Genomic DNA, 111,647 nt, shown 5'->3' with positions numbered 1-111,647 from the left:
ATCTGATCGTTTACTTCGTCGTAACGCAACACGCCATTGCTGAACCAGCGCAGGCGGGCATGCTGCGGCGAGTCGGCGAGAAGGTTGGCAAGCTCAGCACTACGGGGCAGGCGCACCAGCTGTGGCGGACTGTTGTCGAACCAGCTCACCAGGGTTTCGTAGTAGTCGTCACCGTCCACCACGATGGCGCGCCACAGCAGGCTATTGAACGGCGTAGGGGTGATGAATGTCCGCTCAGGCTGGATGCTCATGCTGGCCAGCGCTGTTTCAACCCGGTTTTCCGTCATCTGCTTGCCGGCCAGGGTGAAGCCCAGGTACAGCGATGACAGCAGCAGGGCGAGCGCGGGCCAGCGTGGCGTACGGCCTTGCAAGCCAAGGATCGCCCCGGCCAGTACGCCCAGCAGCAGGGGCACGCTATACAGCGGATCGATGATGAATACGCTGGACCAGGCGACGGGTGTTGTCTGCAAGGGCCAGAACAGCTGGGTGCCGTAACTGGTAAAGGCATCCAGCGTCACATGAGTGATGAGCACCAGCCAGAGGGTGAAAAACAGGCGCATGGCCGAATAGTCTGGGTGGGGCCGTATTCGTCGTGCCAGCCATGTCAGGACCACGGCGACCAGGCTGAGCACGAACAGCGAATGGCTGAAGCCGCGGTGGTAGGTCATGTTGGCTACGGCATCGCCGTAATTGATAACCACATCGAGATCGGGCAGGGTTCCGAGCATTGCGCCATACAGCAATGCCTTGCGGCCCTGCCAGCGACCGAGCAGCGAGGCCTGTACACTGGCGCCCAGCAGGGCCTGGGTGATCGAGTCCATGGATGGGTCCTGTTACGTCGGGCTGACACATTAGCTGAAGCGCCCGAACATGTTGGCGGGAAATCATGTGAAAGCGTGTCGGCGATAGCCGGAGCACAAGACAATGCCGCAGCCCATCCATCTGCAATGAAGGCCTGCAATGCTGGAAATTTCAAACACCGTGCACCTGCCTGACAGCGAGGTCGAACTGACCGCGATCCGCGCGCAGGGTGCCGGCGGGCAGAACGTCAACAAGGTTTCGAGCGCCGTGCATCTGCGCTTCGATATCAACGCATCATCGCTGCCGGTTTTCTACAAGGAGCGGCTGCTGGGGTTGCGCGACAGCCGCATTACCGCTGATGGCGTGATCATCCTCAAGGCCCAGCAGTATCGAACCCAGGAGCAGAACCGCGCCGATGCGCTGGAACGCTTGGTGGAGCTGATTCGCAGTGCGACCAAGGTGGAGAAAACTCGCCGGCCGACACGCCCGACCCTTGCCTCGAAGAAACGCAGGCTGGAGGGCAAGACCAAGCGGGGTGCGATCAAGACCGGGCGAGGCCGTGTGGACTTCTGATGCTTCAGAGACCGTAATCAGGTGCCTGTGCGTGGCTCCGGCTCTGTTTCTGTTTCTGTTTCTGTTTCCGACTCTGGCTCGGCTGCTGGCATGTCGTCCAGCTCGTCCTCGGTGGCCGACTCTTGGACGGTCACTTCCGGCGCATCGGGCATCAGCTCCATGACGGTGGGGCTGGTCCGCAGCATCGGCGTGAAGTGGCCGTGGGGTTCGCTCACCAGATCCATGACCCTGCGCGGCCGGTAGAAGGCATAGCAGGCCAGGATGCCGAGCGTGACCGCGAAGAACAGCGGCAGCGCCACCGGCCCGGCCAGGTGCATCAGTCCGCCGGCGATCACCGGGCCGAATGCGGCGCCAAAGCCGTTGGCCAGCAGCAGGCCGCTGGACCCCGAGAGGATCTCGTCCGGTTGCAGATGGTCCACCATCTGCGCCACCGCGATGGAGTAGATGGAAAAGGCCAGGCCGCCCCAGACGAACATCAGGCCGAGCAGCAGCGGGCCCGCACTGAAAAGCGCCATGGCCGCGGCGAGCAGCGCCGCGAATGCCACGACCCAGAGCAGTACGACGCGCCGTTCATGGCGGTCCGAGAAGAGCCCGATGGGCCACTGCAGGACCGCACCGCCAAGAATGGTCACGCTCATCATCAGGCCGATGCCGGCGGCATCGAAGCCCACTTCGCCGGCATAGACCGGCGCCAGGCCCCAGAACCCACCCAGCGCGAGCCCCGAGATACCCGCCGCCATCAGCGGCATGGGCGCGATACGCGCCAGTTGCAGCAGATCGGTGGGCGGCACGTCCGGCTGGGCCGGCTGTGGCTGGCGGGTCAGGGTAATCGGCATCATGGCGCCACCGATGAGCATGGTTGCGATCGCGAAGAGGGTGAATTCCATTGGGCTGTCGAGGCTCAGCAACTGCTGGGCAGCGGCCAGCGCGCCCAGGTTGACCGCCATGTAAATGGCGAAGACCTGGCCGCGTTTTTCGCCGCTGACCTGGGCGTTGAGCCAACTTTCTATGACCATGTACAGCGTCACCAGAGCGATGCCGTACATCAGGCGCAGTACCAGCCAAACCCAGGGGTTGACGATCATCACGTGCAGCAGCACGACGGTGGCGGCGAGCGCCGCGTAGAAGGAAAAAGTGCGGATATGGCCGATGCGGCGGATCAGTGACGGCGCGAGCCAGGTGCCGACCAGGAAGCCGGCGAAATAGGCGGACATCAACAGGCCAATCATGCCCGTCGAGTAGCCTTCGGCCACCCCGCGCAGCGTCAGCAGAGTATTGAGCAGGCCGTGGCCCAGCAGGAGCAGGGCGACGCCGGCGAGCAGCGAACCGATGGGAGCGATCAAGGACTTCATTAACGACACCCTAGGTAACTGAATTACCGAAAGCAAGTTGCGGCGCCTCCAGCGAGTCGACTGCTGGATGAGCCAGATGAGGTGTACGGGGGTGTGGCGAGCGGGGTTTCTGGATGAAAAGGGTACTGGCTTGCCGACTGCTTGGGCAGCGATAAGCGCTCAGGATTCCCGCATGAGACTGTTCTGCAACGGCTCGGCATGACATACGGCCTGGTTCAGCAGCTGTACAGCTTCGGCTACTGCGGCCCGATCCAGTGCGCCTTCCAGCGAACCTTCCGCCTGTTCCACGATTGCCTTTGCATGGCGTAGCAGCACCCGTTCGCTTTCAATATCGGGGGCGCAGTACAGCAGGTTCTTGCAGGCCTGAAGCAGTGTCAGCAATACCTGAAGATCGCTGCGGCCATAGCTGCGTAGCGGACCGAAGGCCATTTGCAGCATGTGGTGCAGGTCCAGCTCGCGAAAGTAGATGCGTGGCTTGCCTTGCTCGGGGGCGACGTCATGATCCGGCAGGTTCATGCGTTCAGCGAACAGTGCAGCCATCATGTCGATTGCCTTGATCGCCGTGCCAGGGTCATTGATGCCGGGGCTCAGTGCGCGCACGGCGATCTCGATGATCTGCTTGTAGCCGAAGAAGAAGTGCCGATGCGCATATTCCTCGACATAGAAATCGAAGCAGTCGAGCAATTGCTCCACGCAACGCTCATCCATTGGCTGATCCAGCCGTATCAGCGGGTGTCCGGGCATCACGAAGAAGCCGTAGTGCACCTGCACGGTCATACGCGCATCCTGCTCTTCCAGCAGCGCCAGCGCCGCGGACGTGTTCAATGCCTTGAAATAGCCGGAACGTCGGGCGCATATCGTCACCCAGGCGCTTTCGTTCGGCCAGTCGGCCGCCGGGTGCAGTTCCTGCCGCTCGCGACGCTGCTGGAGCTGCACCAGCGTCTGCTTGTAGACGCGACCCAGGATGAAATCCACCTGGATTGACAGTGAGATGGAGCGGATGAAATAGACGAACAGGCACAGGCAGACGATCCCCAGGCCCAGGGCGAAGAATATCCCCAGGCTGGGCACGTTGATGTCGTCGCCCTCCTGAATGGTGGAGATGAGCATCAGCGAGTTGATGATGGTGCCGAGGTAGACGCCCAGCACCACTTGATGGCTGCGGCTGCTGATCAGTCCCGGAATCACCCGCGGTGACAGTGACGAGGCGGCGGAATTGAGCACCACCATCACCATCGAGAAGCTGAATACCATCAGCGAAATGACGCCCGCGACCAGGGTGCCGAGGATCAGACGTGCATTCTCGGCATTCTTCACCAGACCGAGGTCGAGGTTCTCCTTGTACGACTGCAGCCAGGTCATCTCCAGCACGATGCTGACAATGCACAGAATGCCCAGGCCGAGGGCGATCAGGGTGGGATAAAAGGCGATGCTGCCGGTCACCCGGTGATACAGGCGAAACAGTCTGTTGGTCAGTGCGGACATGGTGGCTCCCTGCGGTGGTCCGCCGAAGCGGGGCTACCGCTGTTCGGCAGCATTCGCGACCCAACGTTCGCTTCTGGCTGGATCAGGCGATGCCGGGATTCAGTCCGAGGGCAGGTTTCCTGCCCCTCAATCAGGCAATATCCAGCGCATGCATGAGCGCGGCGCGGTATAACAGAGCCGGCCAGGCTGCTCCTGCGCAGAACGACAGATAAGGAACACTCCATGAATTCGGCCATCATTCGCAGCGCACTCTTTGTTCCCGCAACCCGCCCGGAGCGGATTCCCAAGGCGCTGGCCACCGGCGCCGACGCGGTGATCGTCGATCTGGAAGACGCCGTGGCGCAGGGTCTCAAGAGCGAGGCCCGGACCCACCTCGACGACTACCTGGTAACCCATCCGGACGCCCGCGTGCTGGTACGCATCAATGCACCCGGCCATGAGCAGCAAGCGGCGGATATCGCCCTCTGTGCAAGGCATGCCGGGGTGATTGGTGTGCTGCTGCCCAAGGTCGAACACCCGTCCCAGGTAGCGATTGTCGCAACCTGCGGCAAGCCGGTGTGGCCCATACTCGAAAGCGCGCGCGGGCTGGCTGCGTTAAGCGAGATCGCTGCGGCTGAAGGTGTGGAACGGTTGTCTTTCGGTGTGCTGGACCTGGGGCTCGACCTGGGGCTGGCCAACGGTAGCGCAGCGGCCGAACGTATGCTCGATCAGGCGCGCTATGCGTTGCTGTTGCAGTCACGACTGGCCGGGTTGGCGCCGCCTCTGGACAGTATTTTTCCCGATATCAAGAATCTGCAGGGGCTTGCCAAAGCCACGGCAGACGCCCGTGACATGGGTTTTGGCGGCTTGCTGTGTATTCACCCGAGCCAGGTTGCTGTGGTGCACGAAACGCTGATGCCCACCCCTGAAGAGCTGGCCTGGGCACAGCGCGTTCTGGCTGCCGGCGCCTGTGGCGAAGGGGTCTTCGTGGTGGATGATCAGATGATCGACGCGCCTGTCATCGGGCGAGCCCGACGCCTGTTGCAACGGGCCGGTCAGGCAATCAACTGAGAGGCAGTGACCCAAGGCCCGCACGAAGCTGCGGGCCTTGGGTCACTGCAGCGCCAGCGGTCAGACCAGGTCTGTTCCGTTGCGCCTGGCTTCGCGGATGTCGTTCACCAGGCCGGTACAGAGCAGGGCGAAGACAAGGGCGGCCAGGGCCGGCCAGATGAGGACATAGGCGGTCAGAGCGATACTGGACATGGGACGTTCTCCTTTTCTTTGGTCTTGATTTCGGGTTGTGCGGTCTGGAAGGCGGTGATCTGTTCGCCGATCCGGTCAAAGTCGAAGCGCTCCTGGTTGCGCAGGCTGATGGCCACGCAGACGATCATGCTGACTCCGTATGCGGTCAGCGAACTGAGCAGAACGCTGTAGTCACGCAGGAAGCCCACGGCGAACGGTGCCAGCGTCAGCGCGGTGAGCGTGCCGAGCAGAATGCCGACCCGGCGACCGAAGAAACCGAAGGCCATCAGGCCGATCACCACGCCGCCGCCAACGGCCGCGCAGAGCTCGAAGAACACCGCCAGCACGCCATCCATCGCAACCAGCTCGAAGCGGGTGACGAGAAACATGGCGAATGCCGAGATCGCCGCCCAGGTGAAGGCCTTGTTGGTGACCCGATCCCAGAACAGGCTGGCGATCACCGGGAATACGATGGAGCCCCACAGCGCACCGACGAAGATCAGCATGGTGAGAATGTCGAGCTTGAGGCTGGCGAAGACGACACCAATCATGGCCGCGACGATCATGGTCAGGCGACCGACGCGCAGCATCACTGTCGGGTTGGGTTTGTTCTTCGCCAGCGTCTTGCCATAGATGTCGGTCATGACGATGGAAGACAGCGCCGACAGGTCCGAGTCGGCGGTGGACGACAGCGAGCCGATCACCATGATGAACAGCAGCCCGATCATGAACGGCGGCAGGTAGTTCGAGGCCATCTGCGGGATCAGGTTGTTCAGGTCGCCGTCGATGGGTTCGACGCCGGCCAGCAACGCCAGCAGGCCGAGCATGCCGAGACCGATGACAATGGCGCCGTAGCCGACGGTTGCGGTGAGGAAGGTCGGTTTGATCAGGTCTTCGCGCACGGCGAACAGGCGCTGGGCGATGGTCTGGTTGCCAATGGCGTAGGCCAGTACCGCGACGAAAAAGGGCGCGCCCTGTTCAAGAATTGCTGTGGGCGAATAAAAGCTTGCCTGCTCTGGCGCCAGGCGTGGCATGCCCGCCTCGAACAGCTCGGGTCCGCCCAGCTGGAAGAAGATCATCGGAATGATGATGACTGCCGCGAGGATCATCGCCATCAACTGGCCGAAGTCGGTCAGCACCGAAGAGCGGAAACCCGACCACAGTGTGTATGACAGCACGCCGAAGCCCGCGAAAAGCACGCCATGCACGAAGCTCAGCGGCGAGAGGATTTCGACCAGTGCGCCGGCGGCGGTGAAGTTGACTGTGAGGCTGATGCAGCTGCCGAGGATGTTGGAGCTGGCCAGGATCATCTGGCTGGAGCGCCCGTGACGTGCGTGCATGATCTCGCCCAGGGTGTGCGCCTTGGGCGCCAGCTGGCGGAAGCGTTTACCGAAGGGGTAGATGAACAGAATCATCAGCGCGCCCCAGAATCCGTAATGCAGCGCGCCCGACAGACCGTACTTGTAGCCCGCGCTGGCTGCGGCGTAGAAGGAGGCGGCCCAGATCCAGGTGGCGGTCATGCTGGCGGCAGACATGCCGAAACCCACCGAATTGTTGGAAACCATGTAGCTGTCCACGTTCTCTTTCTTCTGACCGATGCGGGTCGACATCAGAAACGTCAGGCCGTAGAAGCCCAGCAGCAACAGCAGAACGGTGGGTAGGGCGAGTTGGTACACGAGGTCTCCTCTTATAGCCTCAAGCACCGCCGGCGCGACGCAGGGCCGTATTTACGGCAGGCGTTTATAAGCAACCCGGTCACTGCGCAGGGCAGGCATGGTCGAGCACTGGCTCGGGGGTTGCGAGCAGGAAGGCAGACAGGAAGAGATCGCACGCTGCGATCCTGAGCATAGGCGAAGCGTTTTACGCTTCGGTGCTCCGGCCTGTCGCCAGGGGTGCCGGCAGTCAGTCGACAGATGAAATCACGTCTTTTGGCGCATGGCCTGACGCGTCAAGCGGACGGAATATAGCACGGACTGTAAAGTATGGCGAACATGGTGGGGTTTGCTATTACGGAAGTTGCTGAAAAGGCACCTTTCCAGCATGTTTTTTGAGTAGTTCCACACGCAATGACGGCCCGCATCAGCGTCGCAAGCAGCTACTGCCCTGTAGTAGCGTGCCTGCCTGCAGAGCCTCGTCAGATGATTCCCCGTTCGCGCAACCCTTGGCGTTGTGCCTGGGTCAGGCCGAGGCCGGCGAGGATGTCTTCGGTGTGCTCACCCAGCTGTGGGCCGCCCTGGCCAATACGGCCCGGTGTACGGCTCAGTTTGGGTAATACACCCGGTACCTTCAGCGGCCCGGCAAAGGTTTCGACCTGCTCGATCATCTGTCGCGCCAGATAGTGCGGGTCCGCGACGATATCGGCGGCGGTGTATGGATAGCCTGCCGGCACACGGGCGCCCTTGAGGGCTTCGATTACTTCGTCACGACTGTGCTGCGCGGTCCATTCGCCGATGGCTGTGTCGATCAGTTCGGCATGCCGGGCGCGGCCATCGTTATGAGCGAAGCGCGGATCGTCGGCCAGATCCTGGCGGCCCATCAGCGTCATCAGACGCTTGTAGATGCTGTCGCCATTACCGGCGACCAGCACCCAGGTGCCGTCCTTGCACAGGTAGGAGTTGGACGGCGTGATACCGGGCAGGGCGCTGCCCGCCGGCTCGCGTACGTAGCCGAAGGCGTCGTATTCGGGCACCAGGCTTTCCATCATGGCGAACACCGATTCGTACAGCGCCACATCGATTTCCTGGCCCAGGCCGCTGCGGTTGCGCTCCTGCAGGGCCAGTAGCACGCCGATCACACCATACAGCGAGGAGAGCGAGTCACCGATGCTGACACCCACGCGTACCGGCGGCTGACCCGGATAACCGGATAGATGACGCAGGCCGCCCATGGCTTCGCCGATCACGCCGAACCCTGGCAGGTCGCGATAGGGTCCGGTCTGGCCGTAGCCGGAGATGCGCAGCATGATCAGACGGGAGTTGAGCTGCGACAGCGTATCCCAGCCCAGCCCCCATTCTTCCAAGGTGCCGGGGCGGAAATTCTCCACCACCACATCGGCCTCGGCCACCAGTCGGCGAACGATGTCCTGGGCTTCAGGCTCCCTGAGATCGAGGGTGAGCGAGTGCTTGTTGCGTGACTGCACATGCCACCAGAGCGAGGTGCCGTCCTTGAGTTTGCGCCACTTGCGCAGCGGATCGCCGGCGCCCGGCGGCTCGATCTTGATCACCTCGGCGCCGAATTCGCCCAGCAGCTTGCTGGCAAAGGGGCCGGCAATCAGCTGACCCATTTCGATGACTCTGATGCCCTGCAGGGGCAGGTTGCTGTCGTGTTGTTCCATGCATGTGCTGCCTGTGTGCGGTCATTCGAGGGGGAGCATGACTGAGCGCTACCGGCTTGGGCAATCCAGACCTTGGCTCAGGCGTTGGCAGGCAGATGAGGGTCTATGCTTGTGAAAGCCCGTGCGGGTTGTGACTGAACGCAACCGCTCCGCCGGGGCTCAAACGAAATGTCTGCCAGGCGCGTGGATGGGAACAGGGTTTCGCCTGTGAGACAGGAGTGACAACTAGCAGGCTGTTGAAAAGCGTAGGCGAGGCAGGCAAGACGAGGCAAAAGCAGCCGAAAAAGCGGAGTTTACTGTTGTAAATGAGCATTTTGAGGCTGTTTTTAACGACGTATTGCCAACGCAGGTAGTTTTTCAACAGTTTGCTGATGCCATGACACACATGAGGTGATAGCCCATGAGCGCTGCGTCCCTGTATCCCGTGCAGCCGGAAGCGGCGGCGCGGTCGCTGACCGACGAGGCCGAATACAAGGCTCTGTATCAGCAGTCGGTGGTCAATCCTGATGGGTTCTGGCGCGAGCAGGCCGCGCGACTGGACTGGATAAGGCCCTTCACCAAGGTCAAGCAGACGTCTTTTGACGATCATCATGTGGACATCAAGTGGTTCGCCGACGGCACCCTGAACGTATCGGCCAACTGCCTGGATCGCCATCTGGAGACGCGCGGTGATGCCGTGGCGATCATCTGGGAGGGCGATGATCCGTCTGAATGCCGGCACATCACCTATCGCGAGCTGCACCAGGAAGTCAGCAAGTTCGCCAACGCGCTGCGCGGCCAGGATGTGCATCGCGGCGACGTGGTCACCCTTTATATGCCGATGATTCCAGAGGCGGCGGTGGCCATGCTGGCCTGCGCGCGCATTGGCGCTATTCATTCGGTGGTCTTCGGTGGTTTTTCACCCGAAGCACTGGCGGGGCGCATCATCGATGGCGACTCCAAAGTGGTGATCACCGCTGACGAAGGCATGCGTGGCGGCAAGGCTGTGCCGCTCAAAGCTAACGTCGACGATGCCCTGACCAATCCCCGAACCCGCTGCGTGCAGAAGATCATCGTGGTGCGGCGCACCGGTGGCGAGATCAGATGGAACCCGCACCGCGACGTCTGGTATCACGAACTGATGCATGTGGCTGGTGACGTCTGCGCGCCGAAGGAAATGGGCGCCGAGGAGCCGTTGTTCATTCTTTATACCTCCGGCTCCACGGGCAAACCCAAGGGCGTGATGCATACCTCGGGCGGTTATCTGCTATACGCCGCGCTGACCCATGAGCGCGTCTTCGATTATCGCCCCGGTGAGATCTACTGGTGTACCGCCGATGTTGGCTGGATCACCGGGCACAGTTACATCATCTACGGTCCGCTGGCCAACGGTGCGACCACGCTGATGTACGAGGGCGTACCGAACCACCCGGACGTGACGCGGATTGCCAGGATCATCGACAAGCATCAGGTGAACATTCTCTACACCGCACCCACGGCGATTCGCTCGATGATGGCCGAAGGCGATGCGGCAGTGGCAGGGGCTGATGGTTCGAGCCTGCGCCTGCTCGGCACGGTGGGCGAACCCATCAATCCCGAAGCCTGGAACTGGTATTACGAGACGGTGGGCAAGTCGCGCTGCCCCATTGTTGATACCTGGTGGCAGACCGAGACGGGCGGCATCCTGATCAGCCCCTTGCCCGGCGCCACCGCGCTCAAACCGGGTTCGGCCACGAGGCCCTTCTTTGGCATAGTGCCGGGGCTGGTGGATAACCTTGGCAACCTGCTCGAAGGCGCTACCGAAGGCAATCTGGTGATCCTCGATTCCTGGCCGGGGCAGATGCGCAGCCTCTATCGCGACCACGACCGCTTCGTCGACACCTACTTCAAGACCTTCCGCGGCATGTATTTCACCGGCGACGGCGCGCGCCGCGACGAGGACGGCTATTACTGGATCACCGGGCGCGTGGATGATGTGCTTAACGTGTCCGGCCATCGCATGGGCACGGCAGAAATCGAAAGTGCCCTGGTCGCACACCGCAAGGTCGCCGAGGCTGCCGTAGTCGGTGTGCCGCATCCGGTGAAGGGGCAGGGCATCTATGTCTACGTCACGCTCCTGCAGGGCGAGGAGTCAAGCGATTCGCTGCGTGAGGAACTGCGTCAGTGGGTGCGCCGGGAAATCGGTCCGATTGCCGTACCGGACACCCTCCAGTGGGCCGCGGCATTGCCCAAAACACGCTCGGGCAAGATCATGCGGCGCATTCTGCGCAAGATCGCCATGAATGATTTCGACTCGCTGGGTGACCTGTCCACGCTGGCCGACCCGAGCGTGGTACAGCAGCTGATCGATAGCCGCATGGCCATGCAAGGAAGCTGATTGAAGTGGGCGGCGGGCGGCCTCGGCCAGCCGCGAATGGCCTGAATCAGGATGCCGGGGATGGCGCTTGTGCCGTCGGTTGTTCGTCTTCTGGTGTGCGGACGACCACCATTTCCGGCAGGTTGCCGCCGATGAATTCCACCTGCCGTATGGGATGGGCGAAATCCACCTCCAGTTCGTGAATGCCTTCGAGCAGGCGCAGATTGATCTCTTCCTGCACGTCCATGTAGGCGTTGTAGTCGGCGGTCTGCATGATGTAGACGACCTCATAGGTCAGTTGGCTGTTATCGAACGCCAGAAAATGCGCCCGATCGAATTTGGCCAGTTTGATGTCTTCGATGATGCGGCGCGCCAGCTGGCTGACCTCGCGCAGCTTGCTGGCCGGTGTCTTGTAGCTGATGCCGAATTTGAAGACGATCCGCCGGGTATTCATGCGCTTGTAGTTGTGAATCGTCTGCGCCAGCAGGTCGGCGTTGGCGCACACCACCTGCTCGCCGCTCAGGCTGCGGATGCGTGTGGTTTTCAGACCGATATGTTCGATGTTGCCGGCGATGTCACCAAAGACCACGAAGTCGCCGATCTCGAACGGTTTGTCGATACCGATGGAAAGCGAGGCGAAAACGTCGCTGAGCAGCGTCTGCACCGCCAGCGCGATGGCGATGCCGCCGACGCCCAGGCTTGCCACCATCGCGGTGATGTCCACGCCCAGGTTGGCGAGGATGGACAGCAGCATCATGGTCCAGACGACGATACGCAGCATGATGCCGATGATGGTCGTCGTAACCGGATTACGCGCCTTGCCATCGCGTGTCAGGCTGTCCATCCACAAATGGACGGCGGTATCGAGCCAGAGCGCAATCTGGAACGCCAGCGCGATGAACCAGCCATGGGACATCGTCGATTCCCAGCGGTCAGGCAGCTCCGCAAACTTCAGGCCGATCAGCAAGGCCATGGCAATGAGCAGCAACTGACTGGTGCGGCTGAGCATTTCCGCGAACATGCCGGTAAAGCCGCTTGGCGATCCCTTGCTCAGTTTGCGTAGACGATTGGTGACGATCTTGAGAGCGGTTTGCAGCACCAGGTAGCTGACAAGAGTGGCGCCAGCGACGATGGCAATGTTGATCCATAGTATTTCGTTCAGGATCGCATCCCAGTTCATCATTCAACTCCTACGACAGACGCGGCCAAGCGCCAGGCAATGGCTACTTTTTCAGTAGCCATTGCCACGTATTAGTTCCATGTTGAGGGGCAGGAAGGTGGGGGAGGCATGTGGATGCCCACGACAGGGCGGCCTCAGTGAGAGGGAACGAGCTCGCGCAATTGGTCATAGCCACCCGCGTTGATGACCTGAGAGTAGCCCAGTTGCTGCAGCAGCTCCTGGGCGGCTGACGAGCGCCGACCGCTGCGGCAGTAGAGGACGATGGTGGCATCCTTGTCGGGCGCAACACTGGCAATGCGTTCGGCAAGATTTCCGGTTTCTATCCGTTGGGACCTGGGGAGGGCGCCCTGTGCGTACTCCGGCGCCGTGCGCACATCGATCAGAATGGTTTCGGGGTTCTGCAAGGCGGAAAGAGCTGCCGACCGATCAATCTCGCCGGCCAGGCTGGCGCCGGTGAATGTCATGAGCAGAGCGAGTAATCGATACATGGGGTTTTCTCGGATGGCTTCGTGCGTGGCGTTCAACCGACCAGACGGTTCAGGTTTGGCAGGATCAGAATGATGGTAATGGCAATCAGGATCAGCGTCGCCTGTTTGAACTTCTTCTGCTTGAACATGCTGGCGCCCTTTTTATTGTTATTACACGGTGATTTTCCGTCAGCACTCTCGTGCTCCGCTAAAAGTTGCAGAGACTTGCATAACGCTCTGACTTACCTGTCATGAAAACAAGCAAATTGCAGACCAGCGCGCGGGAAGTGACCAACAGGCCACGCTGTCGACCTGTGAGGCGCTGGATAGCTGTCTTGCCGCGAAGCTTGCTAATGCTGCTGCCATTGCGCCGCAGCTGTTCGATGGGCAGCGGGTGGAAACGGAACAATAGAGGGTAACGCCGCAGCGGCCTGAATAGCGTGGGAGGTAGCGGAAGGAGTGTAAGCCGGACTGACGCGAAAACGAAAAAGCCCTGAAACCGTTCGGGTTCAGGGCTTTAAGTTTTGAAAGTGGCGGTGAGGGTGGGATTCGAACCCAATTTTTCAGGGTTTCGTTCCATCGAAATACCGCTCACGCGCTTTCCAGCCAGCATGGCGGCTCGTTTCGTCTCAGTTCGTCACAATGATTTCGACACCTAGTTGGTCCGCAATTCCTTGATCAGCTCGGGATGGCGCCCCAGGATTTTGAACAGTTGCACTAAAGGCTGTGGTGCTTCCGTGCTGCCCCGCTCGTAACGGGAGAAAGCATTGGGTCCGCCACCGAACAGCTCAGCCGCTTCGCGCTGGCTTAAATGCAACTGCTTGCGAACGGTGCGAATCAGCTCCTGGCTACCGCCCTGGGCATTCACCTGCTGGCGGAACTCGGTCATTGCCTTCATTACGCGGTCGCTTTCGCCAGGGCCTGTCAGGCACTCGCCGCAGGCATCGCACCAGTCTGCCGTTACGTCGGCAATCTCGGTGGTCTGGCCCTTGTAGGTAAAGGGCAGGTTACGGGTGTCATGGACCAGTTCAGCCTGGCCACAAACCGGACATTTCATGGTCACTTCTCCTTGAAGGAAACAATCAGCAGATCGGCCACCAGCGTGAACTTCAGGTAGACCTGCCCAGCTTCAGTGAAGGGCCGGTAAACATCCTGCCAGGCCGTATGATCCGCATAGGTGGTCATGCTCTTGAAAAAGTCGCGACTGCTCAGGGCATTGATAACGGCCAGCATACCGGCCTCGTCTAGTCCCAGCTCCGAACCGCCTTCCAGTGCTACGCGGGTGAAGCGATAACGCTGCTCGACAATAGCCTGTTTCACCAATGGCAGCTTGAAGTGAGGTCTGCGCTTTTCCATGGAAAGAAAATAACCTATTAGGTTTATTTTGGCAATCGATGCGCTAGGTAGCCCGTTGGTGTGGCTCGCTTGGCGTTTGCGGCAGAATGTGCGCGATGCTCTCGGTGCGCTGGCTTACTGCGCTGTCCAGTTCGGCTATCGCCTCCACCATCGTGGCGCTTGGCTCCCGCTCTGCTTGTTGCGAAGGCTGCAGCGCTGTTTTGCACTCGGGGAACGCCAGGGCGATCTGCTCAGCTGATGGCATGATCTCGCAACGCCAGCGAATAACACGAATGCCAGCAGCCGTTAGAACTTTGTCTTTCTTTGCATCGGCTTTATGCCGGTCCTCATCTGAATAGTGTGATTTGTCGTCCAGCTCGACTGCGGCAACCGTATTTAAAAACTCATCCGCGATCACGAAATCAACGCTCATCTGGCTGATGCGGGAAAACCACATTTTGAAGCTATGGCCCTTCTTTATTGCTACCAGTTGCGATAGCTGCACTTGGGTGAAGATGTAGTGATTCGGTAATGCTTGCCGCAGTCGCTCGAACAGGACTGTCTCAGTTGCGGTTATCAACTTCCGTTTCTGAAACGGCCATTCGCCGTCGGGGTCATACCGGAATCCGTCAGAAGCGATTTTCCGATTAGGCTGTGAAGCCTGCTTTAGCTGTTGTGGGGCGGGCTGGTGGGTGGGGCGTGAACCAACGGTTGGCTCTTGCTTTTGTGCCGGCTCTCCCCAAACCCTGAGTGTAGTCCTTTTGTAGCGCTTGTTCTTGGATTTGCTCTTACCGATGCTGAGTAAGAAGAAAACGATTCCGATAACAAAAATCCAGCCTAAAACATCCATCGAATTTCCTAAATGTCTTTAACAAAGCTCTAGCGACTGACGATACCGTGGTTATGGCATGAAGTTATTTTCTGCTGCACATGCCGGTTGGTAACGATTGCATATTTGTTTAAAAGCGACCTTTGCCCCTTTACGGCAGTCGCGGTAGATCAGCGAGCCGCGTTTGTAGTTTTGGCACACGCTGTTGTAGTCGATCTGGCCATTTGCCACTGTCCACTCAAGCTGACCTCTGATGCGCTGTTTGTTGTGGCCGTTCTCCCAGCTCCAGTTGCTGACGTGAGTCTGTCGGGAAACGGAGCGCTTTTGCGTGCTGTTGGTGGAGTTGGCTGCGTAGTAGCGGGTTGGGGGCGGCTGCATCGTGTTGGTGACGGGGTGGGGCGTGTAGTTGTTATCGTTGAATGATGTTTGCCGCTGCTGTATCGCTCGCGCGGTGCCTTCTTCGAACCATTCGATTTCTTCCTGGCTCAATTGTCGCTGGTGCGCGGGTGCTGGCTCTGCTGCTGGGGCTTCGTAGCTTGCAACGGCTGGCTGGCTAACCGGCTGCATGGGCTGTTCTGGCTCTTGGTTAAACCAAGGCTTGCCGCCGACATGAATGCCTTGCTTGATCTGCTTTACGTCCAGTACGGCCGGCTTGCCGAACGTAAATGCAAGTGCCGAAAGCACCGCTGAACCGATACCCAGGATCGCCAGGAACTGCCAGGGGCTCTGTTTCTTTCTGTTGCGTAGATACTCCGGTGCATCATCCCAATCTGATCTCATAGATGCATCCTTGCATTGAAAGCGTTAAAAATTCGCTTTTGGTCTTACATTTTATATATGAAGTTCTATCCTATCCTTTGCCAAGCTTTTTCCTGTCCATAAAGCGTTGGCCTTGCACTGAAATATCTAATAATTCAGAAAGCTGCTGTTTTTGTTTGTATTCTACTGGGAACATATAGATGTGTTGAATGATCATTTCCTTGAGTATTCTTAAGCATACAGGACTGTTTTTTAAGCGCTCAGTCGTCTTCTCGATTGATGATATATTAAGGACTCGCTTAAATTGTAGTTCTACAGCTTGATTTATAAGGGTGTACGCGGGCGTGTCTTCAGCATCCTCAAGTGCTTTGTAAACTTCCTGGGCCTCTTTTGAACCTATAGAGTAAGCAATTTTGCGAATTACGCCATTGATTACTCCGTAGGTTAGGTGGAGGTAGGTTGCCTCTGCGTGCTCCTGAACTTGTCTGTTTGTTAAATCTGGGTGCTGAGCGAGCACTTGTCCAATAAATTTTATAATCTCGTTCTTAGAGCTGTCAGATATTTTAATGAAGTAATCTAGGAAGCGAAGCCCAGTTGCTGTTCCGCTTGACGCCAAGTCATATAGCGCTGTTCTTGTCATTGTTGCATGCCTGTTCCTGATGATTTGGCCGGCGATCTCCATTCCTTTGAATGATTTATTTATATTGGCTAATATGTCTGGAGGGTTTTCAATGCCTTCCTCGTTTTCGCAGCGCTCAATCTTATCCAGCGCTCGATTCTGGTCGTCTCGCTCTTGCTGGATTTCTCGTTGCTCAAGAACCAGGTCTGGAATAAGCTTCATGAAATCGTCCATAAAGCTCAGTTGTTCTTTTGTTAGAGTTGCTTTGCTATGGTCTTTAAATAGTTCTGAGAGTACCGACTTTATTTTTTTAAGTACCCAGGGGTCTTTGGTGTGGTGGGTTATAAAGATAAGAATGTTTGCATAGTCTTCCCTGTGCAGGTCGGCCAACAAGCTTTCCAATTTATTTTGGACTAGTTCAATTTCGGTATAGCCTTCGGCAAACTTTTTGCCCGCAAAGAAATAATATATGTAAGGGTACTTAAAGCCGATCTTGCCTTGCTTTTCGGTCAAAATTGAATGTGAAATTAGCTTCCTTAAGATTTCTTCTTTGTTGACCGAAAGATAGAGCTTTCCGTAATCATCAAAGAAAGTATCAATTTCCAATGAGTTTAGATTTCCCCCGTTAACAAAAATACACCAGGCTAGCTCGGTGAGCACGTTAAGGTATTTTTCGTAGTCCTTACCGTTTATCTTGGCTTTTTCTAAGGACTGATAAATTAATTGCTGGTAGCAGTGGCCGTAAGAGGTAAGCTCAATGTTTTGCTGAGCATAAGCTTCAAACATTTGCATTATCATCAGTACGTATATCGGCTTAGGTGGGACGATATTTTTTTTGATAATGCTATTAAGTTGAGCTTTTAAGTCATCACACTTCGAGTAGAGAGCGGATTCGTCTATAGACTCTTCAATACCTAGACTGATCCACTTTTTTATTATTTCTTCTCGTTTAAAGTTTCCTAGTCCCAATAGCTCGCAGCTTTCAAATGAAGACAGTGCAGGAATTTCGGAGGAGATATAGTTAAAGGCGGAGTGGCATGTGGAAATGATGTAATCAAATTTCTCAGAAGCCAGGCTTATAAAAATATTTCTATGTTTGTTGTTAAGTCCTATTCGATCTAAATTGTCGAGTAGTATGACCTTCTCCGGAAAGGTTAGAAACTGATCGAGCGTTAAGTTGATATATTGCTCGGATAGCTGTTTTTCAAGTACCTTTTCAAGGTCGGATTTATTGATACTTTCACAGTCTAGGTAAACGGGTAGTTTTCCTTCTAACGCAAGGGTGGAAAACAATCGCTTTAGCAAAGATGTCTTGCCAGATTGCTCTTCAGCTAAAACTAGAAAGTGGCCGGTTTTTTTTAAGTGTTTTTCAGAGTCCACTATCTCAATTTCTATCTTTTTCCGATTTTCTGATTCCAGTTCTATATCTGGGTAAACATAGATGTCGCCAAGCTTTACTTTGTCTACTTTTCTGTGTGTTAAAACAATTTCTGTGTCATCTAGCCATGCTGCTTGTTTTGGCGATACTACTGTATTGGCTTCATTTTCTGAGCTAATAAGCTTAAGGCTTTTTTTTTCTTCTTCTATCGTTTCCAAAATATTATTTTTTAAGCCAAGCACCGCATCAAGCCAGGCAGAGTCCCGATCTGTCCAAAGCGTAACTGGCTTGGCATCTTTTGGGAGTGCTTGAAACTTGGAGAAGCCTGCGCTCTGCCAGTTGCAAGCGCGTACGATGATTGAGATTATTTTTGTTAGTCCAGATTCGTGCCGTTCTAGCGCTCGCTTGAGTTCGATGTCATGGCAATAGTCGGAGGCCAAGAAACTAGGGCTAATTAGAAAAATTGTTATTTGAGCAGAGTCTAGATTTTCGTCGATAGCGTTCTTCCACTCGCTACCGGCTGTGATCTTTCGGTCGTGCCAAACCTCAATGATTCCCTCACGCTTTAGCATCGTGAGATGTTCTTCTAAGTCCTCGCGATGAGCCTCGTCCTTATGTGAGTAGCTTATGAATACTCTTTTACTCATCAGAAAACGTCCTTGTATGAAAAAGTGGGATGCTGTTGGGTTTAATGTTCTATTTCTGTTGGCTTTGCTTTGCTTTGCTTTTTTCAGAATCAGGAGAGAGTTGTCCGCGTGCGGAGTCGGTTTCTCCTTTCCATAGCCAAAGCTCGTACTGAGGAAATGCCTTCAGCAACTCCTCCATATCCTCAATACGGGTCTTCACCTTCAAGTCTGTGGCCACTGTTTGCCACCGCCGCCGATTCTTGATCGCCGAAGCTTGGGCGAGGCGTGCCGGGCCGATGTACCGGACAAGCGTTCTTAAACGCTCTTCTATCATTCCCAAATGCTCTAAAAAGCACTGACGAAATATTCGTCTGTAGCATTTCGCTCAGTGACGAATTATTCGTCAATAAATTAATGCATAAATTGCCACGAATAGTGACGGAACGAGCATGGAACTGGAAGAGCTAGAGCCTTCAAAGCTGATCGCCCCACAGCAGGACGTGGAAGCCGTCGAGCCCCGGGCTGAGTGAAACGGCCTGTCCTTCGACACGGCCCGCGCCTGGGTCTACCGGGGCGTAATCCCCATCGTAAAGCTCGGTAAGCGCCGCATGATTAACAGTGCGCTGCTGCGTAGCTGGCTGCTGGAGCAGGAGTGGACCGCATGAATCCTCCTATCTATACGCAAGTCGCCTTCGCCGCTCTGGCCGGTGTGCCCGTGGAAACGGTTGCGAACTGGGTCAGGACCGGCGCCGTCGAGAGCGTGAAGCTGGGCAATACCCGCCTGGTGCGTTTTCCGGGGTGAACCAATGAGCCGCACAGACCAGCAATTCAAGCTGCGTATGCTGCACTCCGCGCCCAGGACGAGCGGTCCGCCTGGGCTGCACGGCGCTCCCTGAACGCCGAAATCGTCATCCGCCTGGAGTCGTCCTTCGCCCAGGTTGCCCAGCACCAATGAACAGGAGCGCTCCGTATGATCCGCGTCGTAAATGGAAGGCCAGGGGGGCGACCTATGCAGAAGCCGAACTATCAACGCATGCCCCCCGCATCGGATTGCGCTTGCGCTGTCTGCTGGTCCGGGCGCGAAATGGTCAAACCCGCTCTTGGCAGATAGCAAGCGTTTAAAAGCTGTCCTGGCTCGTCTCGCTGCTGATCTTGGCGATCCGGTGGCTACTAAGTTCACCAGTAACCAGTTCTGTGAGATCCGGCGCGTCCAGCTTGAAGCTGGCGTTCATGGCAAGTCGCTAAATAATCGCCTTGGCTACCTGAAAGCGGTTTTCAATGAGCTGCATCGCCTGGGTGATATCGACTATCCGAATCCGCTGGCCAATGTGCGCCCGTTGCGTTTGCAGGAGCGACCGATTTGTTTCTTATCTCAGCCTCAGATTGCCGAACTGCTCGATGCGCTTGATGCGCGTACGACTACGCCGGGTATCGGTCTGGTGGCGCGTGTCTGTCTGGCGACTGGGGGTCGATGGGGTGAGGCTCAAGCGTTGTCGCCTGAAAGGGTACGCAATGGTGCGGTGACCTTCGCTAATACAAAGTCCCGGAAAATCCGGACGATCCCGATTTGCCCGGATTTGGAAAAGGAGCTGCACGCGCATTATCGGCGGCATGGGCTTTTCAGTAACTGCATGATGACTTTTAGCCGGGTTCTCGAAACTACGTCCATCAGGTTGCCACCTGGGCAAGCTACACACGTGTTGCGACACATCTTCGCGAGTCACTTCGTGATACGTGGCGGGAACATCCTGACCTTGCAGAAAATCCTTGGGCATTCCTCGCTGGCTATGACCATGCGCTATTCGCACCTGTCGCCGGATCATCTGCAGGATGCTTTACGGCTAAACCCGCTTTTCGACAGTTCTTCGACACTTTAAAAAAGGGAAAACAAAAATCCCCGAAAACTTCAATGTTTTCAGGGCTTTAAGTTTCGAAAGTGGCGGTGAGGGTGGGATTCGAACCCACGATACGATTTCTCGTATACACACTTTCCAGGCGTGCTCCTTCAACCGCTCGGACACCTCACCGGATCTCGACGGGCGTGCTGTCCGTCGAGGCGCGCTAATGTAGCGGAACACTTTCCAGTTGGCAAAAGTTTTTTGGTTTTTCATGCGCTTAAGTGGTTATTGGTGCGGCGGTGGCGGAAGCAGGAGCGTATTTTTCAGCGCCGTTTGGGTGAAAGTGCTCAGCACATCTGTGACTTGCCAGTCAGTCACGGCGCTTTACGTGACCGGGTGTGCTGGGTAACGTCGGCCCACTTCTATAGCAAGGAATCGACTCATGAGCGATCTGGTTGCCTACCAACTTGAAGGCGGCATCGCCACGCTGACGCTGAACAACGGCAAGGTCAATGCGCTGTCTCCGGCGGTTTTCGAGGCGCTTAACACGGCTCTGGATCGTGCCGAGCAGGATCGTGCCGTGGTGATCCTCACGGGGCAGCCAGGCATTCTATCCGGCGGTTACGACCTCAAAGTGATGACCTCCAGCCCCGAGAACGCCATGGCGCTGGTGGCCACGGGCTCCACGCTGTCACGCCGGATGCTCGCGCATCCATTCCCGATCATCGTGGCCTGCCCAGGCCACGCCATCGCCAAGGGTGCCTTCCTGCTGCTGTCGGCTGATTACCGCATCGGTGTCGAAGGCGCATTCAACATTGGTCTAAACGAAGTGCTGATCGGCATGACCATGCACCACGCCGGCATCGAGCTGGCGCGTGATCGCCTGCGCAAGTCGGCGTTCCATCGCTCGGTGATTAACGGTGAGATGTTCGACCCGCAGGGCGCGCTGGATGCAGGCTTCCTCGATAAGGTGGTTGCCCCAGAGGAATTGATGTCGGCGGCGCGGGCGACAGCCGCGCAGCTGCAGAAGATCAACATGACTGCGCACAAGAACACCAAGCGCAAGGTGCGCAAGGCCCTGCTGGAAACCCTGGACCAGGCCATTGCGCTGGACCAGCAGCATTTCGGCTGAGCTGGAAGAGAATTTTCCGGTCGACGCTCATTCCGGCCATTCCTGCGTTTAAACTGCGATCGAAACGCCCCGCCACTGTGGGGCGTTTCATTTCCCATTCGTGATGCATCGCAGGAGAGTCCTGATGTCCGCCCCGCACACCCCGGTAGAACGTTCCGATTTCGACCAGGTCATTGTCCCCACTTTCGCTCCAGCCGCCTTCATTCCGGTGCGTGGCCAGGGTTCGCGAGTATGGGATCAGAGCGGACGAGAACTGATCGACCTCACCGGCGGCATCGCCGTGAACGTGCTCGGGCACGCCCACCCTGCGCTGGTGCAGGCGCTCACCGAGCAGGCCGGCAAGCTGTGGCATATCTCCAATATCTTCACCAACGAGCCGGCGCTGCGTCTGGCGAAAAAGCTGGTGGAGGCAACCTTTGCCGACCGCGCGTTTTTCTGCAACTCGGGCGCCGAGGCCAACGAGGCGGCATTCAAGCTGGCGCGTCGTTATGCTCACGACACCTTTGGCCCTGAGAAGTACGAGATCATTTCGGCGGTCAACAGCTTCCATGGCCGCACCCTGTTCACCGTCACGGTCGGTGGTCAGCCGAAGTATTCCGATGGCTTCGGTCCGAAGATCGAAGGCATCAAGCATGTCCCCTACAACGATCTTGAGGCGCTGAAGGCTGCCATCTCCGATAAGACCTGCGCCGTGGTGCTGGAGCCGATCCAGGGCGAAAGCGGTGTGTTGCCGGCTGAGCAGGCTTATCTGGAAGGCGCGCGCAAATTGTGCGATGAACACGACGCCTTGCTGATCTTCGACGAGGTGCAGACCGGCATGGGCCGTACTGGCAAGCTTTTCGCCTATATGCATTACGGTGTGTTGCCGGACATTCTGACCAATGCCAAGAGCCTCGGCGGCGGCTTCCCGATCGGGCTGATGCTCGCGACCGACAAGGTTGCCCAGCATTTCAGCCTCGGTACCCATGGCACCACATTCGGCGGCAATCCGCTGGCTTGCGCGGTGGCGGAGGCAGTAGTCGATATCGTCAATACGCCTGAAGTGCTGCAGGGCGTTCGAGATCGGCATGAGCGGTTGAAAGCCGGCCTGCTGGAGCTGGGAGCGCGCTACGGCGTATTCAGTCAGGTTCGCGGGATGGGGCTGCTGATCGGCTGCGTACTCAATGAGGCTTGGAAGGGTCGCGCGCGAGAGATCTTCGACGCTGCCGAGCAGGAGGCGCTGATGCTGCTGCAGGCAGGTCCCGATGTGATTCGTCTGGCGCCAAGCCTGGTGATCGAAGAAGCGGATATCGCCGAAGGGCTGGCGCGTTTCGAGCGTGCCCTGGCGAAGCTGACCCAGGCCTGATTTTTCCTTCGCGGGGCGGTTGTGCCGGCCCGCATTTCCCAGACAGAGAGAACCGATATGAGCGATAGCCTGCAACTGATCCTTGAAGACGTGGATGGCACCCAGCTGGAGACTTCCTGCACGCGTTTCGCCGTGATGTGGCAGGGGCGCGAAGTGTGGATACAGCAGGTCGGCAACAATCAACTGATGATTGGCGTCGACGTCGAGGATGGCGACACCGAATACGCCAATCTGCTGCTTCGCCCGCTGGCGACCAACCTGGTCAGCCTTGAGCTGGAAATGGAGCCGATGGAAGCGGGCGACGAAGAGCACGTGCACGGCCCTGATTGTGGCCACAATCACTGATTGACGATTCAGCGGCGGCTGCCCTGATGGCGCAGCCGTCGTGCAATATCCCTCAAACGCCTGCTGGCGGATTGTTCAGCGAGTCGTTACCGGTCACAGTCGCCGTGCCCGTTGCAGCCTGGGCGTTGGTTTTGAGCTGCTGCTCGTCGGGCTCGCGATGGAGTGGCATGCTGCACGAGCTGCCTTCGGCCATTGTCGTATGTTCGTTCAGCTCACAGAGCACCCGCTTGGCCTCGCAATGGCCGCTGATGCCCCGCGCCAGCGCCATGCCGCCCATGGCCAGTTGCACGATTCCACCCAGGCCGCCGCGGCCAAGGCCCTTGCCCATGAAATAAAGCCCGCCTGCAATGGAAGCTGCACGCTCCCAGCCATGCACGTTGGGGGTCGTCTGCGAAGAGTTTCTTTTCATGATGCTCGCTCCAGCTGGATGGTCTGAATGGATGACTGTCGCAGCTCTGGAGCGTTCCAGCCGCAGGTCGGATGTGTACCTCAGGCCTTTGCGAGGCCGAACACCTTCAGTACGAAAGCGTATTCCAGCGCAGCATCCTTGAGCGCCTGATAGCGGCCACTCATGCCCCCATGGCCAGCGCCGAACTCAGTCTTTAGCAGCAGCAGGTGATCATCGGTCTTGCTGGCGCGAAGCCTGGCGACCCATTTTGCCGCTTCCCAGTACTGGACCCGGCTGTCGTTATAGCCGGCGACAGCCAGGATTGCCGGATAGGCCTGCGCCTGGATGTTCTCGTAGGGCGCATAGGCCTTGATCCGGGCGTACACATCCGGCTCATTGGGGTTGCCCCACTCATCGTACTCGGTGACCGTCAACGGCAGGTCTTCATCAAGCATGGTGTTCAGCACATCGACGAAAGGCACCTCGGCGATGGCGGCGCCGAACAACTCCGGGCGCATGTTCAGTACCGCACCGATCAACAGGCCACCGGCACTTCCGCCACTGATCGCCAGTTGCGCTGGCGAGGTATAGCCGTCGGCGATCAACTTTTGCGCGCAGGCAATAAAGTCGTTGAAGGTGTTGGTCTTGTGTTCCAGTTTGCCGGCGCGATACCAGGCTTCGCCCAGGTCGCCACCGCCGCGCACGTGTGCGATGGCGAAGATGAATCCACGCTCAAGCAGTGATAGTCGCGCGTGGGAGAACCAGGGGTCGAGACTGTGGCCGTAGGCGCCGTAGCCGTAAAGGTAGAGCGGCGCGGCTTTGCCGAAATTCTCGCGTCGGCCTACCAGGCTGATCGGTATCTGGGTGCCGTCCGCTGCGCTGGCCCAGATGCGCCTGCTTTCGTAGGCATCAGCGTCGAAGGGACCTTCCACCGGGGTTTCCTTCAGGACCTTTTGCTCGCCATCGGCAAGTTGCAGCTGACGAATCTGCGCGGGGCGGTTGAGCGCTTCGTAGCGCAGGCGAATCACCGCGCCCTCGAACTCCAGGGTGTTTTGCACATGCAGGCTGTAGGCGGCGTCTGGCAGTTGCAGTCGATAGGGAACGCCGCCCTGTGGTCGTACTTCGATGACGGGCAGACCAGCCTCACGCAGGCTGAGGGTAAGTGCGCTGGCGTTCAGGCTGATGTCTTCAAGCATCACGTCGCCTCGGTGCGCGATCAGCTCCTTCCAGCTTTCACGCTGTGGAGTGTTTTCCGCTGCCAGGTACAGGGCGAAGTTGATACCGGCCTGGTTGCTGCGCACGAACCAGCACCACTGGCCATCCTGCAGGCCGTGGTCGGGGTAGTACTCGTGATTTTCCTCGCGCGGGGCGAGGCATCTCCAGCGGCCTTCGGGTTCGTCGGCTGGCAGCACCCAGGCTTCGCTGGTGGTCTTGCTGTTGGACAGGATCACCAGCTGACGCTCGGAGCTGGCGCGGTAGCAATGCACGAAGTAACGGCCATCAGGGTCGTGGTAGACCTCGCGGCAGCCTTCGTCGCCCAAACGGTGACGATGAATTTTGTGTGGCCTGTGGGTGTCGTCTAGCTCGCCAAAGAACAGCGTCTGGTTGTCGTTGGCCCAGACCATGCTGCCGTCGCAATTGTCGAAGGGCAGGGCGGTGACTTCGCCGCTGGCCAGGTCCTTGACGAACAGTCGGTAGATTTCATCACCCTGGGTGTCGAGGCTGTAGGCCAGCTTGCGGTGATCCTGACTGATACTGAAGGCGCCCAGCGACAGAAAGCCTCCGCCGGCCAGCGCGTTGGGGTCGAGCAGCAGTTGTTCGGCAGTTTCGTCTACGCTGAACGAGCCGTCGGCAGGACGCGGGCAGCGGTAGTGGCGGGGGTACTCGTCGCCTGCGGTGGTGCGCTGATAATAAAGCCACGGCCCCCAAGGGGAGGGCAGTGACAAGTCGGTTTCGCGGATGCGGCCCCTGATTTCCTGGAACAGCACGTCGCGCAGCTCGGCCTGGTCGAGCAACTGCTCTTCCAGGTAAGCGTTTTCCGCCTTCAGGTAATCGAGTACCTCCGGTGCGTCGCGGTTCTCCAGCCACTTGTACGGATCCTGGCCATGATCGGCGCGGGCAATGGGTGTGGGCATGGGCAACTCCTGGCGAGACGGTGGCTGTTGAGCCGGCGGAAATGATTCGGGCTGCGCAGTGTACAAGGCGCTTGTGCAATTGTGAGGGTAGGAGAGCGCCGGGGTTCAGCGGGGGTGCTTGAGTTTGGCGGTTGTTTGCGTAGCAAGGCTTCGCGATGAAGCCCTGCATGTGATTTGCTGAGCGTGCAACCAGAGATTCCAGATAAACAGGCAGGTTGGTCCGGGCACTCACACTGCAGCCTGTGATTGACAAGATGTCGCTTTTCCATGAAGGTGTGTCCACCCAATCAAACGGGCGTATGAATCGAGCGTTTGCCATGCAAATGCCGTCTACCCTGATTATCGTGTCGGTGGGTGTCGGTTCATCGGATTCGATGACGGTCATGAAGACCGACGACGTGCGACACGTAACGTTCAGCTTCCATACCTGGAGATCAGTTGATGATTTACGAAGGTAAAGCCATCACGGTTAAGGCTCTTGAAAGTGGCATCGTCGAATTGAATTTCGACCTCAAGGGTGAGTCCGTCAACAAGTTCAATCGCCTCACCCTCAGCGACCTGCGCCAGGCCGTCGACGCCATCAAGGCCGACGCTTCGGTCAAGGGCGTCATCGTCACCAGCGGCAAGGACGTATTCATCGTCGGTGCCGATATCACCGAGTTCGTCGGCAACTTCAAGCTTCCGGACGAGGAGCTGGTCGCCGGCAATCTCGAAGCCAACAAGATCTTCAGCGATTTCGAAGACCTGGGCGTGCCTACCGTGGTCGCCATCAACGGTATCGCCCTGGGTGGCGGTTTCGAAATGTGCCTGGCGGCTGATTATCGCGTCATGTCCACTGCTGCCAAGGTCGGCCTGCCGGAAGTCAAGCTGGGCATCTACCCGGGCTTCGGCGGCACCGTTCGCCTGCCACGCCTGATCGGTGTCGACAATGCCGTTGAGTGGATTGCTTCCGGCAAGGAGAACCGCGCCGAAGACGCGCTGAAAGTACATGCCGTCGATGCTGTAGTCGCACCTGAGAAACTGCAGGAAGCGGCATTGGATCTGGTCAAGCGCGCCATTTCCGGCGAGTTGGACTACAAGGCCAAGCGCCAGCCGAAACTGGAGAAGCTCAAGCTCAACGCCATCGAGCAGATGATGTCGTTCGAGACCTCCAAGGCCTTCGTGGCCGGCCAGGCAGGACCGAACTACCCGGCGCCGGTCGAGGCGATCAAGACCATTCAGAAAGCCGCCAACTTTGGGCGTGACAAGGCCATCGAGGTCGAGGCTGCCGGTTTCGTCAAGCTGGCCAAGACCTCGGTCGCTGAAAGCCTGGTCGGTTTGTTCCTCAGCGACCAGGAACTGAAGAAGAAGGCCAAGGCCTATGACAAGCAGGCCCGTGACGTGAAACTGGCTGCCGTGCTCGGCGCCGGCATCATGGGTGGCGGTATCGCCTATCAGTCGGCTGTCAAAGGCACGCCGATCCTGATGAAGGATATCCGCGAGGAAGGCATCCAGATGGGCCTGAACGAGGCCTCCAAGCTGCTTGGCAAACGTGTGGAGAAGGGTCGTCTGACCCCGGAGAAGATGGCCGAGGCGCTCAACGCCATCCGTCCCACCACGTCCTACGGCGATTTTGGCAACGTCGATATCGTTGTCGAAGCCGTGGTCGAGAATCCGAAGATCAAACAGGCAGTACTGGCTGAAGTGGAAGGACTGGTGAAGGACGATGCGATCATCGCCTCCAACACGTCCACCATCTCCATCAGCCTGCTGGCCCAGGCGCTCAAGCGTCCGGAAAACTTCTGCGGCATGCACTTCTTCAACCCGGTGCACATGATGCCGCTGGTGGAAGTGATCCGTGGCGAGAAGACCAGCGAAACCGCCATCGCCACCACTGTCGCCTACGCCAAGAAGATGGGCAAGAGCCCTGTCGTGGTTAACGACTGCCCTGGCTTCCTGGTCAACCGTGTGCTGTTCCCGTACTTCGGCGGCTTCGCTCGCCTGGTCAGTGCTGGCGTTGATTTCGTGCGCATCGACAAGGTGATGGAGAAGTTCGGCTGGCCTATGGGTCCGGCCTATCTGATGGATGTGGTCGGTATGGACACCGGCCACCATGGTCGTGACGTGATGGCCGAAGGTTATCCTGATCGCATGAAGGACGAGCGTCGTACTGCCGTCGACGCGCTGTACGAGGCTGATCGTCTGGGTCAGAAGAACGGCAAGGGCTTCTACAGCTACGAGACCGACAAGCGCGGCAAGCCGGCCAAGGTGGTCGACGAGAGTGTCAAGGCAGTACTGGCGCCGATCGTCTACGAGCAGCGCGAAGTCACCGACGAGGACATCATCAACTTTATGATGATCCCGCTGTGCCTGGAAACCGTTCGCTGCCTGGAAGACAACATTGTCGAAACTGCCGCCGAAGCCGACATGGGCTTGATCTACGGTATCGGTTTCCCACCCTTCCGCGGTGGTGCACTGCGCTACATCGATTCGATCGGTGTCGCCGAGTTTGTGGCACTGGCCGACAAGTATGCCGACCTGGGTCCGCTGTACCACCCGACTGCGAAGCTGCGTGAGATGGCTGCCAGCGGCCAGCGCTTCTACGGTTAATCGAGGAATAGAGATAATGAGCCTTAATCCGAGAGACGTCGTCATTGTCGACTTCGGCCGTACCCCGATGGGTCGTTCCAAGGGCGGCATGCACCGCAACACCCGCGCTGAGACCATGTCCGCGCAACTGATCGATGGTGTGCTCGCGCGCAACCCGAAGATCAATCCGGCTGAAGTCGAAGATGTGATCTGGGGCTGCGTCAACCAGACCCTGGAACAGGGCTGGAACATTGCCCGCATGGCTTCGCTGCTGACCCGCATCCCGCATACCAGCGCGGCGCAGACTGTCAGCCGTCTGTGCGGCTCGTCCATGAGCGCACTGCATACTGCTGCCCAGGCGATCATGACCGGCAACGGTGATGTATTCGTCATCGGGGGTGTCGAGCACATGGGTCACGTCAGCATGATGCATGGCGTCGACCCGAACCCGCAGTTGTCGCTGTACGCCGCCAAGGCGTCCGGGATGATGGGCCTGACCGCCGAAATGCTCGGCAAGATGCATGGCATCACCCGCGAACAGCAGGATGCCTTCGGTGAGCGTTCGCACCGCCTGGCGCATCAGGCCACCGTCGAAGGCCTGTTCAAGGATGAGATCATCCCGATGCAGGGTCATGACGAGAACGGCTTCCTCAAGGTTTTCGACTACGACGAAACCATTCGTCCGGAAACCACGCTGGAAAGCCTGGCCAACCTCAAGCCTGCCTTCAACCCCAAGGGCGGCACCGTGACTGCGGGTACGTCCTCGCAGATCACCGATGGCGCGTCCTGCATGATCGTGATGAGCGCGCAGCGGGCCAAGGATCTTGGCATTGAGCCGCTGGCAGTAATCCGTTCCATGGCGTTGGCGGGTGTCGATCCGGCGATCATGGGCTATGGTCCAGTACCGGCCACGCAGAAAGCGCTTAAACGCGCCGGCCTGACCATGGACGACATCAGCCACGTCGAACTGAACGAGGCCTTCGCGGCACAGGCGCTGCCGGTGCTCAAGGACCTCAAACTGCTCGACAAGATGGACGAGAAGGTCAATCTGCACGGAGGCGCTATCGCGCTGGGCCATCCGTTTGGTTGCTCCGGGGCACGTATCTCCGGCACTCTCCTGAACGTCATGAAGCAGAAGGGCGGTACGCTTGGCGTTTCCACGATGTGTATCGGGTTGGGCCAGGGTATCACCACCGTGTTCGAGCGCGTCTAAGCTGTTCGAGCAAGGAAGAACCGGGGCCTTGTGCCCCGGTTTTTATTTGCAGGGCTACATGTTTTTTCAGAGGCAGCGAGATGCAGATCACCCCAGGGCGTTACCGACATTACAAGGGCCCCGAGTACCGGGTATTCGCAGTGGCCCAGCATTCGGAAACGGAAGAGTTCATGGTGTTCTATCAGGCGCTGTATGGGGACTTCGGGCTTTGGGTCCGACCGCTTTCGATGTTCACCGAAGCAGTCGAAGTCGATGGCGAGACACTACCTCGCTTCGCGCTGATCGAAGAAGAATCCAGCCTTTTTGGCGGCTGAACTTGCCGGTGGGTGTGCCCCTTGCGCTTGACCTCGGCTCGCTCGCCACTATATATAGCGGTGCTTTCGGGGTAGAGCGAAGGCGATGCTGCCCGAATTGGCTTGATGCAAGACTCGCTGGACAGCCAGGCTGCCAGCGGATGATGAATATCTTCGGGGCATGGAATGCTCTGTGTGGCGCTTGAAAAACGCTGCGTCGCTTCTTTCCGACAGTGCGAAATTTCGACACTGCGGAGCAAATCTTCTCAGTTCACCTCTCGATTCAGGAACTCTCCTCTCCATGGGTAAATCGCTGGTCATCGTGGAATCACCGGCCAAGGCCAAGACAATCAACAAGTACCTGGGCAACCAGTACGTGGTGAAATCGAGTATCGGCCACATCCGCGACCTTCCCACCAGCGGTTCTGCCTCCCGCGAGCCGGTCAAGCGTGGCAAGGCCGCAGCTGCCGAAGCGCCTGCGTTGTCGCCCAAGGAGAAGGCCAAGCGCCAGCTCTTCACCCGCATGGGTGTCGATCCGGAACACGGCTGGAAGGCCAAGTACGAGATCCTGCCGGGCAAGGAGAAGGTGATCGAGGAATTGCGTCGCCTGGCCAAGGAAGCCGACACCATCTATCTCGCGACCGACTTGGATAGAGAGGGGGAGGCCATTGCTTGGCACTTGCGCGAGTCCATCGGCGGTGATGACAGCCGCTTCAAGCGCGTGGTGTTCAACGAAATCACCAAGAAGGCGATTCAGGAAGCCTTCTCCAAGCCGGGCGAGCTGGACATCAACCGCGTCAACGCGCAGCAGGCGCGGCGTTTCCTCGACCGCGTGGTGGGCTACATGGTTTCGCCGCTGCTGTGGTCGAAGATTGCCCGTGGCCTCTCGGCTGGGCGCGTTCAATCAGTGGCGGTGAAGCTGGTAGTCGAGCGCGAGCGGGAAATCCGTGCCTTCGTTCCGGAAGAATACTGGGAAGTTCACGCCGACCTGGCCACGGCTGACAAGGCCAAGGTTCGCTTCGAGGTTGCACGGGAAAATGGTCAGGCGTTCAAGCCGCTGAACGAAAGCCATGCCATGGCTGCGCTGGAGCAATTGCAGGGTGCGAGCTACAGCGTCAGCAAGCGCGAAGACAAGCCGACCAGCAGCAAGCCGTCCGCGCCTTTTATCACTTCGACCCTGCAGCAGGCGGCGAGCAATCGCCTCGGCTTTGGCGTGAAGAAGACCATGATGATGGCGCAGCGTCTGTATGAGGCCGGCTACATCACCTACATGCGTACCGACTCCACCAACCTCTCGGCCGATGCCGTCGAAATGGTGCGCGGTTTCATCCAGGACGAGTTCGGCGACAAGTACCTGCCGGAGAAGCCCAACGCCTACTCCAGCAAGGAAGGCGCGCAGGAAGCGCACGAAGCCATCCGCCCGTCCGACGTCAATCTGCGCCCGACACAGCTTGCAGGGATGGAGCGCGATGCTGAGCGTCTCTATGACCTGATCTGGCGCCAGTTTGTCGCCTGCCAGATGCCGCCGGCACAGTACCTGTCTACCAGTGTCACGGTGGCGGCAGGCAACTTCGAGCTGCGTGCCAAGGGCCGCATCCTCAAGTTCGACGGTTACACCAAGGTCATGCCGCAGCAGAGCAAGAGCGGCGAGGACGATGTGCTACCTGACATGAACAAGGGTGATGCCATGGCATTGCTCAAGCTCGATCCAAGCCAGCACTTCACCAAGCCGCCAGCGCGCTTTTCTGAAGCGAGTCTGGTCAAGGAAATGGAAAAGCGCGGTATTGGCCGCCCGTCCACCTATGCGGCGATCATTTCCACCATTCAGGATCGCGGCTACGTGTCTTTGCACAACCGCCGTTTCTACTCCGAAAAGATGGGCGACATCGTCACCGAGCGTCTGTCCGAGAGCTTCAACAACCTGATGGACTACGGCTTCACCGCCGGCATGGAAGAGCACCTCGATGACGTCGCACAGGGTGAGCGCGAGTGGAAGCACGTGCTGGACGAGTTCTACGGTGACTTCAAGAAAAAACTCGAAATCGCCGAGTCAGGTGAAAATGGCATGCGTGCCAATCAGCCGACCCTGACCGATATTCCCTGCAAAACCTGTGGCCGGCCCATGATGATCCGCACGGCCTCCACCGGCGTGTTCCTTGGCTGCTCCGGCTACAGCCTGCCGCCGAAAGAGCGTTGCAAGTCCACAGTCAACCTGATTCCCGGCGACGAGATCGCCGCCGATGACGAAGGCGAGTCCGAATCGCTGGTATTGCTTGGCAAGCGGCGTTGCTCGATCTGCAGCACGGCAATGGACGCCTACCTACTGGACGAGACGCACAAACTGCATATCTGCGGCAACAACCCCGACTGCACCGGCTACGAGATCGAAGAAGGTCAGTACCGCATCAAGGGCTACGAAGGGCCGAGCCTGGAATGCGACAAGTGCGGCAGCGAAATGCAGCTCAAGACAGGCCGTTTCGGCAAGTTCTTCGGCTGCACCAATGCCGAGTGCAAGAACACCCGCAAGCTGCTCAAGAGTGGCGAGGCGGCGCCGCCGAAGATGGATGCGGTGAAGATGCCCGAGCTCAAGTGCGAGAAGGTTGACGACACCTACGTGCTGCGCGACGGTGCCTCGGGGTTGTTCCTGGCCGCGAGCCAGTTTCCTAAGAATCGCGAAACCCGCGCGCCGCTGGTGCTGGAACTGATCCCGCACAAGGAAGAGATCGATCCCAAATACCACTTCCTGCTGGATGCGCCGAAGAAGGACCCGGAAGGTCGCCCTGCGGTCATCCGCTTCAGTCGAAAGACCAAGGAGCAGTATGTGCAGACCGAGGTAAACGGCAAACCGACGGGCTGGAAGGCATTCTTCGACGGCGGCAAGTGGAAGGTTGAGGACAAAAGTACCAAATAGGTAAAAGTGCCAGAAGCTGCAGGCTAAAGGAGAAGCGGCCTGCAGTCTTCATGGTCCGGCGCTGACCTCTGCGTCGCATACATTTCTTCAGGCTTGAAGACTGATCTTGAAGCTGACCCACGAGACCGCCGCCATGGCTCACGAGCGATATACCCGAACCAATCAGAAGCTCTACTTTGCCGGACTGGCTCTGGACAACTGGCGGCAGGCCGAGAAGCAGGGTGGGGTGAACTCGTCGGGTCTCATCCAGGCCGAGCGCGAGGCCAGTCTTTTTCATCTTTACGGGGCGCTGCTCGGACTTTGTCACGAGATCACCGGCTACTACCGCTTGCCAGGCGCCAATGCGCCCCGAGTCGAGCTGTTGTTGATGCGCTCGCCTGAGGATACGCCGGCTTGCCCGGAGCTGGCCGAGCTTATGGAGCTCGTTGGGCAGCCTGGGTCCTGGGTGGCGGATTTGCTGGCTGCGTATGCCGCCTTGTTCGAGCCGCCCCGTGAACCGGTCAAGCCCAAGACCGATCCGCGTATGCCGTTGATCGAGGCGGTTGGCGTGGGCGATGAGGTACCGCCACTGTCGCTTGCGGATGTGCAAGGCTGGCGAGAGCAGCTGAAAATCCTGGCACTGCGCTACCGCGAAGCGCTTAGTGAATGGTAATGCGATAGCTTTTCGGGTCTCAGGAAGCGCTTGGTCTTGCCCGCAACACCAGTACGATGCCGCCGAGAATCGCCAGGCCAGTGATCAGCAGCCTGCTGGTCAGTGCCTCGCCCAGCATCAAGCTTCCTGCCAGAACGGTCAGCAGTGGCACGCTTAGCTGAATGCTGGCGGCCTGAGTTGCCGCCAGGCGCGGCAGCACGGCATACCAGAGGGCATAGCCGACGCCCGAGGTGAAACCACCGGACAACAGTGCATAGATCACCCCCGCCAGGTCCCATTCCAACGCTGGCAATGTCACCAGACACAACACCGCCGCCATAGGTACTGCACGGGCGAAATTGCCGGCAGTTGCCGCCAGCGGATCAATGGTGCTGCGGCCCAGCAGCGAATAGGCCCCCCAGGCCGCTCCCGACAGAATCATCAACAGCGCGGCAGTCAGCGCAGGAGCATCGGCGTCCGGTAATAGCAGGCCGATCAACCCGGCCAGTGCCAGGGCTGATCCCAATGTCTGCATGGGCGAGAGCCGCTCGCCCCTGAAACCCCCCCAGGCGATCATGCTCAACTGCACTGCCGCGAACAGCAGAAGCGCCCCGGCGCCTGCATCGAGCTGCACGTAGGCCCAGGAAAAGGCGGCTGCGTAGAGAAAGAGTGCAAAAGCGCCTGCCCAGCTGCCAGCGCGTGCAGAATGGCTTTTTCGTAAACGCAGCAGCAGCCAAAGGACCAGTGCGCCGGCCAGCAGGCGCAGCGCGGTGAAGCTGGCTGGGTCGATACTCGTGTCACGCAGTGCGACGCGGCACAGCAGCGAATTGCCGGCGAAGGCGAGCATGGCTAGCGTGATCAACAGCAGAGTGCGGGCGGTCATGCGCGCAAATTCCCTTTGTGAAAGCACCGCCCGAGTGGCGGCGCTTTGCGGTGTGGTCTGCATGCTAGCGCAGTCATGCTGCAACGTACCTCCAATACCGACGCTGCAGCCATTTTTGAATCTGCACCTGCGAGCACCACTGGCCGGTTCGATCCCCCCAAGGGCTGCCTCTGGGGCGGTCGGCTGTTACAATGCGCGCCTTTCACGGGGAGCAGATTCATGCCAACGTCTTTTCTGGAAATCGTCGAGCTACCCGACGGCAGCATAGTGTTGCGTCGTGCCGAGGACGAGGGAGTGCTGGTCACGCTGGATTTTTCCGAGGACGCGAAAGTGTTTCTGCAAGGGCAGCATGTCGAGATCGCCAAGGCGATGTTCACTGTAGGTGTGCAGATGGCCGGGCAGATGGTAGAGGGAGAGTTCGCGCAGGAAGAGGTTGCGCACGTGCTGCATTGATTGCAGCGGTACGAGAGTGATTGTGGGAGAAGGGCGGAAATACTTCAGGGGAAGGCACATCCGTGTGCCGCGAACGTCAGTTACCCAGACGTATGTTCAGGCTTTGCGCGCGACCAAGCTCAGCGGCGGCACGCAGCTTCAACCGGCTTGCCCGGTCGAGGCGCGTAAACCAAGTGATCACCGTGTGGCTACAGCCTGACATCAGCGCCTTGCAGGCCAGCTCCAGTGCATTCTCGCAGGCAGGCAACAGCAGAATACGGTCACGGTTGAGGCTGCTTTCCCGCAGCCAGTTCTGGGAAAGTGATGCCGGTGGTGCGATGAGTGTCAGCCAGCGGGTATCTGCAGCTTCGCTGAGCTCACGCAGGATGGGTGCAAGCAGCAGGCGGCAGTGGTCATGGCTGCCACTCAGGGTCATTTCGCTCAGACAATCATCGTTCGTTCGAGTCGGCGTCCGAGTGATATCCGCAAAGGGCGTCATGCGGTGGGCGATAAGCCCTTCGAACAGGGAAAGTTGGGGTGGTTTTCCGGCGGTGGGTTGGGGTTGATACTGCATGAACCTCTCCTTTGCAGGTCGCTGAAACAACCTGCGCTGCCTTACTTTTTCATCGGTGTGCTAGCGTCGGATGACGCCGACACTCAAGCCTTCGATAACCAGTTCCTGCTGCTCAAGATTGACTTCGATAGGGGCGAACTCGGGGTTTTCCGCCAGTAGCCAGACCTTTTTTCCTTCGCGCTTGAAGCGCTTGACCGTTACTTCGTCATCAATGCGTGCCACGACGATCTGGCCGTTCCGTGCTTCACGGGTGGTGTGGACGGCCAGCAGGTCGCCATCGAAGATGCCGACGTCCTTCATGCTCATGCCATGTACACGCAGCAGATAATCCGCGCTGGGGTGAAAGAAGGAAGGGCTGATTTGGCAGGACGCTTCGATATGCTGCTGAGCCAGGATCGGCGCACCGGCGGCAACACGACCGATGATCGGCAGGCCGCTTTCTTCAGCTGCGGGTTCAAAACCGGGAATACGTATCCCGCGTGACGCGCCGGGCGTCATTTCGATAGCGCCTTTGCGAGCCAGCGCCTTGAGATGCTCTTCGGCGGCGTTGGGCGATTTGAAGCCCAGTTCCTGAGCAATCTCCGCCCGCGTCGGCGGGTAGCCGTGCTCTTCCAGGCAGCGCTTGATGAAGGCAAGGATTTCCGACTGGCGTGGGGTCAGCTTGATCATGGCGGTCTCTGTTCTTTTATACAGTGACTGGGATTATATACAGTGCAGGTGGCTTGGCAATCGTTGTTTCGTGCAGTAGCAGGTCGCCTCGGGAGTGAGTCTGTTGCGTATGATGGCGTATGGTCGCGGTTGACTTGGTCGCGTATGAAACGTAAGTTTCAAACAGATGTTTGTCGTTTGGAGGGGGCATGGCGCAGTCGGAAACAGTGGAGCGGATTCTTGATGCAGCGGAACAGCTGTTTGCAGAGAAAGGTTTCGCCGAGACTTCGCTTCGCCTGATTACCAGCAAGGCTGGCGTCAACCTGGCGGCAGTCAACTATCACTTCGGCTCGAAGAAGGCGCTTATCCAGGCCGTCTTCTCACGTTTCCTCGGTCCTTTCTGCGTCAGTCTCGAGCGTGAGCTGGACAGGCGCGAAGCTCAGTCCGACCGCAAGGAAAGTCTCGAAGAGCTACTGGAGATACTCGTTGACCAGGCGCTGGCAGTGAAGCCGCGAAGTGGCGATGACCTGTCGATCTTCATGCGTCTGCTCGGTTTGTCGTTCAGCCAGAGCCAGGGGCACTTGCGCCGCTATCTGGACGACATGTACGGCAAGGTGTTCCGCCGCTACATGCTGCGGGTGCACGAGGCGGCACCTTCGATACCACCGATCGAGCTCTTCTGGCGCGTGCACTTCATGCTGGGTGCGGCGGCGTTCAGTATGTCCGGTATCAAGGCATTGCGCGCCATCGCCGAAAATGACTTCGGGGCGAGGACGTCCATCGAGCAGGTCATGCGGATGATGGTTCCGTTTCTGGCAGCGGGCATGCGTGCCGACTCGGGCGTGGCTGATTCGACCCTGGCCCAGGCGTATCCCATCGGGCGGCGCAATGCCCTGGCGATGACCCCCAAGGGCTAGCTCGTAATAGCCCTGGATGCGCGATCACCGATTGCCCGGTAAGCTGGCGAGCATGTCCGATCTCGATCAGCTGCATATATCCATCGCCGACCAGATGCTCTACGGCTTTAGCGCCGGCAGACTGCGCATTCGCTTGCCCGTATCCACCGCGCTGAATGGCCCCGGGGAGCGCAACGGCTCCGGCTGTACGCCCCGCGGACAGCATCGGGTGCGTGCGCGGATCGGTGAAGGACTGCCGGTTGGCGCCGTGCTGCGTGGACGGCGCTGGACCGGCGAGGTCTGGAGCCCCGAACTGCACGCGCAGTTTCCGGGCCGCGACTGGATTCTGACCCGCATTCTCTGGCTCAGTGGTTGCGAGCCTGGCTACAACCGCATGGGCTCAGTCGATACTTTTCGCCGCTATATCTATCTGCACGGCACACCCGATTCGGAACCCATGGGCGTACCGCTTTCCCATGGCTGCATCAGGCTGCGCAATGCCGACCTGCTTGATCTTTTTTCTCTTGTGCCGGCTGGTTGTGCGGTGCTGATAGAGGAAGAAGCCTGTCCGCACTGGTCCGGCACCACACTGAATTAAGGATTCACTTTCACTATGCAAGGTTCATTGATGCTGGACATCGCCGGCACCTGGCTGACTGCCGAGGATCGCCATCTGTTGCGCCAGCCGGAAGTCGGCGGACTGATTCTGTTTGCCCGCAATATCGACAATCCCCGACAGGTGCTGGAGCTGTGCCGGTCGATTCGTGCGATACGGCCCGATCTGCTGTTGGCTGTCGATCAGGAAGGTGGTCGGGTGCAGCGGCTGCGGCGCGATTTCGTCCGTTTGCCGGCGATGCGCGAGTTCACCCGGCGCGGCGATGCGCTGCAACTGGCTGAAACCTGTGGCTGGGTCATGGCCACCGAAGTTCGGGCGGTGGGGCTGGATATCAGCTTTGCGCCAGTGCTGGATCTGGATCATCAGCGTAGCGCTGTGGTTGGCACGCGGGCCTTCGAGGGTGATCCGCTGCGCGCCGCCGATCTGGCCGGGGCCTTCATGAAGGGTATGCGCGAGGCGGGAATGGCTGCCACGGGCAAGCACTTTCCGGGGCACGGATGGGCCGAGGCTGACTCCCATGTGGCGATCCCGGTGGACGAACGCAGCCTCGATCAGTTGCGCGAAGCTGATTTGCTCCCGTTCCAGCGGTTGAGTCGCGAGCTCGATGCCGTCATGCCGGCCCATGTCATCTATCCGAGCGTCGATACGCAACCGGCAGGTTTTTCGCGGCGTTGGCTGCAGGACATCTTGCGTGGCGAGCTGGGTTTTCGCGGGGTTATCTTCAGCGACGACCTGTCCATGGCCGGTGCTCATGTGGCGGGCGATGCGGGCGAGCGTATTCGGGCTGCACTCGCGGCGGGTTGCGACATGGGGCTGGTGTGCAATGACCGGGCTGCTGCCGAGTTGGCGTTGGTCGCCCTGCAACAGTTGAAGGTGACGCCTTCGGAACGCCTGGGCAGAATGCGCGGGCGCTTCGATGTGACGCCCGAATACAAGCAAAATCCTCGCTGGCGTGCGTCCATTGCTGCGCTGAAAGCCGCAGAACTGATCGACTGAGAAGGAAGGCTCCATGACTGTTCATGCCATCATCGGCGGCACCGGGCTGACCGAGTTGAGCGGCTTCGTCCTGCAGGAAAGGCTGCTCATGCAGACACCTTACGGACCGCAATCGGCGGAGATCCTGCGGGGTGAATACGCCGGGCGCGAGGTGCTGTTTCTCGCTCGCCACGGCCATCCGCACCGGCTACCGCCGCATCAGATCAACTATCGCGCCAACCTCTGGGCGCTGAAGCAGGCCGGCGCTCAGGCGATCATCGCGGTGAATGCGGTCGGTGGTATCCACCCGGCAATGGGCAGCGGCCATCTGTGTGTGGCGCATCAGATCATCGATTACACCCATGGCCGAGAACATACCTTCTTCGAGGGCGACATCGAGCATGTCACCCATGTCGATTTCAGTTATCCCTATGACGAAGCGCTGCGCCAGCGCCTGATTGCCGCTCTGATGGCCGCGGGATACTCCTTCAGCAGTCATGGCGTGTATGGCTGTACCCAGGGGCCGCGACTGGAAACGGTGGCCGAGATCACGCGAATGGAACGCGACGGTTGTGACATCGTCGGCATGACCGGCATGCCGGAAGCCGTGCTGGCGCGTGAACTCGAACTGCCTTATGCGTGTCTGGCGTTAGTGGTCAACCCGGCAGCGGGCAAGGGTGCCAGCATCATCACCATGGCCGAGATCGAAGCTGCACTGGTCGAAGGTATCGTCAAGGTGCGAGCTGTGCTGGCGCGTGTATTGGCCTGATAAAAACCTGTCAGCAAGGTGTAACGCGGGTGTGCGAAATTCGTGCGCCAGCCCGTTGCAGACGGTTTGACGCTTGCTACACTTGGCCGTCCTTTGGAGTACCGGAATGCTTTGCCAGGAACGCACTATAAAAATACTTAGAACGATGGCGTTACTTAGCCTTCTGACCGGTCTGTCGGGTTGTTCGACCTGGCTGGGCAGCGATTTCGAGAACCCGCAAGTCCAGTTGGCCAAGGTCGAGATCATCAAGGCGCGCTTGCTGGAGCAGCAGTTCATGCTGCGTTTCCGCATCGACAATCCCAACGATCACAGCCTGCCTGTGCGCGGCCTGCGCTATAACGTTCACCTCAATGACGTCCAGTTGGCCAGTGGCGAATCCAGCGGCTGGCTGACCGTGCCGGCGAACAGCTTCGACTATTACGAAGTTCCGGTGTACACCAACCTATGGCGGCATATGAAGTACATCGTGCGCTTGTTGGAAAAGCCCGATCGGCCCATCGCCTATCGTCTGGACGGCGAGCTGAAAATCGGCCTGTTGATGGGACGGAAGGTGCACATTTCAACCAATGGCGAGATAATCCCCGGCACCTTTATTCCGGAGTAGCGACTCGATGAATCACGAACCTCATGTACATGGTCCCGACTGCGATCACGATCATCAGCATGATCATGGCCACGGGCATGTTCATGGCCCGCACTGCAACCACAGCCATGATCCGGTGCGCAATCCGCTGAAGGATGTCGGTCGCAACGACCCCTGCCCATGCGGTAGCGAAAAGAAATTCAAGAAATGCCACGGAGCCTGAGCCGCCGATGACGCCGCTCGCGATTGTCCTGTCAATCCTCGCCCTGCTGCTGATTGCGGCGATGGCTGGCTACGCGCTGTATCTGTGGCGCAGGGTTTGGCGTCACGAACAGCAGCAGGCAGCGCAGCAGGCTCGACAGCATGCCGAGCTTGCGGCGGACCTGCGGATTCTGGCCAGCAGCCTGCTTGATGAACAGCTCCCCCTGATCGAAGGGGCGATCCGCATCAAGGTATTGCTCGACAACTACGATGCGAACCTGAGCCAGGACCCCCACTGCGAGGTGTTCCAGGCGTTGTACGAAGCAACCGCGCAGGTGCCGACCCACGCCGCCTGGAAGGCTCTGGACAAAGCTGAGCGTCGCCGTCATGAAGCGCATTTCAGCGCTCTTGAACTGCAGCACAAGGCTGCTGCACGTCGTTCGGCACGCTGGCTGCTGGACGAAGCACTGGCCCGGCGCGCCGCCTGAGTCGGCTACCTCAGCCTTTCCCTCTATCCTGAATGTTGTCCCTGTTGCGCTCAGCTCAAAGGAGCCGTCGATGTCACTGCGTCTGCCATTTCATCTGGTTCGCCTGATTTTCGGCGCCACTGCCGCTGTCGTCAGTCTGACGGGCTGTCAGGCCTATCTGGACAGCCGCTACAGCGACAGCCTGCCGCCCAAGCAGGGCGTACAGCCGCTGACCGGGCTGGCCGAGCGCGTCAGTATCCGGCGCAACGCCCTGGGTATGCCGCTGATCGAAACCAGCACCTTCCACGACGCGCTGTTCGGCCTGGGCTACATACATGCCACCGACCGCCTGAGTCAGATGGTCAGCCTGCGCCTGATGGCCCAGGGACGGCTGGCCGAGATGGCCGGGCCGGGCGTGCTGGAGATCGACCGTTTCATGCGTGCGGTCAATCTGCGCAAGAGTGCCGAACTGCTCTACCGCGACAGCTCGCCACGTATGAAGCGCTTCTTCGAGGTCTATGCGCGTGGCGTCAACGCCTACCTGTACAGGCATCGCAACAAGCTGCCGATGGATCTGGCCGCTACCGATTACACGCCCGAATACTGGAAGCCCGAGGATTCGGTGCTGGTGTTCTGCCTGTTGAACTTCGGTCTGGCGGTTAACCTGCAGGAGGAAATCGCCGCCCTGATACTGGCCCAGCGCGTCGGCAGCGACAACCTCGCCTGGCTGCTGCCGACCTATCCCGATGAGCCGCTGCCTTTCGAGGAGGCGGCCAAGCTCGAAGGCTTGCAACTGAGCGGACAGATTCCCGGCCTGGCCGAGCTCGACCGTGCCGCTGCGCAGGTCGCCGGGTTGAACATGCTGGGTGTGGCGGCCTCCAACAACTGGGCCATTTCCGGAAGCCGCACGCGCAGCGGCAAGCCGCTGATGGCCAACGACACCCATCTGCCGCTGTCGATGCCCTCATACTGGAATTTCGTGCAGATCCGCTCGCCAAAATTCAATGCGGCAGGGGTCACGGTCGCGGGTGTTCCGGCGGTGGTGGCCGGCTTCAACGGCAAGCTTGGATGGGGCATGACCATGGTCATGGGCGACAATCAGGACCTGTTTCTGGAAAAGGTCCGGCGCGAGAACGGGCGCCTGCAGTATCTGGCCGATGGCAAGTGGGTAGCGGCACGCGAGCGCCACGAGACATTCATCATCAAGGGCCAGCGCCCCGTTCGCGAGACGATCTACGAGACGCGCAACGGGCCGCTGCTTAACAGCGTGCTGGGCGAGCGCAAGCATCCGTTGCAGCCCCAGCAACTGAGCAGTGGCTATGGGCTGGCGCTGAAGACTACCCAGCTGGAAGCGGACAAGTCGCTCGATGCCTTCTTCGACCTGACGCGGGCGAAAAATGTCGATGAAGCCTTCGAGGCCACCCGCGATATCCGCGCCATGGCGCTGAACATGGTGTTTGCCGACGAGCAGGGCATCGGCTGGCAGGTTACCGGGCGTTATCCCAATCGCCGTGGTGGCCTGGGGCTGTTGCCATCGCCGGGCTGGGACGGGTTATACGACTGGGATGGTTTTGCCGACCCCATGCTGCATCCCTACGATCAGGACCCGACACAAGGCTGGCTGGGCACCGCCAACCAGCGCACGGTGCCGCGAGGTTACGGTATGCAGCTGTCCAATTCCTGGTACTACCCCGAGCGTGCCGAGCGCATGGCCGAGCTGGCCGGGCAGGGGCGTCATGACACCGCCAGCATGATCGCCATGCAGTACGACCGCAAAACCCCGTTCGCTGCCAAACTGGCCGCCATGTTCGAGGGGCCGTCCATGGGCGAACCCTTGCAGCAGGCAATCGCGGCGTTGCCGGCCAGCGAGCGCGACAAGGCCCACATGGCGCTGTCGCGGCTGCTGAAATTTAATGGTGTGATGGACGCGGCATCCGCCGATGCCGCGCTTTATTCGGCCTTCCTCCACGAAAGTGCCCGGCTGACCTTCCTGGATGAACTCGGTCCGGACGACAGCCCTGCCTGGCAGGCGCTGGTGCAGACCGCCAACGCCTCCTATTCTGCACAGGCCGATCATCTGCTTGGACGTGACGACAGTCCCTATTGGGATGATGTGACCACGCTGCAGAAAGAGGACAAGCCGACCATTCTGGCGCGTAGCCTGGCGGCGGCAGTTGATCACCTGAGCACAAAACTGGGCGGCGACAGCAGTGCCTGGCAGTGGGGCAAGTTGCACCGCTACACCTGGGCTACCGGCACCACCCAGTTGGCGCCCTATATGCCGGCCAGCAAGCGCAGCGGCATCAATGCCATCCGCGACTACCTGGATCGCGGCCCCTATCCAGCGGGCGGCGATCACAGCACGCTGAATGTTTCTGCCTACCGCTGGGGACAGGATTTCGATACCTGGCTGATTCCGGCCATGCGCATCGTTGTCGATTTCGGGCGTGACGAGCCGCTGATCGGCCTGAACAGTTCGGGGCAGTCCGGCAACCCGGCCAGCCCGCATTATGCCGATGGTATCGAGGCGTGGATGAAGGGCCGCTACATGAGCTTCCCGTTCAAGGCACAGAACATCGACAAGGTGTACGGCAACCAGCGTCTGTGGCTGGTACCTGAGAAACGCTGAAAGCCGTTTGGCTGGCGTAGGGTGGAAAACGCCGCAGGCTTTTCCACCAGGGGGCTAGGCGGGCACCACTTCCAGTACGCGAATTTGCCCGGCTTCGGGGTAATGCCAGCGAACGTCGAGATCCCAGAACTGCGCGCCGTAGCGTCGTTCGGAGTCGGGCTTCTGATACGCCGGGCGCGGGTCCTGGGCCAGACACTGCTCGATCAGCTCCACCACCGGCTCGGCCAGTCGCAGGGCCTCGCTGTGGGCCTGGGCGAGGGCACTTTCGCTCCAGTGCACCTCGATCAGGGCGGGCGCATCGGCGGCCATGTCGTTGCGGGCCTCGGGCAGGGCGTCGGCATAGGGCACGTAGGGTTTGATGTCGATGATCGGCGTGCCATCCAGCAGATCGATACCAGACACCAGCAGGCGCCCTGGTTCGACCTGATCGAGCCTGACCACTGATTGACCGATGCCATTGGGCCGATGCGTGGCGCGGGTGGCGAAGACGCCGACCATGCGGTTGCCGCCCAGTCGCGGCGGTCGAACCTTGAGGCGCGGTTTTTCCTCCAGCGCCTGGTGGAAGAGGAACAGCAGCCAGACATGGCTGACCTGCTCCAGTCCCTCAACCGCCTCGCCTGTGTCGAACGGCGGCACGAGCTCCAGCACACCACGTGCGGCAGGCGCCAGTCGAGGCTGACGCGGAATGGCGAACTTCTCCCTGAAACAGGACCGCAGATAGCCAATGGGTTCGATGCTGTGGCGCATGGTTCGTTACAGCCCCAGCAGCTTCGCCACGTAGTCGGCATCCTTGTCGCCGCGACCGGACAGGTTGACCAGAATGTGCTCATCCTTGCCCAGTGTCAGCGCGGTTGCCATGGCCCAGGCCACGGCGTGTGCGCTTTCCAGTGCCGGGATGATGCCTTCGGTGCGCGACAGACTCATGAAGGCGTCCAGACACTGCTGGTCGGTGACCGACTGGTAGACCACGCGACCGGCATCCTTCAGGTAGCTGTGCTGCGGGCCGACGCCGGGGTAATCAAGCCCCGACGCAATGGAATGCACTGCCGCCGGGTTGCCCTGTTCGTCTTCCAGCACGTAGCAGGCCATGCCGTGCAGCTCACCCGGCTTGCCCACCGACATGGTTGCCGCATGGCGGCCTGGCTTGTCGATACCTTCGCCCGCAGGCTCGACGCCCACCAGGCGAACGCTTGCGTCACCGAGAAACGCGGTGAAGATACCCATGGCATTGGAGCCACCGCCCACACAGGCGGCCACATGGTCGGGCAAGCGACCATGCTTGCCCAGAAACTGCTCGCGGGCCTCGCGACCGATGATGGACTGGAAGTCGCGCACCATCTTCGGGAAGGGGTGCGGGCCGACCACCGAACCGATGGCATAGATGAAATTCTGCGGGTCCTTGAGGTATTCCTCGAAGGCGCTGTCCACCGCTTCCTTGAGGGTCGCGGCGCCGCGCGTTACCGGCACCAGCGTGCAGCCGAGGATCTTCATCTTGGTGACGTTGGGGTGTTCCTTCTCGATATCCACCTGACCCATATGGATCTCGCAGGGAATGCCCACCAGCGCGCAGGCGGTGGCGAGCGCCACCCCATGCTGGCCGGCACCGGTTTCGGCGATCACTTTCTTCTTGCCCATGAATCTGGCCAGCAGCGCTTCGCCCAGGCAGTGATTGATCTTGTGCGCGCCGGTGTGGTTCAGGTCTTCGCGCTTGAGATGGATCTGCGCGCCGCCGAGCTTTTCCGACAGGCGCCGGGCATGGAAGATAGGGCTAGGGCGACCGACGTAGTCGGCAAACAGGCTGGCCAGCTCGTGCTGAAAATCCTCGCGCTGGCGGATTTCCTCATAGGCCAGGTTGATATCGTCCATCGCCTGCTTCAGGTGCGGCGGCACCAACTGACCGCCGTAAGGACCGAAATAGCCCTGGGCATCGGGCATGGGGGCGAAATCGAGGGTATTGCTCATGGTGGGATTCCATCGGAGGGTCAGGCGATGCGGCATCTTACCCATTGCCATGGCCGTCAGGAATCATGCGGTGGTCGCAGCTTCAAAAGAGTGCGTGGTTACTGTGCATGATTGCCTTGCGTCAAGCGGAGTAAGAATTCAGGAGTGAACGTCGGTTGGTCTGGATCAGGTCTGTTCTTCTGCTTCATAAAACCGGACCGTATTTCGCGATGCGGCTTTGGCTTGATACATAGCCTTATCTGCGCATTTCAAAATTTCATCCGTACTGACGTCATGACCCAGAAACACAAACACGCCAATACTTGCCGAACAACGGTGTTCGATGATGCTCTCCGCTTCACCCTCCCGCGTGACGTTCAATTGGTAGGTATCGGATAACCTGACCCTGATCTTTTCTGCAACGGCCTTCGCATGGGCAATGGATTGCTCATGATCAGTCGCCAGCTCACCCAGCAACACCACAAACTCATCACCCCCGAAACGGGCTACCGAATCCATTTCGCGTAGACAGCTTGTAAGCCGGTTTGCCACTTCAATCAGCAACAGGTCGCCGGCAAAATGCCCGTATTGGTCATTCAATGGCTTGAAGTTATCCAGATCGACAAACATCAGGGCCCCGTGTTTGCCGGTGCGCTTGCTGCTGGCCTGCGTCTGGTTCAATCGGTCGATAAGCAAGCGGCGGTTGGGGAGCTTGGTGAGCGTGTCATAGAACGCCAGTTGCCGTATCTGGTCCTGCAGCTGCTTACGCTTGGTGATTTCCCGTGTGATGCCGTGAAATCCGGTGATTTTTCCGTGTTCGTCCCGCACTGCCTTTGAAAATACTTCTCCCCAAATTATGCTGCCGTCTTTGCAGCGGTGAGGGACATCAAAACTGACAAAGCCAAGATCTTTTCCTTCCCGTTCGGCTTCCTGTCGCTTGCGCCATGCCTCGGTAACGATGACGGTGCCTTCTTCATTGAATAATTCAAATACATGATGGCCGATCACCTCGTCTGCCCTGAAACCACGAAAACGCTCATCTGACGGACTGATATAGGTGATCTTGAGTTCGTCATCAGTCCGCCACAGCACATCCAGGGTGTCTTCGGTAAGCAGTCGATAGAAAGCTTCACTTTCATTCAGCGCAAGGGTGCGCTCTGCAACCAGAGCTTCAAGTGCCCGGTTACGCTCCTGCAGATTATTGAGTGGATAAACTTCTTCATTCTGTACCAGATGATAGGGAAACGAAGTGCCACTGTGGACAATCTTCCAGACTTCATCTTCGAGGCGAAAAACCAGATGTAATCGCACGACTTCTTGCGAAAAGTCCGGCTCAGGAACCGACAGGTGAATGTGGAAAAAGGCCGTCACAGCGACGACCTGCTTTGTTAGATTCTGCATCGAAATATCGCGCATTTCGATGCGTATGCGCTCCGGTACTTCGGAAAAATCCTGAAGAATGACTTTTACCCACTGGTCGCGATCCGTAACCATAATACGACCACCGGCGGTATAACCGCTGAAGTCTTCGCTGAAAAGTGCTGTAAGCCGATCATCGCGTGAAGCGTAAAGCTCAATATACTCGTCAAACAGTGCGCGAATTTCTTGATGGTGGTTCGGTTGAGAAGCAGCTGGTTTCATCGGGACTACTCATTTTTAAATATTGGAGTAACAACCATGTTCCAGTGAGCGAAGCAAATATTCAGGCGCATCAGCGCAGGCCAGCAGTTTAGCTTTTCAGAGTTCTTTTCGATCTTTCAGAATTTTTTACTACTGAAATTAATAGAATTTTGTTATCCCCGCTGCTGTACACTATTCGTCTTCGCATAATTCGTAATTCTGGTGGGCAGTATTTTTCTGGTGTGGTTTTTACTGGGCACTCCAGTGTTGCTCCGTTTTTAGTTATCAAAGATCCATGTTTATCAATCTGCTCTTTGGGTGGGGAGAGTCAGTCATAATAAAATCCGCTCAATGCGCTGGATATTGCATGCTTTAAAAGATAAACAAAATACATGTCGAAAGAATTGCGTTGCATGTGTCGCGTAAAGTATCCCGACATTTATGAATGTCCTGGTCAGCCTGCAAAGCACATAAAAATATTTGACATATATCAAGTGGCAATAGCGGTATGGATGTTAAGCCGAGGCTGCTCCATCAGGTGCGTGAGCAGATTTGCCTTCGACATTATTCGATTCGTACCAAAATTGTCTATCCGAAGTGGTGAGGCATTCACTCGATTTCACAAGTATCGCTATCCGTCGGAGATGGTGCCCGAGGTTGGGCCTTCCTGAGCAACCGAGTGGTACGCCGAAATATATTGGTGCTGCGAAGAAGGCTGCCGTGGATGGAGGGATGCTTGGCCCGCTCGACCGAGCATGAAAAAGCCCCGCATGAGCGGGGCTTCTTTTGAGCGGTGAGGCGGTCAGATCACTTCGGCCCAGAGGTCGTATTCATCAGCGTGGGTCACGCGCACGCGGACTTTCTCACCGGGTTGTAGCGGGTGTTCGCTGTCGACATAGACCATGCCGTCGATTTCCGGAGCGTCGGCCCAGGAACGGCCGATGGCGCCGTCTTCGTCCACTTCGTCGATGAGTACGTCCATCTCCTTGCCGATTTTCAGCTGCAGACGTGCGGCGCTGATGGCCTGCTGGTGTGCCATGAAGCGATCCCAGCGCGCCTGTTTGATTTCGTCCGGTACGGCTTGCAGATCCATTTCTTCAGCCGGTGCGCCTTCGACCGGGGAGTACTGGAAGCAGCCGACGCGATCCAGCTGGGCTTCGGTCAGCCAGTCAAGCAGATACTGGAAGTCTTCTTCGGTCTCGCCGGGGAAGCCGACTATAAAGGTGGAGCGGATGGTCAGCTCAGGGCAGATTTCGCGCCACTTCTTGATGCGCGCCAGGGTCTTGTCCTCGAAGGCCGGGCGTTTCATGGCCTTGAGTACCTTGGGGCTGGCGTGCTGGAAGGGGATGTCCAGGTAGGGCAGGATCTTGCCAGCGGCCATCAGCGGAATCACGTCATCGACGTTGGGGTAGGGGTAGACGTAGTGCAGGCGCACCCAGACGCCCATCTTGCCCAGCTCCTCGCACAGTTCGAGCATGCGCGTCTTGACTGGCTGGCCGTTCCAGAAGTCCAGCTTGTACTTGAGGTCCACGCCGTAGGCGCTGGTGTCCTGGCTGATCACCAGGATTTCCTTGACGCCCGCCTTGACCAGGCGCTCGGCCTCGCTCAATACACTGCCCACCGGTCGGCTGACCAGTTTGCCGCGCATCGAGGGGATGATGCAGAAGCTGCAGCTGTGGTTGCAGCCTTCGGAAATCTTCAGGTAGGCGTAGTGGCGCGGGGTGAGTTTGATGCCTTGGGGCGGCACCAGATCGACGAAGGGATCGTGCTCGATGTTCGGCGGGATCACTTCATGTACGGCGTTGACCACCTGCTCGTACTGCTGCGGCCCGGTAACCGCCAGCACGCTGGGGTGCACGCCGCGGATGTTGTTTTCATCCACACCCATGCAGCCGGTGACGATGACCTTGCCGTTCTCGGCGATGGCTTCACCGATGGCGTCCAGCGATTCGGCCTTGGCGCTGTCGATAAAGCCGCAGGTGTTGACGACCACCACATCGGCGTCCTCGTAGGACGGCACGATCTGATAGCCCTCCATGCGCAGCTGGGTCAGGATTCGCTCTGAATCCACGGTTGCCTTGGGGCAGCCAAGGCTGACGAACCCTACGCTTGGGACTTTTTTCGACATGACAGGCCGGGCCTCGGTGATACAGCTGGGAAAAAATGGCGCCGGATTATATAGCGGTTTTCAGCTTTTCACCCGGCCTGTCTGCCTTCCATTCAGCGGATTGGGTTTAACGGTATTCGCACAGGTAGGCCGTTTCGGTCGCGACCTTCAACTGGAACTTGCTGTTGGCCGGCACGGTGAAGCGGCTGCCGCTGGCGAAGGTTTCAAAGGTGTCGCTACCCGGCAGTTTGACGTCCAGGCTGCCGGCGACCACATGCATGACTTCCAGCTGAGCAGTGCCGAATTCATATTCGCCCGGCGCCATGACGCCGATGGTGGCGGGGCCTTCAGCCATGTCGAAGGCGATGGATTTGACGGTGCCGTCGAAGTATTCGTTGACCTTGAACATGCGGATTACCTGAAAAATGGAAAAAGGCTGGCAAGTATGCCCAAGCGCTACGGTGGCGTCATCAGCGCAGCTTTTGCGCGCTGTCAGAGGCTGATTTCAACACGGCGTGGCTGAGCGGAATAATGTGTAAGCGCTCTCTCAACTGCGAAAGATAAAATACACCGCCCCCAGCAGGCACAGCCCGGCCCAGAGATAGTCGAGCTTCAGCGGCTGCTGCATGTAGTAGAGGCTGAAGGGCACGAAGATGGCGAGGGTGATGATCTCCTGCATCATCTTCAACTGGCCGAGCGACAGCTCGGTGTAGCCGATGCGGTTTGCCGGGACCATGATCAGGTATTCGAACAGGGCGATGCACCAACTGATCAGCGCCGCTACTAGCCAGGGCTTGGCATTGAGCGTCTTGAGATGGCCGTACCAGGCAAACGTCATGAACAGGTTGGAAATGCAGAGCAGGGCAGCGGTCTGGAGCCAGATGGGCATGGGCAACTCCGTGGCAAGCCGTTGAAAAAACGCAGGTGGTTTTCGATGGCCTGAAGGTGATGCGCGATGCTATTGGCAAGCTTCTATAGTCTGCAAGTAGTCGATGCGTGGTGCGTCTTGTCTGCTGCGTTTTGCCGTGACAGTGATTATTATCGCCGCCCGTTTTTTCTCGGATGACAAGGGATGGAATGTCGCCCCGGTTGCGGCGCCTGCTGTATTGCCCCTTCGATCAGCTCTGCAATGCCCGGCATGCCCCATGGCAAGCCGGCCGGGGTGCGCTGCCTGCATCTTTCGGATGCGAATCTCTGCGGGCTGTTTGGTCAAGCGAGCCGGCCTGCGGTGTGCTCAGCGTTCAGTGCTGACCAGAGTGTTTGCGGTGAGAGTCAGGAGGATGCCATTCGGCTGCTTGGCTGGCTGGAGCAGGTTACGGCCTGAATAAAGCTTCGCGGCTGAAGCTGCTCCCACAAGGCGATGTGCATGTGTGGAAGCGGCATCAGCCGCGAACGGTGAAAGCCTTATCGATTGAACGCCGCTCCGGTGCCCACGACTGCAGCCGACGGCAGCAGTTGGCTGATGAAGCGGTTCCAGCGCGTGATGCCTGCCGGACCGACAAAAACCACATCCTGGGGCTGAAGCGGGAAGCTCTTGGCCAGGGCGAAAGCAGTGGGGGATTTGGCGTTCAGCTGGAAGACCTTGGCCTGCTCGGTGGCTATGTTTGCCGCGCCGCGAATGACATAGACCGCTTCGCCGTCAGCTGTTTCCTGGCGGATGCCACCAGCCGTACCAATGGCGTCCATCAGGTTGTAGCTCGACGTCTTGAAGCTCAGGGCCAGCGGCTCGTTGACCTCGCCTAGAACGTAGATTTTCTTCTGGTCGTTATAGGGCAGGTGTAGCTGGTCGCCGTCCTTCAGGTAGACCTGATGCAGCCAGGAGTCCGGGCGGTTCAGGTCGTCGAGGTCGAGCAGGTATTCGCGACCGTCGCGTTTGAGCACCAGGCTGGAAAGGTCAGCATTTTCGGTGTCGATGCTGGCCTGGCCGATGGCTTGCACGATGCTTATCGGTGCGGTGGTCACGGGCACTTCGCCAGCCGTGTTGAACGCGCCTGAAAGTACAATGCGCTGGCTGCCGTAGCGCAGCAGATTGACGTCTACCTGCGGGCTGTCGATGTAGTTGGCGAGGCGGCGTGCAATCTCGGCTCGCAACTCTTCAATGGTTCGGCCTGCGGCATTTATGTTGCCGATATAGGGGTAGAAGAGGGTGCCATCAGGGCGAACCAGGCGACCATTGGCATCGAGTTGCTGTTGCGGGCCGGACGGCGCAGTCAGTTCGGGGTGATCCCAGACGGTAATGTAGAGCAGATCGTTGGCGCCGATGCGGTAGGCTTCAGGTTTGAAATCGATCAGCTCCTGCTTGCTGGAGGTGCCTCGATCGGAAGGCAGCTCGCCCGTGAGCATTTCCGGCGTGATGCGCAACAACTGTACGCTGCCGTTCTCCGATTTTGCTCCTTCCTTGAACTCATCCGGATCAAGGTATTGGCCAGGTGAAAAGACACACCCCTGGAGCACCAGAACGGAAGAGAACGCGAGCGCAAATAGTGGTTTCATGGGTCTTCATCCTTGACGGAATAGTTGTTTTTCGGAGTGAAACGGCTGGATTCACTTATCGCTTGTGACATCAGAAATCGAATGTAACCGGCTAGTCATATTCATCAGCCATAGCAACTCGATGATTCAAGGAGTGGCTTTGACAGCTATGGGCCGATGTGGCGACAGCCTCGAAATCAGATGGCCTTGCCGCTCACAGAAGTCATAGACCGTTGTGTTTCGGCGGGGTTCAGGACCAATGGAAACAAATTGATTGCGATGTGCTGTGCGCTGAAAACTGCAGCAATGCGCGACCTGATCTTTCTTGTTCCTGTATCCACAGGTCATGACTCAAACCTGCTTTAAACCGTTGTTTCAGACGCTTCAATCATCCAGCGCAGGGTGTCGCGCAGTTCTATCGGCTTCAGTTCGCCAATCAATCGGGTCAGTTTGGCTTTGCAGCCGAACAGATTTTTGACGTCGGCGCTGCGTATAAAGGCGGGATTAATCCTGACTTCCATTTGATGACCGGATATCAATGCGGCCTGCTGGAGAACGTACTGCAAGGTGTGGGCAGTGCCCGAGCAGATATTGATGGTTTCTCCAATCGCTTCGGGTGTTTCGAGAAGACGGCGATAGGCGCGCACAACATGGCGGACGTCGCAGAAGTCTCTGGCAATATCCAGATTTCCAAGTTCGATGACCTCGGCGTGGCGACGTGTGTGCGCAACTATCTTGGGAATCAGGAAGTGTTCAGGCTGGCCTATTCCCGTGTAATTGAACGGGCGGGTAATGATCAGAGGCAAATGCCGGTCATACAGCCGCGCCAGGTATTCCATTGCGGTTTTGCTGACTGCGTAGTCGTTGGCCGGCGCCAGAGTGGAGGATTCTTCCAGCACGCCTTCGGTATTTCCGTATACGTTCGCACTGCTGGTAAGAATGACTGCGACAAGATCCGTACTGATCGAGCGCAATGCTTCAAGAAGGTGCCGGGTACCAATGAGATTGGCCTGGTAGATGGCGTCGGCATCGGTATGCGCCACAAAAGATACCGCCGCCAGATGCACCACATGCGTAGGACGTAATTCCAGCAGCAAGTCTTGCAATGTCTGTGAATCATGCAGCGAGCAGCAATGAATGGCTGCAATGCTCGCTGGCAGTTTGCCCTGCGGAGGGCGATAGCTCAGACCGTGAACTTCGTAGCCGTGCGCCGCGAGTTCTTCCGCCATGTAGCGACCGGTAAAGCCCGTAATGCCCGTAATCAGCGCTTTCATTTACTTCCCTGCATTAGATTTGAAGGGCCAGTGGTGTTCAGTCAGAGGCCAAGAACTTCAGGACTCCTGCTTGGCGGGGCTGGCCTTGTGTCTCAGATTTCTTTCGCGCCAATACGCCGGCACGATAAACAGCGCGTCATGGAAGTAGCGTCTTGCCAGTCGCCGCGGCTCCAGGCACATGCGGTGCAGCCATTCGAGCTTGTATTCGCGCATCCACAGCGGGGCCCGTTTGATGGTGCCGGTGGCAAAGGCAATGGAAGCACCAATGCTGAAGCCCATACCGGTGCGTTCATGGGGCTGGGTGGCTGCGGCCAATATCTCCCCGCGAGGGGTGCCGACGGCGTACAACACCAGTTCCGACGGGTTGTCACGGACGAATTGCAGGCAGCGCTGAACTTCTTCCGGCTTTTTGATAAAACCCATGGGCGGGTTGTAGTGATGAAGGACAATGCCTGGATACAGGGCACGAAGTTTCTGTGTTTCGGCAGTCGAACAACCGATCAGTACCACGCGCAGGTTGTCGTCGTTTGCCCATTGCAGAAGATCTAGTGTCAGATCACTTCCCGGAATGGCTTCCTCGATATGTATGCCCAGTCGATCCAGCAGCGAGAGCAGGATGCGACTATCGCATAGCCTCCAGCGCGCTTTTGCATACGCATCACGCAGGGCATCGTCGTGTTCCAATTGGACCAGATGATCGACATTGGGCGTGACCACGAACGAGTAGGGCTGTTTGACACCCTCGCGGATACAGGTCAACAACGTTTTCTTGTTGCCGGAATAAAAGTTTATGCCGAAGGCTGTAGTATCACTTGACACTCATTGCTACTCCCTTGAAAGCGCCCTTGATACCCGACCACGCAAGAGTCGGATTTTTAAACTCCTTGATGGTGGTGACGGCCGATAGAAGAAATGCGGAAACAAGTGCGAAGCCCGATCCGTAAAAGCGCTTATTGAAACGAGTGGCGGCACGATTGCGGTAATAGTGATAGAACGCCGAGCGGCTACCCAGGCTGAGCGAGCCATAGTGATACAACCGGCTTTCCGGTATGACCTGGATAGAGACTCCATGTTTACGGGCGCGATACTGCCAGTCGACTTCTTCGAAGTACATGAAGTAGCGTTCATCCATCAAGCCGATTTCTTTTGTCAGTTCTGCAGAAAAGGCAAGGCTGCAACCCATCAGATAATCAGGGTTGTGCTGGAAGCCCTGCTGCTGCATGGCTTCAATACTCTGGTTTTTTCCGAGCAGGCGGGCCTTTCCAAGGATCGGGTAGAGTTTTCCACCGCCATAGCATTCCAGCCGTCCGGTATCGGCGCTCAGAACCAGTGAGCCGACGAATTGCCGCTCATTCTGCCGAAGTGCGTCCAGCAGGGGAGAAAATGCATCACTGTCTACATAGGTGTCGTTATTGACGACCCAGAAATAGGCAGGCTGCAGGTTTGCCATGGCCCAGCGCAAACCATAGTTGTTGCCGCCTGCATAACCGCTGTTTTCAGGATTATTGAGCAGGGTGACATTGGAATACTGCTTTTCCTCCAGCCATTGTTGCAGGGCTACTGCAGAACCATCCTGCGAATCATTGTCGATGATCACGATATGATCGAGGGTTCCGCAGTGCGCAAGTATGCTTTCAGCACAGCTGATGGTCTCAGTAGCAGCTTTGTAGTTGAGAATAAGTGCGACGTTCATGTGCTCGTTCCTTGCTGCGGAGATGGCGCGCTCTTAGAGCGTGTATTACGAAAAGCACGGCGAAAACCTGCTGCGTATATTCGAGCAGAGCATTGAGAGGCCAGATCACCATGTAGGCGAGAATGACCGCATAGGTGAAGCGCATGTCGGCATGTATATTCCGAGCGATACGCTGATAGATATAGAGTGTCAGCGGTATCAGAATGAAGCTCAGGAGGCCGAAACGGAAAAATGTTCCTATGATGCCAACGTCGGAAAGAAAGAAGTGTTCGCCAAAGTACGGAATGAAGCCGTCCTGCCACATCAATGACAGGGACCCGCTGGGTAACCATTTAACCAGTCCAAGATGGCCGAAGATGGATGCGATGGTATTGGAGCGTACGTTGTCTTCAATTCCTTGCTCCAGATTGCTTTCATAGAATTCGAGATTGACCCCCAGAATTTCCAGCAACGATGGATAGAAGTAGAAGGGTGACAGCAGCACGCACAGTGAAATGGCCCATCCAAAGGCCTTGGTTTTCAGGCAGAACAAAGTAAAGGCCAGGCACAAGACGATCAGCTGGCGCGTCTGGGTGGCGAATACCAGGGTTAGCAATATCAGCGCAGCAATGATCAGATAGAAAAGTTTCTGGCGATTGTCCCCGTTGATCGGGGATTTTCCTGCCGCCCAGGTCTGGATGCAGTAGAAGTAGGTGAAGCAGAGCAGGAAAGGGCCAATCGATGAGCGATCAGGTCGGTCCCAAGCGGTTTGTTCCGTTCGCAAGTCTGGGATCAGACCGAACTTGAAAAGCCAGGAGAGGATTACTGCGATTAATGCTGCGTAGATCAGTGCGCGCTCGAATTGCAGGGTCGTTACCTGCTTGGCGAGCAGGAGCAGGGGTACGAAGCCAAAGGCGAAGAGTACCCGCCGTTCTTCTATCAGCCCGTAGATGATGGGCTGCCCGTAGGTGTAATAAGCAAAGATGGCAGGCAGTAGAATAAAGATTAAGGCGCTGTAAAATGCGTAATACATGAGCACCCGGTATTCCCGTGCCGACTCCTCGGTGGAAGCGAGAATCAGCAGCATGGATAAACCAAGGCAAATTGCCAGATAGGCTTCGTTTAGAAATTTGAAGCCGATGGGGTTGTGAGTGCTGTCGCCCAGCACGGAAAAGTGCAGGAAGAATGCCAGCGTAACCAGTGGCAGGTAAAAAAATTTTGAGTTGATGGTGGTCATCACCTGATTCCTTGGGTGCACTTTCCTTTTGAACATGCCTGCCACGCAACACGCCCATGTACTTCTATGTAGCCATTGCGTCTTTGTCCTGCTCTCAATCAGATCGCTCCAATGTATGCCTCATATCCATGACGAAAGGCATCGATGGCCGGTGAGCTGATCGAACGCAAGGTTGGACATCCCGTTCACATGGGCGTTGCGTCGTTTGAAGCAAATATTTGTAGCTGATGCAGGCGCTCGACAGTGGCCTTTCGCCTTTCTCTTTCAGCGTGCAGGGCCGATGGCCTTACAGTCATTGGCAATATGCTTTTGCAGAATATGCATTTGGGGCCGGTCATTGCCGTCAATGGGTTCGACTGCCAGCACGTACTCGCCCCAGCCTGGCCCGCCGGCCCAGTAAGCGCTGGGAATACAGTGTTCATTGAGGTAGGCAAGCATGTTGTCCATGGCCACAAGCATCGACTCGGAGTGGCCGGGTACACCGTATTCGCCGAGGAAGCCCCTTTGGCCGTGTTCCTTTAGCCACTCCACGAAGGGGCGAGTGCGCTCTACGCCCAGCATGGGATCGATGACTTCTTCCTCGGCATAGCGTCCGGAGTGATCGGTGTCGAAGTAGATGTGCGCCGAATAGATCAGGTTGTCTGCCGGGTCTTTCAGCAGGAAGTCCTCGTTGACCCGTCGCCAGTGATAACTGCTGGCCCAGCGGTCACCCTCGACGAATATCGGCGTTTGCATATCGACTTCACGAATGGCATCGACTGCGGCCTGGGCAGCACCTGGCCACAGGCCCTCAGTGGAATGGGGTTCGTTCATGATGTCGTAACCGTACAGGCCGGGATGGTCCTTGAATGCCTCAGCCAGATGGCGCCAGACACTCGCATAGGCCGAGTAGGGCACTTCGGGCGAACCGATCAGTTGGTCTTTGTAGCGGGCATAATTGTGCATATCCAGAATGACTTTCTGGCCCTGTTGTGCAGCCAGGTCGAGCGTCTTTCGGAGCATGCGCATCTGGTCGAAGTTGATGCCTTTGTTCAGGTCGTGTTGCAGCCGCTCCCAGATGAAAGGAAAGCGAATCAGGCGGATGTCTTTCTCGGCGTAATACTTGAAATGCTTCTTTTCCGGATAGAAGTAATTCGTGCCGACTTTCCCCGGTGTGATATGCGGGGCGAAGTTGGCGCCGGACAGGTTGATGCCGATCAGATCGATACCGGCCTCAGCCAGTGCACCTGAACTGCAGGCGACCAGCGAGAGCGCCGCCACGTACTTTATTGTGCGAGGGAAAGACGAAAGCATGATGGTGTACCTGTGGTTGGTCTGCCGACAGCCAGCGGGTGCGTAACGCTGCCCGTCAGGTGGGCAGCGCAGCAGGTCGGCTCGACAAGTAGCCAGTGATTTACTTGGCCTTGTATTCGTACTGGTAGTAGCCGTAATCGCTGTAGTTGGATGCCTTGCGCAGCACGGCGTTGAAGATCACGCCCTTGACCAGCAGGCCGTTCTGTTCCAGACGACGCTTGGCATGTTCGATCTCCTTGATGCCGTTGAGGCCGTAGCGGGTCACCATCAGCGTGGTGCCAGCCTGGCTGCCGACAAGGGCGGCATCGGTGACTGCGAGAATGGGCGGTGTATCGAAAATCACCAGGTCGTACATGCCGCTGATTTCCTTGACGAAGCGAGAGAAATTCTCGTGCATCAGCAGTTCCGACGGGTTAGGCGGCAGTTGGCCGTGGGCAATCACGTGCAGGTTGTGCAGCGGCGTCTTTTGGATGGCATCGAACAGCGTGATGCGGCCTGAAAGAATATCCGAGAGACCCTTGTCGCCCTGGCAGCGCATGACCTTGTGCAGATAGCCTTTGCGCATGTCGGCATCGACCAGCAGCACCTTCTTGCCCGATTGCGCAATCACGGCGGCGAGGTTGCTGGTGACGAAGGACTTGCCCACCGCAGGACTCGGCCCGGTGATCATCAGAATGTTGTTCTTGGCTTCGATCATGGCGAAGTGGAGGCTGGTGCGCAGGCTGCGCATGGCCTCGGTGGCCAGATCGGCAGGGTCATTGATCGACAGCAGATAGGAGGCGCTGCTCTTGTCACGCTTGAAATTGGCCAGGCGCTTTTCCAGCAGGCCCTGCTTTTCGCTGAATGGAATGGCCGCATAGACGGGAATGCCGACGCGCTCGATTTCCTCAGGGTTCTCCACGCCGCGCTTGAGCGCTTCGCGCACATAGACGAAGGCGACTGCGAGAAGCCCGCCAAGCAGGGTCGCAACGATCACCACCAGCGGCTTGTTCGGCTTCAGGGGCGTGTCGATGTCGGCAGCCGCGTGATCGACGATGCGCACATTGCCCACGGTGCCGGCGCGGATGATGTCCAGCTCTTGGGTCTTGTTCAGCAGCATCGCGTAGGTTTCGGACGAGACTTCGACATCACGGGTCAGCCTCAACAGTTCCTGCTGGGTCGAGGGCAGGGTGCTGATCTGTTTTTCCAGTTCTGTCTTCTGGGTCTGCAGCTGATTGATCTGGTTCATCAGCGCCTGGAAATTCGGATGCTGACGGGTAAAGCGCCGCTCCATCTCGGTCCGCTTGAGATGCTGTTCGGAAATCTGTTTTTCCAGATCAACGATACGATCAAGCACCGACTGGGTTTCAGCCGTGATATCCACGGAGCGATTGCCGGTCTGGTACTGGTTCAAAGCGGTCTGGGCAGCGTCGAGGTTCTTGCGGACCTCGGGGATCTGCTCGCTGAGAAACTCCAGGCTCTGGGTTGCCTCGGCGGCATTACGCGCGATGTTTTGCTGCACATAACGTGTGGCCACTTCTTCCAGCACCAGGACTGCCTTGGCCGGGTCGGTGTCTTCCAGGGACACGCCGAGAATGCCGGACTGCTTGCCGCGCTCACCAGCGGACAGGCGCTTCTGGTAGTCCTCGGTGGTGGCGTAGGTGCGATTGCGGACCACGTTGAAAGTGGTGCCGGGGCGAGCATTGAGTTCGGCAACGGTGATGCCATAGTCGGGCGTTTCCACCGGCTGCCCCACAACGCCCTGGGCGACCACTTCGCCGTCCGGGTCGCGCAGGATGAAGCCATTGCCGTCGGCGGCTTCCAGGGTCAGATCTTCACCATGGATGCTGTCCGGCACGATGAGCTGGGAGATGCGCAAGGTCTCACCGCCCCAGGCATAGGATTCGAAACCGGCCGGATACCAGCCCAGCTCGCCTTCTTCGGTCGGTTCGAAGTTGCGTGCCATAAACCCGCCAATCAACGGGAAGTGACGCGGTTCGATGATGATGTCGAGATTGAGCGCTTCCACTGCGCCGCCCACTACGGAGCGTGATTTGAGCAGTGCGATTTCCGTCTGGGCAGGGGATACCGCCGGCGCGGTGCCGACGACATCGGTCAGGCTTGGCAGTCCACTTTTGGCTTCGATCTGGATCATCGCGGTGGCTAGGTACACCGGCGTGCTGAGCAGTGCATAGGCAATACCCAGCACCGCAAAAAAGCCGGTTATCGCAGCGATGATGCCCCGGTTGTTGAGGAAGGTGTCGAAGAGGTGGGCCAGATCAATGTCCTTGTCCTCTTTGGTCTCATAAATGGGGCGTGGCATGGTGGTCATTGAAGTTCCTTCTTCTTATTCAAGGTAAGGAAGCCAGCTTTCGACGGCTTGCGTCAGAAGGCTGTGAACGTGGTCGAAAGCGGGTTTGGATTGACGAAATGGATCGGGAATCTCCATGTCGTCCAGCCATTTGCCCATCAGGAAGGTTTTGCCATGTACTTCAGGGGCGATCTGGCGCAGGTGCTGGATATGGCCCTGCTCCATGGCCAGAATCAGGTCGGCCTGGTGCAGAAGTTCGCTGTCGACCTGCCGGGCACGGTGGCTCGCATGTTCCAGACCGTGTTCCTGCAGCACCTGTTGAGCGAGTCTGTCCATGGGGTTTCCCACCAGGGCGCCTATGCCAGCCGAACTGACGGATGGGCCTCTGCCCTGAAGTCTGTGTAACAGCAGCGCTTCAGCTGCCGGGCTTCTGCAGACGTTGCCGACGCAGACAATCAATATGTTCTGGAACATCTCACTGCCTCACGACATGTGAGACTGGAAGTGTCCAGGACAGATATTGGATAGCGGCTTGTTTCATGGGTTCATTCCTTTGCGCACGGCGTTACGTCAGTAAACGTCCCGGTTGAACAGCAGGGCGGGAATGGTTCGAGCCAGAATGTAAATGTCGAACCAGACCGACCAGCGTTCGATGTAATCCAGGTCGTACTCGACGCGTTTCTCGATCTTTTCCAGGGTGTCGGTTTCACCGCGATAACCATTGATCTGCGCCCAGCCGGTGATGCCCGGCTTGACCCGATGGCGTGCGGAATATTCGGATACGGCGTCTTCGAACAGCACGCCAGCGGCCTTGGTCGCCGTCGCATGGGGACGTGGGCCGACCATCGACATGCTGCCCAGGAACACGTTCAGCAGCTGTGGCAACTCATCGAGGCTGGTCTTGCGGATAAAGCGCCCGACACGGGTGATGCGGTCGTCGTCACGAGTGGTCTGGCGCTCGGCATTGGCATCCGAACGGGCGTGGTACATCGAGCGAAATTTGTAGACCTCGATCAGCCGGTTGTTGTAGCCATAGCGCTTCTGCTTGAACAGCACCGGGCCGGGGGAGTCGATCTTGATCGCCAGGGCAAGCAGGAGCATCACCGGCGCGGCTGCCAGCAGGGCCAGACTGGAGAGGATGATGTCCTCGATACGCTTGAACATCGGTGACCAGCCGCGCAACGGCAGGTCAGAGGCGATCAGCGTGGGCAGGCCTGCAACTTCGGTGATGCGCTTGTTGGCATGGCGGAAGGCAACCATGTCGGGGACCAGCAACACATTGACCGGCAGCTTGCGCAGTTCGTTGATCACCTGCCCGATCCGGCTATCAGCGAACCAGGGCAGGGCGACCAGCACCTGTGTGACTTTCTCCTCGCGGATCATCTGCTCCAGGTCGCGGGTATTGCCCAGCAACGGCAGATTGGCAAGCTCCTTTGGCAGTCGTTCCAGGCGATCGTCGATGAAGCCGAGAACGCCGGTACGAATGTCGCGATGATGGGCCAGGTACTCGGCCACGCGCACACCGTTGTCGGTGCCGCCGAGAATCACGGCGTTCTGCAGGTATACGCCCTTGGCCATCAGACGACGAAACAGTGCGAGCATCAGCAAGCGCTCGGCGCCGAACAGAATGGCACTGGTGAAAAACCAGAACACCAGATGTCCGGTTTCCAGGTAGCGGAACATGCCGAGCCCCTGGTGCATGAAAATCAGCAGGCTGAATGCTGCGGCCCAGGCCACCAGCATGGTGCGAAAGCGCAACAGGGTGCTGAACACCTCTTCGCTGTAGATGCCTACCGACTGGAATATCACGACGCTGATCACGCCGAAAAACATCAGGAAGGTGCTGAAGGTGCTCCCGGAAATGGGGAGAAACAGCAGGAGCAGAACGCCCGGCAAGACCGCCGTCAGTCCGTGGATCAGCCGAATGCTGGCAAGAAAGTAATCGATGAAACTGGGGTGGGCGTACTCAAGGGTTCCAACGGACTGTAAGCGCATACAAGGCTCCTTCCTTCGGCTATTGTCAGCTCAATGTTCTGGTTTGACCGCCGCGAACGCGGTTCTGAATGACAGGCCGCTGTGCAAGCTTTAACCGGACAAATGCTCCGACCGCCCCCCGTGAAATGAGTTCAGCGCCGGCGCGTAAAGTGGCAATTTGTTGGCAGGAATTAAGCAGGCAATCCAAACGGTTGAAATAAAAGCAATAAATCGTACGCGGCGAGGCGCTCGGGGATTCAGCTGGACGCTGATGAGCGCTGGTCGCGGCGCGGCTTTTAAGTGGGGCCGGCAATGCCACAACTTATTGCCTGCCGGCGAGTCCTAGGGTCTGTCGACGCTTCGTCCGCGGCTTGTGTCGAAGCGCTCACAGTCGATCAACTATAGGAAAGCAATGGTCATGAACGTATCCGGTGCGTTGCTGATTCTTCATGGCAAACAGGCGCTCAATGACGAAGTGCGCGCGGCGGTCAACGCCTGGCGTCAGCTGGACCGGCATCTGGCTGTGCGAGTGACGTGGGAGCCCGGCGATGCTCAGCGCCTGGTTCAAGAGGCACTGGAGGCGGGCTATCGGACGCTGGTTGCCGGCGGTGGTGACGGCACGTTGCGTGAGGTTGCTCAGGCGTTGCTGGACACGGGTGTTGACGCGAGCCTGGCGTTGCTGCCATTGGGTACTGCCAATGATTTCGCCCAGGCCGCTGGTATCCCGCTGGAGCCTTTTGATGCCCTGGCGCTGCTGGAACGTCCGGCGGTGTTGGTCGATGTCGGCGAGATGAACGGCGAGCCGTTCATCAACATGGCCACTGGCGGCTTTGGTTCAAAGGTGACTGCCAGCACATCCGAGGAGCTGAAGAAAGTCCTGGGTGGCGGCGCCTATCTGCTGACCGGCCTGTCCCGTTTCAGTGAAATCCGTTCGGCCTGGGGACGATTTGCCGGACCGGATTTCACCTGGGAAGGGGATTTTCTGGCGCTGGGCATCGGCAATGGTCGCCAGTCTGGGGGCGGGCAGGAGCTTTGTCCGCAGGCGCTGGTCGATGACGGTCTGCTCGATTTGTGCATCGTTCCGGCACCGGCCGATACCGTGGGAACTCTGGGTACGCTGCTGAGCGGAGGCTTGCTGGGGATCGACAGCGTTTCTGTGAATGCGCGCCTGCCCTGGCTTGAGATCGAGGCGCCGGAGCAGATCGACATCAACCTCGATGGCGAACCGGCGGCAGCAAAGCGCATGCGGTTTTCTGTTCGGCCCAGGGCTCTGCGCCTTCATCTGCCTGTTGATTGTCCCTTGCTGGGTGAAGCTGCGCGAGAAGCGGGTGATCTGCTGCGCTGAGGCTGGAAACTGCATGATGGCATTGCGCTATTGGCTGGCCGGACCGATGATGCGTTATATGAATTGGTGCTGGGCCACATAAAGCGTCGAGCCTTGCTGCCGATAGCCACTTATGTCTCGTATTCAGCAAGGAGCCACCCATGGCCGGCATTCTCGATTCAGTCGATCAACGCACCCGGTTGGTAGGCCAGAATCGTCTGGAAATTCTCATGTTCAGGCTCTCGGGCCGACAGAAGTTCGCCATCAATGTGTTCAAGGTCCAGGAAGTGGTGCAGCTTCCGAAGATGACACTGATGCCGCATCGTCATGGTTCGGTCTGTGGTGTGGTCAATCTGCGTGGGCAAACGCTGCCGGTTATCGACCTGTCGCGTGCCATCGGCTTGCGACCGCTGGTGCCCGATGAGAACAGCACCATTATCGTCACCGAATACAACCGCTCCGTTCAGGCCTTTCTGGTTGGCGGTGTGGATCGCATTCTCAATCTGAACTGGGAAGAGGTGCTGCCGCCACCCGCGACTGCAGGCCGCCAGCATTACCTGACGGCCATCACCAAGGTCGAAGACCAGCTGGTCGAAGTGATCGATGTCGAAAAGGTGCTCGCCGAGATCGTCCCGTATGACAGCAGTATTTCCCCAGAGCGTCTTGCCGACCCGGTGCTCGAGCACGCCAAGGGTCGCGAAGTCCTCTGCGTTGACGATTCGGGCGTGGCGCTGGCGCAGTTGCGCTCAACGCTCGGCCAGCTTGGCATCATCGTGCACACCGCCAGCGATGGCCTGAAAGGATTGGGCAAGCTCAAGGCCTGGGCCGATGCCGGAGAGGTGCTGACGGACAAATTGTTGATGGTCTTCACCGATGCGGAAATGCCGGAAATGGACGGCTATCGTCTCACTACCGAGATTCGCAATGATCCGCGTCTGCGCGATCTGCACGTGGTCCTGCACACGTCTCTGTCTGGCAGTTTCAACCTGGCAATGGTGAAAAAGGTCGGCTGCAACAACTTCCTGTCCAAATTTCAGCCCGAGAAGCTGGTCGACGTCGTTCGTGAGCGTCTCCTGCTGGACGAGGCTGGCTGAAAGGCTCCCGGTTCCGAAGCGCCTTCCTTAATTGCAGAAGCCCGCATTTATTGATCGAAGTAGCGTTCGTGCCACTCGATCAGTGGCTGCGGTGAATTGAGCTTCTGTCCGTAGATGACAGAGTAAGTCAGCACGTTTTGCACGTACTGGCGGGTTTCATCGAATGGGATATTCTCAACCCAGACGTCAAATGGCAGATGTTCGGCGTTCTTCAGCCACTGGCGTACCCGGCCCGGCCCGGCGTTGTAGGCTGCCGAGGCGAGCACCCGATTGCCTTTGAACTGCCCGTATATCTGGCTGAGATAGGCCGTGCCCAGCTGGATATTGGTGTTGGGGTTGAGAACCTGTCGCGGTGATGACAACGGGATGTTGAAGCGCCTGGCGGTTTCCTGCGCGGTGGCCGGCATCAGCTGCATCAGGCCCGTGGCGCCGACGTGGGAACGGGCATCAGCCATGAAGGCGCTTTCCTGGCGGGTGATGGCGAAAACCCAGCTTGGATGGATCTCCCGTGCCTTCGCGGCGTTGAGCAGGCTGCTGCGATGGGCCATGGGAAAGCGGATATCCAGATCATCCCAGTACTGTGCCTGGCTGATGGTGCGGATCGCCGGGAAATACCATTCCATGTCATAGGCCAGGCGCGCCTGGGCCACCAACTCATCGCGACTGAACAAGCGGCTGACGTGATACCACTCGCGACGACCATCGACGATCTGTCCGCGCGCGTGAAATTCCAGGGCGCGACGAATGCCGGCGGTGTTGCGCACCTTGCGCACCACCTTGGGGTCCAGCTTCAGGGGTTGGTGATTGAAGGTGTAAGGCGCCTGGATGCGGTCGGCGGAAAGGAACCCGTAGAAATCCCGCTCGGCAGCGACGGGCTGGTAGAGCCGGGCGGCCTGTGTGCCATTGGGTTGCGCCAATTCCAGGCTGCGGGCCTTCCAGTAGCGCCAGCGGTTGCTGCTGGCCAGCTCGTCGGGGAAACGCTGGGTCAGGGCATGAGCCTCATCCCAGCGACCCAGGCGCAGCAACAGGCGTGCGCGCCATTCGCTGACCGTGTTATCGCGCAGTTGCGGGTCATAATCGGCCATCACCGCCAGCGCCCGGGCGTCGAAGCGCTTGGCCAGGGTCAGGCCGATTTGCCGGGCGATGGCCACCTTTTCTTCCGATGAGAACGACAGACGTCGTGCATAGCCATCGAGCAGGGCGAGTGCCTGTTCGGGATTCTGCCGTGCCAGGCGGCGCAGGCCGATCGAGACGATATCGCCCGTGGCCTGGCTGGCTGGAGTAAAGCGTTCAGGCTGGTTCAGCAGTTGCGGCTTCTGCGCAACCTCGATCAGGCGTTCGCCCTGGGATTTCAGCGTCGGCAGATTTTTCGCCAGGAAAGCGGCCAGGCCGTAGTTGCCACCCTCGACGGCCAGCTTGAGACGCTGCCAGCGCAGGTCCTCGGTGAGTTGCCCGGCAGCACTCCAGCGTTCGAACAGCGGGTCACAGGCATTGTGCTGCGACTTGCCAACCAGCCAGAGCCGCTGTGCGGTGGCGTAGCCCTGCTGCGTATGGCCATTGGCAAGCTGGTACTGGCCAAACAGGCAGTCGAGTTCGGTGAAGTTCATCTTGGGGTCGTAGTGCCTGACAAAGGGCTGCCAGTCGCCGCGAGCGGCCAGCAGTCGCAGCCAGCGCAGTTTCATCCAGCTGATCTGGGGCAGGTCGCCGTGCTCGGCGAGAAATTTCTCGACTTCATCGTTGCCGGCGGTTTTCAGTCGGGCGGTCAGTTCGTCATAAGCCAGGTGCGGTTCCAGGGGATAGTCCCGAAGTGCGCTGGCGTAACGGCGGTAGGGCCCGCTGTCACCCTTGGCCAACGCCTGCTTGGCCTCGTCGTAATAGCGACGTTGTTGCTCAAGGCTGGCGGCATGGGTGGTCTGGGAGATGACGGTGGCGAGCAACAGGCAGAAACAGAAACTGGAGAGGCGACCGCGCATGATACTTCCGGAAACGGGGCAGGGAGGGTTCTGCGGCTAGCTTAACGTGCCCTGTCAGGTAGTTGAATGCGGATTAAGCTCTTGAAACAAACAAAGTCGGACTTCCGATAAAGGGCTTCGGCTTGCCGGGTCAAAGTTGGCGTTCTGCCTGCAAGTCACGCGATGGCAAGGCAGGTAGTTTGCCGGCGGTCTGCTAGAATGCGCGCCCTGTTTCCCGGAGGTAGCCATGACCCTGCTCAAGTTGACCGATGTGTCCCTCGCCTACGGCACCCATCCCCTGCTCGATGGCGTGTCCTGGCAGATTGCGCGAGGTGAGCGGGTTTGCATCATTGGCCGCAACGGCACGGGCAAATCCAGCATGCTGAGCCTGGTCAAGGGTAGCCAGCTGCCCGATGACGGCGAAATCTGGCGTGCGCCGGGGTTGAAGATTGGCGAGTTGCCTCAGGAATTGCCACTGGCTGACGAACGCACGGTGTTCGATGTGGTGGCTGAAGGCCTGTCCGGCGTGGGGCAGCTGCTAGCCGAGTACCATCACCTGAGCCAGAACATTCGCGATGATGCTGATCTGGACAAGCTCATGCACGTTCAGCAAGCGCTCGAGGCGAAGGATGGCTGGCGTTTGCAGCAGTTGGTCGACAGTACGCTGAGTCGCCTGCAGCTACCTGCCGACAAGACCCTGGCCGAGTTGTCCGGCGGCTGGCGTCGGCGCGTTCTACTGGCCCAGGCGCTGGTGTCCGAGCCTGACCTGTTGCTCCTGGACGAGCCGACCAACCACCTGGATATCGGCGCCATTGCCTGGCTGGAAGAAGCGTTGCTGGGCTTCAATGGCGCCGTGCTGTTCATTACCCACGACCGTGCCTTCCTGCAGAATCTGGCCACGCGCATTCTCGAACTCGACCGTGGCCACATGATCGACTGGAATGGCGACTACGCCAGCTTCCTGGTGCACAAGGAACAGCAGATGGCGGCAGAAGAAACTGCCAACGCATTGTTCGACAAGAAACTTGCGCAGGAGGAAGTCTGGATTCGTCAGGGTATCAAGGCCCGCCGCACCCGTAACGAGGGGCGCGTGCGTGCGCTCAAGGCTCTGCGCGCCGAGCGCAGCGATCGTCGCGAACGGCAAGGCAAGGCCAATATCCAGATCGAAACGGCAGAGAAATCCGGCAAGCAGGTCATCGTCGTCGAGCATGTCGGTTTCGCCCATCCGGGTGGCGAGCCGCTGATCCATGACTTTTCCATGGTTTTGCAGCGGGGTGATCGCATCGGTCTGTTGGGTGCCAACGGTACCGGAAAGACCACATTGCTCAAGCTGCTGCTGGGGGATCTGCAGCCGGCCAGCGGCAAGGTTGAGGCCGGAACCAAGCTGGAAGTGGCATATTTCGACCAGTTGCGTCACCAACTGGATCTGGAAAAAACCGTTATCGACAACGTCGCCGAAGGTCGCGACTTCATCACCATCGATGGCCAGAGCCGCCACGTGCTGAGTTATCTCGGTGATTTCCTGTTCAGCCCGCAACGCGCGCGTACACCTGTAAAGGCATTGTCTGGTGGCGAGCGGGCACGGCTCTTGCTGGCCAGGTTGTTCAGCAAGCCCGCCAATCTGCTGGTACTCGATGAGCCGACCAACGATCTTGATGTGGAAACCCTCGAGCTGCTGGAGGAAGTGCTGCTGAGCTTCCAGGGCACCGTGCTGATGGTCAGCCACGATCGCGCCTTCCTCGACAACGTGGTCACCAGCACGCTGGTGTTCGAGGGTAACGGTGTTGTACGCGAGTACGTCGGCGGCTATGAGGACTGGTTGCGCCAGGGCGGCTCGCCACGCTTGCTGGGTGTGGCCGAAACCGTGGCTGAAGCGAAGCAAGCCAAGGCCAGTGCCACGGCTGCTGCAGGTGTGCCGGCTGTAACCGAGGCGCCACCGGCCAAGAAGAAACTCAGCTACAAGTTACAGCGCGAGCTGGAAGCGCTTCCCGGCAGGATCGACGAGACTGAAAAGGCCATCGAGGCGCTGCAGGGTGAAATCTCCGGTGCGACGTTTTATCAGCAGTCAGCCGAAACTTCGGCTGCGGTCCTGGCTCGCCTGGAGGCGCTGCAGCTGGAACTGGATGGATTGCTGGAGCGCTGGGCCGAGCTGGAGGAATAAGCAGAGCGTCAGGACGCTGCAGTAGCCTCAAAGGTAGTCATTCAATGCGACTGCATGAGTTGGATCAATGTCCTCCGGGTCGGGTCGTAGTTAAGTGCTGATTTTGTTTTGCCATCATGACGGAGCATCAATGGCTATTGAGTATCGGATCACCCTGGATGACGAGCACTCTTTCAATTATCGGATCGAGCTGGATCGTGAGTACGACAGGGATGCGGCGAGCCTGGCGCCAAAATGGACGCGCCTTGAGCATCAGCGTTGCGTCAACTGTCCGTTAAGCCAGGACGACTTCAGCCATTGTCCCGCGGCGGTGGACCTGCATCGTGTTGTCGAGGATTTCCAGGGGCTGCCGGCCGTCAAGAAGGCGCTGGTCTGGGTGCGCACGCCGGAGCGTGAATACACCAAGCTGGTCGGGCTGGATGAGGGGCTGCGTGCGTTGCTTGGTGTGATCATGGCGACCAGTGCCTGCCCGGTTCTGGGGAGGCTCAAGCCCATGGCGCAACAGCATCTGCCCTTCGCCAGCAATCATGAGTTCGTGCTGCGGGCCGTTTCGCTGTACCTGGCCAGGCAGTACTTCAACCTGCGCGAAGGCCGGCATGCCGACTGGGAGTTGCGCGGCCTGGTGCGCTCATTCCAGCAGCTGCAACTGGTCAATCAGGCCTTCTGGCAGCGCATTCATGACACCTGCCACGGTGACTCCAACCTGAAGGCCTTCCTCACGTTCTTTTCCATGGCATCCAGCCTGACCTACTCCCTGGAAACCCAGTTGCAAAAGATCAGGCCGCTGGTGATGAGCGCCGGCGAGGGTGTGGAAGTCGCCTGAGCCAGTACAAGGCTCACTCGGCTTTTTTCAGGCGCACCGCAAGTACGTCGCAGGGTGCACCGTGCAGAATGTCGTTGGCAGTGGAGCCAAGTAACAGCGCTAAACCATGGCGGCCATGGCTGCCCACCACGATGAGATCACAATTGTTTTCCTTGGCCAGCCGGTGGACTTCCTGGCGAGGCTGCCCATACGCCAGGTGCTGCTGTTCGGCACCCAGGCCTGGGTAGCTGTCGGCAAAACCGGCAATACGTTCGCGGGCCTGATCGAACTGTTGCTGCTGGAGCATCGAAAGATCCATCGGAACATCGCCGCCGAACGCCATGGCCATGGGTTCGATGACATGCACCAGCGCCAGGTTGGCGTTGCTCGCCGTTGCCAGAGCCTGGGCTCGTGCAACGACCGGGTGGCATTCGTCGGTGAGGTCGATAGCGACCAGAATATGCTGGTAGGTCATGGGGCTCTCCTGGCTGTGCCGGTTACGGTGAGTATGGGCTCTTGTACCGCTTTTGTTTTCGCGTTTATACGGCGTTGAAAGCGGGGTGGCCAGTGCTATTGCATTGCAGAAGTGAGGGCAGAGGGCTTCTGGCTGTTATCATGCGCGGCGTCAATGCCGGTGTGCGCTACGACCCATACAAGAGACTTCCATGTTCCTGATCGCCAATGAATATCTGCTTGCCTGGACGGCCTACGGAGTGGCTGCGCTGGGCTGCCTGCTGGTGTGGTTCCGCATGACCCGACCTCTTTGGCGTTGGCTGCGCGAACCCTTGCGACTGATCGTCGCTGTATTGCTGCTGACGCCGACCATCGTCGATCCCGCGCGGGAGCTTTTCGCCCCTGCGGTAGCCATTACGGCGCTTGATCTGTTGTTTGGAGTCGGCACCAATGCCTGGCGAGCAGTCGCTGATCTGGCGCTGTACGGGCTGATCGCATTTGCTCTGTACGCGGCACTGGTGGCCCTGCGCTGGCCGATTGAACGCAACCTCAAACGTCGGCGCGAAGCCGCTGTCGCCGATGAGGATTCACGCACCCTGCGTGAGCGCCTCGACGAGACCGAAGCAGACGACGAGGTCTACAGCCCCGCAAATCGCTACCAGACCAGAACCGAACCCCGTCTGTGACATGAAATAGCCCGGAGATCGCGATGTGTGAATTGCTCGGCATGAGCGCCAATGTTCCCACCGATATTCATTTCAGTTTTACCGGGTTGATGCAGCGTGGTGGGCGCACCGGCCCACACAAGGATGGCTGGGGTATCGCTTTCTACGAAGGGCGAGGCCTGCGACTGTTTCAGGACCCGGTAGCCAGTTGCGAGTCGGAAGTGGCAAAGATGGTGCAGCGCTATCCGATCAAGAGCGAAGTGGTGATCGGGCATATTCGGCATGCCAATGTCGGCAAGGTGGCGCTGGTCAACACTCATCCTTTCGTGCGTGAGCTGTGGGGGCAGCACTGGTGCTTCGCCCACAATGGTCAGCTAGCCGATTTTGCACCGGCCAAAGGCTTCTATCGGCCAGTGGGTGACACCGACAGCGAGGCCGCGTTCTGTGACTTGCTCAACCGCGTACGCAGCGATTTTCCTGATCGTGTGGAGGCCCCGGATCTGCTTCCGCATCTGCTTGATGCCTGCGCCGGATACCGTGCCAGCGGCGTCTTTAATTGCCTGCTGAGCAATGGCGAATGGCTGTTCAGTTTCTGCACCACCAAGCTGGCGCAGGTCACCCGGCGCGCACCCTTCGGGCCGGCTCAACTGAAGGATGCCGAGCTGACAGTGGACTTCAATGCTGAAACCACGCCTGAAGATGTGGTCACGGTGCTGGCGACCGAGGCGCTGACCGACAATGAGCAATGGGATATCCATCAGCCGGGAGAGTGGACACTCTGGCAACGGGGCGAGTGTGTCGCACGCGGGCAGGTGGCGGCATGCTGAGAAGTTATTTGCGTCTGAGCCTGTTTGCCCTCGGCCTGTTGATTGGTGTGCAAGTGCCAGGTTTCATCCAGTCTTATGCCAATCATGTCGAGGCCCGCTGGTTGGAGGCGCAACAGGGGCTGCAGGGCTTCGAGGCGACCGCAGGGCGTTTCTTTGGAGGCGATCTGAATGCACTGGTCGAACACTATCAGGCCAGTGACGATCCGGTGATCCAGAGTGATGCGCAGAGTGTTGCCGGGCTGGTGGAGCGGGCGCAGTTGCTGGAGCGCGAATGGCGCTTCATGCAAGGCCCCTGGTACACCCAGGCCTGGCATGTGCTGTTCGGCGCGGAGCAGGACATTCGCAATCAGGTCTGGAGCAGTTACCGCTTCCAGGTGATGCTGGCGCCGGAAGCGATTGCCTGGGGGCTGAGCTGGGCATTGCTCGCAGCCTGGATTGGCGAAAGTATCTTCCTGCTGCTGCGCGGGCTGTTGTTTCCGCGTCGTCGGCAGCAGCTGTTTCGCTGAGGTGGGCAGGGCGCTTTACGGCGCAGCAGAGCGAAGATGAATGGGGTGTCGTTTCTGCAGGCTTACGGGTGGCTTGAATACCTGGGCGTAATGTTCCTTGGCCAGCCGCTGGATCAGTCCGGCATCTCTGGCTGCCAACAGTGCTTCATGCAGTAGCCGATGCAGTTCGGGCTGGGTGGGTGAGACGTAGAGAATATGATCCTGCTCGTAAACGAACACCAGATGGCGCTCCACTTCCAGCTCGGAGTGCAACTGCCACTCTTGACTCATTTCATGCACGCCACGGGGCAGGTAGTCGAACCCGCGTGAGGCTGAGGCTACCATCCGGTAGAGCCGCCGCCAGTCACCGCTGATGGATGCCAGCGGCAGGTCGTTGCTTTCCCAGACGGCCCGGTCTGCCCAGGCTTCGCCCATGGCAGCGATCTTGCCCAGTTGGCGGAAGTCTTCAAGGCTGCGTACCGGATCATAGTCTGGCTGGCTGCCCTTCGAGATGAAGAGGATGCGCTGGTTGACCAGATTGGCGGTCATGCCGACCGGCACTTGAAGGAATTTGCGATCGCGCTCAGCCGTCCGTCCGAGAATCAAGGCACTGATGTTGCCCTGCTTCAGCATGACTTCCAGGCGAGTCATGGGAATGTTGTCGTTGTCGGCCACCTCCTCGATTGTTACATGCTGGCCGATGGCTTCCAGCGCACCTCCCAGCAGCAGTCGAGCATAGGCGATAGAGTCCGGCGAACCTCCCAGTTTCAGGTGCAGCGGTGAGCTTGCCTGGGCACTGGCAGCCACGATTGTCAGCCAATAGATGGGTAGCCAGCAGATGACCAGCCGCACCAACTGACTGCAGGTACGGGGCGGTGTGGGCGAACCATGTTGTTCTGTGTAGGGCATGATTGCTGTCATGGCGATGAGGGTAGGCAGCTTTGATGCAGAGTGCCATCCGTCGCCTGTGTCGTTGCGCATATAGTCAGGGGAAGGCACAGCTCATGGCTACCCCGTTCTGGTTATTTCGCAAGAAACGCCATGCCTTCTTCCAGTCCGCTCAGGGTCAGAGGATACATGCGGTCCTGCACCAGCTCGCGGATGATGCCGGTGGACGTCGTATAACCCCAGGTATCCTTCGGGTAGGGGTTGATCCAGATGAGCTTCTTGTACTTTTCCATGAAGCGCTGCATCCAGACGTAGCCGGCCTCTTCGTTCCAGTGTTCGACGCTGCCGCCTGGCTGGGTGATTTCATAGGGCGCCATCGCCGCGTCACCAATGAACACCACTTTCCAGTCCTGGCCGTACTTGTGCAGCAGGTCCAGGGTCGGAGTGCGCTCGGCAGTGCGGCGGAAGTTGTTCTTCCACACAGACTCGTAGATGAAGTTGTGGAAGTAAAAATATTCGAGGTGTTTGAACTCGGTCTTGCAGGCCGAGAACAGCTCTTCGCAGACTTTGACGTGGGCATCCATCGAGCCGCCGATATCGAACAGGATCAGCAGCTTCACCGCGTTGCGCCGCTCAGGGCGCATCTGGATATTCAGCAGGCCGGCATCGCGCGCCGTATGGTCGATGGTGCCGTCGATATCCAGCTCGTCCGCCGCGCCCTGGCGGGCGAACTTGCGCAGGCGACGCAGGGCGACCTTGATGTTGCGCGTACCCAGTTCGACCTGATCATCAAGGTTCTTGTATTCGCGCTGGTCCCAGACCTTGACCGCCCGGCCCTGGCGCTTGCCCGCATCGCCTACGCGAATGCCTTCGGGGTTGTAGCCGCCGGAGCCGAACGGGCTGGTGCCGCCTGTACCGATCCATTTGTTGCCACCGGCGTGGCGTTCTTTCTGCTCTTCGAGGCGCTTCTTGAATTCCTCGATCAGCTTGTCGAGGCCACCGAGGGACTGGATCTGCGCACGCTCTTCATCGGTCAGGCTGCGCTCGAATTCCTTGCGCAGCCACTCTTCGGGAATCAGCGCTTCCAGATGCTGGTCGAGGTTCTGCAGGCCGTTGAAGTAGGCGCCGAAGGCCCGGTCGAACTTGTCGAAGTGGCGCTCGTCCTTGACCAGCACGGTGCGCGCCAGATAGTAGAACTCGTCCATGTCGGCGAAGACCACACGATGCTTCAGTGCGTCGATCAGATCCAGCAGTTCGCGCACCGATACCGGTACCTTGGCGGCACGCATTTCGTTGAACAGGCCAAGCAGCATTGCAGAACCTCTGGGCGCGCCAGCGCGCGCAATTACGGGCGGCGATCAGCTGCTGCTGTCGCCATCGTGTTGGGGAAGACCATCGCGAATCTCGTACCAGTCGGCCTTCGAGCCGACGAAGATGTGCGACTGCGGCGGGGCGGGCAAGGGTGAATCGAGTGTGCCCACGGCGATGCCGAGCTCGTGCTCGCGATTGTCGACGAACTGCAGATTCGAACCGCAGCGGATGCAGAAGGTGCGCGTCACGTGTTCGGAGGAATGGTAGACGCCCAATTGGTCCTTGCCGGACGTGAGATGAAAAGCCTCCAGCGGCACGCTCGCATAGCTGGCAAAAGCGGCGCCGTGGGCCTTGCGGCACATGCTGCAATGGCAATGGGTCAGCTCATCGATGGGCGCGTCGATGCGGTAGCGCACGACGCCGCAGAGGCATTTGCCGGTATAGGCTTGCATGGTTGTTCCTCCAGATAAGACCCCGCGGGGACAGCTAGCGGCTCTGGCGGCGGGTCATGAAGGCCAGGCGTTCGAGCAGCATCACGTCCTGCTCGTTCTTCACCAGGGCTCCGGCCAGCGGGGGGATTGCACGAGTCGGGTCGCGTTCGCGCAAGACCGCTTCGCCGATGTTGTCCGCCATCAGCAGCTTCAACCAGTCGACCAGTTCCGAGGTGGAGGGTTTCTTCTTCAGGCCCGGAACCTTGCGCACATCGAAAAAGACATCCAGTGCTTCGCTGACCAGCGATTGCTTGATGTTCGGATAGTGCACATCGACGATGCGCTGCAGGGTTTCGCGGTCGGGGAAGGCGATGTAGTGGAAGAAGCAGCGGCGCAGGAAGGCGTCCGGCAGTTCCTTCTCGTTGTTGGAGGTGATGATGATGATCGGTCGCTGGGTCGCCTTGATGGTCTCGTTGGTCTCGTAGACGTAGAACTCCATCTTGTCGAGTTCCTGCAACAGGTCGTTGGGAAACTCGATATCGGCCTTGTCGATCTCGTCGATCAGCAGAATGACCCGCTCCTCAGCTTCGAAGGCCTCCCAGAGCTTGCCCTTCTTGATGTAGTTCTTCACATCGTGAACCTTGTCCACACCCAGCTGCGAGTCGCGCAGGCGGCTCACTGCATCGTATTCGTACAGCCCCTGATGGGCTTTGGTGGTGGATTTGATATGCCAGGTGATCAGCCTGGCACCGAAGGATTCCGCCAGTTGCTCGGCGAGCATGGTCTTGCCCGTGCCGGGTTCGCCCTTGACCAGCAGGGGCCGTTCCAGGGTGATGGCGGCGTTGACTGCAAGCTTCAGGTCGTCGGTCGCGACGTAGGACTGAGTACCTTCGAATTTCATCGGAGATTCCTTGGGCCGAGGCCTGGCACGCAGGCGTCATTGAAAGAGGGGGCCGACTATAAGTGATGCGAACCGGACTGTGAACGCGAGAGCATCATTCAGTCATTGAATGGTCGCGACAGCTCCTGCCGTCAGCCTGCGCTGCGCCAATGATCAGCGCGTCATCAGGATTGCGCCCCAGAAGGAGGACCGGCGCGATGCGCTTACTGGTCCTCGGCCAGAGAGCGCTCGAAACGGGTGGAAAAGGCTTGCACAAAGGCGTTGCGCAGGATCGCGATGAATGCCTGAAAGGCGCTGACATCGGTGTTGTTGATGCTGCCTGAAAGTTCGATGCGCGTGGCGAATTGATCCTTGCGCTGGTTCTTGAGCACTTCTTCGCCGGCGCCGACCACTGCTTCCCAGATACCCTGGAAGAATCCCTTGTCTTCGTTGGCGATGTCCTGCTCGAAATCGAATACCTCGACATTGCGCAGCAGGGGTTTGATGTAGCCGCTCAGTTGGCTGTCGGTGGCTTCGACTTCAAGCACCAGATCACCGCTACCGGCAGCGAAATCGAACTTTCCGTACGCGCGACTGAAGTCATTGAGCTGCTTGAGTGGCACGCCGGTTATGCGCAGATTGACCTCGAAATCCTCCCATTCGGTGAAGGGATCGAAGCGTGCGGTCGCTTCGATCGGTGCCTGATTGAACAGCTTGCCGGTGCCCTCGAAGCTGGCGACCCTGCGACCCTGCTCGTCGGTCGAATTGGTGAGGTTGTACAGACTCGCTTCAATGCCGCTGGCATATACATGCACGGGCGGGTCGACAGTGAAGTTGCGGAAGGACAGCTGGCCGTCGATGACCTGAATCTTGTTGAGGGTGATCGGCACCAGCGCGTCCAGCTGGTCGCGCCAGTCGACACCTTCACCGCTCTGCGACTCGCCGCTCTCGCCGCCGTCGACGAAGTTCAGCTGCGGCTGGTGAAACACGACTTCGCCGACCACTTCGCGATGGCGAAGAAGTCCGTCCCAGCTGATGGCGATATCGATTACAGGCGCCTTGAACAGCGGTGCCTGGACGAGCTTGTCCTTCTTCTCGATAAGCAGTCCTTCGATGCGATAAGCCCCGCGCCACCAGGTGAGGTCGACGTCTTCGACCTGCCCCTGGTAGTCGCCCATGTCCGCCATCCTGTCGTTCAGGTAATTGCGCACCAGATTGGGCAGCGCCAGATGCAGCAGCAGGAGCAGCAGGGCGAGCGATAGCACAATCCACAGCGGCAAGCGGTAGCGTCTTCTCATGGCAAGGCGGGTCCGGCATGGGTCTTGTGGATGGACCGCACGCCGCGTACACGAGTTCGGCTGGACTGGCGAGAAGACTGCGCATAGGCTCTTCGGTCTGGTTTTCTCCTCAGCAGGGACACACGTCATGAGCCGCATTTTTGCAGACAACGCACGCACCATTGGCAATACGCCACTGGTGATGATTAACCGCCTGGGACCCAAGGGCGTGACCATCCTGGCCAAGATTGAAGGCCGCAACCCGGCTTATTCCGTCAAATGCCGCATTGGCGCCGGCATGGTCTGGGATGCCGAGGAAAATGGCTCGCTCAAGCCGGGCATGACGCTGGTCGAGCCCACATCAGGCAATACCGGCATTGGTCTGGCGTTTGTGGCAGCCGCACGCGGTTACAAATTGATCCTGACCATGCCGTCCTCCATGAGCCTGGAGCGACGCAAGGTGCTGAAAGCACTGGGTGCCGAGCTGGTGCTGACCGAGCCGGCCAAGGGCATGAAGGGTGCCATCGAAAAAGCCAGCGAAATCGCCGCCTCGAATCCTGAGCTGTATTACATGCCGCAGCAGTTCGAGAACCCGTCCAATCCGGCCATCCACGAGAAAACCACGGGCCCGGAAATCTGGAACGATACCGACGGCGCTGTGGATGTGCTGGTCGCGGGCGTGGGTACAGGTGGCACGCTGACTGGCGTGTCGCGCTACATCAAACAGACCAAGGGCAAGCAGATCATCAGTGTAGCGGTCGAGCCGATCAGTTCACCGGTCATCAGTCAGACCCTGGCCCAGGAAGAGGTCAAGCCCAGTCCGCACAAGATCCAGGGTATCGGTGCCGGCTTCGTGCCGAAGAATCTGGATCTCTCACTGGTGGACCGTGTCGAACTGGTCGACGACGAAGAAGCCAAGCGCATGGCTTTGCGCCTGATGCGCGAGGAAGGCATCCTCTGCGGTATCTCCTGTGGCGCCGCCATGGCGGCAGCGGTGCGTCTGGCCGAACGTCCGGAAATGAATGGGCGTACGATCGTGGTCATCCTGCCGGACTCCGGCGAGCGTTACCTCTCGACGATGCTCTTTTCCGATATGTTCGGTGAACAGGAGCTGCAGCAGTAGCCGTTTCCTCAATAGCTCAAGAGCGGACTGCGAGATGAACGACATGACGCAGGTTTCGCCAGATGTCGATATCGCCCGGCAGATTCTGCTGGGCTTCGACGATTATCGTGAACACTTCCGGCTGATTACCGAAGGCGCGCGGTCGCGCTTCGAGCAGGCGCAGTGGCAGGAGGCGCAGCGTGCCTCGGCCGCGCGTATCGTTCTGTACGAAGAGAAAGTTGCTGAAACGGCTGCACATCTGCGAGCCGTGTTCAAGCCTGAGGTGCTGCTGGATGTGCGGCGCTGGCCGGTGATCAAGCGTGCCTATATCGAGCTGATCGATCCGCGTTTCGACGATGAGCTGTCCGAGACCTGGTACAACTCGATTTTCTGCGCACTGTTCAGTCACGACTGTATCAGCGACGACACCATGTTCATCCATAGCACCCGGCCAGCAAGCCGCTGCGGCTCGCGTCTGGCGCAAACCCGCTGCTATCGGCCGGAGGGGGACCTGTGCGGGGTGCTTGCGCAGATTCTTCGCGATTTCGCGTTCAACGTGCCTTACGCTGATTTCGACGGTGATCTTCAGCGTCTCGATGCGCAGTTGCATGAGTCGCTGCCCGACTGGGTGTGCAAGGACCCACACCTGACCCTGGAGCTGTTTGCCTCGGTGCTCTACCGCAACAAGGGCGCCTATCTGGTTGGCCGGATATCCACCCGCGACGAGCAATGGCCTCTGGTGATTCCACTGCTGCACCGCGAGGAGGAAGGCATCGTTGCCGATGCACTGATTACCGATGAGGCCGACGTTTCGATCATCTTTTCCTTCACGCGCTCGTATTTCATGGTGGAGGTACCGATACCGGTCGAGTTCATCGGGTTTCTCCAGCGCATCCTTCCGGGCAAGCACATTGCCGAACTCTATACCTCGATCGGTTTTTACAAGCATGGAAAATCGGAGTTCTACCGTGCGTTGATCGGTCATCTGGCAAACACGGATGATCGTTTCATCATGGCGCCTGGTGTGCGTGGCATGGTCATGAGCGTATTCACGCTGCCTGGCTTCAATACGGTGTTCAAGATCATCAAGGACCGCTTTTCGCCGACCAAGAGCGTCAGTCGTGCCACGGTCATCGAGAAGTACCGGCTGGTAAAGAGCGTCGACCGGGTAGGGCGTATGGCCGATACCCAGGAGTTCGCCGACTTTCGCTTCCCCGTCTCTCGCTTCGAGCCTGAATGCCTGGCGGAGCTGCTGGAGGTCGCACCTTCTACGGTCGAGGTTCAGGGTGACACGGTGCTGGTGCGTCACTGCTGGACGGAGCGACGCATGACGCCATTGAACCTCTATGTCGAGAACGCCAGCGAGTCGCAGGTTGAGGAGGCGCTGGAGGATTATGGTTTGGCGATCAAACAGCTGGCCGCGGCCAATATCTTCCCCGGCGACATGCTGCTGAAGAATTTCGGCGTGACCCGCCACGGGCGCGTGGTGTTCTATGACTACGACGAGATTTGCTTTCTTACGGAAATCAATTTTCGCTACATCCCCGAGGCTCGTTATCCGGAAGATGAAATGTCATCCGAACCCTGGTATTCGGTTGGCCCAAACGATGTCTTCCCTGAAGAGTTTCCGCGCTTCCTCTTTGCAGATAACAGGTTGCGCCGACTGTTCGCCAGGCTGCATGGCGAACTCTACGATGCCAACTACTGGAAGGGATTGCAGCAGGCGATAAGCGAGGGAAAGGTGATTGATGTGTTCCCTTACCGGCGCAGGCGCGAAAGCACCCCGTAAGATGAACGCCCCGATCTGCCGCAGGTCCCATCTGTAGAGCCGCTGAAGAACGCTCCGCCTGAATAATCTGCAACATCTGCCGCAGGCGGTCGGACGCTTCCTGGGTTAAGCTGGTAACCAGGCCCACATGGCTCCATCAGTACCCCTTACAAGCAGGAGGGTTAGACCATGAAAGCGTGGCTCAATGACAAGGTTCGTGATCTCGCGGTGGCGCTTGGCTTCATCGAACCGCCTCGTCTGCAACCCATTCCGATACGCGCCGAGCGAGACAGACGCGCTTCATCGCGGCGCTGATTCGATCAGCCGTTGCTTCCGATCCTTCGTAGCCCGGCCAAGATCAATGGGTCGGGCGAATGAAGCGTTGGGCGGCGGCTGTGGTTGCCTTGTGCTCACCGCGTGACGCCTTGGGTCCTACAAGAGTGCGCGGTTGTATGTCTTTGCCCAGCAAAGCCCAGCAAATCGTCCTGAACAGTCGCCATGTCCCGTCCGCAATGCCCGAGTTGCCAGCGTCCGCTGAGCCACTGTCTTTGTTCCCTGTTTCCGTCACTTGCCAGTCGCACACAGGTGCTGATACTTCAGCACCCCAGTGAAAGCGGCCATGCACTCAATACTGCCCGGCTGGTTGCGCGTGGACTGAGCACGGCTGAGTTGCGAGTGGGCGAGCTGTTTGGTGATCTGCCTGACGATGGAGTCCGGAATTATCTGCTGTTTCCCGGCGAAGATGATGTTCCGCTGGAGAGTCTGGCAGCCAGTGCCGAACCGGTCCGGTTGATCGTTCCGGATGGTACCTGGCGCAAAGCGCGCAAGCTGCTGCACCTCAATCCCGGTCTCGCCAGCTTGCCGCGGGTGGCCCTGCCCGAGGGCCTGGTTTCGCGCTATCGGCTGCGCAAGGCGCCGATGCCGGGCGCACTATCGACGCTGGAAGCGGTAGTGACTGCGCTCAATACGCTGGAGGGGGAAGGTCGCTTCGACGCGCTGTTGAGACCTTTCGAGGCCTTGATCGAAGCACAGATTGAGGCCATGGGTGCGGAGGTCTATCAGCGTAACCACGCCGGTCTTCAGGCGCCTGTCAACGCGGGGGGAGAGTCCTGAGGCGCAGGATGTAGAGCGTCACCAGCGTTGCGCTGATCAGCATGCCGATTCGTGCCCACACGAGAGGCACCAGCCAGCAGGATATGCCGATGCTCAACCACATGGTCCCGATGGCGTAGACCTTGCCCTTGAGCGGAATTCCGTTGCCGTCCAGGTAATCCCGAAACCAGGGACCAAGCCTGGGATGCATCACCAGCCAGTTATAGAAGCGTTGTGAGCTGCGAACGAAGCAGGCGGCGGCGAGTAGCAGAAAGGGGGTGGTGGGCAGCACCGGCACGAAGATACCGATGAAGCCCAGCGCAACACTCAGCCAGCCCACCGCCAGCAGCAGATAACGTACCAGCGGGTTGCGATAGGTCTTTATGTCCCGATGGGCCAAGGGGTTACGCGGCCATCAGTGGCGGCGAGGCTTGAGCAAGGCGGGCTTTTCTTCAGGCGCATGACATAGCAGGTACAGCGCCGTCAGGATTTCCGGGATCTGCGACACCATCTCGTCCGCCAGTTCGGGATCGGCAGCGATATCGCTGAACTCGGGTTGCTCGTCGAAGAGGCCCGAACCGACCATGATTGGCAGCAGCAATTCGCTGACCTCTTCCTCGGAGTCCTCGAACCACACGGCTTCACGCATGAACACGCCTTCCATGAAACCGATGCACCAGCCGCGCAAATCGGATTCATCCGGCTCCTCGCCAAGGTCCAGCTCGCAGGGCAGCTCCATGTCTTCGTCGCTGGCCAGCTGACGGGCGATATGGGCCTTGAGCTGCACCAGCGTCGCCTCGATGGCCTCACGCTCGGTATCGTCGGCGTATTGCGGCGGCTCGGAGAAGAGCGCGTCGATCCATTCACGGTCCGGCACCTGCTCGGAGCAGATGCACAGCGCCGTCATGTAACCATGCGCAGCAATGTAATCCAGCGCCTCTTCATGCAGATCGTCTGCATCCAGAAACACTTGCAGGCGGGCGAGTTGCTCGGCAAAGGACATGGGTGGCTACCTTGAATGGACAGTAGCGGTGATTCTAGACGAGCCGTGGGCGGCAAGCTACCGCAGGGGCGGTCAGCGAGCATATGCGCGGCCATCAGGGCGAGCCGGACCAGGCGCCCGGTTGCGCCTGAACTTGATGTTCGCCTCGCGTATACTGCGCGCCTTGTTTCGGAGACCGGCATGCTCGACCAGGCACAGCGCATACTCAAAGACGTATTCGGTTATGACGCCTTTCGCGGCAACCAGCGCGCGATCATCGAGCAGGTTGCCGGTGGCGGCGATGCGCTGGTACTGATGCCCACCGGCGGTGGCAAATCGCTTTGTTTCCAGGTGCCGGGGCTGCTGCGCGAGGGGCTGACGGTGGTGGTCTCACCACTGATCGCGCTGATGGATGATCAGGTTGCGACCCTTGATGAACTGGGCGTTTCGGCCGTGGCGTTGAACTCGACGCTGAGCCCCGAAGATCAGCGGGATATCGCCGAGCGCCTGCGTCGTAATGAAATCAAGATGCTCTACCTGGCGCCTGAGCGCCTGGTCCAGCCGCGTATGCTGGCTTTTCTGCAACGCCTGAAGATCGGCTTGTTCGCCATCGATGAAGCCCATTGCGTGTCGCAGTGGGGGCATGATTTCCGCCCCGAATACCTGCAGTTGGGGCAGCTGGCAGAGTATTTCCCGACAGTGCCGCGTATCGCCCTGACTGCCACCGCGGACAAGCGTACCCGCGAGGAGATCGTTCAGCGGCTGAAGCTGGATAACGCCGAGCGCTTTCTTTCCAGTTTCGACAGACCCAACATCTTCTACCGCATCGTGCCCAAGGATCAGCCTCGCAAGCAATTACTGGGCTTTCTCGCCGAGCGTAAGGGCGATGCGGGCATCGTCTATTGCCTGTCGCGCAAGAAGGTCGACGATATCGCGGCGTTCCTCAGCGAACAGGGCTTTCCGGCATTGCCGTATCACGCGGGGCTGCCCAACGAGCTGCGCGCTTTCCATCAGAGACGCTTCCTCAACGAGGAAGGTCTGATCATGGTCGCCACCATTGCCTTCGGCATGGGCATCGATAAGCCCAACGTGCGTTTCGTGGCCCATCTGGATCTGCCCAAATCGCTGGAAGCCTACTACCAGGAAACGGGACGCGCCGGACGTGACGGCCTGCCTGCCGATGCCTGGATGGCTTATGGCCTGCAGGATGTGATTTTCCTCAAGCAAATGCTCAACAACTCCGAAGGCGATGAGCGCCACAAGCGTGTCGAGCAGCACAAGCTCGATGCCATGCTGGCGCTGTGCGAGGAGACTCGCTGCCGGCGTCAGGCGTTGCTGGCCTATTTCGATGAGGTGCTGGCCGAGCCGTGCGGGCATTGCGACAACTGTGTCGATGGCGTGCAAACCTGGGATGCCACGGAGCCTGCACGTCAGGCCCTGTCGGCGATCTATCGCAGTGGACAGCGTTATGGCGTCGGGCATCTGGTGGATGTACTACTGGGGCGCGAAAACGACAAGGTTCGCGGCCTGGGGCATCAGCATCTATCGGTGTTCGGCGTTGGCAAAGCGCTTTCGGACAGTGAATGGCGTTCGCTGTTTCGCCAACTGGTTGCGCGCGGGCTGGCCGATGTTGATCTGGACGGTTTTGGTGGCCTGCGCCTCAGTGACAGTTGCCGTGCCTTGCTGCGTGGCGAGGTCTCCCTGGAGCTGCGTCGTGAAGTGGCCAGCAAGGCCGTGAAGCCGGCTGGCAGTGCCGCGAGCCAGTTGGTGCGCAGCGAAGAACGGGAAACCTGGGAAGCGCTGCGGGCCTTGCGCCGAAAGCTGGCCGAAGAGCACGGCGTCCCGCCCTACGTCATCTTTCCGGATGCGACTTTGCTGGAGATGCTGCGAAGCCAGCCGGGCACGCTTGGCGACATGGCGCGCATCAGCGGTGTCGGCGCACGCAAACTGGAGCGCTACGGGCAGGCTTTCCTCGATGTGCTGCAGGGGACCGCAGCGGCGGTGCGATCGCCAGCCGATGTGCGTCATGAGCTGATAACCCTGGCGCGCGCCGGCATGACGCCGACGCAGATTGCCCGACAACTCGACTGCAGCGAGAAAAATGTCTACGCCATGCTTGCCGAAGCCATCGGCCAGCAAATGCTCAGCCTGGAGCAGGCACTGGATCTGCCGGAGGACTTGCTGGGCGAAATCCAGGATGCCTTTCTCGATGCCGAAGGCGAATTGCCCAGCGTCGCCTCGGTTGCAGAGACGTTTGCCGGACGCGTGCCGGAAGCCGTGCTGTTCTGCGTGCGGGCTTCGCTCCAGGCCGAGTTCGGTCTATAGGGGTTCGCGACTCAGGCCTAAGCGTTCCAACAAACAAGACACATATGGTTGCGAGTCCGACCTATGGGCTATTGCCAGTATTTAGCCGCTGTGGTTAGCTCGCTAATAATTAGTTTTGCAGGAAAGCCCGCGTCATGTATCCCGATCAACATCGATTCGCCATGCAGTTGGCGCAACTTTCGCGTGGCTGGCGCGCCGAGCTGGACCGCCGGCTGGCCGATCTTGGCCTTTCCCAGGCACGTTGGCTGGTGCTTCTACACCTGGCTCGCTTCGATCACGAGCCAACCCAGCGCGAGCTGGCGCAAAGCGTGGCGGTCGAAGGGCCGACGCTGGCCCGGCTGCTGGACGGCCTCGAAGCGCAGGGGCTGGTGCAGCGCAAGGCGGCGCCGGAGGACCGGCGGGCCAAGCTAATCACGCTCCGGCCTGCGGCGCGCCCTATGATCGAAAAGATCGAAGCGATTTCCACCCAGGTACGCCATGAGCTCTTCAACGGCATCGATGAGGCGGATCTGCGCAAGTGTCAGCAGGTGCATGCGCGGATTCTCTCCAATCTGGTTAAGCGTTAGCCGGTAGGCGTCGCGACTGAAGTCCGAATCGCCTTTGCCCTCATGCAGACGCAGACGGCCTGCCACCATAGGCGGCAGGTCGTCGTTGACATGAATCTCCACAAACTTCTGAGCACGCACCGATCCCTGTGGGAGCGACTTCAGTCGCTAATGGCAGCCTGCATCAGAAGCTGCGCCCAAGATTCATGTACAGCGCGCGCTCGGCTTCATCGTTCAGGCCGTAGCTGAAATTGAGTGGCCCCAAGGGCGTTTCGTAGCCGACGAAGATGCTGCCGGCATTGATGTAGCCGCTGTCGAATTCGTTGTCGTTGTTCCAGGCGCGTCCGCGTTCCAGAGAGGCCCCCAGATACAGCGGGAAATCCAGCGGCAGGAAGGAGCGTGGCGTCATCCGGCGGAAATAGATCAGTCGGGCCAGGCTGATGTTCTGCCCCGGCAGGGCATCCTGACGAAAGCCGGACAGTTGCCGTGCGCCGCCGAGCATGAAGCTTGAGGTGACGACCTCGGCGTCATCCAGCGTGCGCCCGTAGCGTCCGCCGAACACCAGAGTGCTGGGGCCGTGGCTGATGGCTTTGTCCAGTTTGAATTCCCACTGTCGATAGCGCTCATCTGAACCCAGACCCTTGTCGTACTGGCGCAGTGTCAGGCCGATATCCTCGCCCTCGCGGGGGAAGTCGACGTTATCCACCGTGTCGAACGAATACTGCAGCTGGTAATAGCCTTCCTCGAAATTGAAATCGGGCAGCTCCGGATCACCAATGCGAACATCCGCTTCGCCCCAGGCCTGGCCGATGCCGAAGCGGATTTCACCATTGTTGGCGATCTGCCTCCCCAGGTGCAGGCCGTAGCCATAACGCTGCAGGCGGTATTCGGCGATGGGGTCGTTGTCCATGATCGCCTCGACGTTCTGGGTTTCGGCGAACAGGTTGGGCGCCACGAACCAGCGTGAGCCGGCATCAAGCGGCTGATAGAACTCGCTGAAAAGCTCCTGATGGTCGCCCAGCTGCAGTCGGGTCAACCATTCGCCGCCCAGCTCGTTGATGCCATTCTTGCGGTAGCTGGCGCCAATGTTGAAAGCACTGTCGCCGCGAAAGTCGTCCGAGAGGTTGATGCCCAGGCGCAGATAATCAGTGCCGGAGCGTTTTTCACGGGTGGTGATGACCAGGGTGTTGCCGGGCTGACCATGCACCACGCGGTATTCGACCTGCTCGAAATAGTCCAGACCGTAGAGGGTGCCCATGTCCTTTTGCAGATCCTGCAGGTCCAGCGGCTTGCCGATCTGCTGGCGGATATGCCGGCGAATCACTGCGTCGCCGACCTTCGAGTCATTCTCGATTCGTACTTCGCTGATCAGCGGCGTGCGGGGTTCGGCGCTGCGCGCCAGGCTCAGCGCCGGATTGCCCCCGCTTTCGCTGCGCATCGTGAGCAGGCGGCCATCCAGCGCGCTGGCCGCACGGTAGCCGGCATCGATGAGTTGGTCGGCACGTCCGAAATCGGTTGAGCCGAAGCCCGCGAGTGCCGGCTGGATCAACAGGTCCTCCGGGCGCAGCGTTGCCAGCTGCGCTTCGGAATTGCGCCGGGTCATCATGGTGATCGACTGATTGAGCACATCGACGACGGTCAGCAGTTGCTCCCGCTTCAACAGCGGCGAGCCGATATCCACCACGATCAGACGTTCGACGCCCATGCTGCGGGCGACGTCCATGGGGATATTGTCGACCATGCCGCCGTCCACCAGCAGCCGGCCATCGATCTCGACCGGGGCGAACACGGCAGGAATCGACATGCTGGCGCGAATCGCCTGAGGCAGGTGGCCGCTGCGAAAGATCACCTTCTGGTCGTTGGCAATATCGGTGGCTACGGCGCGAAAGGGTATCGGCAGACGGTCGAAATCACGGGTGTCGCTGGTATGTACCAGCAACCGTTCGAGCAGCAGTGCCAGGTTCTGCCCCTGGATCACTCCGAGCGGGAGGCCGAGGCTGCCATCGTCGCGAAAACTGAGCTTGCGCTTGACCAGAAAGTCGCGGTCGTCCTGCTTGCGGCGGAAGGGGACGTCCTGACGTGGCGGATCATCGGATAGCACCTGCTGCCAGTCCAGGTCGAGCGCCAGTTTCTCCAGTTCATCGGTGCTGTAGCCTGAGGCATAAAGCCCGCCGATCACCGCGCCCATGCTGGTGCCGGCGACGGCGTCGATGCGAACACCCCGTTCTTCCAGAGCTTTCAGTACGCCGATATGGGCCAGCCCGCGTGCTGCACCGCCGGACAAGACCAGGCCGGTTTTGGGCTGGAGGTCGGCAAAGGCTGCCAGCGGTAGCAACAGCATCAACAAAAACAATAAACGGGACATGACCATACCGGGTTTGGGCGTGCGAAATGGCGGCTATTATAGGCGCCCTATCCGTTACCGAACGCTCGCTCATGTCTGCTACCAAGCCGGAAATCGTCATTACCTATTGCACCCAGTGCCAGTGGCTGTTGCGCGCGGCCTGGCTGGCTCAGGAGCTCCTGTCCACCTTTGCCGATGACCTGGGGAAAGTTTCGCTGGTGCCCGCTACAGGTGGCACCTTCCATATCACCTGCGATGGCGTGCAGATCTGGGAGCGCAAGCAGGATGGTGGTTTTCCCGAAGCCAAGGTGTTGAAGCAGCGGGTGCGTGACCAGATCGATCCTCAGCGCGGTCTTGGTCATAACGACCGCTGATTCAGCCAGGGTTGGCCGGATTGGGCAGTGCTGGTGGCTTCAGGCGACTGGTGATTACCGTCGCGAGAATGATCAAGGCGCCGCCCAGTGCCATGCCCAGGGTTGGGCGCTCGTTGAAAATCCACCAGGCGAAGGCAATCCCGTAAACCGGTTCGAGGGCGAAGATCACCGAGGTGGTTCGTGCTTTCAGCACCTTGAGGCTTGCGACAAACAGGCTGTGTGCAAGGCCTGTGCAAAGCACGCCGAGCAACACCAGCCAAAGCCAGTCCAGCGGTGGAACCTCGGGTAGCGAGCCCCAAGTCAAGGGCAGCAGGCACAGCAGGATGATGCCGTTCTGCCAGAGTGCTGCCTGCACCGGGTCGACACCGCGTGTAACCGCCCGGTTGAGCAGCGACAGCAGGGCAAACATCAGACCGGAAACAATGCCGTAAAGCAGGCCGACCGTGTTTTCGCTGGCCAGATTGAACTCCGGTGTGACCAAGAGCAGGCCTGCGCAGACCAGGCCCACCATGGCGAACTCGATTGGGCGGGTGCGTTCGCGAAACAACACCCCTTCCAGCAGCAGGGTAAAGGCCGGGAAGCTGGCGAAGCCCAGGGTGGCGATACCTACCCCGGCGATTTTCACCGCGACAAAGAAGGTGAACCAGTGGCCGCCCAGCAGCAGACCGCCGAGCAACAGGCCCCCACGCTGGCGCCAGCCGGGATGTGCACCGCCGCTGCGCAGAAAGCGTGCCGCCAGCAGCAGGGCGAGGACCGCGAACAGCGCCCGACCGAAGGTGATGGTGAGCGGGGCGCTTTCGGCCAGTTTGCCGAACACGCCGGACAGGCCGAACATCAGCGCGCCAAAGTGGATCGCCAGCAGGGCATTGCGATGGGTCATGGCAGTGTTTTTTGACCGGAAAAGGCTGCGCGGGTGCGCTACATGATGACCTTGTCGCGCAGTTTGTCGGCAGCCTGGTTGAGCGCCTGGATCACGCGTTCCTTGTCGAAATTCTGCACACCATTGGTATCCATATACATGGAGAAGCCGGGCAGTTCGTGTTCAACGAAGCTGTTGGTCGCGCCCAGGTCACGGCGGAAATCCACCACCTGGTAGATCTGCACCGGGCGGGAAAAGCCCTTGACGGCAATCTGGCCCTTGTCACGGCACATGATCACGTCCTTGATCAGCGAATAGGTCTCGTGGGAGATCAGGATTTCGCTGGCTTCGGCGTTGCTTTCAAGGCGGCTGGCCAGGTTTACTTCGCGACCGATGATGGTGTAGTCCATGCGGGTATCGGCGCCGAAATTTCCGACCGTGCAGTAGCCGGTATTGATCCCCATGCGAATTTCCATGGGCTTGGTGATGCCTTGGGCGCGCCATTGCTGACGCAGCACCTTCATGTGTTTGCGCATGGCGATGGCCATGGATACCGCGGCCACGGCGTCCTTTTTTGCGCCCTGGCTGCTGGGGTCGCCGAAGAACACCATCACGCAGTCACCGACGAACTTGTCGATGGTGCCGCCGTATTTGAGGGTGATCTTCGACATCTCGTTGAGGTAGTTGTTGAGCAGGTCGGTCAGGGCCTCGGCTTCCAGTTCTTCCGAGAGTTCGGTAAAGCCCTTGATGTCCGAGAAGAACACCGTGAGCTTCTTGCGCTGGGTTTCCAGGCGCACGCTGCGTTTGCCGGAGAAGATCGACTCCCAGACCTGGGGCGAGAGGTACTTGGCCAGGTTGCGGGCCAGCCGCGCAGCCTTGGCCTGTTCCGCTTCCACCTCGCAGCGTACCTGTGCCAGGTGCACGCCCTGCTGGTGGACGTAATAGGCCGTGATGCAGATGTACAGGGTGGTGAACAGGATGCTTGCCGCCGAGACCAGGATCGGGGTCTCGGCGCTGAACTGCAGAGGAACCAGCAGGCTGGTCAGGGCGATGCCGACGATGACCAGTAGCAGGGTCATCAACCACTGGCGCAGACTGCCGATCACCAGTGCGCTGAAACTCAGCGTCAGCAGAAACATCAGACTGGGCACCAGCGCGCAGCTGAACAGCACAATGCCCGCGCCTGCATTCAAGGCATCGAGGCTGAGCAGTATCTGCGACGTCCGTTCCGGATGTTGACGCTTGAATCGATAGCTCAGGTGATAGGCGAAGTGTGGGTATAGAAGGGTGTAGGGCACCATCCACAGAAGCTCGATGGAAAAGTGCTGGGTATAAACACCGGCGGCCAGCGTGGCCGCGCAGGTCAGATAGGCGAGTACCCTGGCGTAGTACTCGCGCAGCGGACGGGTCGCAAGCCCGTTACGCCGTTCACCGGTCACGGTTGACATCTATGATGGCTATCCTTGGAAAGGCCTGCGCTCTGGCACGCACCGTTGTAAGTTGCTGCGCATCGCCAGCGTAAGCCGGGCGATCATAACAAGTCACCGTCGTTGCGCCAAACCAGCCATTCGGCCAGGCAACGCAGAAAACAACCTGTGAAACGAGGAGGCAGCAAATGGATATATTCATGCAGGCGGCAATGGATGAGGCCCGACAAGGATTGGCTGAAGACGGCATACCCATTGGCTCGGTGATTGTCCATCGGGGGAAGATCATCGGTCGTGGGCACAATCGTCGGGTCCAGCAAGGCAGTGCGGTGCTGCACGGCGAGATGGACGCTTTCGAGAATGCCGGGCGGCAACCGGCTGCTGTTTATGCCGAGTCGGTTCTTTACACCACCCTGTCACCGTGCGCAATGTGCAGCGGTGCCATCCTGCTCTACGGCATTCCCAGGATCGTAATCGGGGAGAACCAGACCTTTATGGGCGAAGAAGCCTTGCTGCGCAGTCGCGGAGTGGAAATCGAAGTACTGCAGGATTCGGACTGCATCGCGATGATGCAGGCCTTTATCGCCAGCCGTCCCGAACTCTGGAACGAAGACATTGGTGAGCAATAGAGCTTGCTCAATGACGCCAGAAGGCCCGCGTCAGCAACACCAGTACAGTGATGATTTCCAGCCGTCCGAGCAGCATTCCAACAGCAAGCAGCCATTTGGCGGCATCCGGAAGCGGTGAGAAATTGCCCGCCGGGCCGATGATGGGCCCCAGTCCGGGACCCACATTGCATACCGCCGATGCCGCGCCCGTGAGGGCGGTAAGCGGGTCGAGCCCCAGCATCGCCAGGCACAGGGCCAGGACGCCGATGGTCATGGTGAAGAAAAAGGAGAAAGTCAGAATGGAACGGACGATTTCCTCATCGAGGGGATGTCCGTTGTATTGCTGGCGGATGACTGCGCGCGGGTGCACGAGCTGCTTCAGGTTGGCGCGCAACAGCGCATAGGCGACCTGAAAACGGAACATTTTCAAGCCGCCGGAAGTCGAGCCTGAACAGCCGCCGATGAACGTCAGGTAGAAGAACACCATGACGGCGAAGCCACCCCACTGGGTGTAGTCATTCACCGCGTAGCCCGTGGTGGTGACCACCGATACCACGCTGAAGGTCACGATGCGCAGCGAATCGAGCAGGCCGTCGTCATGATTGAGCCAATACCAGATGCTGAAGAGCAGGCTGGTGATCGCCAGCAGGACCAGGAAACCACGTACCTGCTGATCACGCAGCAGTGCGCCGTGATTGCCACGCGCAGTGGCGACATAGAGGGTGAAGGGCAGGCTGCCCAGGATCATGAAGACGATGGCCACCCAGTGCGCCGCCGGGCTGAACTTGCCCAGTGAGGCATCCGAAGTCGAGAAGCCGCCGGTCGCCACCGTCGACATGGCATGGTTGATGGCGTCGAAGGCGCTCATGCCGGCCAGCCGGAAGGCCACGAAAGCCGCAAGGGTGAAGATCACGTAGATGACGAGCAGGTACTTGCCAGCCATGTGCGAGCGCGGCATGACCTTTTCTGACCAGTCCGACGACTCGGTCTGGAACAGGCGCATGCCGCCTACGCGCAACAGTGGCAGGATCGCGACCGCCATGCCGATAAAACCGATGCCGCCAAGCCAGTGCAGCAATGAGCGCCACATCAGCAGGCCGGGCGAGGCGCTATCAAGGCCCGATATCACGGTTGCGCCCGTGGTGGTGATGCCAGACATGGTTTCAAAGAAGGCATCGGTGTAGCTGATGTGATGAATCAGCATCATCGGCAAGGCGGCAAAACAGCAGACGCTTACCCAGCTCACCGTAGTCAGGAAATACATGTCGCGTGGACGCAGATTGGTATGGGCCGGCCTGCCAGGCAGGACCAGGGCAAAGCCGCAGCCGAAGGTGATCAGGCTGGCCCAGATGAATGCCTGGAGGTCGTCAGTGCGCTCGAATGCCAGCAGCGCCAGCATTGGCACCACCATGCTGACGGCCAAAGTGATCAGGAATATGCCGAGAATGAAACCGATGATGCGCAGCGTCGGCAAGGCCATGTGTGTTGAGGCTCGGCACTAAATGAGGGTCGACATTCTACCCGTGTGACAACGGCAGTAAACCGCTGATCGACTGGCTGGAAAAACTTTCGCAGCGCCCTGTCGGGAGGCTTTTCTCAGGCTTGTGGTGGTGAATAAAATAGCCGCTCTGGCGCCGGCCCTTTGCCGGCTTTCTGGTGTTCTCCATCCATGTCGATCGACAATCCCTGCCTCACGTGTGGCGCCTGCTGCGCGTACTTTCGTGTGTCTTTCTTCTGGGGCGAATGTGCCTCATCCGGCGGCACGGTCCCCGATGCTGCCACCGTGCAGATCAGCCCCTTCCACGTTGCGATGCAGGGCACCGATAGCAAGCCCGCGCGTTGCGTCGGGCTGATGGGGGATGTGGGCTGTGGCGTGCGTTGCACCCTTTATGAACAACGTTCGAGTACATGCCGCGAATTCGAGGCCTCATGGGTTGATGGCCAGCACAACGCGCACTGCGATGCCGCACGTGCCGCACACGGCCTGCCTCCGCTGACCCCGCCTCTGGCGCCGCAGGTATCGCCTGATCGGGTGGCGTGAGGACAAAGGAATGGTCAGCGGGCTTCGGAGTTGGAGCCATCACCGGTAAGCTGTCCTTCATGTAAAGGCCTCGATCTGCAAGCGTTGGGGCGAACCTGAATGAGGAGATGGTGGATGGATGCGCTCGATCTGTTGCTCAATCGTGTTTCGGTCACCCGGCTGGTTGAGCCGGCACCGACCGCTGCGCAGCTGGAGTTGATGTTCCGTGCGGCGCTGCGGGCGCCCGATCATGGACAGTTGCGGCCCTGGCGTTTTCTCACCATCGAGGGAGAGGCGCGGGTGCGGCTGGGCGAGTTGCTGGCCGAAGCCCTGCGCCGGCGCCAGCCGGATGCGTCGGATGAGGTACTGCACAAGCCGCGCAAGATGCCTCTGCGCGCACCCATGCTGGTGGCGGTGATTGCCCGCCCAGTGCTGCATCCAAAGGTGCCTGAAGCCGAACAGGTGCTTGCTGCGGGCTGTGCGGCTCACGGTTTGTTGCTGGCGGCCCATGCGCAGGGCCTGGGGGCGGTCTGGCGCACCGGGGAATTCGCTTATGACCGCCATGTTACCGAAGGGTTGGGGCTGGAGGCGAGCGAGCAGCTACTGGGCTTTATCTATCTGGGCACGCCGGAAGGTGGCTTGCGCAAGCCGCCAGTGCTGGAGCCGAAAGACTTCGTCGGCCAGTGGAGCGGCCAGATTGGCTAGCCGCAGGGCCGCACACGTTCGGACCTGCGTTTGGTCACGATCACTCGGGCTGCCTGGCCAGTTCCGGCGGTGAAGTGAGCGGTAGCTTCAGGCTGGCAACAAAGCCCCCCTCGGGGTGATTGCTCAGCAGCAGTTCGCCGCCGTGGCGCTCGGCAGCGCGGCGGGCGATGGCCAGGCCGAGGCCGTGACCGGCGGCGGTCTGGCCGGGGGCGCGGAAAAAGGGTTCGCTCAGACGTGACAGGTGCTCATCGTCCACCCCGGGGCCGTGATCGCGAATGCTCAGCGTCAGCCAGTCTGCGTCGGCCTGGGCGCGCAATTCGATGGGGATGCCTTCGGGGTTGAAGCGCAACGCATTGCGCAGCAGATTATCCAGCGCTCGTTCGAGCATGTCCGGCCAGCCGCGCAAGGGGATGCCGCTCTGTACCTGGCTGTCGATAAGCTGTTTCGGTGCCACGATTCGCGCATTCTCCACCAGTTGCTGGAAAATCGGCTGCAGGCTGATCGGGCTTGCTGCGCCGGGTTCTGCATCGAGCCGCGCCAGCTCGAGAATTTCACTGATCAGTGCTTCCAGACGGTCGCATTCCTTGGCCAGTCGCGGCCAGATGACCTCGCGCTCCACTGGGGTTGCGCGTTCGGCCAGCGCCAGAGCGATACGCAAGCGCGCCAGAGGCGAGCGCAGTTCATGGGACACGTCGCGCAGTAGCTGGCGCTGGCTGCCGATCAGGCGTTGCAGGCGGGCGCCCATGCGGTTGAAATCCTTGGCCAGCACGCCCAGTTCGTCGCGGCGGGTCGCCAGCCGGGCGAGGGAATTTTGCTGGTAGGTGGTTTGCCCGAGGTCATGCACCGCGCCGCGCAGGCGATCCAGCGGGCGGGTGATGGAGAGGGTCAGTAGCAGGCTGAAACCGGTCAGCACGATCAGCGCAATGCCCAGTGCGCTCAGCGGCCAGAACATGCTGCCGCGATGCCAGGCCTGCAGTTCGGCATTGGGGATGCGGTAGATGAACAGGTAGGTTTCGCCGGTCAGCGGGCTGGTGTAGTCGGTCGTCAGGCGACGCCAGGGCAGGCGGCCGGCATGGTTCTGCTGGCGGGCTTCGAAGGCGGCGGCACGGGCGGGAAAGGTCCCGCGTATGACCGGCTGGCCGTTTTCGGCAAGCACCTGCACGTCGATATGAAAGCGGTGCCGGTGTTGCTCGAGCATGAACTGCGCGGCGATCGGCCCCTGGCGCTCATAGACTTGCGTCCATATTTGCGAGAGCTGCTTGACGCCAGGGTGCCGGTTGATGATCCAGGTGTCCTGGTTCAGTGCCTGGCCCAGGAGCATGGCCAGCCCGGCAACCAGGGCAATGGCCAGCCAGAATGTCGCGAGAATGCGCCAGAACAGGGATCGCACCGGGCAGATACTCCACGGCTGAAGCCCGGCTCGCAATCGCTTGCTGGCGATACGGTCGGGCGGGTTGATGGGGTTGGCCTGTGTCAGCTCGCGTTTCGTCTATAGGGTCAAGGCAGTATCAGACGTCGTGGCTAAGCACTCCGTGGGGGGAGTGGCTTAGCCACAGGTGCCGGCTGTCAGTTCTTGCTGTCGCGCTCGGCTTTCCATTGTTTGAACTCGGCACGTTCGGCACGCTTGGCTTCCATCCTCTCGTGCATTTCGTCGAATTGCTTCTGTTGCTCGGGCTTGAGCAGGTCACGAATCTTTTTGTGCGTGTCCTGCTTGCTGTTTTTCAGCTCATCCTGCATGGCCTTGCGCTCGGTTTCAGGCAGCTTGTTGAGGTAGCGCTGGGTGATGTCGTGATGGCTTTTCATCTGCTCGCCCATCAGTTTGCGCATGTCGCGTTTCTGCTCCTTGCTGAGGTCGAGCTGCTCGAACATGTGCGGCGCCTGTTTCCCGCCGTGCTGGCCATGACCAGCACCGGGCATCGCCAGGGCGACGGCTGGAAGGGTGGCAGCGAAGGCAAGGGCGATTAGGGTTTTGCGCATCATGAGAATTCTCCTGTGTATGAAAGCCGGTATGCATCGGGGCGATGCTGCTGCCCTTGACCGGATGAGCTCAGTTTAGGCAACGCAAGGTCAACCGCAGTCAGCGCAGGGTAAAGGCTCGGTAAAGGCGGTCAGGGTATTTGCAAGCGGGTTTGCCCCGGTCCTGCGGCGCTAGAATCGGCCTTTTCAGGATGCGTACAGGTAGCCGCGGCTACGCAGGGCGACAATGCGCTGACGACCATCAGGGTGTGGACCGAGCTTGCGGCGCAGATTGCTGACGTGCATGTCCAGGCTGCGGTCGTAGAGGGTCAGTTTGCGTCCCAGGGCCAATTGCGCCAGCGTCTGCTTGTCCAAGGGCTCGCCTGGCTGGCCGAGCAGCGCTTCGAGAATGCGGCCCTCGGAGAGCGTCAGCGTCACTTCATGTTCACCCACATTGGCTACACCGCGTGCCGGGCTGTAGCAGAGGTCGCCCAGCTCCAGCTGGCTTGGCGTACTGGCCGGCTGGCTACGGCGCAGGACCGCCCGCAGGCGTGCGGTGAGTTCGCGGGGATCGCAGGGCTTGGCCAGGTAATCGTCGGCACCCAGCTCCAGCCCCAGAATGCGGTCCAGTGGCTCGCCACGGCCGGAGAGCATCAGCACCGGCAGATCAGGATATTCACTGCGCAATTGCTTGAGCAGTTCCAGACCGCTGCCGTCGGGCAGCATCACGTCGAGCACCACTGCGCTGGGCTGATGCTCACTCAGCGCTTTCCTGGCACTCAGGCCGTCATGGCAGGCGTGGGCGACGAAGCCTTCCTGGGCCAGCCAGCTGACCAGCAGCTCGCAAAGTTCCTGGTCATCGTCAATCAGCAGCAGTTCGCTCATGCGTTCGCTCATCTATCAGAGGCAGTTGATGTTTCGTCGCTCGCAGCGAAACGTCCGCAGACCCTAGTTCAACCATTGCCGGCGGCGCCGGGCGCGCGTGGTCAGTACGCCCAGCAGGAAACCCAGCACTCCGACACCACCACCGATGGCAAACCATTTTTGCTGTTCGTTCAGCAATTGCGGCTGCGGTTGCGACTGCATCTTCGCCTGCTCCTCATGCAGCTGCATGCGCAGGCGCCGGTTCTCCTGGCGCAGTTGCGTCAGCTGCATCTGATCGGTGTTGACAGTCTGGTTGCGGCTGCCTGGCTCGAAACGCTGTGGTTCGTTTTCAGCTGAAAACTGCCCTGATTCGCCCTGACGTTCGGCGGGAGTGGCAGTTTCTTCCTGGGCATACAACAGGGGTGACGCAAGACACAGAACAAACAGCAGGGACAACGAACCTTGGCGCATCGGAACTCCTTTTTCCTTTCTTTTTTTTAGAGGCCGCGGGAATCCGCGACCTGGCAGATATTGACTGTTTCAGGCGGCCTTCAGGGGTAAACCTGCTTGAATGGCTTGACGATTACCGCGCCGTATACACCGGCGGTCTTGTAGGGGTCGGCCTCGGCCCACTGCTCGGCGGCCTGCAGCGACTCGAACTCGGCAACCACCAGACTGCCGGTAAAGCCGGCAGCACCAGGGTCATTGCTGTCGATGGCCGGGTGCGGGCCGGCCAGAACCAGGCGGCCTTCGCTCTTGAGCTGATCAAGGCGCGCCAGATGGGCCGGACGCGAGGCCAGGCGCTGTTGCAGCGAGTCGGGCAGGTCGGTGGCGATGATGGCGTAGAGCATGGTGTCTCCTGTGATCGTTCAGGGTCGATTGAAGCGCTGTGCTGATGGCAGTTGGACAGCGGCGCCCATGATGTGCCGAACACGAGGCAATTTGCCAATGAAATGGCTTGGGCTTGTGTCGTCGGCGGGCTGGCTCACGCCTGCATGTGCGGCTTGTGCAGGCGATGATTTGCTCACGGAGAGAGCCAGATGCATGGACTGCCGGCATAATACGGAAACTGTATTTTTGGCGGAACAAGATTGAGCCGTTGGACGTTGTGCGTTTGCGGTGGCCATGTTCGTGAATGCCTGCGGTAGCTACGGCACGCATGCAGGCAGTGGTGGTCAAAAACTGCATCGCCATATCTCTGGAGAATGAAGTTCCGAATGATTGTTGATCTGCATTGCCACAGCACCGCCTCGGATGGCGTGCTGGCTCCCGAGGTGCTGGTTGAACGCGCGCACGCGCGCGGTATCGGGCTGCTTGCCCTGACCGATCATGACACCCTTGAAGGACTCGACGCGGCCCGTGCCGCTGCCGACTCGCTGGGTATTCGCCTGGTCAACGGAATCGAGTTGTCGTGTTTGTGGAATGGCGCGACCGTTCATATTCTCGGCTATGCCTTTGATCGTGAGGCGAGCGCACTTAAAAAGGCCATTGCCCAGTTGCGTGATGGGCGCTGGCAACGAGCCGAACTGATTGCCCAGCGCCTGGCTGCCAAGGGCATGCCCGGTGCGCTCGAAGGTGCGCGGGCCGTGCAGCAAGCCTTGGGCGACAGTGGTAACGCCCCGGCGCGACCGCACTTTGCGGAATTTCTGGTGCGTGCCGGGCATGTGCGTGATCATGCCGAGGCGTTTCGCAAATGGCTCGGTTCGGGCAAGCTCGGCGACGTCAAGCAGCACTGGCCAAGCCTCGAGGAAACCTTGACGACCTTGCGCGAGGCGGGCGCCTGGATCAGCCTGGCGCATCTCTGGCAATACGATTTCACCCGTAGCAAGCGGCGTAGGCTGGTGATCGATTTCGTCCAGGGGGGTGGTCACGCTCTGGAAGTGGTCAACGGCATGCAGCCGCTGGAGCAGGTGGGCGGGCTGTCGATTCTGGCGCGTGAATTCGGCTTGATGGCCAGCGTCGGCAGTGATTTCCATGCGCCTGGAGACTGGTCGGAGCTGGGAATGTATCGTGCGTTGCCAGACGATCTGCAGCCCATCTGGAGGCATTTCGATCATGAGCCAGACAAGTCTTTTGCCTGCTGAACAGGGAGTCGTTGTGAGCCAGTTTTTTCAGATCCATCCGGAAAATCCCCAGATCAGGTTGATCAAGCAGGCTGTGGAGATCATTCGCCAGGGCGGCGTGGTGATTTACCCGACCGACTCTTCTTACGCCATCGGCTGCGCAATGGGCAACAAGGCCGGCATCGAGCGCATCCGTCGGCTGCGCCAGTTGGACGACAAGCACAATTTCACCCTGGTCTGCCGCGATCTGTCTCAGCTCGGCCTGTTCGCCAAGGTCGATACGGCAGCGTTCCGTCTGCTCAAGGCGCATCTGCCCGGACCCTACACCATCATCCTCAGTGCGACACGCGAAGTACCGCGTATGCTGTTGCATCCCAAACGCCGGACCATCGGGCTGCGGGTGCCGCAACTGCCCATTGCCCAGGCTCTGCTTGCCGAGCTGGGTGAACCGCTGATGAGCGTGAGTCTGATCCTGCCGGGTGAAGCCGAGCCGATGAGCGATCCTTATGAAATGCGCGATGTGCTGGAACATCAGGTGGATTTGATCATCGACGGCGGGTACGGTGGCGTCGAAGCCTCGACCGTCATCAGCCTGGTCGATGGTGATCCCGAAGTGGTGCGGGTCGGTTGCGGCGATCCCGCTCCCTTCGCGGCCTGATTTCACCCAACTTTTTTGCAGCTACAACAAAGGAAACCCTTTTGAGTTCCATGGATTCGCAGCGACGTGTGGTCTCCGGCATGCGCCCCAATGGCCGCCTTCACCTGGGCCACTACTACGGCGTATTGAAGAACTGGGTCAGGTTGCAGCACGAGTATCAGTGTTTTTTCTGCATTGTTGACTGGCATGCGCTGACCACTGATGCCGCCGCTGGGGGCGATATTTCCCGGAACGCGTATGACATGGCTGTCGATTGGCTTGCCGCCGGTGTCAGCCCGAGTTCGGCGACCCTGTTTGTCCAGTCGCAGGTTCCGGAGCACGCCGAGTTGCACCTGTTGCTGTCTATGATCTGCCCGCAGAGCTGGCTTGAACGGGTACCGTCCTACAAGGATCAGCAGCTCGATGCACAGCATCGGGAGCACGCCACATATGGTTTTCTGGGTTATCCGCTGTTGCAGGCCGCCGATATCCTCGCCTACCGCGCGGGGCTGGTGCCGGTTGGTGCGGACCAGCTGCCGCATATCGAGTTCGCCCGCGATGTGGCACGCCGCTTCAACCATCTGTACGGCGGTGAAGAGGATTTCCAGGCGAAGGCTGAAGCGGCGGTGCGCAAGCTTGGCAAGAAGAGTTCCAAGCTCTACGCCAGCCTGCGCAAAAGCTATCAGGAGCAGGGCGACCTTGAGGCGCTGGAAACGGCCCGCGCGTTGCTCAAGGATCAGCAGACCATCACCATTGGTGATCGCGAGCGCCTGTTCGGCTATCTGGAGGGCGAAGGTAAGGTGTTGCTGCCCGAGCCTCAGGCTCTGCTCGGCGATACGCCGAAGCTGTCGGGTCTCGACGGTGGCAAGATGTCCAAATCCAGCTGTAACTCCATCTTTTTGCGCGATACACCGGACGAGATAGAAGAAAAGATCAAGCGCATGCCCACCGATCCCGCGCGCGTGCATCGCCACGATCCGGGCGAGCCGAGCCGTTGTCCGGTGTGGCAGATGCACCTCGTCCATTCGAGTGAAGATGTTCGTCAGTGGGCGGAGCAGGGCTGCCGCAGTGCCGGGATTGGATGCCTCGAATGCAAGGCGCCCCTGATCGAGGCGATCAGGCTTGAACTCGCGCCTTTGCAGGAGCGCGCACAGGATTACGAGCAAAGTCCCGATCTGGTGCGCAGCATTCTTGCCGAGGGCGCCGAGCAGGCGCGTGATGAAGCACGCGAGACGCTGCTGGTGGTGCGCCAGGCCATGGGCCTGAATTACCGATAGACGCTGGCAGGAGTGCACATGTCGCAGCAAGCCCCGGCCGAGGCCGTCAACACGCTGCCCGGTGAGCAGCTGCGGCTGGCATTGGTCTACGGTGAAGCGTTCAACGATCTGCCGCAGGATCTCTACATTCCGCCGGATGCGCTCGAGGTGTTTCTCGAAGCCTTCGAGGGACCGCTGGATCTGCTGCTGTACCTGATTCGCAAGCAGAACATCGATATTCTCGACATTCCCGTGGCGGAAATCACCCGGCAGTACATGGGTTATGTCGAGCTGATGAAAAGCGTGCGCCTGGAACTGGCTGCCGAGTATCTGGTGATGGCCGCCATGCTGGCCGAGATCAAGTCGCGCATGCTGCTGCCGCGTTCGGTGGCGGTCGAGGAGGATGAACTCGATCCCCGCGCCGAGCTGATCCGCCGCTTGCAGGAATACGAGCGCTTCAAGGCAGCGTCCGAAGACCTCGATGGGCTGCCGCGCGTCGGGCGTGAACTGCATGTGCCACGCCTGGAGGCCCCCGAGGCGCGGGCGCGCAAGCTGTTACCCGAGGTCAGTCTGGAGGAATTGCTGATCTCCATGGCCGAGGTGCTGCGCCGTGCCGACATGTTTGAGAGTCATCAGATCAGCCGCGAGGCGCTCTCGACCCGTGAGCGCATGAGTCAGGTGCTGGAGCGACTCAAGGGTGGATCTTTCGTACCCTTCGTCGCATTGTTCAGCGCCGAGGAAGGCCGGGCTGGAGTGGTGGTCACCTTCATCGCAGTACTGGAGCTGATCAAGGAATCGCTGATTGAACTGGTACAGAACGAGCCTTTTGCGCCGATCCACGTCCGGGTTCGCAGCGAATGAGCGGTCTATCCTGGAAAGACGAATCGAGGTGATCAGACGGTGAATCTGTCGGAACCCAAGGACTTGGCGACCCTGCTTGAGGCTCTGCTGCTGGCCTCCGGCAAGCCCATGACCATCGAACGCCTTGGCGAACTGTTTGAAGATACGCAACGCCCCTCGATGGCACAGTTGCGCAAGGCGCTGGAAGTGCTCGACAAGTCCTGCAAGGGGCGCGCCTTCGAGCTCAAGGAAGTTGCCAGTGGCTACCGCTTGCAGGTGCGCGAACGCTTTTCGCCCTGGGTTGGTCGACTCTGGGAGGAGCGACCACAGCGCTATTCACGAGCGCTGCTGGAAACCCTGGCGCTGATTGCCTATCGCCAGCCGATTACCCGTGGCGAGATCGAGGATGTGCGCGGTGTGGCAGTCAACAGCCAGATCGTCAAGACGCTGCTGGAGCGCGAATGGATACGTGTAGTCGGCCATCGCGAGGTGCCGGGACGGCCGGCGATGTTTGCTACCACCCGGCAGTTTCTCGACCATTTCAACCTGAAGAATCTCGATGAGTTGCCGCCGCTGGCGGTACTGCGCGAGATGGAGCCTGCGCCGTTGCCGGTGGACGAGGAAGAGGCGCCAGTGCCTGATGGGCTGCAGGCCCGCGCCGATCTTGCGGTACACATGCAGGCGCCAGACGAGAAACCCAGTTTCCGCAGTCTGCTGATGGAACTGGACAACATGGAAAGTGGCCTGAAGACTGACTTCGACGATTTGCCTGACGAGGCTCAAGCAACACACCGGGAGTAACGCCATGCATGCGCAGATTCAACAGGTTACCGAGCGTTTGATCGAACGCAGTCGGTCCACGCGACAGCGGTATCTGGCGATGATGGCCGCGGCAGCCACCGAAGGCCCGCAGCGGGGCAAGCTGCAATGCGCCAACTTCGCCCACGGCGTTGCCGGCTGTGCCTCGGCGGAGGACAAGCAGCGCCTGCGTCTGATGAATGAGGCCAACGTGGCCATCGTCTCGGCCTACAACGACATGCTCTCGGCGCACCAGCCATACGAGCACTTCCCCGAGATTATCAAGCAGGCGCTGCGTGATGTCGGCTCGGTGGGGCAGTTCGCTGGCGGTGTGCCGGCCATGTGCGATGGCGTGACCCAGGGCGACGCAGGGATGGAGCTGAGCCTGGCCAGTCGCGAAGTGATCGCCATGGCGACGGCCATTGCCCTGTCGCACAACATGTTCGATGCGGCGTTGTATCTCGGTATTTGCGACAAGATCATTCCAGGGCTGATGATCGGCGCCCTGCGCTTCGGCCATCTGCCGGCGGTGTTTGTACCGGGAGGGCCGATGCCGTCGGGTATTCCCAACAAGCAGAAGGCCGAAGTGCGCCAGCTCTACGCCGAAGGCAAGGCCAGCCGCGAGGAGCTGCTGGAGTCGGAGATGCTTTCCTATCACAGCCCCGGCACCTGCACCTTTTATGGCACCGCCAACACCAATCAGGTGGTGATGGAAATCATGGGGCTGCACCTGCCGGGTTCTTCGTTCGTCAATCCCTATACGCCGCTGCGTGACGAGCTGACCCGCGAAGCTGCACGGCAGGTCACGCGCATGACCGCACAGGCTGGCAACTATGTGCCGCTTTGCCGGATCGTCGATGAGAAAGCCATTGTCAACGCAGTGGTTGCTTTGAGTGCCACCGGCGGCTCGACTAACCACACGTTGCATATTCCGGCATTTGCACAGGCGGCGGGCATTCAGCTGACCTGGCAGGACATGGCCGATATCTCGGCGGTCACCCCGCTGCTGGCCAAAGTCTACCCCAATGGCCAGGCGGACGTGAACCATTTCCATGCGGTTGGCGGCGTGCCCTTCATGGTGCGCACCCTGCTGGCCGCCGGGCTGTTGCACGAAGATGTGCAAACAGTGGTTGGCCATGGGCTCAGGCGCTACACCCAGGAACCGTTCCTCGACGGGGGCCGGCTGGTCTGGCGTGAAGGGCCGGAACAGAGTCTCGACGAGGCGATCCTGCGTCCTGTACAGCGGCCTTTCTCGGTAGAAGGCGGATTACGCGTATTGGAAGGCAACCTGGGGCGCGGCGTGACCAAGATTTCCGCCGTGGCGCCGGAGCATCTGGTGGTCGAGGCTCCGGCACGAGTATTCAGCGACCAGAGTGAGCTGGCTCAGGCATTCATGAACGGCGAGCTGGAACAGGACTTTGTCGCGGTGGTGCGCTTTCAGGGGCCGAAGGCCAACGGCATGCCAGAACTGCACAAGCTGACGCCCTTTCTCGGCGTGCTGCAGGATCGTGGCTACAAGGTTGCGCTGGTCACCGACGGTCGCATGTCCGGCGCGTCGGGCAAGGTACCCGCGGCGATTCACCTGAGCCCTGAAGCGCTCGATGGCGGGCCTCTGAGCCGGGTGCGTGACGGCGACATCATTCGGGTCGATGGCGTCACGGGCCAGTTGCAGGTGTTGGTCGAACAGGTCGAATTCGACAGCCGTGAGCGCGTCTTGCCGCCCGCAGATCTCGGCATCGGCTGTGGCCGCGAGCTGTTCGGCTTTCTGCGGGCCTCCTTCAGTCCGGCAGAAAAGGGCGCCAGTGTCTTTACCGAGGGCCTGGAGGCGCTTCGGTGAAGGTCGCGCTGGTTGGAGATATCGGCGGCACCAACGCCCGCTTCGCCCTGTGGCGTGAGCAGCGCGTGGAGTCTGTGCGGGTGCTGCCGACCCTCGACTACGCGCGCCCGGAGGATGCCGTTCATGCTTATCTGCGGAATATCGGGCTGGGCGTTGAAGCCCTTGAGGCGGTCTGCCTGGCGTGCGCCGGTCCAGTGACCGGGGATGAATTCCGTTTTACCAATAACCACTGGCGCATCAGTCGCCAGGCATTCTGTAAAACCTTCGGCCTTGATGAGCTGCTGCTGATCAATGATTTTGCCGCCATGGCGCTGGGTGTGACGCGGCTGGGGGCGGGCGAGCTTGTGAGCGTGTGTGCAGGGCTATCGGAGCCGGATTTGCCTCGATTGGTGATCGGCCCCGGCACCGGGTTGGGCGTCGCCACCCTGCTGCAGGTCGAGGGCGGTGGCTGGCGGGCCTTGCCGAGTGAGGGCGGGCACGCCTGTCTGTCCGTGGGCAGCGTCCGCGAGGCCACCATCTGGGCGTGCCTGCATGAAAGACTAGGGCATGTGAATGCCGAGGCCGTACTCAGTGGGAGTGGTCTGTTGCAGCTGTATCAAACCTGCTGCGCGCTGGACGGAAAGGTGGCGGAACTGGCTTCGCCCGCAGCGGTGACCGCAGCTGCGTTGGCTGGCGATGCCTATGCAGCCGCCGTGCTTGAACAGTTCTGTCTCTGGCTGGGTCGAATTACCGGTGACGCCGTGCTGACCACTGGCGCACGTGGTGGGGTCTATATTGCCGGCGGGATAGTGCCGCGCTTCGTCGAATTTTTCCTGAGTAGTGGTTTTCGTCAGGGCTTGCGCGACAAGGGTTGCATGAGCCGTTACTTTGACGAAGTACCTGTCTGGCTGGTGACTGCCGACTATCCGGGCCTGGAAGGCGCGGGTGTGGCTCTGCAGCAGCTTCAGGGTGCGAAGCGCCGTCGCTGAGTCTTCGTCACCCGCGGTAGGCGCAGCCTGCCCGCCACCCGTCAATTGCTGTGAAGGAAGTCATGCCTGCCATTACCGTTGAAGCCACGACCTTTGCCTTGTTCGGTTCGCTGGGGGATCTGGCCTTGCGCAAGCTGTTCCCGGCACTCTACCAACTGGATCGGGCTGGGTTGCTCAATGACGACACCCGCATCCTGGCGCTCTCCCGTGAGCCGGGCGAACCCTCGGCGCACCTGGAGCGGATCGCTCAGGCTCTGCGCCGTCAAGTGCCTGCTGCCCAGCTTGACGAACAGATACTTGAACGTTTTCAGGCGCGCTTCGAATACCTGGCTATGGATTTTCGCAACGCCGGAGATTACGCGGTGCTGGCTGCCAACGTCTCGCCCAGCATGCCGCTGATTGCCTATTTCGCGACGCCTGCGGCGGTCTACGGGGCTATCTGCGAGCACCTCGCCATGGCGGGGCTGGCTGAACAGACGCGGGTGGTGCTGGAGAAGCCGATCGGTCATGACCTTGAATCCTCCCGGGTCATCAACGAAGCAGTCGCCCGACATTTCCCCGAGACGCGCATCTATCGCATCGATCACTACCTTGGCAAGGAAACGGTGCAGAACCTGATCGCACTACGCTTCGCCAACAGCCTGTTCGAGACTCAGTGGAATCAACACCATATTTCCCACGTCGAGATCACTGTTGCCGAGACAGTCGGTATCGAGGGCCGCTGGGGTTATTTCGATCAGGCCGGGCAGTTGCGCGACATGATCCAGAATCATCTGTTGCAATTGCTCTGCCTGATTGCCATGGACCCGCCGAGCGATCTCACTGCTGACAGTATTCGCGATGAGAAGGTCAAGGTGCTCAAGGCGCTGGCGCCGATTCCCGTGGAGCGCCTTGGCCAGCAGGTGGTGCGCGGCCAGTATGTGGCCGGCTCGGTGGCGGGCAAAGCCGTGCCGGGTTATCTGGAAGAAGAGAACTCGAATACCCAGAGCGGCACCGAAACTTTTGTCGCGTTGCGTGCCGATATCTGCAATTGGCGATGGTCCGGCGTACCTTTTTATCTGCGCACCGGGAAACGCATGGGCGAGAAGGTTTCGCAGATCGTCATCCACTTCAAGGAGCCGCCTTTCTACATCTTCGCACCGGAGCAGCGTTCGCTGATCAGCAACCGGCTGATCATCCGTCTGCAACCGGACGAAGGCATCTCACTGCAGGTGATGACCAAGGAACAGGGCCTCGACAAGGGCATGCACCTGCGCAGCGGCCCCTTGCAGCTCAATTTTTCCGAAACCTACCAAAGCTCGCGTATTCCTGATGCTTATGAGCGCCTGCTGCTGGAAGTGATGCAGGGCAATCAGAATCTCTTCGTGCGCAAGGATGAAGTCGAATACGCCTGGAAATGGTGCGACCAGCTCATCGAGGGCTGGTCGCGTATTGGCGATGCGCCGAAAGCCTATCCCGCCGGCTCCTGGGGACCGGTGGCGTCCATTGCATTGATCACTCGTGACGGAAGGTCTTGGTATGGCGATCTCTGAACTCGAATTGCCCTCCGGCGTGTTGGCACACAGCCTGGGAAATCCCCAACAACTGGCGGAAAAATTGGCTGACCGGGTGGCTGAAGCGCTGGATTACGCAGTCAAGACCCACGGCGGCGCCAGCCTGGTGGTGTCCGGGGGGCGCAGCCCGATTGCATTTTTCGAGGCGTTGTCCGTGCATCAGCTGGAGTGGAAGAAAGTCCAGATCAGCCTTGCAGATGAGCGTTGGGTCGATAGCAACGACCCAGACAGCAATGAAGGCCTGCTGCGTCGCTACTTGCTGCGCAATGCGGCGGCTGAGGCCGAATTGCTAGGCTTGTACCAGTCTGCCGAAAGTCTGGAAGAAGCCGCCCGTCAGGCAGGGCGAACGCTGGAACAGCTCAGGCGGCCTATCGATGTACTGGTGCTGGGCATGGGCAACGATGGTCACACGGCATCGCTGTTTCCCGACAGTCCGCTGCTGATGCAGGGTCTTGATGCAGAGGGAGCGCAACTTTGCCTGCCGATGCTGGCCCCGGTGGCCCCCCGGCAGCGCATCAGCATGACGTATTCCTTGCTGGCATCCGCGCGGGTTCAGTGTCTGGCAATTCAGGGCGCTGAAAAACTGGAAACCTTGCGTCAGGCCATGCAGGTGGAGCCTACGCAAATGCCCATCCGTGCGTTCCTGCACGCCCCACTGGAAATCTACTGGTGCCCATGAAGGCTCCGAGGAACACTGCATGACCATGGACCAGAAAAATGCTTTGCTGGACACCATCTGCACGGAGGCGCGCATTCTGCCCGTCATCACCATTGGCAGTGAGGAACAGATCCTGCCACTGGCCGATGCCCTGGCTGCGGGTGGTCTGAAAACCCTTGAGATTACTCTGCGCTCGGCACATGGCCTGACCGCCATCCGTCGTCTGCGCGAAGAGCGCCCCGAGCTGTGCATCGGGGCCGGTACGGTGCTCGACAAGCGCATGATGGATGAGGTCGAGGCGGCCGGTGCGCAGTTCATTGTCTCGCCGGGATGCACCGACGAACTGCTGCAGGCGGGCGTGTATTGCTCGGTGCCCCTGCTGGCCGGGATCAGCAGTGCCTCGGACATCATGCGTGGCTATGGACTCGGCTATCGCCGCTTCAAGTTGTTCCCCGCTGAAGTCTGTGGCGGGATCGCGGCGCTCAAGGCGCTGGGTGGCCCGTTCACTGATGTGCGCTTCTGTCCAACCGGTGGCGTCAATGCGGGCAATGCGGCGCAGTACCTGGCATTGCCTAATGTCATGTGTGTTGGCGGCACATGGATGATCGATGGTGCTTCGCTGAAAAATAATGACTGGGCAGCCATCGAGCAGGCAACAGCCCAAGCGTTGGCGGCTCTGGCACGAGCATGAACTGATTTTTTCAATTGCCCGATAGTGCTTAGGCGAGAAGCTGCGCGTATAGTGCGCGGCCTTTCTATCGGAACTGCCACACCGGGAGGTGCCCAGATGACCGAACACGAAGATTCAACCCCTCATATTGCCCACGGCGAAAAATTGCAGAAAGTCCTTGCCCGTATCGGCCTGGCTTCACGACGCGACGTGGAAAACTGGATTGCCGCTGGCCGGGTCAAGGTCAACGGCGCTGTTGCCACGCTCGGTCAGCGTGTCGACCTGCATGATGCCATCGCCGTTGATGGGCGTTTGCTCAAGCGCGAAGAAACGGCTGAAGTGGTACGTCGCGTGCTGATCTACAACAAGCCCGATGGCGAGATCTGCACCCGCGACGACCCGGAAGGTCGTCCTACCGTATTCGATCGGTTGCCGCGTCCGAAGGAAGGCCGCTGGATCAACATCGGTCGTCTGGACATCAATACGACCGGTCTGTTGCTGTTCACCACCGATGGTGAGCTGGCCAACCGCCTCATGCATCCTTCCTACGAGATGGATCGCGAATACGCGGTACGAGTCCGTGGTGAGGTCGACGACGAGATGATCGAGCGTCTGAAAACGGGCGTCATGCTCGAAGACGGACCGGCGCGTTTCACCGACATCCAGCAGGCACCAGGTGGTGAAGGCTTCAACCATTGGTACCACTGCGTGGTGATGGAAGGCCGCAACCGCGAGGTTCGCCGTCTGTGGGAATCCCAGGGGTTGGTGGTCAGCCGTCTGAAGCGCGTGCGCTTCGGGCCGGTGTTCATGACGTCAGATCTTCCGATGGGGCGCTGGCGCGAGATGTCCCAGCGCGAGGTGGACATCCTCAGCGAGGAAGTCGGTCTGAAGCCGGTGGCTCTGCCGGAAATGAAGGCCAAAACCAAAGAGAAGATCGAGCGCATGCAGCGTAAGGCGAGCAAGCCGGTTGGGCGGGGTGAGCGCCGCTCGCGCGTGCTGCGTCCTGCCGAAGGTGCCGCCGCTGAGAAAAATCGTGAGCCGCGTGGCGAGCGTCCTGCGCGCAAAACGCGAGATTCGGATGAACGCAGTCATCCGAATCGGGGAACGCCCGTAGCGGAGCGCCCGAATTCGTCGGGGCGAGGTCGTGGCAAGCCTTCGGGAAGGCCAGGCCCCAAGCGTCCGTAACGGCTGTTGTGAAATAAAAAGAGCGAGCCGGTGACGGTCTCGCTCTTTTTTTGGTTGCGATGGTATTCAGGCAGCTGTAGAGCACAGGCGGTTACGACCGCTGCGCTTGGCTTCATAAAGCGCCTGATCGGCACGCTGCAACAGCGCTTGTTGGGATTCTTTCGGTCGGTATGTTGTACAACCGAGACTGGCTGACAGTTGCAGGGTTTTTTCCCCAACCAGCAGTGGCAGTTTTTCGATGGCCAGGCGAATGCGCTCGCCGACTATGGCAGCAGCTTCCGCTCCGGTATTGGCGAGCAGCAGGACAAATTCTTCGCCGCCGAAGCGAAAAGCCATGTCGATATTGCGCAGCTGCTCTTTGAGCAGCAGGGCTACGGCGCGCAGGGCTGAGTCTCCGGCATGATGGCCGTGTGTGTCGTTGAGGTGCTTGAAGTGATCCATGTCCAGCATGATCACCGAGAGCGCCTGGCCGTAGCGACGTGATATTTCGATTTCCCGATTCAGGGCCTGTTCAAGGGCTACGCGGTTGCCGGCTCCGGTCAGCGGATCCTTCAGCGAAGCTTGTACGGCGCGCCGGTACAGCAGTGCATTGCAGAGTGGAAAGAGCAGGCAGCCGATCGCTCTTTCCAACTGTTCGCGTGTTGCCTCGGGAAGCGGCGTACGGCTGTGCAGGCTGAGTTCGCCAAGGCACTCGCCCTGATGGGATAGCGGGTAGCTGAGGTCGCAGGGTACAGCTTCGCCCAGTTCCTGATGGAAATCCGTGCCGACGTGACTGTAGGCCAGTGCGTCAAGCGGAATCAAGGTGCGCACTTCGTTGAAAAATAACTCCAGCAATCTATCCAGTTCCAAACTGGTCTGCAGGCGCAGTGTCAGGTTGCGCAACAGGCCAGTAAGGCTAAGGGTGCGCGCCGACGAGTGCCCGAGCTGCACTGGCTTGAGCCTGGAGATGACTGCGGTATTGATATTGGCACTGTTGTTCTGCTGAAGCGGCAGCATGAGTGGAACCCCCGAAACGCAATGGCGTTAATGAGGGTTCTATTGCGAATTCAATGCCAGTTTTAATTTTTCTATATTTATCAATAGGTTGGTTTGTTTGATGGGAGGCCTTGGTGGCTTTTCGCCATTTGAGTGGCAGATCAGTTTCGCTTTTGACCATTTGCCACTTCATGGTCGTCATAAAACCGGCGATCTAATGCAGTCTGGAGCTCACTGTGCGTTCAGTGCCTGTCCATTGACGTCCTTGCTGTCCGGTCCCATGAGATAGAGGTAGACCGGCATGATATCTGCGGGTAGCGGATTGACAGCCGGATTCTCTCCTGGATAGGCCTTGACACGCATATCGGTACGCGTTGCGCCTGGATTGATACTGTTGCTACGTACCGTGCTGATATCGTCCAACTCATCGGCCAGAACCTGCATCAGGCCTTCAAGAGCGAACTTGGACACGGCGTAAGCGCCCCAGTAAGCACGGCCTTTGCGGCCTACGCTGCTGGAGGTAAAAACGACTGAAGCGTCGGTGGACAGTTTGAGCAGTGGCAGCAGTGTGCTGGTGAGCATAAAGGCCGCATTGACGTTGATCTGCATGACCCGCATGAAGTTTTCACCGGTCAACTGCTCGATCGGGGTGCGCGGGCCAATGATTCCGGCGTTGTGCAGCAGGCCGTCCAGCCGACCGAACTCGCGTTCGATGGTGGCTGCAAGTTCGTCATACTGGTGCGGCAGGGCGGTTTCCAGATTGAGTGGAATTACCACGGGCCGGGGCCAGCCGGCGGCTTCAATCTCGTCATAGACCCTGTTCAGGTTTTCCTCATTCTTGCCCAGCAGTAACACGGTCGCACCATGCGCCGCATAGGCCTTAGCAGCGGCTTCACCAATTCCACGACCCGCGCCGGTCACCATAATGATCCGACCTTCCAGCAGGTTGGGTCGGGCTGAATACTCGAACATCTGAAGCCTCATACAGTCAGGATGTGGGCGTCCTGTAATCAGTCGCCCATGAATGTTGTTGGAATCCGGTGCGAGGCACGGTCAGCAGGTGCCTGGCGTGCGATTGAGTATTGCGCGCAGTTCCAGTGGATGGTCGATGACAATGTCCGCGCCCCACTCATCAGGGTTGTCATGGGGGTGAATATAGCCATAGCGCACAGCCGCCGTTCGACTGCCCGCCGCGCGCCCGGATTCTATGTCACGCAGGTCGTCACCCACGAACAGTGTGGTCGAAGGCTCTAGCCCCAACTGGCTGCAGGCCAGCAACATGGGTTCCGGATCGGGTTTGCTCTTGCTGACATGATCGGGACAGACCAATACGGCAGAGCGAGCACTGAGCCCCAGTTGTTGCATGATGGGCTCGGCAAAGCGCAGTGGTTTGTTGGTCACGACGCCCCAGAGCAGATCTGCCGCTTCGATTTCACTCAGCAGCTGCGCCATGCCGTCGTACAGCTGACTTTCAACCGCGCAATGATCCTGATAACGATCCAGGAATTCCAGTCGCAGGGTTTCGAACTCTTCGGACAGTGGGTCCACATCGAAGGCACTGAGCACCATGGCTCTTGCCCCGCCGGACACGACGTCACGAACCTGCTGGTCGGGAATGCGAGAAAGCCCACGGGCCTGGCGCATGGCCTGGGCTACGGCGATAAAGTCGGGCGCGGTATCGAGCAGGGTTCCGTCCATGTCGAATAAAACGGCACGAAGATGCATCAGGCCTCCCGCAGCGTCTGGACCATGTAGTTCACGTCTACATCAGGTGACAGCTTGTAATCCTTGGTCAGTGGATTGTAGGTCAGGCCGATGATGTCCCTGACAGCGAGGCCGGCCTCGCGGCTCCAGGCGCCGAGCTCGGAAGGGCGAATGAACTTGCGATAATCATGTGTACCGCGTGGCAGCATTTTCAATACGTATTCCGCGCCGATGATGGCCAGGGCATACGCTTTGGGGTTGCGGTTTATCGTCGAAAAGAACACCTGGCCACCTGGCTTAACCAGCGTATGACACGCGCGGATGATCGAGGCCGGGTCGGGGACGTGTTCAAGCATCTCCAGGCAGGTCACTACATCGAACTGCTCGGGGCACTCCTCGGCAAGGGCTTCGGCGGTAATCTGTCGATAGTCGACTTCAAGGCCCGATTCCAGCAAGTGCAAACGGGCGACCGAGAGCGGCGCTTCGCCCATGTCTATGCCGGTAACGGTTGCGCCGCGCTGGGCCATGGATTCACTGAGAATGCCGCCGCCACAGCCCACGTCCAGCACCTTTTTGCCGGCCAGCGGGGTGTGCTCGTCAATCCAGTTCACGCGCAGCGGATTGATTTCGTGCAAGGGCTTGAACTCGCTTTCGCGGTCCCACCAGCGGTGGGCGAGCGCTTCGAATTTGGCGATTTCGGCGTGATCGACGTTGCTCATAATCTGTTCCGTAGGAAAGCTTGAAGGGGAAGCTTGAGCTGCAAACGCTCATGTTGCCAGCTTCCATCAGATGAAGGGGCTTTGGCGAAGCGCCTTCTGTACGTCAGTTTGTTGCGTTGCTGCACGGTGAGTGAGTGTTGCTCACCGCTTTGCGCCTATCTTGGCTCCCCATTCCTGGGCGGTTGCGATGATGCGTTGTTCATCCATGCGCACCAGTTGGCGATCCTTCAGCAGCTGTTTGCCTCCTACCCATACATGCCGTACGCAATCCCGGCCGCCTGAGTAGATCAGCTGCGATACAGGATCATAAACGGGCTGCTGCGCAAGACGGGACAGGTCGAACGCCGCCATGTCAGCGAATTTGCCGATTTCCAGCGAGCCAGTGTGATCTTCGAGACCCAATGCCCTAGCCCCATTAAGTGTGGCCATTCGCAGCGCCCGGTGTGCATCCAGTGCCGTGGCCGATCCTGCAACGGCCTTTGCCAGCAGAGCAGCCGTGCGCGTTTCGCCCAGCAGATCCAGGTTGTTGTTACTGGCAGCACCGTCCGTGCCGATGGCTACATTGACACCCGCTTCCCACAATCGCTCGACTGGGCAGAATCCGCTTGCCAGCTTCAGATTTGATTCGGGGCAGTGAATGACGCTGCAGTTGTGCTCGACCAGCAGAGCCATGTCTTCATCATTTACCTGAGTCATGTGTACCGCTTGAAAGCGAGGCCCAAGAAGCTGCAGGCGAGCGAGGCGGGCCAGCGGGCGCTCCCTTTGTGTGCGAATGGCTTCCTGCACTTCATAAGCCGTTTCGTGAACGTGCATATGAATGCCAGCATCCATTTCTGCTGCGAGTGTGCGGATGCTTTCGAGGTTACCGTCCGAAATGGAATAAGGAGCGTGCGGACCAAAGGCTATGCTCAGCCTGGGGTGATGCTTGAGGTCGTCGAACAGTGCTACGGCCTTGCGTAACGCTTCCTCTGCGCCTCGTGAACCAGGTGTTTCGCCGTCAAATACCGTGACGGCTATCTGTGCCCTGACCCCATGCTTGTGGACCAGTTCGCTGACGATTTCAGGGAAGAAATACATGTCAGAAAAACAGCTAATGCCGTTCTGGAGTTGTTCAGCAATGGCGAGATCAGTGCCGGCACGAACGAAGTGCTCATCAACCCATTTCTTTTCTGCCGGCCAGATGTGTTCGCGGAGCCAGGTCATCAAGGGCAGGTCATCGGCCAGGCCCCGGAAGAGGGTCATGGCAGCATGCCCGTGCGCATTCACTAGTCCGGGCGTGAGCAACATCCCGCTGAGATCGAGTGTTTCTTTGGCCGTGTAGTGGACGATCTCTTCGCGAGGAGCGATCAGGGCTATTCGTCCATCGCGGATGCCAAGCGCATGGTTCTTTAAAACGACACCGGCTGGCTCTACCGGTACAAGCCAGGTAGGTAATAGAAGCAGGTCAAGGGGTTCTGGGGGGGTATGCGACATAGAGGGCATCAGACTGATCGATATAGTAGTCAGTGTAAGGCCTGCGCAGAGCAGTTTGAAGGACAGCAAAGCACGGTGATGTGCCAGGCGATGAGCTATAGAAGAAGGCCGCTACATTATAAAGTAGGAATATTGAGAATGTAC

At 59.3% G+C, this 111,647-nt stretch carries 109 protein-coding genes, 1 tRNA gene and 1 pseudogene (1 of these 111 running past the window's edge); 53 read left to right on the top strand and 58 right to left on the bottom strand.

The window, feature by feature from the left end; genetic code table 11:
• Positions 1 to 821, bottom strand: the 5' portion of a protein-coding gene (locus NAV32_RS02670) for a metal-dependent hydrolase (RefSeq protein WP_256051259.1). 220 nt of this gene lie to the left of the window's left edge; only the first 821 of its 1,041 coding nucleotides appear in the window; its start codon is at positions 819 to 821; its stop codon lies beyond the left edge, outside the window.
• Between the two features lie 139 nt (positions 822 to 960).
• Between NAV32_RS02670 and arfB the strand changes: the two genes are divergently transcribed.
• Positions 961 to 1,374, top strand: a complete 414-nt coding sequence (arfB, locus tag NAV32_RS02665; RefSeq protein ID WP_256051258.1) for an alternative ribosome rescue aminoacyl-tRNA hydrolase ArfB — start codon at positions 961 to 963, stop codon at positions 1,372 to 1,374.
• Positions 1,375 to 1,391: 17 nt separating this feature from the next.
• Here the strand turns inward: arfB and NAV32_RS02660 are convergent, their stop codons facing one another.
• Positions 1,392 to 2,726, bottom strand: coding sequence for an MFS transporter (locus NAV32_RS02660; RefSeq protein WP_256051484.1), 1,335 nt, complete (start codon positions 2,724 to 2,726; stop codon positions 1,392 to 1,394).
• Between the two features lie 159 nt (positions 2,727 to 2,885).
• Positions 2,886 to 4,211 (bottom strand): DUF2254 domain-containing protein, encoded by a 1,326-nt coding sequence (locus NAV32_RS02655; protein WP_256051257.1) that lies wholly within the window; start codon positions 4,209 to 4,211, stop codon positions 2,886 to 2,888.
• A gap of 222 nt (positions 4,212 to 4,433) precedes the next feature.
• Here NAV32_RS02655 and NAV32_RS02650 point away from each other — a divergent pair, with 222 nt between their 5' ends.
• Positions 4,434 to 5,261, top strand: a complete 828-nt coding sequence (locus NAV32_RS02650; RefSeq protein ID WP_256051256.1) for an HpcH/HpaI aldolase/citrate lyase family protein — start codon at positions 4,434 to 4,436, stop codon at positions 5,259 to 5,261.
• A 60-nt stretch (positions 5,262 to 5,321) separates the two neighbouring features.
• Here the strand turns inward: NAV32_RS02650 and NAV32_RS02645 are convergent, their stop codons facing one another.
• From NAV32_RS02645 to NAV32_RS02635, 3 genes are all read right to left on the bottom strand, one after another.
• Positions 5,322 to 5,453 carry a putative transporter small subunit gene (locus NAV32_RS02645; RefSeq protein WP_256051255.1) on the bottom strand — a complete coding sequence of 44 codons (132 nt, stop codon included), beginning with the start codon at positions 5,451 to 5,453 and terminating at the stop codon, positions 5,322 to 5,324.
• Entirely contained in the window at positions 5,435 to 7,108 is a 1,674-nt protein-coding gene (locus tag NAV32_RS02640) for a sodium:solute symporter family protein (protein WP_256051254.1), read from the bottom strand. The genes NAV32_RS02645 and NAV32_RS02640 overlap by 19 nt, the downstream gene beginning before the upstream one ends.
• A gap of 458 nt (positions 7,109 to 7,566) precedes the next feature.
• Positions 7,567 to 8,766 (bottom strand): CaiB/BaiF CoA transferase family protein, encoded by a 1,200-nt coding sequence (locus tag NAV32_RS02635; RefSeq protein ID WP_256051253.1) that lies wholly within the window; start codon positions 8,764 to 8,766, stop codon positions 7,567 to 7,569.
• A 400-nt stretch (positions 8,767 to 9,166) separates the two neighbouring features.
• Between NAV32_RS02635 and acs the strand changes: the two genes are divergently transcribed.
• Positions 9,167 to 11,122 (top strand): acetate--CoA ligase, encoded by a 1,956-nt coding sequence (acs, locus tag NAV32_RS02630; RefSeq protein ID WP_256051252.1) that lies wholly within the window; start codon positions 9,167 to 9,169, stop codon positions 11,120 to 11,122.
• Positions 11,123 to 11,168: 46 nt separating this feature from the next.
• On the opposite strand, the gene NAV32_RS02625 is transcribed toward acs, so the two are convergent.
• From NAV32_RS02625 to NAV32_RS02590, 8 genes are all read right to left on the bottom strand, one after another.
• A complete protein-coding gene (locus tag NAV32_RS02625; RefSeq protein ID WP_256051251.1) occupies positions 11,169 to 12,281 on the bottom strand; it encodes a mechanosensitive ion channel family protein in 1,113 nt (370 codons plus the stop codon).
• 134 nt (positions 12,282 to 12,415) lie between these two features.
• Entirely contained in the window at positions 12,416 to 12,769 is a 354-nt protein-coding gene (locus NAV32_RS02620) for a rhodanese-like domain-containing protein (RefSeq protein ID WP_256051250.1), read from the bottom strand.
• Positions 12,770 to 13,403: 634 nt separating this feature from the next.
• A complete protein-coding gene (locus NAV32_RS02615; RefSeq protein WP_256051249.1) occupies positions 13,404 to 13,805 on the bottom strand; it encodes a type II TA system antitoxin MqsA family protein in 402 nt (133 codons plus the stop codon).
• A 2-nt stretch (positions 13,806 to 13,807) separates the two neighbouring features.
• On the bottom strand, positions 13,808 to 14,104 hold the full coding sequence (locus tag NAV32_RS02610; protein WP_256051248.1) for a type II toxin-antitoxin system MqsR family toxin: 297 nt from the start codon (positions 14,102 to 14,104) through the stop codon (positions 13,808 to 13,810).
• Positions 14,105 to 14,147: 43 nt separating this feature from the next.
• A complete protein-coding gene (locus NAV32_RS02605; RefSeq protein WP_256051247.1) occupies positions 14,148 to 14,933 on the bottom strand; it encodes a DUF2726 domain-containing protein in 786 nt (261 codons plus the stop codon).
• Between the two features lie 51 nt (positions 14,934 to 14,984).
• Positions 14,985 to 15,692 (bottom strand): hypothetical protein, encoded by a 708-nt coding sequence (locus NAV32_RS02600; protein ID WP_256051246.1) that lies wholly within the window; start codon positions 15,690 to 15,692, stop codon positions 14,985 to 14,987.
• 70 nt (positions 15,693 to 15,762) lie between these two features.
• Positions 15,763 to 18,315: an NACHT domain-containing protein gene (locus NAV32_RS02595; protein WP_256051245.1), complete on the bottom strand. Its 2,553-nt coding sequence runs from the start codon at positions 18,313 to 18,315 to the stop codon at positions 15,763 to 15,765.
• A 49-nt stretch (positions 18,316 to 18,364) separates the two neighbouring features.
• The gene (locus NAV32_RS02590) at positions 18,365 to 18,628 is read right to left on the bottom strand and encodes a DNA-binding protein (protein WP_256051244.1); all 264 of its coding nucleotides are present in this window, start codon (positions 18,626 to 18,628) and stop codon (positions 18,365 to 18,367) included.
• 115 nt (positions 18,629 to 18,743) lie between these two features.
• On the opposite strand from NAV32_RS02590, the pseudogene NAV32_RS02585 reads away from it, so the two are divergent.
• The 4 genes and pseudogenes from NAV32_RS02585 (at position 18,744) to NAV32_RS02575 (ending at position 20,171) form a co-directional block, all read left to right on the top strand.
• Positions 18,744 to 18,959, top strand: a pseudogene (locus NAV32_RS02585) (DNA-binding protein).
• On the top strand, positions 18,956 to 19,096 hold the full coding sequence (locus NAV32_RS02580) for a helix-turn-helix domain-containing protein (protein WP_256051243.1): 141 nt from the start codon (positions 18,956 to 18,958) through the stop codon (positions 19,094 to 19,096). The pseudogene NAV32_RS02585 and the gene NAV32_RS02580 overlap by 4 nt, the downstream one beginning before the upstream one ends.
• Before the next feature lie 168 nt (positions 19,097 to 19,264).
• Positions 19,265 to 19,405, top strand: a complete 141-nt coding sequence (gene pflM, locus NAV32_RS17675) for a lysogeny maintenance protein PflM (RefSeq protein WP_423836411.1) — start codon at positions 19,265 to 19,267, stop codon at positions 19,403 to 19,405.
• Positions 19,395 to 20,171 (top strand): phage integrase, encoded by a 777-nt coding sequence (locus tag NAV32_RS02575; RefSeq protein ID WP_256051242.1) that lies wholly within the window; start codon positions 19,395 to 19,397, stop codon positions 20,169 to 20,171. The genes pflM and NAV32_RS02575 overlap by 11 nt, the downstream gene beginning before the upstream one ends.
• A 60-nt stretch (positions 20,172 to 20,231) precedes the next feature.
• Here NAV32_RS02575 and NAV32_RS02570 read toward each other — a convergent pair.
• Positions 20,232 to 20,321: transfer RNA gene (locus NAV32_RS02570), tRNA-Ser, on the bottom strand.
• A 253-nt stretch (positions 20,322 to 20,574) separates the two neighbouring features.
• Here NAV32_RS02570 and NAV32_RS02565 point away from each other — a divergent pair.
• From NAV32_RS02565 to NAV32_RS02555, 3 genes are all read left to right on the top strand, one after another.
• Positions 20,575 to 21,264, top strand: a complete 690-nt coding sequence (locus NAV32_RS02565) for a crotonase/enoyl-CoA hydratase family protein (protein WP_256051241.1) — start codon at positions 20,575 to 20,577, stop codon at positions 21,262 to 21,264.
• Between the two features lie 124 nt (positions 21,265 to 21,388).
• Positions 21,389 to 22,609, top strand: a complete 1,221-nt coding sequence (locus tag NAV32_RS02560; protein WP_256051240.1) for an aspartate aminotransferase family protein — start codon at positions 21,389 to 21,391, stop codon at positions 22,607 to 22,609.
• A gap of 57 nt (positions 22,610 to 22,666) precedes the next feature.
• The gene (locus NAV32_RS02555; RefSeq protein ID WP_256051239.1) at positions 22,667 to 22,954 is read left to right on the top strand and encodes a topoisomerase II; all 288 of its coding nucleotides are present in this window, start codon (positions 22,667 to 22,669) and stop codon (positions 22,952 to 22,954) included.
• A 52-nt stretch (positions 22,955 to 23,006) separates the two neighbouring features.
• On the opposite strand, the gene NAV32_RS02550 is transcribed toward NAV32_RS02555, so the two are convergent.
• Entirely contained in the window at positions 23,007 to 23,363 is a 357-nt protein-coding gene (locus NAV32_RS02550; RefSeq protein ID WP_256051238.1) for a YgaP family membrane protein, read from the bottom strand.
• An 80-nt stretch (positions 23,364 to 23,443) separates the two neighbouring features.
• Positions 23,444 to 25,477: a S9 family peptidase gene (locus tag NAV32_RS02545; RefSeq protein WP_272890116.1), complete on the bottom strand. Its 2,034-nt coding sequence runs from the start codon at positions 25,475 to 25,477 to the stop codon at positions 23,444 to 23,446.
• Positions 25,478 to 25,918: 441 nt separating this feature from the next.
• Between NAV32_RS02545 and fadB the strand changes: the two genes are divergently transcribed.
• The 5 genes from fadB (at position 25,919) to NAV32_RS02520 (ending at position 33,114) form a co-directional block, all read left to right on the top strand.
• Entirely contained in the window at positions 25,919 to 28,066 is a 2,148-nt protein-coding gene (gene fadB / locus NAV32_RS02540; RefSeq protein ID WP_256051236.1) for a fatty acid oxidation complex subunit alpha FadB, read from the top strand.
• A 16-nt stretch (positions 28,067 to 28,082) separates the two neighbouring features.
• Complete coding sequence (fadA, locus tag NAV32_RS02535; RefSeq protein WP_256051235.1) at positions 28,083 to 29,258, top strand: acetyl-CoA C-acyltransferase FadA; 1,176 nt, start codon at positions 28,083 to 28,085, stop codon at positions 29,256 to 29,258.
• A gap of 80 nt (positions 29,259 to 29,338) precedes the next feature.
• Positions 29,339 to 29,572 (top strand): DUF1653 domain-containing protein, encoded by a 234-nt coding sequence (locus NAV32_RS02530; RefSeq protein WP_256051234.1) that lies wholly within the window; start codon positions 29,339 to 29,341, stop codon positions 29,570 to 29,572.
• 280 nt (positions 29,573 to 29,852) lie between these two features.
• Positions 29,853 to 32,462: a type I DNA topoisomerase gene (gene topA / locus NAV32_RS02525; protein WP_256051233.1), complete on the top strand. Its 2,610-nt coding sequence runs from the start codon at positions 29,853 to 29,855 to the stop codon at positions 32,460 to 32,462.
• Positions 32,463 to 32,595: 133 nt separating this feature from the next.
• Positions 32,596 to 33,114: a DUF6586 family protein gene (locus tag NAV32_RS02520; protein ID WP_256051483.1), complete on the top strand. Its 519-nt coding sequence runs from the start codon at positions 32,596 to 32,598 to the stop codon at positions 33,112 to 33,114.
• A gap of 19 nt (positions 33,115 to 33,133) precedes the next feature.
• Here the strand turns inward: NAV32_RS02520 and NAV32_RS02515 are convergent, their stop codons facing one another.
• Entirely contained in the window at positions 33,134 to 33,976 is an 843-nt protein-coding gene (locus NAV32_RS02515; RefSeq protein ID WP_256051232.1) for a DMT family transporter, read from the bottom strand.
• Between the two features lie 219 nt (positions 33,977 to 34,195).
• On the opposite strand from NAV32_RS02515, the gene NAV32_RS02510 reads away from it, so the two are divergent.
• Positions 34,196 to 34,429 (top strand): hypothetical protein, encoded by a 234-nt coding sequence (locus NAV32_RS02510; protein WP_256051231.1) that lies wholly within the window; start codon positions 34,196 to 34,198, stop codon positions 34,427 to 34,429.
• A 76-nt stretch (positions 34,430 to 34,505) separates the two neighbouring features.
• On the opposite strand, the gene sulA is transcribed toward NAV32_RS02510, so the two are convergent.
• Complete coding sequence (sulA, locus tag NAV32_RS02505; protein WP_256051230.1) at positions 34,506 to 34,982, bottom strand: SOS-induced cell division inhibitor SulA; 477 nt, start codon at positions 34,980 to 34,982, stop codon at positions 34,506 to 34,508.
• Between the two features lie 60 nt (positions 34,983 to 35,042).
• Positions 35,043 to 35,651: a transcriptional repressor LexA gene (gene lexA, locus NAV32_RS02500; RefSeq protein WP_256051229.1), complete on the bottom strand. Its 609-nt coding sequence runs from the start codon at positions 35,649 to 35,651 to the stop codon at positions 35,043 to 35,045.
• Between the two features lie 188 nt (positions 35,652 to 35,839).
• On the opposite strand from lexA, the gene NAV32_RS02495 reads away from it, so the two are divergent.
• The 8 genes from NAV32_RS02495 to NAV32_RS02460 all read left to right on the top strand — a co-directional run bounded on the left by NAV32_RS02495 (position 35,840) and on the right by NAV32_RS02460 (position 42,766).
• The gene (locus NAV32_RS02495) at positions 35,840 to 36,547 is read left to right on the top strand and encodes a TetR/AcrR family transcriptional regulator (RefSeq protein WP_256051228.1); all 708 of its coding nucleotides are present in this window, start codon (positions 35,840 to 35,842) and stop codon (positions 36,545 to 36,547) included.
• A gap of 52 nt (positions 36,548 to 36,599) precedes the next feature.
• A complete protein-coding gene (locus NAV32_RS02490; RefSeq protein ID WP_256051227.1) occupies positions 36,600 to 37,124 on the top strand; it encodes a L,D-transpeptidase in 525 nt (174 codons plus the stop codon).
• A 15-nt stretch (positions 37,125 to 37,139) separates the two neighbouring features.
• Positions 37,140 to 38,138 (top strand): beta-N-acetylhexosaminidase, encoded by a 999-nt coding sequence (gene nagZ, locus NAV32_RS02485; RefSeq protein WP_256051226.1) that lies wholly within the window; start codon positions 37,140 to 37,142, stop codon positions 38,136 to 38,138.
• Positions 38,139 to 38,151: 13 nt separating this feature from the next.
• The gene (locus tag NAV32_RS02480; RefSeq protein ID WP_256051225.1) at positions 38,152 to 38,886 is read left to right on the top strand and encodes an S-methyl-5'-thioinosine phosphorylase; all 735 of its coding nucleotides are present in this window, start codon (positions 38,152 to 38,154) and stop codon (positions 38,884 to 38,886) included.
• 106 nt (positions 38,887 to 38,992) lie between these two features.
• Entirely contained in the window at positions 38,993 to 39,490 is a 498-nt protein-coding gene (locus tag NAV32_RS02475) for an LEA type 2 family protein (protein ID WP_256051224.1), read from the top strand.
• A gap of 7 nt (positions 39,491 to 39,497) precedes the next feature.
• On the top strand, positions 39,498 to 39,692 hold the full coding sequence (locus NAV32_RS02470; RefSeq protein WP_256051223.1) for an SEC-C metal-binding domain-containing protein: 195 nt from the start codon (positions 39,498 to 39,500) through the stop codon (positions 39,690 to 39,692).
• A 7-nt stretch (positions 39,693 to 39,699) separates the two neighbouring features.
• Positions 39,700 to 40,158 (top strand): DUF2489 domain-containing protein, encoded by a 459-nt coding sequence (locus tag NAV32_RS02465; RefSeq protein WP_256051222.1) that lies wholly within the window; start codon positions 39,700 to 39,702, stop codon positions 40,156 to 40,158.
• A 70-nt stretch (positions 40,159 to 40,228) separates the two neighbouring features.
• Positions 40,229 to 42,766: a penicillin acylase family protein gene (locus tag NAV32_RS02460; protein WP_256051221.1), complete on the top strand. Its 2,538-nt coding sequence runs from the start codon at positions 40,229 to 40,231 to the stop codon at positions 42,764 to 42,766.
• A gap of 54 nt (positions 42,767 to 42,820) precedes the next feature.
• Here NAV32_RS02460 and tsaA read toward each other — a convergent pair whose 3' ends face one another.
• The 6 genes from tsaA to NAV32_RS02430 all read right to left on the bottom strand — a co-directional run bounded on the left by tsaA (position 42,821) and on the right by NAV32_RS02430 (position 49,323).
• Complete coding sequence (gene tsaA, locus NAV32_RS02455; protein ID WP_256051220.1) at positions 42,821 to 43,513, bottom strand: tRNA (N6-threonylcarbamoyladenosine(37)-N6)-methyltransferase TrmO; 693 nt, start codon at positions 43,511 to 43,513, stop codon at positions 42,821 to 42,823.
• A gap of 6 nt (positions 43,514 to 43,519) precedes the next feature.
• Positions 43,520 to 44,728, bottom strand: coding sequence for a tryptophan synthase subunit beta (gene trpB, locus NAV32_RS02450; protein ID WP_256051219.1), 1,209 nt, complete (start codon positions 44,726 to 44,728; stop codon positions 43,520 to 43,522).
• 165 nt (positions 44,729 to 44,893) lie between these two features.
• Positions 44,894 to 46,348: a diguanylate cyclase gene (locus NAV32_RS02445; RefSeq protein WP_256051218.1), complete on the bottom strand. Its 1,455-nt coding sequence runs from the start codon at positions 46,346 to 46,348 to the stop codon at positions 44,894 to 44,896.
• A 781-nt stretch (positions 46,349 to 47,129) separates the two neighbouring features.
• Positions 47,130 to 48,455 (bottom strand): 30S ribosomal protein S12 methylthiotransferase RimO, encoded by a 1,326-nt coding sequence (rimO, locus tag NAV32_RS02440; protein ID WP_256051217.1) that lies wholly within the window; start codon positions 48,453 to 48,455, stop codon positions 47,130 to 47,132.
• 106 nt (positions 48,456 to 48,561) lie between these two features.
• Entirely contained in the window at positions 48,562 to 48,843 is a 282-nt protein-coding gene (locus NAV32_RS02435; protein ID WP_256051216.1) for a pyrimidine/purine nucleoside phosphorylase, read from the bottom strand.
• A gap of 138 nt (positions 48,844 to 48,981) precedes the next feature.
• Positions 48,982 to 49,323 (bottom strand): DMT family protein, encoded by a 342-nt coding sequence (locus NAV32_RS02430; protein WP_256051215.1) that lies wholly within the window; start codon positions 49,321 to 49,323, stop codon positions 48,982 to 48,984.
• Between the two features lie 183 nt (positions 49,324 to 49,506).
• Between NAV32_RS02430 and NAV32_RS02425 the strand changes: the two genes are divergently transcribed.
• Entirely contained in the window at positions 49,507 to 49,758 is a 252-nt protein-coding gene (locus NAV32_RS02425; protein WP_256051214.1) for a YkgJ family cysteine cluster protein, read from the top strand.
• Between the two features lie 80 nt (positions 49,759 to 49,838).
• On the opposite strand, the gene NAV32_RS02420 is transcribed toward NAV32_RS02425, so the two are convergent.
• From NAV32_RS02420 to NAV32_RS02380, 9 genes are all read right to left on the bottom strand, one after another.
• Positions 49,839 to 50,927: a polysaccharide biosynthesis/export family protein gene (locus tag NAV32_RS02420; RefSeq protein WP_256051213.1), complete on the bottom strand. Its 1,089-nt coding sequence runs from the start codon at positions 50,925 to 50,927 to the stop codon at positions 49,839 to 49,841.
• 341 nt (positions 50,928 to 51,268) lie between these two features.
• On the bottom strand, positions 51,269 to 52,180 hold the full coding sequence (locus NAV32_RS02415) for a GDP-mannose 4,6-dehydratase (RefSeq protein ID WP_256051212.1): 912 nt from the start codon (positions 52,178 to 52,180) through the stop codon (positions 51,269 to 51,271).
• A 57-nt stretch (positions 52,181 to 52,237) separates the two neighbouring features.
• A complete protein-coding gene (locus NAV32_RS02410) occupies positions 52,238 to 52,972 on the bottom strand; it encodes a WecB/TagA/CpsF family glycosyltransferase (RefSeq protein ID WP_423836412.1) in 735 nt (244 codons plus the stop codon).
• Positions 52,973 to 52,988: 16 nt separating this feature from the next.
• A complete protein-coding gene (locus NAV32_RS02405) occupies positions 52,989 to 53,873 on the bottom strand; it encodes a glycosyltransferase family 2 protein (RefSeq protein ID WP_256051210.1) in 885 nt (294 codons plus the stop codon).
• Positions 53,833 to 55,089, bottom strand: a complete 1,257-nt coding sequence (locus tag NAV32_RS02400) for a hypothetical protein (RefSeq protein WP_256051209.1) — start codon at positions 55,087 to 55,089, stop codon at positions 53,833 to 53,835. The genes NAV32_RS02405 and NAV32_RS02400 overlap by 41 nt, the downstream gene beginning before the upstream one ends.
• Positions 55,090 to 55,353: 264 nt before the next feature.
• Positions 55,354 to 56,382 (bottom strand): glycoside hydrolase family 5 protein, encoded by a 1,029-nt coding sequence (locus NAV32_RS02395; protein ID WP_256051208.1) that lies wholly within the window; start codon positions 56,380 to 56,382, stop codon positions 55,354 to 55,356.
• 100 nt (positions 56,383 to 56,482) lie between these two features.
• Complete coding sequence (locus NAV32_RS02390) at positions 56,483 to 58,693, bottom strand: polysaccharide biosynthesis tyrosine autokinase (protein ID WP_256051207.1); 2,211 nt, start codon at positions 58,691 to 58,693, stop codon at positions 56,483 to 56,485.
• A 15-nt stretch (positions 58,694 to 58,708) separates the two neighbouring features.
• Positions 58,709 to 59,146: a low molecular weight protein-tyrosine-phosphatase gene (locus NAV32_RS02385; RefSeq protein WP_256051206.1), complete on the bottom strand. Its 438-nt coding sequence runs from the start codon at positions 59,144 to 59,146 to the stop codon at positions 58,709 to 58,711.
• Between the two features lie 96 nt (positions 59,147 to 59,242).
• Positions 59,243 to 60,667 (bottom strand): undecaprenyl-phosphate glucose phosphotransferase, encoded by a 1,425-nt coding sequence (locus NAV32_RS02380; protein ID WP_256051205.1) that lies wholly within the window; start codon positions 60,665 to 60,667, stop codon positions 59,243 to 59,245.
• 397 nt (positions 60,668 to 61,064) lie between these two features.
• Between NAV32_RS02380 and yegS the strand changes: the two genes are divergently transcribed.
• The gene (yegS, locus tag NAV32_RS02375) at positions 61,065 to 61,991 is read left to right on the top strand and encodes a lipid kinase YegS (RefSeq protein WP_256051204.1); all 927 of its coding nucleotides are present in this window, start codon (positions 61,065 to 61,067) and stop codon (positions 61,989 to 61,991) included.
• Between the two features lie 140 nt (positions 61,992 to 62,131).
• The gene (locus tag NAV32_RS02370; protein WP_256051203.1) at positions 62,132 to 63,064 is read left to right on the top strand and encodes a chemotaxis protein CheV; all 933 of its coding nucleotides are present in this window, start codon (positions 62,132 to 62,134) and stop codon (positions 63,062 to 63,064) included.
• Positions 63,065 to 63,111: 47 nt separating this feature from the next.
• Here the strand turns inward: NAV32_RS02370 and NAV32_RS02365 are convergent, their stop codons facing one another.
• A complete protein-coding gene (locus tag NAV32_RS02365; RefSeq protein WP_256051202.1) occupies positions 63,112 to 65,037 on the bottom strand; it encodes a transglycosylase SLT domain-containing protein in 1,926 nt (641 codons plus the stop codon).
• Positions 65,038 to 65,263: 226 nt separating this feature from the next.
• Here NAV32_RS02365 and NAV32_RS02360 point away from each other — a divergent pair, with 226 nt between their 5' ends.
• On the top strand, positions 65,264 to 67,177 hold the full coding sequence (locus NAV32_RS02360) for an ATP-binding cassette domain-containing protein (protein WP_256051201.1): 1,914 nt from the start codon (positions 65,264 to 65,266) through the stop codon (positions 67,175 to 67,177).
• Between the two features lie 130 nt (positions 67,178 to 67,307).
• Positions 67,308 to 68,000, top strand: a complete 693-nt coding sequence (locus NAV32_RS02355) for a DUF6901 family protein (RefSeq protein WP_256051200.1) — start codon at positions 67,308 to 67,310, stop codon at positions 67,998 to 68,000.
• Between the two features lie 13 nt (positions 68,001 to 68,013).
• On the opposite strand, the gene NAV32_RS02350 is transcribed toward NAV32_RS02355, so the two are convergent.
• Positions 68,014 to 68,454, bottom strand: a complete 441-nt coding sequence (locus NAV32_RS02350) for a universal stress protein (RefSeq protein ID WP_256051199.1) — start codon at positions 68,452 to 68,454, stop codon at positions 68,014 to 68,016.
• Positions 68,455 to 68,644: 190 nt separating this feature from the next.
• Between NAV32_RS02350 and NAV32_RS02345 the strand changes: the two genes are divergently transcribed.
• Genes NAV32_RS02345 through NAV32_RS02335 form a run of 3 tightly spaced genes read left to right on the top strand, consistent with a single transcriptional unit; the run spans position 68,645 to position 70,430 of the window.
• Complete coding sequence (locus tag NAV32_RS02345; protein WP_256051198.1) at positions 68,645 to 69,118, top strand: MFS transporter; 474 nt, start codon at positions 68,645 to 68,647, stop codon at positions 69,116 to 69,118.
• Between the two features lie 23 nt (positions 69,119 to 69,141).
• Positions 69,142 to 69,924, top strand: a complete 783-nt coding sequence (locus NAV32_RS02340; protein WP_256051197.1) for a class II glutamine amidotransferase — start codon at positions 69,142 to 69,144, stop codon at positions 69,922 to 69,924.
• Positions 69,918 to 70,430: a DUF2937 family protein gene (locus tag NAV32_RS02335; protein ID WP_256051196.1), complete on the top strand. Its 513-nt coding sequence runs from the start codon at positions 69,918 to 69,920 to the stop codon at positions 70,428 to 70,430. Before NAV32_RS02340 ends, NAV32_RS02335 begins: the two co-directional genes overlap by 7 nt.
• Before the next feature lie 15 nt (positions 70,431 to 70,445).
• Here the strand turns inward: NAV32_RS02335 and NAV32_RS02330 are convergent, their stop codons facing one another.
• From NAV32_RS02330 to NAV32_RS02310, 5 genes are all read right to left on the bottom strand, one after another.
• Complete coding sequence (locus tag NAV32_RS02330; protein ID WP_256051195.1) at positions 70,446 to 71,318, bottom strand: hypothetical protein; 873 nt, start codon at positions 71,316 to 71,318, stop codon at positions 70,446 to 70,448.
• 113 nt (positions 71,319 to 71,431) lie between these two features.
• Positions 71,432 to 72,610, bottom strand: coding sequence for a vWA domain-containing protein (locus NAV32_RS02325; protein WP_256051194.1), 1,179 nt, complete (start codon positions 72,608 to 72,610; stop codon positions 71,432 to 71,434).
• Positions 72,611 to 72,655: 45 nt separating this feature from the next.
• Positions 72,656 to 73,060: a GFA family protein gene (locus tag NAV32_RS02320; RefSeq protein WP_256051193.1), complete on the bottom strand. Its 405-nt coding sequence runs from the start codon at positions 73,058 to 73,060 to the stop codon at positions 72,656 to 72,658.
• A 34-nt stretch (positions 73,061 to 73,094) separates the two neighbouring features.
• The gene (locus NAV32_RS02315) at positions 73,095 to 73,940 is read right to left on the bottom strand and encodes an AAA family ATPase (RefSeq protein ID WP_256051192.1); all 846 of its coding nucleotides are present in this window, start codon (positions 73,938 to 73,940) and stop codon (positions 73,095 to 73,097) included.
• Between the two features lie 203 nt (positions 73,941 to 74,143).
• Positions 74,144 to 75,217, bottom strand: a complete 1,074-nt coding sequence (locus tag NAV32_RS02310; RefSeq protein ID WP_256051191.1) for a DUF748 domain-containing protein — start codon at positions 75,215 to 75,217, stop codon at positions 74,144 to 74,146.
• A gap of 127 nt (positions 75,218 to 75,344) precedes the next feature.
• Here NAV32_RS02310 and cysK point away from each other — a divergent pair, with 127 nt between their 5' ends.
• The 4 genes from cysK (at position 75,345) to NAV32_RS02290 (ending at position 79,179) form a co-directional block, all read left to right on the top strand.
• The gene (gene cysK, locus NAV32_RS02305) at positions 75,345 to 76,319 is read left to right on the top strand and encodes a cysteine synthase A (protein ID WP_256051190.1); all 975 of its coding nucleotides are present in this window, start codon (positions 75,345 to 75,347) and stop codon (positions 76,317 to 76,319) included.
• 43 nt (positions 76,320 to 76,362) lie between these two features.
• Positions 76,363 to 78,087 carry a bifunctional isocitrate dehydrogenase kinase/phosphatase gene (gene aceK, locus NAV32_RS02300; protein WP_256051482.1) on the top strand — a complete coding sequence of 575 codons (1,725 nt, stop codon included), beginning with the start codon at positions 76,363 to 76,365 and terminating at the stop codon, positions 78,085 to 78,087.
• A gap of 168 nt (positions 78,088 to 78,255) precedes the next feature.
• Positions 78,256 to 78,381 (top strand): PA1414 family protein, encoded by a 126-nt coding sequence (locus NAV32_RS02295; protein WP_256051189.1) that lies wholly within the window; start codon positions 78,256 to 78,258, stop codon positions 78,379 to 78,381.
• Between the two features lie 183 nt (positions 78,382 to 78,564).
• On the top strand, positions 78,565 to 79,179 hold the full coding sequence (locus NAV32_RS02290) for a tRNA-uridine aminocarboxypropyltransferase (protein WP_256051188.1): 615 nt from the start codon (positions 78,565 to 78,567) through the stop codon (positions 79,177 to 79,179).
• On the opposite strand, the gene NAV32_RS02285 is transcribed toward NAV32_RS02290, so the two are convergent.
• The gene (locus tag NAV32_RS02285) at positions 79,157 to 79,558 is read right to left on the bottom strand and encodes a YbaN family protein (protein WP_256051187.1); all 402 of its coding nucleotides are present in this window, start codon (positions 79,556 to 79,558) and stop codon (positions 79,157 to 79,159) included. The genes NAV32_RS02290 and NAV32_RS02285 overlap by 23 nt on opposite strands.
• A 15-nt stretch (positions 79,559 to 79,573) precedes the next feature.
• Positions 79,574 to 80,161: a YecA family protein gene (locus NAV32_RS02280; protein ID WP_256051186.1), complete on the bottom strand. Its 588-nt coding sequence runs from the start codon at positions 80,159 to 80,161 to the stop codon at positions 79,574 to 79,576.
• Between the two features lie 180 nt (positions 80,162 to 80,341).
• Between NAV32_RS02280 and recQ the strand changes: the two genes are divergently transcribed.
• Entirely contained in the window at positions 80,342 to 82,465 is a 2,124-nt protein-coding gene (gene recQ / locus NAV32_RS02275) for a DNA helicase RecQ (RefSeq protein WP_256051185.1), read from the top strand.
• Between the two features lie 134 nt (positions 82,466 to 82,599).
• On the top strand, positions 82,600 to 83,031 hold the full coding sequence (locus NAV32_RS02270) for a MarR family transcriptional regulator (protein ID WP_256051184.1): 432 nt from the start codon (positions 82,600 to 82,602) through the stop codon (positions 83,029 to 83,031).
• Positions 83,032 to 83,194: 163 nt separating this feature from the next.
• On the opposite strand, the gene NAV32_RS02265 is transcribed toward NAV32_RS02270, so the two are convergent.
• Complete coding sequence (locus tag NAV32_RS02265; RefSeq protein ID WP_256051183.1) at positions 83,195 to 85,375, bottom strand: patatin-like phospholipase family protein; 2,181 nt, start codon at positions 85,373 to 85,375, stop codon at positions 83,195 to 83,197.
• Positions 85,376 to 85,446: 71 nt separating this feature from the next.
• Between NAV32_RS02265 and NAV32_RS02260 the strand changes: the two genes are divergently transcribed.
• Positions 85,447 to 85,728: a SelT/SelW/SelH family protein gene (locus NAV32_RS02260; RefSeq protein ID WP_256051182.1), complete on the top strand. Its 282-nt coding sequence runs from the start codon at positions 85,447 to 85,449 to the stop codon at positions 85,726 to 85,728.
• A gap of 1 nt (position 85,729) precedes the next feature.
• On the opposite strand, the gene NAV32_RS02255 is transcribed toward NAV32_RS02260, so the two are convergent.
• Both NAV32_RS02255 and NAV32_RS02250 read right to left on the bottom strand, forming a co-directional pair.
• On the bottom strand, positions 85,730 to 86,608 hold the full coding sequence (locus NAV32_RS02255; RefSeq protein WP_256051181.1) for a DMT family transporter: 879 nt from the start codon (positions 86,606 to 86,608) through the stop codon (positions 85,730 to 85,732).
• Positions 86,609 to 86,646: 38 nt separating this feature from the next.
• Positions 86,647 to 88,035, bottom strand: a complete 1,389-nt coding sequence (locus NAV32_RS02250) for an adenylate/guanylate cyclase domain-containing protein (protein WP_256051180.1) — start codon at positions 88,033 to 88,035, stop codon at positions 86,647 to 86,649.
• 167 nt (positions 88,036 to 88,202) lie between these two features.
• Here NAV32_RS02250 and NAV32_RS02245 point away from each other — a divergent pair, with 167 nt between their 5' ends.
• Positions 88,203 to 88,643 (top strand): nucleoside deaminase, encoded by a 441-nt coding sequence (locus tag NAV32_RS02245; protein ID WP_256051179.1) that lies wholly within the window; start codon positions 88,203 to 88,205, stop codon positions 88,641 to 88,643.
• A gap of 7 nt (positions 88,644 to 88,650) precedes the next feature.
• Here the strand turns inward: NAV32_RS02245 and NAV32_RS02240 are convergent, their stop codons facing one another.
• Complete coding sequence (locus NAV32_RS02240) at positions 88,651 to 90,102, bottom strand: TrkH family potassium uptake protein (protein ID WP_256051178.1); 1,452 nt, start codon at positions 90,100 to 90,102, stop codon at positions 88,651 to 88,653.
• A 189-nt stretch (positions 90,103 to 90,291) separates the two neighbouring features.
• Here NAV32_RS02240 and NAV32_RS02235 point away from each other — a divergent pair, with 189 nt between their 5' ends.
• Complete coding sequence (locus NAV32_RS02235) at positions 90,292 to 90,663, top strand: YkgJ family cysteine cluster protein (RefSeq protein WP_256051177.1); 372 nt, start codon at positions 90,292 to 90,294, stop codon at positions 90,661 to 90,663.
• A 114-nt stretch (positions 90,664 to 90,777) separates the two neighbouring features.
• The gene (locus tag NAV32_RS02230) at positions 90,778 to 91,347 is read left to right on the top strand and encodes a nitroreductase family protein (RefSeq protein WP_256051176.1); all 570 of its coding nucleotides are present in this window, start codon (positions 90,778 to 90,780) and stop codon (positions 91,345 to 91,347) included.
• A gap of 40 nt (positions 91,348 to 91,387) precedes the next feature.
• On the opposite strand, the gene NAV32_RS02225 is transcribed toward NAV32_RS02230, so the two are convergent.
• From NAV32_RS02225 to NAV32_RS02205, 5 genes are all read right to left on the bottom strand, one after another.
• Entirely contained in the window at positions 91,388 to 92,737 is a 1,350-nt protein-coding gene (locus tag NAV32_RS02225; protein WP_256051175.1) for a sensor histidine kinase, read from the bottom strand.
• Positions 92,738 to 92,913: 176 nt separating this feature from the next.
• Entirely contained in the window at positions 92,914 to 93,324 is a 411-nt protein-coding gene (locus NAV32_RS02220; RefSeq protein WP_256051481.1) for a Spy/CpxP family protein refolding chaperone, read from the bottom strand.
• A 186-nt stretch (positions 93,325 to 93,510) separates the two neighbouring features.
• Positions 93,511 to 94,188, bottom strand: a complete 678-nt coding sequence (locus tag NAV32_RS02215) for a response regulator transcription factor (protein ID WP_256051174.1) — start codon at positions 94,186 to 94,188, stop codon at positions 93,511 to 93,513.
• A 63-nt stretch (positions 94,189 to 94,251) separates the two neighbouring features.
• Positions 94,252 to 94,638: a hypothetical protein gene (locus NAV32_RS02210; RefSeq protein WP_256051173.1), complete on the bottom strand. Its 387-nt coding sequence runs from the start codon at positions 94,636 to 94,638 to the stop codon at positions 94,252 to 94,254.
• Positions 94,639 to 94,718: 80 nt separating this feature from the next.
• Positions 94,719 to 95,018, bottom strand: coding sequence for a YciI family protein (locus NAV32_RS02205; protein WP_256051172.1), 300 nt, complete (start codon positions 95,016 to 95,018; stop codon positions 94,719 to 94,721).
• Between the two features lie 366 nt (positions 95,019 to 95,384).
• Between NAV32_RS02205 and NAV32_RS02200 the strand changes: the two genes are divergently transcribed.
• The 11 genes from NAV32_RS02200 (at position 95,385) to rluB (ending at position 106,632) form a co-directional block, all read left to right on the top strand.
• On the top strand, positions 95,385 to 96,251 hold the full coding sequence (locus NAV32_RS02200; RefSeq protein ID WP_256051171.1) for a PHP domain-containing protein: 867 nt from the start codon (positions 95,385 to 95,387) through the stop codon (positions 96,249 to 96,251).
• A gap of 13 nt (positions 96,252 to 96,264) precedes the next feature.
• Positions 96,265 to 96,888: an L-threonylcarbamoyladenylate synthase gene (locus tag NAV32_RS02195; protein ID WP_256051170.1), complete on the top strand. Its 624-nt coding sequence runs from the start codon at positions 96,265 to 96,267 to the stop codon at positions 96,886 to 96,888.
• Between the two features lie 50 nt (positions 96,889 to 96,938).
• A complete protein-coding gene (locus NAV32_RS02190) occupies positions 96,939 to 98,144 on the top strand; it encodes a tryptophan--tRNA ligase (protein ID WP_256051480.1) in 1,206 nt (401 codons plus the stop codon).
• A gap of 18 nt (positions 98,145 to 98,162) precedes the next feature.
• The gene (locus tag NAV32_RS02185; protein WP_256051169.1) at positions 98,163 to 98,984 is read left to right on the top strand and encodes a segregation and condensation protein A; all 822 of its coding nucleotides are present in this window, start codon (positions 98,163 to 98,165) and stop codon (positions 98,982 to 98,984) included.
• Between the two features lie 39 nt (positions 98,985 to 99,023).
• Entirely contained in the window at positions 99,024 to 99,764 is a 741-nt protein-coding gene (gene scpB, locus NAV32_RS02180) for an SMC-Scp complex subunit ScpB (protein WP_256051168.1), read from the top strand.
• Positions 99,765 to 99,768: 4 nt separating this feature from the next.
• Positions 99,769 to 101,598 carry a phosphogluconate dehydratase gene (gene edd / locus NAV32_RS02175; RefSeq protein ID WP_256051167.1) on the top strand — a complete coding sequence of 610 codons (1,830 nt, stop codon included), beginning with the start codon at positions 99,769 to 99,771 and terminating at the stop codon, positions 101,596 to 101,598.
• On the top strand, positions 101,595 to 102,566 hold the full coding sequence (locus tag NAV32_RS02170) for a glucokinase (protein ID WP_256051166.1): 972 nt from the start codon (positions 101,595 to 101,597) through the stop codon (positions 102,564 to 102,566). Before edd ends, NAV32_RS02170 begins: the two co-directional genes overlap by 4 nt.
• Positions 102,567 to 102,628: 62 nt before the next feature.
• Entirely contained in the window at positions 102,629 to 104,098 is a 1,470-nt protein-coding gene (gene zwf / locus NAV32_RS02165) for a glucose-6-phosphate dehydrogenase (protein ID WP_256051165.1), read from the top strand.
• Positions 104,085 to 104,798 (top strand): 6-phosphogluconolactonase, encoded by a 714-nt coding sequence (gene pgl / locus NAV32_RS02160; protein WP_256051164.1) that lies wholly within the window; start codon positions 104,085 to 104,087, stop codon positions 104,796 to 104,798. The genes zwf and pgl overlap by 14 nt, the downstream gene beginning before the upstream one ends.
• 19 nt (positions 104,799 to 104,817) lie before the next feature.
• Positions 104,818 to 105,468 carry a bifunctional 4-hydroxy-2-oxoglutarate aldolase/2-dehydro-3-deoxy-phosphogluconate aldolase gene (locus tag NAV32_RS02155; protein WP_256051163.1) on the top strand — a complete coding sequence of 217 codons (651 nt, stop codon included), beginning with the start codon at positions 104,818 to 104,820 and terminating at the stop codon, positions 105,466 to 105,468.
• Positions 105,469 to 105,564: 96 nt separating this feature from the next.
• On the top strand, positions 105,565 to 106,632 hold the full coding sequence (gene rluB, locus NAV32_RS02150; protein WP_256051162.1) for a 23S rRNA pseudouridine(2605) synthase RluB: 1,068 nt from the start codon (positions 105,565 to 105,567) through the stop codon (positions 106,630 to 106,632).
• A gap of 66 nt (positions 106,633 to 106,698) precedes the next feature.
• Here the strand turns inward: rluB and NAV32_RS02145 are convergent, their stop codons facing one another.
• The 5 genes from NAV32_RS02145 to NAV32_RS02125 all read right to left on the bottom strand — a co-directional run bounded on the left by NAV32_RS02145 (position 106,699) and on the right by NAV32_RS02125 (position 111,503).
• The gene (locus tag NAV32_RS02145) at positions 106,699 to 107,628 is read right to left on the bottom strand and encodes a GGDEF domain-containing protein (RefSeq protein ID WP_256051161.1); all 930 of its coding nucleotides are present in this window, start codon (positions 107,626 to 107,628) and stop codon (positions 106,699 to 106,701) included.
• Between the two features lie 210 nt (positions 107,629 to 107,838).
• A complete protein-coding gene (locus NAV32_RS02140; RefSeq protein WP_256051160.1) occupies positions 107,839 to 108,579 on the bottom strand; it encodes a YciK family oxidoreductase in 741 nt (246 codons plus the stop codon).
• An 81-nt stretch (positions 108,580 to 108,660) separates the two neighbouring features.
• Complete coding sequence (gene mupP / locus NAV32_RS02135; protein WP_256051159.1) at positions 108,661 to 109,332, bottom strand: N-acetylmuramic acid 6-phosphate phosphatase MupP; 672 nt, start codon at positions 109,330 to 109,332, stop codon at positions 108,661 to 108,663.
• The gene (gene ubiG, locus NAV32_RS02130; RefSeq protein ID WP_256051158.1) at positions 109,332 to 110,030 is read right to left on the bottom strand and encodes a bifunctional 2-polyprenyl-6-hydroxyphenol methylase/3-demethylubiquinol 3-O-methyltransferase UbiG; all 699 of its coding nucleotides are present in this window, start codon (positions 110,028 to 110,030) and stop codon (positions 109,332 to 109,334) included. Before ubiG ends, mupP begins: the two co-directional genes overlap by 1 nt.
• A 141-nt stretch (positions 110,031 to 110,171) precedes the next feature.
• Positions 110,172 to 111,503, bottom strand: a complete 1,332-nt coding sequence (locus tag NAV32_RS02125; protein ID WP_256051157.1) for a TRZ/ATZ family hydrolase — start codon at positions 111,501 to 111,503, stop codon at positions 110,172 to 110,174.
• Positions 111,504 to 111,647: the final 144 nt, after the last annotated feature.

The organism is Stutzerimonas stutzeri, assembly GCF_024448695.1.
In the GTDB taxonomy this organism is placed as follows: Bacteria; Pseudomonadota; Gammaproteobacteria; order Pseudomonadales; family Pseudomonadaceae; genus Stutzerimonas; species Stutzerimonas stutzeri_T.
Note: the sequence above shows the minus strand (reverse complement) of the source record. Positions and strands in the feature narration are given on the sequence as shown.

Excerpts from the sequence above, each read along its gene's own strand:
- arfB (WP_256051258.1), top strand. The coding sequence starts at position 961 with ATGCTGGAAATTTCAAACACCGTGCACCTGCCTGACAGCGAGGTCGAA.
- NAV32_RS02660 (WP_256051484.1), bottom strand. The coding sequence starts at position 2,726 with ATGAAGTCCTTGATCGCTCCCATCGGTTCGCTGCTCGCCGGCGTCGCC.
- NAV32_RS02655 (WP_256051257.1), bottom strand. The coding sequence starts at position 4,211 with ATGTCCGCACTGACCAACAGACTGTTTCGCCTGTATCACCGGGTGACC.
- NAV32_RS02650 (WP_256051256.1), top strand. The coding sequence starts at position 4,434 with ATGAATTCGGCCATCATTCGCAGCGCACTCTTTGTTCCCGCAACCCGC.
- NAV32_RS02645 (WP_256051255.1), bottom strand. The coding sequence starts at position 5,453 with ATGTCCAGTATCGCTCTGACCGCCTATGTCCTCATCTGGCCGGCCCTG.
- NAV32_RS02635 (WP_256051253.1), bottom strand. The coding sequence starts at position 8,766 with ATGGAACAACACGACAGCAACCTGCCCCTGCAGGGCATCAGAGTCATC.
- acs (WP_256051252.1), top strand. The coding sequence starts at position 9,167 with ATGAGCGCTGCGTCCCTGTATCCCGTGCAGCCGGAAGCGGCGGCGCGG.
- NAV32_RS02625 (WP_256051251.1), bottom strand. The coding sequence starts at position 12,281 with ATGAACTGGGATGCGATCCTGAACGAAATACTATGGATCAACATTGCC.
- NAV32_RS02620 (WP_256051250.1), bottom strand. The coding sequence starts at position 12,769 with ATGTATCGATTACTCGCTCTGCTCATGACATTCACCGGCGCCAGCCTG.
- NAV32_RS02615 (WP_256051249.1), bottom strand. The coding sequence starts at position 13,805 with ATGAAATGTCCGGTTTGTGGCCAGGCTGAACTGGTCCATGACACCCGT.
- NAV32_RS02610 (WP_256051248.1), bottom strand. The coding sequence starts at position 14,104 with ATGGAAAAGCGCAGACCTCACTTCAAGCTGCCATTGGTGAAACAGGCT.
- NAV32_RS02605 (WP_256051247.1), bottom strand. The coding sequence starts at position 14,933 with ATGGATGTTTTAGGCTGGATTTTTGTTATCGGAATCGTTTTCTTCTTA.
- NAV32_RS02600 (WP_256051246.1), bottom strand. The coding sequence starts at position 15,692 with ATGAGATCAGATTGGGATGATGCACCGGAGTATCTACGCAACAGAAAG.
- NAV32_RS02595 (WP_256051245.1), bottom strand. The coding sequence starts at position 18,315 with ATGAGTAAAAGAGTATTCATAAGCTACTCACATAAGGACGAGGCTCAT.
- NAV32_RS02590 (WP_256051244.1), bottom strand. The coding sequence starts at position 18,628 with ATGATAGAAGAGCGTTTAAGAACGCTTGTCCGGTACATCGGCCCGGCA.
- NAV32_RS02580 (WP_256051243.1), top strand. The coding sequence starts at position 18,956 with ATGAATCCTCCTATCTATACGCAAGTCGCCTTCGCCGCTCTGGCCGGT.
- pflM (WP_423836411.1), top strand. The coding sequence starts at position 19,265 with ATGATCCGCGTCGTAAATGGAAGGCCAGGGGGGCGACCTATGCAGAAG.
- NAV32_RS02565 (WP_256051241.1), top strand. The coding sequence starts at position 20,575 with ATGAGCGATCTGGTTGCCTACCAACTTGAAGGCGGCATCGCCACGCTG.
- NAV32_RS02560 (WP_256051240.1), top strand. The coding sequence starts at position 21,389 with ATGTCCGCCCCGCACACCCCGGTAGAACGTTCCGATTTCGACCAGGTC.
- NAV32_RS02555 (WP_256051239.1), top strand. The coding sequence starts at position 22,667 with ATGAGCGATAGCCTGCAACTGATCCTTGAAGACGTGGATGGCACCCAG.
- NAV32_RS02550 (WP_256051238.1), bottom strand. The coding sequence starts at position 23,363 with ATGAAAAGAAACTCTTCGCAGACGACCCCCAACGTGCATGGCTGGGAG.
- NAV32_RS02545 (WP_272890116.1), bottom strand. The coding sequence starts at position 25,477 with ATGCCCACACCCATTGCCCGCGCCGATCATGGCCAGGATCCGTACAAG.
- fadB (WP_256051236.1), top strand. The coding sequence starts at position 25,919 with ATGATTTACGAAGGTAAAGCCATCACGGTTAAGGCTCTTGAAAGTGGC.
- fadA (WP_256051235.1), top strand. The coding sequence starts at position 28,083 with ATGAGCCTTAATCCGAGAGACGTCGTCATTGTCGACTTCGGCCGTACC.
- NAV32_RS02530 (WP_256051234.1), top strand. The coding sequence starts at position 29,339 with ATGCAGATCACCCCAGGGCGTTACCGACATTACAAGGGCCCCGAGTAC.
- topA (WP_256051233.1), top strand. The coding sequence starts at position 29,853 with ATGGGTAAATCGCTGGTCATCGTGGAATCACCGGCCAAGGCCAAGACA.
- NAV32_RS02520 (WP_256051483.1), top strand. The coding sequence starts at position 32,596 with ATGGCTCACGAGCGATATACCCGAACCAATCAGAAGCTCTACTTTGCC.
- NAV32_RS02515 (WP_256051232.1), bottom strand. The coding sequence starts at position 33,976 with ATGACCGCCCGCACTCTGCTGTTGATCACGCTAGCCATGCTCGCCTTC.
- NAV32_RS02510 (WP_256051231.1), top strand. The coding sequence starts at position 34,196 with ATGCCAACGTCTTTTCTGGAAATCGTCGAGCTACCCGACGGCAGCATA.
- sulA (WP_256051230.1), bottom strand. The coding sequence starts at position 34,982 with ATGCAGTATCAACCCCAACCCACCGCCGGAAAACCACCCCAACTTTCC.
- lexA (WP_256051229.1), bottom strand. The coding sequence starts at position 35,651 with ATGATCAAGCTGACCCCACGCCAGTCGGAAATCCTTGCCTTCATCAAG.
- NAV32_RS02495 (WP_256051228.1), top strand. The coding sequence starts at position 35,840 with ATGGCGCAGTCGGAAACAGTGGAGCGGATTCTTGATGCAGCGGAACAG.
- NAV32_RS02490 (WP_256051227.1), top strand. The coding sequence starts at position 36,600 with ATGTCCGATCTCGATCAGCTGCATATATCCATCGCCGACCAGATGCTC.
- nagZ (WP_256051226.1), top strand. The coding sequence starts at position 37,140 with ATGCAAGGTTCATTGATGCTGGACATCGCCGGCACCTGGCTGACTGCC.
- NAV32_RS02480 (WP_256051225.1), top strand. The coding sequence starts at position 38,152 with ATGACTGTTCATGCCATCATCGGCGGCACCGGGCTGACCGAGTTGAGC.
- NAV32_RS02475 (WP_256051224.1), top strand. The coding sequence starts at position 38,993 with ATGCTTTGCCAGGAACGCACTATAAAAATACTTAGAACGATGGCGTTA.
- NAV32_RS02470 (WP_256051223.1), top strand. The coding sequence starts at position 39,498 with ATGAATCACGAACCTCATGTACATGGTCCCGACTGCGATCACGATCAT.
- NAV32_RS02465 (WP_256051222.1), top strand. The coding sequence starts at position 39,700 with ATGACGCCGCTCGCGATTGTCCTGTCAATCCTCGCCCTGCTGCTGATT.
- NAV32_RS02460 (WP_256051221.1), top strand. The coding sequence starts at position 40,229 with ATGTCACTGCGTCTGCCATTTCATCTGGTTCGCCTGATTTTCGGCGCC.
- tsaA (WP_256051220.1), bottom strand. The coding sequence starts at position 43,513 with ATGCGCCACAGCATCGAACCCATTGGCTATCTGCGGTCCTGTTTCAGG.
- trpB (WP_256051219.1), bottom strand. The coding sequence starts at position 44,728 with ATGAGCAATACCCTCGATTTCGCCCCCATGCCCGATGCCCAGGGCTAT.
- NAV32_RS02445 (WP_256051218.1), bottom strand. The coding sequence starts at position 46,348 with ATGAAACCAGCTGCTTCTCAACCGAACCACCATCAAGAAATTCGCGCA.
- rimO (WP_256051217.1), bottom strand. The coding sequence starts at position 48,455 with ATGTCGAAAAAAGTCCCAAGCGTAGGGTTCGTCAGCCTTGGCTGCCCC.
- NAV32_RS02435 (WP_256051216.1), bottom strand. The coding sequence starts at position 48,843 with ATGTTCAAGGTCAACGAATACTTCGACGGCACCGTCAAATCCATCGCC.
- NAV32_RS02430 (WP_256051215.1), bottom strand. The coding sequence starts at position 49,323 with ATGCCCATCTGGCTCCAGACCGCTGCCCTGCTCTGCATTTCCAACCTG.
- NAV32_RS02425 (WP_256051214.1), top strand. The coding sequence starts at position 49,507 with ATGGAATGTCGCCCCGGTTGCGGCGCCTGCTGTATTGCCCCTTCGATC.
- NAV32_RS02420 (WP_256051213.1), bottom strand. The coding sequence starts at position 50,927 with ATGAAACCACTATTTGCGCTCGCGTTCTCTTCCGTTCTGGTGCTCCAG.
- NAV32_RS02415 (WP_256051212.1), bottom strand. The coding sequence starts at position 52,180 with ATGAAAGCGCTGATTACGGGCATTACGGGCTTTACCGGTCGCTACATG.
- NAV32_RS02405 (WP_256051210.1), bottom strand. The coding sequence starts at position 53,873 with ATGAACGTCGCACTTATTCTCAACTACAAAGCTGCTACTGAGACCATC.
- NAV32_RS02400 (WP_256051209.1), bottom strand. The coding sequence starts at position 55,089 with ATGACCACCATCAACTCAAAATTTTTTTACCTGCCACTGGTTACGCTG.
- NAV32_RS02395 (WP_256051208.1), bottom strand. The coding sequence starts at position 56,382 with ATGCTTTCGTCTTTCCCTCGCACAATAAAGTACGTGGCGGCGCTCTCG.
- NAV32_RS02390 (WP_256051207.1), bottom strand. The coding sequence starts at position 58,693 with ATGACCACCATGCCACGCCCCATTTATGAGACCAAAGAGGACAAGGAC.
- NAV32_RS02385 (WP_256051206.1), bottom strand. The coding sequence starts at position 59,146 with ATGTTCCAGAACATATTGATTGTCTGCGTCGGCAACGTCTGCAGAAGC.
- NAV32_RS02380 (WP_256051205.1), bottom strand. The coding sequence starts at position 60,667 with ATGCGCTTACAGTCCGTTGGAACCCTTGAGTACGCCCACCCCAGTTTC.
- yegS (WP_256051204.1), top strand. The coding sequence starts at position 61,065 with ATGAACGTATCCGGTGCGTTGCTGATTCTTCATGGCAAACAGGCGCTC.
- NAV32_RS02370 (WP_256051203.1), top strand. The coding sequence starts at position 62,132 with ATGGCCGGCATTCTCGATTCAGTCGATCAACGCACCCGGTTGGTAGGC.
- NAV32_RS02365 (WP_256051202.1), bottom strand. The coding sequence starts at position 65,037 with ATGCGCGGTCGCCTCTCCAGTTTCTGTTTCTGCCTGTTGCTCGCCACC.
- NAV32_RS02360 (WP_256051201.1), top strand. The coding sequence starts at position 65,264 with ATGACCCTGCTCAAGTTGACCGATGTGTCCCTCGCCTACGGCACCCAT.
- NAV32_RS02355 (WP_256051200.1), top strand. The coding sequence starts at position 67,308 with ATGGCTATTGAGTATCGGATCACCCTGGATGACGAGCACTCTTTCAAT.
- NAV32_RS02350 (WP_256051199.1), bottom strand. The coding sequence starts at position 68,454 with ATGACCTACCAGCATATTCTGGTCGCTATCGACCTCACCGACGAATGC.
- NAV32_RS02345 (WP_256051198.1), top strand. The coding sequence starts at position 68,645 with ATGTTCCTGATCGCCAATGAATATCTGCTTGCCTGGACGGCCTACGGA.
- NAV32_RS02340 (WP_256051197.1), top strand. The coding sequence starts at position 69,142 with ATGTGTGAATTGCTCGGCATGAGCGCCAATGTTCCCACCGATATTCAT.
- NAV32_RS02335 (WP_256051196.1), top strand. The coding sequence starts at position 69,918 with ATGCTGAGAAGTTATTTGCGTCTGAGCCTGTTTGCCCTCGGCCTGTTG.
- NAV32_RS02330 (WP_256051195.1), bottom strand. The coding sequence starts at position 71,318 with ATGCCCTACACAGAACAACATGGTTCGCCCACACCGCCCCGTACCTGC.
- NAV32_RS02325 (WP_256051194.1), bottom strand. The coding sequence starts at position 72,610 with ATGCTGCTTGGCCTGTTCAACGAAATGCGTGCCGCCAAGGTACCGGTA.
- NAV32_RS02320 (WP_256051193.1), bottom strand. The coding sequence starts at position 73,060 with ATGCAAGCCTATACCGGCAAATGCCTCTGCGGCGTCGTGCGCTACCGC.
- NAV32_RS02315 (WP_256051192.1), bottom strand. The coding sequence starts at position 73,940 with ATGAAATTCGAAGGTACTCAGTCCTACGTCGCGACCGACGACCTGAAG.
- NAV32_RS02310 (WP_256051191.1), bottom strand. The coding sequence starts at position 75,217 with ATGAGAAGACGCTACCGCTTGCCGCTGTGGATTGTGCTATCGCTCGCC.
- cysK (WP_256051190.1), top strand. The coding sequence starts at position 75,345 with ATGAGCCGCATTTTTGCAGACAACGCACGCACCATTGGCAATACGCCA.
- aceK (WP_256051482.1), top strand. The coding sequence starts at position 76,363 with ATGACGCAGGTTTCGCCAGATGTCGATATCGCCCGGCAGATTCTGCTG.
- NAV32_RS02295 (WP_256051189.1), top strand. The coding sequence starts at position 78,256 with ATGAAAGCGTGGCTCAATGACAAGGTTCGTGATCTCGCGGTGGCGCTT.
- NAV32_RS02290 (WP_256051188.1), top strand. The coding sequence starts at position 78,565 with ATGTCCCGTCCGCAATGCCCGAGTTGCCAGCGTCCGCTGAGCCACTGT.
- NAV32_RS02280 (WP_256051186.1), bottom strand. The coding sequence starts at position 80,161 with ATGTCCTTTGCCGAGCAACTCGCCCGCCTGCAAGTGTTTCTGGATGCA.
- recQ (WP_256051185.1), top strand. The coding sequence starts at position 80,342 with ATGCTCGACCAGGCACAGCGCATACTCAAAGACGTATTCGGTTATGAC.
- NAV32_RS02270 (WP_256051184.1), top strand. The coding sequence starts at position 82,600 with ATGTATCCCGATCAACATCGATTCGCCATGCAGTTGGCGCAACTTTCG.
- NAV32_RS02265 (WP_256051183.1), bottom strand. The coding sequence starts at position 85,375 with ATGTCCCGTTTATTGTTTTTGTTGATGCTGTTGCTACCGCTGGCAGCC.
- NAV32_RS02260 (WP_256051182.1), top strand. The coding sequence starts at position 85,447 with ATGTCTGCTACCAAGCCGGAAATCGTCATTACCTATTGCACCCAGTGC.
- NAV32_RS02255 (WP_256051181.1), bottom strand. The coding sequence starts at position 86,608 with ATGACCCATCGCAATGCCCTGCTGGCGATCCACTTTGGCGCGCTGATG.
- NAV32_RS02250 (WP_256051180.1), bottom strand. The coding sequence starts at position 88,035 with ATGTCAACCGTGACCGGTGAACGGCGTAACGGGCTTGCGACCCGTCCG.
- NAV32_RS02245 (WP_256051179.1), top strand. The coding sequence starts at position 88,203 with ATGGATATATTCATGCAGGCGGCAATGGATGAGGCCCGACAAGGATTG.
- NAV32_RS02240 (WP_256051178.1), bottom strand. The coding sequence starts at position 90,102 with ATGGCCTTGCCGACGCTGCGCATCATCGGTTTCATTCTCGGCATATTC.
- NAV32_RS02235 (WP_256051177.1), top strand. The coding sequence starts at position 90,292 with ATGTCGATCGACAATCCCTGCCTCACGTGTGGCGCCTGCTGCGCGTAC.
- NAV32_RS02230 (WP_256051176.1), top strand. The coding sequence starts at position 90,778 with ATGGATGCGCTCGATCTGTTGCTCAATCGTGTTTCGGTCACCCGGCTG.
- NAV32_RS02220 (WP_256051481.1), bottom strand. The coding sequence starts at position 93,324 with ATGCGCAAAACCCTAATCGCCCTTGCCTTCGCTGCCACCCTTCCAGCC.
- NAV32_RS02215 (WP_256051174.1), bottom strand. The coding sequence starts at position 94,188 with ATGAGCGAACTGCTGCTGATTGACGATGACCAGGAACTTTGCGAGCTG.
- NAV32_RS02210 (WP_256051173.1), bottom strand. The coding sequence starts at position 94,638 with ATGCGCCAAGGTTCGTTGTCCCTGCTGTTTGTTCTGTGTCTTGCGTCA.
- NAV32_RS02205 (WP_256051172.1), bottom strand. The coding sequence starts at position 95,018 with ATGCTCTACGCCATCATCGCCACCGACCTGCCCGACTCGCTGCAACAG.
- NAV32_RS02200 (WP_256051171.1), top strand. The coding sequence starts at position 95,385 with ATGATTGTTGATCTGCATTGCCACAGCACCGCCTCGGATGGCGTGCTG.
- NAV32_RS02190 (WP_256051480.1), top strand. The coding sequence starts at position 96,939 with ATGGATTCGCAGCGACGTGTGGTCTCCGGCATGCGCCCCAATGGCCGC.
- NAV32_RS02185 (WP_256051169.1), top strand. The coding sequence starts at position 98,163 with ATGTCGCAGCAAGCCCCGGCCGAGGCCGTCAACACGCTGCCCGGTGAG.
- edd (WP_256051167.1), top strand. The coding sequence starts at position 99,769 with ATGCATGCGCAGATTCAACAGGTTACCGAGCGTTTGATCGAACGCAGT.
- zwf (WP_256051165.1), top strand. The coding sequence starts at position 102,629 with ATGCCTGCCATTACCGTTGAAGCCACGACCTTTGCCTTGTTCGGTTCG.
- pgl (WP_256051164.1), top strand. The coding sequence starts at position 104,085 with ATGGCGATCTCTGAACTCGAATTGCCCTCCGGCGTGTTGGCACACAGC.
- NAV32_RS02155 (WP_256051163.1), top strand. The coding sequence starts at position 104,818 with ATGACCATGGACCAGAAAAATGCTTTGCTGGACACCATCTGCACGGAG.
- rluB (WP_256051162.1), top strand. The coding sequence starts at position 105,565 with ATGACCGAACACGAAGATTCAACCCCTCATATTGCCCACGGCGAAAAA.
- NAV32_RS02145 (WP_256051161.1), bottom strand. The coding sequence starts at position 107,628 with ATGCTGCCGCTTCAGCAGAACAACAGTGCCAATATCAATACCGCAGTC.
- NAV32_RS02140 (WP_256051160.1), bottom strand. The coding sequence starts at position 108,579 with ATGTTCGAGTATTCAGCCCGACCCAACCTGCTGGAAGGTCGGATCATT.
- mupP (WP_256051159.1), bottom strand. The coding sequence starts at position 109,332 with ATGCATCTTCGTGCCGTTTTATTCGACATGGACGGAACCCTGCTCGAT.
- ubiG (WP_256051158.1), bottom strand. The coding sequence starts at position 110,030 with ATGAGCAACGTCGATCACGCCGAAATCGCCAAATTCGAAGCGCTCGCC.
- NAV32_RS02125 (WP_256051157.1), bottom strand. The coding sequence starts at position 111,503 with ATGTCGCATACCCCCCCAGAACCCCTTGACCTGCTTCTATTACCTACC.